The organism is Caenispirillum bisanense (genome assembly GCF_900230255.1).
GTDB lineage: Bacteria > Pseudomonadota > Alphaproteobacteria > Rhodospirillales > Rhodospirillaceae > Caenispirillum > Caenispirillum bisanense_A.
This window is the reverse complement of sequence record NZ_OCNJ01000009.1, coordinates 1-112,697: the sequence shown is the minus strand read 5'-3', so window position 1 is coordinate 112,697 and position 112,697 is coordinate 1. Positions and strand designations below refer to the sequence as shown.

General features: G+C 71.0%; 105 protein-coding genes, 3 pseudogenes and 1 CRISPR repeat array (1 of these 109 running past the window's edge). Of the genes and pseudogenes, 52 read left to right on the top strand and 56 right to left on the bottom strand.

What is annotated here, in order from left to right; all coding sequences use genetic code 11:
- The 5 genes in view from CRP50_RS19040 to CRP50_RS19020 are tightly spaced (at most 44 nt apart) and all read right to left on the bottom strand, a layout consistent with a single transcriptional unit that may run on beyond the window.
- Positions 1–562: the beginning of a tripartite tricarboxylate transporter permease gene (locus CRP50_RS19040; protein WP_097280770.1), read on the bottom strand. The gene continues 983 nt to the left of window position 1, outside the view; the window shows 562 of its 1,545 coding nt (coding positions 1–562); it begins with the start codon at positions 560–562; the stop codon falls past the left edge of the window.
- A gap of 3 nt (positions 563–565) precedes the next feature.
- The gene (locus CRP50_RS19035; protein ID WP_097280769.1) at positions 566–1,000 is read right to left on the bottom strand and encodes a tripartite tricarboxylate transporter TctB family protein; all 435 of its coding nucleotides are present in this window, start codon (positions 998–1,000) and stop codon (positions 566–568) included.
- Positions 997–1,989, bottom strand: a complete 993-nt coding sequence (locus CRP50_RS19030) for a Bug family tripartite tricarboxylate transporter substrate binding protein (RefSeq protein WP_097280768.1) — start codon at positions 1,987–1,989, stop codon at positions 997–999. Before CRP50_RS19030 ends, CRP50_RS19035 begins: the two co-directional genes overlap by 4 nt.
- A 44-nt stretch (positions 1,990–2,033) precedes the next feature.
- Entirely contained in the window at positions 2,034–2,846 is an 813-nt protein-coding gene (locus CRP50_RS19025) for a citryl-CoA lyase (RefSeq protein ID WP_245913540.1), read from the bottom strand.
- Positions 2,843–4,042, bottom strand: coding sequence for a CaiB/BaiF CoA transferase family protein (locus CRP50_RS19020; protein ID WP_097280840.1), 1,200 nt, complete (start codon positions 4,040–4,042; stop codon positions 2,843–2,845). The genes CRP50_RS19025 and CRP50_RS19020 overlap by 4 nt, the downstream gene beginning before the upstream one ends.
- Before the next feature lie 104 nt (positions 4,043–4,146).
- Between CRP50_RS19020 and CRP50_RS19015 the strand changes: the two genes are divergently transcribed.
- The 3 genes from CRP50_RS19015 (at position 4,147) to CRP50_RS19005 (ending at position 5,852) form a co-directional block, all read left to right on the top strand.
- Complete coding sequence (locus CRP50_RS19015; protein ID WP_097280767.1) at positions 4,147–4,830, top strand: IclR family transcriptional regulator; 684 nt, start codon at positions 4,147–4,149, stop codon at positions 4,828–4,830.
- A 145-nt stretch (positions 4,831–4,975) separates the two neighbouring features.
- Positions 4,976–5,296 (top strand): carboxymuconolactone decarboxylase family protein, encoded by a 321-nt coding sequence (locus tag CRP50_RS19010; protein WP_416045216.1) that lies wholly within the window; start codon positions 4,976–4,978, stop codon positions 5,294–5,296.
- 4 nt (positions 5,297–5,300) lie between these two features.
- Positions 5,301–5,852: a hypothetical protein gene (locus tag CRP50_RS19005; RefSeq protein ID WP_097280765.1), complete on the top strand. Its 552-nt coding sequence runs from the start codon at positions 5,301–5,303 to the stop codon at positions 5,850–5,852.
- Positions 5,853–5,864: 12 nt separating this feature from the next.
- Here CRP50_RS19005 and CRP50_RS19000 read toward each other — a convergent pair whose 3' ends face one another.
- Positions 5,865–6,542 carry a haloacid dehalogenase type II gene (locus CRP50_RS19000; RefSeq protein WP_097280764.1) on the bottom strand — a complete coding sequence of 226 codons (678 nt, stop codon included), beginning with the start codon at positions 6,540–6,542 and terminating at the stop codon, positions 5,865–5,867.
- Positions 6,542–7,105, bottom strand: a complete 564-nt coding sequence (locus tag CRP50_RS18995; RefSeq protein WP_097280763.1) for a hemerythrin domain-containing protein — start codon at positions 7,103–7,105, stop codon at positions 6,542–6,544. Before CRP50_RS18995 ends, CRP50_RS19000 begins: the two co-directional genes overlap by 1 nt.
- Before the next feature lie 136 nt (positions 7,106–7,241).
- Between CRP50_RS18995 and CRP50_RS18990 the strand changes: the two genes are divergently transcribed.
- A complete protein-coding gene (locus CRP50_RS18990) occupies positions 7,242–8,345 on the top strand; it encodes an alpha/beta fold hydrolase (RefSeq protein ID WP_097280762.1) in 1,104 nt (367 codons plus the stop codon).
- Here the strand turns inward: CRP50_RS18990 and CRP50_RS18985 are convergent.
- Together CRP50_RS18985 and CRP50_RS18980 are read right to left on the bottom strand one after the other, a co-directional pair.
- On the bottom strand, positions 8,342–8,560 hold the full coding sequence (locus CRP50_RS18985; RefSeq protein WP_097280761.1) for a hypothetical protein: 219 nt from the start codon (positions 8,558–8,560) through the stop codon (positions 8,342–8,344). The two genes, CRP50_RS18990 and CRP50_RS18985, sit on opposite strands and share 4 nt — an antisense overlap.
- A gap of 105 nt (positions 8,561–8,665) precedes the next feature.
- Positions 8,666–9,340: an IclR family transcriptional regulator gene (locus tag CRP50_RS18980; protein WP_097280760.1), complete on the bottom strand. Its 675-nt coding sequence runs from the start codon at positions 9,338–9,340 to the stop codon at positions 8,666–8,668.
- 179 nt (positions 9,341–9,519) lie between these two features.
- On the opposite strand from CRP50_RS18980, the gene CRP50_RS18975 reads away from it, so the two are divergent.
- From CRP50_RS18975 to CRP50_RS18915, 13 genes are all read left to right on the top strand, one after another.
- Positions 9,520–11,823 (top strand): cytochrome P450/oxidoreductase, encoded by a 2,304-nt coding sequence (locus CRP50_RS18975; protein ID WP_097280759.1) that lies wholly within the window; start codon positions 9,520–9,522, stop codon positions 11,821–11,823.
- Positions 11,824–11,873: 50 nt separating this feature from the next.
- Positions 11,874–12,902, top strand: coding sequence for a TRAP transporter substrate-binding protein (locus tag CRP50_RS18970; protein ID WP_097280758.1), 1,029 nt, complete (start codon positions 11,874–11,876; stop codon positions 12,900–12,902).
- A gap of 77 nt (positions 12,903–12,979) precedes the next feature.
- Complete coding sequence (locus CRP50_RS18965; RefSeq protein WP_097280757.1) at positions 12,980–13,474, top strand: TRAP transporter small permease; 495 nt, start codon at positions 12,980–12,982, stop codon at positions 13,472–13,474.
- Positions 13,471–14,772 (top strand): TRAP transporter large permease, encoded by a 1,302-nt coding sequence (locus tag CRP50_RS18960; RefSeq protein WP_097280756.1) that lies wholly within the window; start codon positions 13,471–13,473, stop codon positions 14,770–14,772. The genes CRP50_RS18965 and CRP50_RS18960 overlap by 4 nt, the downstream gene beginning before the upstream one ends.
- A 14-nt stretch (positions 14,773–14,786) precedes the next feature.
- Positions 14,787–16,100, top strand: a complete 1,314-nt coding sequence (hmgA, locus tag CRP50_RS18955; protein WP_097280755.1) for a homogentisate 1,2-dioxygenase — start codon at positions 14,787–14,789, stop codon at positions 16,098–16,100.
- A 106-nt stretch (positions 16,101–16,206) separates the two neighbouring features.
- The gene (locus CRP50_RS18950; RefSeq protein ID WP_217992082.1) at positions 16,207–16,554 is read left to right on the top strand and encodes an NADH-quinone oxidoreductase subunit A; all 348 of its coding nucleotides are present in this window, start codon (positions 16,207–16,209) and stop codon (positions 16,552–16,554) included.
- Positions 16,545–17,513: a hypothetical protein gene (locus tag CRP50_RS26180; protein WP_141415198.1), complete on the top strand. Its 969-nt coding sequence runs from the start codon at positions 16,545–16,547 to the stop codon at positions 17,511–17,513. The genes CRP50_RS18950 and CRP50_RS26180 overlap by 10 nt, the downstream gene beginning before the upstream one ends.
- Positions 17,510–18,421, top strand: coding sequence for an NADH-quinone oxidoreductase subunit H (locus CRP50_RS26175; protein ID WP_245913539.1), 912 nt, complete (start codon positions 17,510–17,512; stop codon positions 18,419–18,421). Before CRP50_RS26180 ends, CRP50_RS26175 begins: the two co-directional genes overlap by 4 nt.
- Positions 18,418–19,047, top strand: a complete 630-nt coding sequence (locus CRP50_RS18935) for an NADH-quinone oxidoreductase subunit J (protein WP_245913538.1) — start codon at positions 18,418–18,420, stop codon at positions 19,045–19,047. The genes CRP50_RS26175 and CRP50_RS18935 overlap by 4 nt, the downstream gene beginning before the upstream one ends.
- 13 nt (positions 19,048–19,060) lie before the next feature.
- Positions 19,061–19,366, top strand: a complete 306-nt coding sequence (gene nuoK / locus CRP50_RS18930) for an NADH-quinone oxidoreductase subunit NuoK (RefSeq protein ID WP_097280753.1) — start codon at positions 19,061–19,063, stop codon at positions 19,364–19,366.
- Entirely contained in the window at positions 19,363–21,234 is a 1,872-nt protein-coding gene (locus tag CRP50_RS18925; protein ID WP_097280752.1) for a proton-conducting transporter membrane subunit, read from the top strand. The genes nuoK and CRP50_RS18925 overlap by 4 nt, the downstream gene beginning before the upstream one ends.
- Positions 21,235–21,241: 7 nt before the next feature.
- A complete protein-coding gene (locus CRP50_RS18920) occupies positions 21,242–22,741 on the top strand; it encodes a complex I subunit 4 family protein (RefSeq protein ID WP_097280751.1) in 1,500 nt (499 codons plus the stop codon).
- A 1-nt stretch (position 22,742) separates the two neighbouring features.
- Entirely contained in the window at positions 22,743–24,173 is a 1,431-nt protein-coding gene (locus CRP50_RS18915; RefSeq protein ID WP_097280750.1) for an NADH-quinone oxidoreductase subunit N, read from the top strand.
- On the opposite strand, the gene CRP50_RS18910 is transcribed toward CRP50_RS18915, so the two are convergent.
- The 6 genes from CRP50_RS18910 to CRP50_RS18885 form a co-directional block, all read right to left on the bottom strand.
- Entirely contained in the window at positions 24,155–25,024 is an 870-nt protein-coding gene (locus CRP50_RS18910) for a c-type cytochrome (protein ID WP_097280749.1), read from the bottom strand. The two genes, CRP50_RS18915 and CRP50_RS18910, sit on opposite strands and share 19 nt — an antisense overlap.
- Positions 25,024–25,626, bottom strand: a complete 603-nt coding sequence (locus tag CRP50_RS18905; RefSeq protein WP_097280748.1) for a c-type cytochrome — start codon at positions 25,624–25,626, stop codon at positions 25,024–25,026. Before CRP50_RS18905 ends, CRP50_RS18910 begins: the two co-directional genes overlap by 1 nt.
- Positions 25,627–25,661: 35 nt before the next feature.
- Positions 25,662–26,393: a copper resistance protein B gene (locus CRP50_RS18900; protein ID WP_097280747.1), complete on the bottom strand. Its 732-nt coding sequence runs from the start codon at positions 26,391–26,393 to the stop codon at positions 25,662–25,664.
- On the bottom strand, positions 26,377–28,164 hold the full coding sequence (locus tag CRP50_RS18895) for a copper resistance system multicopper oxidase (RefSeq protein WP_097280746.1): 1,788 nt from the start codon (positions 28,162–28,164) through the stop codon (positions 26,377–26,379). Before CRP50_RS18895 ends, CRP50_RS18900 begins: the two co-directional genes overlap by 17 nt.
- A gap of 16 nt (positions 28,165–28,180) precedes the next feature.
- Complete coding sequence (locus CRP50_RS18890) at positions 28,181–28,714, bottom strand: cupredoxin domain-containing protein (protein ID WP_097280745.1); 534 nt, start codon at positions 28,712–28,714, stop codon at positions 28,181–28,183.
- Positions 28,715–28,782: 68 nt separating this feature from the next.
- A complete protein-coding gene (locus tag CRP50_RS18885; protein ID WP_097280744.1) occupies positions 28,783–29,151 on the bottom strand; it encodes a hypothetical protein in 369 nt (122 codons plus the stop codon).
- A gap of 185 nt (positions 29,152–29,336) precedes the next feature.
- Between CRP50_RS18885 and CRP50_RS18880 the strand changes: the two genes are divergently transcribed.
- A complete protein-coding gene (locus CRP50_RS18880) occupies positions 29,337–30,299 on the top strand; it encodes an NAD(P)H-dependent flavin oxidoreductase (protein ID WP_097280743.1) in 963 nt (320 codons plus the stop codon).
- A 73-nt stretch (positions 30,300–30,372) separates the two neighbouring features.
- Positions 30,373–31,230, top strand: a complete 858-nt coding sequence (locus CRP50_RS18875) for an IclR family transcriptional regulator (RefSeq protein WP_097280742.1) — start codon at positions 30,373–30,375, stop codon at positions 31,228–31,230.
- Positions 31,231–31,232: 2 nt separating this feature from the next.
- Here the strand turns inward: CRP50_RS18875 and CRP50_RS18870 are convergent, their stop codons facing one another.
- Genes CRP50_RS18870 through CRP50_RS18855 form a run of 4 tightly spaced genes read right to left on the bottom strand, consistent with a single transcriptional unit; the run spans position 31,233 to position 35,225 of the window.
- A complete protein-coding gene (locus CRP50_RS18870) occupies positions 31,233–32,036 on the bottom strand; it encodes an oxepin-CoA hydrolase, alternative type (RefSeq protein WP_097280741.1) in 804 nt (267 codons plus the stop codon).
- Positions 32,033–32,497 carry a PaaI family thioesterase gene (locus CRP50_RS18865; RefSeq protein ID WP_097280740.1) on the bottom strand — a complete coding sequence of 155 codons (465 nt, stop codon included), beginning with the start codon at positions 32,495–32,497 and terminating at the stop codon, positions 32,033–32,035. Before CRP50_RS18865 ends, CRP50_RS18870 begins: the two co-directional genes overlap by 4 nt.
- Positions 32,494–34,068, bottom strand: a complete 1,575-nt coding sequence (locus tag CRP50_RS18860; RefSeq protein ID WP_097280739.1) for a class I adenylate-forming enzyme family protein — start codon at positions 34,066–34,068, stop codon at positions 32,494–32,496. The genes CRP50_RS18865 and CRP50_RS18860 overlap by 4 nt, the downstream gene beginning before the upstream one ends.
- Entirely contained in the window at positions 34,065–35,225 is a 1,161-nt protein-coding gene (locus CRP50_RS18855; protein ID WP_097280738.1) for an acyl-CoA dehydrogenase family protein, read from the bottom strand. Before CRP50_RS18855 ends, CRP50_RS18860 begins: the two co-directional genes overlap by 4 nt.
- Positions 35,226–35,365: 140 nt before the next feature.
- On the opposite strand from CRP50_RS18855, the gene CRP50_RS18850 reads away from it, so the two are divergent.
- The 9 genes from CRP50_RS18850 to CRP50_RS18810 all read left to right on the top strand — a co-directional run bounded on the left by CRP50_RS18850 (position 35,366) and on the right by CRP50_RS18810 (position 44,617).
- Positions 35,366–36,142, top strand: a complete 777-nt coding sequence (locus CRP50_RS18850; protein WP_097280737.1) for an enoyl-CoA hydratase-related protein — start codon at positions 35,366–35,368, stop codon at positions 36,140–36,142.
- A gap of 28 nt (positions 36,143–36,170) precedes the next feature.
- On the top strand, positions 36,171–37,733 hold the full coding sequence (locus CRP50_RS18845; RefSeq protein ID WP_097280736.1) for a 3-hydroxyacyl-CoA dehydrogenase: 1,563 nt from the start codon (positions 36,171–36,173) through the stop codon (positions 37,731–37,733).
- Between the two features lie 32 nt (positions 37,734–37,765).
- Positions 37,766–38,974 (top strand): 3-oxoadipyl-CoA thiolase, encoded by a 1,209-nt coding sequence (locus tag CRP50_RS18840; protein WP_097280735.1) that lies wholly within the window; start codon positions 37,766–37,768, stop codon positions 38,972–38,974.
- Positions 38,975–39,115: 141 nt separating this feature from the next.
- Positions 39,116–39,937, top strand: coding sequence for an IclR family transcriptional regulator (locus CRP50_RS18835; protein ID WP_245913537.1), 822 nt, complete (start codon positions 39,116–39,118; stop codon positions 39,935–39,937).
- Positions 39,938–40,019: 82 nt separating this feature from the next.
- Complete coding sequence (locus CRP50_RS18830; protein WP_097280734.1) at positions 40,020–41,198, top strand: ABC transporter substrate-binding protein; 1,179 nt, start codon at positions 40,020–40,022, stop codon at positions 41,196–41,198.
- A gap of 130 nt (positions 41,199–41,328) precedes the next feature.
- Entirely contained in the window at positions 41,329–42,204 is an 876-nt protein-coding gene (locus tag CRP50_RS18825; RefSeq protein ID WP_097280733.1) for a branched-chain amino acid ABC transporter permease, read from the top strand.
- Positions 42,201–43,214 (top strand): branched-chain amino acid ABC transporter permease, encoded by a 1,014-nt coding sequence (locus tag CRP50_RS18820; RefSeq protein WP_245913536.1) that lies wholly within the window; start codon positions 42,201–42,203, stop codon positions 43,212–43,214. The genes CRP50_RS18825 and CRP50_RS18820 overlap by 4 nt, the downstream gene beginning before the upstream one ends.
- Positions 43,201–43,914: an ABC transporter ATP-binding protein gene (locus tag CRP50_RS18815; protein ID WP_097280732.1), complete on the top strand. Its 714-nt coding sequence runs from the start codon at positions 43,201–43,203 to the stop codon at positions 43,912–43,914. The genes CRP50_RS18820 and CRP50_RS18815 overlap by 14 nt, the downstream gene beginning before the upstream one ends.
- Positions 43,898–44,617, top strand: a complete 720-nt coding sequence (locus CRP50_RS18810) for an ABC transporter ATP-binding protein (protein WP_217992081.1) — start codon at positions 43,898–43,900, stop codon at positions 44,615–44,617. The genes CRP50_RS18815 and CRP50_RS18810 overlap by 17 nt, the downstream gene beginning before the upstream one ends.
- Before the next feature lie 83 nt (positions 44,618–44,700).
- Here CRP50_RS18810 and CRP50_RS18805 read toward each other — a convergent pair whose 3' ends face one another.
- The 10 genes from CRP50_RS18805 to CRP50_RS18760 form a co-directional block, all read right to left on the bottom strand.
- The gene (locus CRP50_RS18805; RefSeq protein ID WP_097280731.1) at positions 44,701–45,462 is read right to left on the bottom strand and encodes an ABC transporter permease; all 762 of its coding nucleotides are present in this window, start codon (positions 45,460–45,462) and stop codon (positions 44,701–44,703) included.
- Positions 45,459–46,409, bottom strand: coding sequence for an ABC transporter ATP-binding protein (locus tag CRP50_RS18800; RefSeq protein WP_097280730.1), 951 nt, complete (start codon positions 46,407–46,409; stop codon positions 45,459–45,461). Before CRP50_RS18800 ends, CRP50_RS18805 begins: the two co-directional genes overlap by 4 nt.
- Before the next feature lie 137 nt (positions 46,410–46,546).
- Complete coding sequence (locus tag CRP50_RS18795) at positions 46,547–46,726, bottom strand: hypothetical protein (protein WP_097280729.1); 180 nt, start codon at positions 46,724–46,726, stop codon at positions 46,547–46,549.
- A 130-nt stretch (positions 46,727–46,856) separates the two neighbouring features.
- Positions 46,857–47,726 carry an FAD:protein FMN transferase gene (locus tag CRP50_RS18790; RefSeq protein WP_097280728.1) on the bottom strand — a complete coding sequence of 290 codons (870 nt, stop codon included), beginning with the start codon at positions 47,724–47,726 and terminating at the stop codon, positions 46,857–46,859.
- Complete coding sequence (locus CRP50_RS18785; protein ID WP_097280727.1) at positions 47,723–48,361, bottom strand: nitrous oxide reductase accessory protein NosL; 639 nt, start codon at positions 48,359–48,361, stop codon at positions 47,723–47,725. Before CRP50_RS18785 ends, CRP50_RS18790 begins: the two co-directional genes overlap by 4 nt.
- Positions 48,361–49,188, bottom strand: coding sequence for an ABC transporter permease subunit (locus tag CRP50_RS18780; RefSeq protein WP_097280726.1), 828 nt, complete (start codon positions 49,186–49,188; stop codon positions 48,361–48,363). Before CRP50_RS18780 ends, CRP50_RS18785 begins: the two co-directional genes overlap by 1 nt.
- The gene (locus CRP50_RS18775) at positions 49,185–50,117 is read right to left on the bottom strand and encodes an ABC transporter ATP-binding protein (protein ID WP_097280725.1); all 933 of its coding nucleotides are present in this window, start codon (positions 50,115–50,117) and stop codon (positions 49,185–49,187) included. The genes CRP50_RS18780 and CRP50_RS18775 overlap by 4 nt, the downstream gene beginning before the upstream one ends.
- Positions 50,114–51,409, bottom strand: coding sequence for a nitrous oxide reductase family maturation protein NosD (locus CRP50_RS18770; protein WP_097280724.1), 1,296 nt, complete (start codon positions 51,407–51,409; stop codon positions 50,114–50,116). The genes CRP50_RS18775 and CRP50_RS18770 overlap by 4 nt, the downstream gene beginning before the upstream one ends.
- Complete coding sequence (gene nosZ, locus CRP50_RS18765; RefSeq protein ID WP_097280723.1) at positions 51,409–53,349, bottom strand: TAT-dependent nitrous-oxide reductase; 1,941 nt, start codon at positions 53,347–53,349, stop codon at positions 51,409–51,411. The genes CRP50_RS18770 and nosZ overlap by 1 nt, the downstream gene beginning before the upstream one ends.
- Positions 53,350–53,390: 41 nt before the next feature.
- The gene (locus CRP50_RS18760; protein ID WP_245913535.1) at positions 53,391–55,652 is read right to left on the bottom strand and encodes a NosR/NirI family protein; all 2,262 of its coding nucleotides are present in this window, start codon (positions 55,650–55,652) and stop codon (positions 53,391–53,393) included.
- Between the two features lie 211 nt (positions 55,653–55,863).
- Between CRP50_RS18760 and CRP50_RS18755 the strand changes: the two genes are divergently transcribed.
- Entirely contained in the window at positions 55,864–56,658 is a 795-nt protein-coding gene (locus CRP50_RS18755) for a ferritin-like domain-containing protein (RefSeq protein ID WP_141415197.1), read from the top strand.
- A gap of 4 nt (positions 56,659–56,662) precedes the next feature.
- Here CRP50_RS18755 and CRP50_RS18750 read toward each other — a convergent pair whose 3' ends face one another.
- Positions 56,663–57,031, bottom strand: a complete 369-nt coding sequence (locus tag CRP50_RS18750) for a DUF488 domain-containing protein (protein WP_097280721.1) — start codon at positions 57,029–57,031, stop codon at positions 56,663–56,665.
- A 168-nt stretch (positions 57,032–57,199) separates the two neighbouring features.
- On the opposite strand from CRP50_RS18750, the gene CRP50_RS18745 reads away from it, so the two are divergent.
- From CRP50_RS18745 to CRP50_RS18710, 8 genes are read left to right on the top strand one after another with little or no spacing between them, the layout of a single operon-like run.
- Positions 57,200–59,485, top strand: coding sequence for a bifunctional salicylyl-CoA 5-hydroxylase/oxidoreductase (locus CRP50_RS18745; RefSeq protein WP_097280720.1), 2,286 nt, complete (start codon positions 57,200–57,202; stop codon positions 59,483–59,485).
- On the top strand, positions 59,482–60,228 hold the full coding sequence (locus tag CRP50_RS18740; protein ID WP_097280719.1) for an SDR family NAD(P)-dependent oxidoreductase: 747 nt from the start codon (positions 59,482–59,484) through the stop codon (positions 60,226–60,228). The genes CRP50_RS18745 and CRP50_RS18740 overlap by 4 nt, the downstream gene beginning before the upstream one ends.
- A complete protein-coding gene (locus CRP50_RS18735) occupies positions 60,225–60,704 on the top strand; it encodes a MarR family winged helix-turn-helix transcriptional regulator (protein ID WP_097280718.1) in 480 nt (159 codons plus the stop codon). Before CRP50_RS18740 ends, CRP50_RS18735 begins: the two co-directional genes overlap by 4 nt.
- Complete coding sequence (locus tag CRP50_RS18730; protein WP_097280717.1) at positions 60,701–61,543, top strand: enoyl-CoA hydratase family protein; 843 nt, start codon at positions 60,701–60,703, stop codon at positions 61,541–61,543. Before CRP50_RS18735 ends, CRP50_RS18730 begins: the two co-directional genes overlap by 4 nt.
- 1 nt (position 61,544) lies before the next feature.
- Positions 61,545–62,699 carry an acyl-CoA dehydrogenase family protein gene (locus CRP50_RS18725; RefSeq protein ID WP_097280716.1) on the top strand — a complete coding sequence of 385 codons (1,155 nt, stop codon included), beginning with the start codon at positions 61,545–61,547 and terminating at the stop codon, positions 62,697–62,699.
- 2 nt (positions 62,700–62,701) lie between these two features.
- Positions 62,702–63,121 (top strand): acyl-CoA thioesterase, encoded by a 420-nt coding sequence (locus CRP50_RS18720; protein WP_097280715.1) that lies wholly within the window; start codon positions 62,702–62,704, stop codon positions 63,119–63,121.
- Complete coding sequence (locus CRP50_RS18715; RefSeq protein ID WP_097280714.1) at positions 63,118–63,534, top strand: RidA family protein; 417 nt, start codon at positions 63,118–63,120, stop codon at positions 63,532–63,534. Before CRP50_RS18720 ends, CRP50_RS18715 begins: the two co-directional genes overlap by 4 nt.
- Positions 63,535–63,567: 33 nt before the next feature.
- A complete protein-coding gene (locus CRP50_RS18710) occupies positions 63,568–65,211 on the top strand; it encodes an AMP-binding protein (RefSeq protein WP_097280831.1) in 1,644 nt (547 codons plus the stop codon).
- Between the two features lie 9 nt (positions 65,212–65,220).
- On the opposite strand, the gene CRP50_RS18705 is transcribed toward CRP50_RS18710, so the two are convergent.
- Both CRP50_RS18705 and CRP50_RS18700 read right to left on the bottom strand, forming a co-directional pair.
- A complete protein-coding gene (locus CRP50_RS18705; protein ID WP_097280713.1) occupies positions 65,221–65,994 on the bottom strand; it encodes an SDR family oxidoreductase in 774 nt (257 codons plus the stop codon).
- Between the two features lie 99 nt (positions 65,995–66,093).
- Entirely contained in the window at positions 66,094–66,744 is a 651-nt protein-coding gene (locus tag CRP50_RS18700; protein WP_097280712.1) for a cation transporter, read from the bottom strand.
- 83 nt (positions 66,745–66,827) lie between these two features.
- On the opposite strand from CRP50_RS18700, the gene CRP50_RS18695 reads away from it, so the two are divergent.
- The 9 genes from CRP50_RS18695 to CRP50_RS18655 all read left to right on the top strand — a co-directional run bounded on the left by CRP50_RS18695 (position 66,828) and on the right by CRP50_RS18655 (position 73,390).
- Positions 66,828–67,268 carry a MerR family transcriptional regulator gene (locus CRP50_RS18695; protein ID WP_097280711.1) on the top strand — a complete coding sequence of 147 codons (441 nt, stop codon included), beginning with the start codon at positions 66,828–66,830 and terminating at the stop codon, positions 67,266–67,268.
- 91 nt (positions 67,269–67,359) lie between these two features.
- A complete protein-coding gene (locus CRP50_RS18690; RefSeq protein WP_097280710.1) occupies positions 67,360–68,301 on the top strand; it encodes an AEC family transporter in 942 nt (313 codons plus the stop codon).
- A gap of 180 nt (positions 68,302–68,481) precedes the next feature.
- The gene (locus tag CRP50_RS18685) at positions 68,482–69,795 is read left to right on the top strand and encodes a hemolysin family protein (protein WP_097280709.1); all 1,314 of its coding nucleotides are present in this window, start codon (positions 68,482–68,484) and stop codon (positions 69,793–69,795) included.
- 150 nt (positions 69,796–69,945) lie between these two features.
- Positions 69,946–70,281 (top strand): hypothetical protein, encoded by a 336-nt coding sequence (locus tag CRP50_RS18680; RefSeq protein WP_097280708.1) that lies wholly within the window; start codon positions 69,946–69,948, stop codon positions 70,279–70,281.
- 276 nt (positions 70,282–70,557) lie between these two features.
- Entirely contained in the window at positions 70,558–71,325 is a 768-nt protein-coding gene (locus CRP50_RS25650) for a hypothetical protein (protein ID WP_176525262.1), read from the top strand.
- A 61-nt stretch (positions 71,326–71,386) separates the two neighbouring features.
- On the top strand, positions 71,387–71,761 hold the full coding sequence (locus tag CRP50_RS18670) for a hypothetical protein (protein WP_097280707.1): 375 nt from the start codon (positions 71,387–71,389) through the stop codon (positions 71,759–71,761).
- Positions 71,762–71,771: 10 nt separating this feature from the next.
- The gene (locus CRP50_RS18665) at positions 71,772–72,503 is read left to right on the top strand and encodes a C39 family peptidase (RefSeq protein ID WP_097280706.1); all 732 of its coding nucleotides are present in this window, start codon (positions 71,772–71,774) and stop codon (positions 72,501–72,503) included.
- 13 nt (positions 72,504–72,516) lie between these two features.
- On the top strand, positions 72,517–73,017 hold the full coding sequence (locus CRP50_RS18660) for a hypothetical protein (protein WP_097280705.1): 501 nt from the start codon (positions 72,517–72,519) through the stop codon (positions 73,015–73,017).
- 43 nt (positions 73,018–73,060) lie between these two features.
- Entirely contained in the window at positions 73,061–73,390 is a 330-nt protein-coding gene (locus tag CRP50_RS18655; protein WP_097280704.1) for a hypothetical protein, read from the top strand.
- Between the two features lie 14 nt (positions 73,391–73,404).
- Here CRP50_RS18655 and CRP50_RS18650 read toward each other — a convergent pair whose 3' ends face one another.
- The 7 genes from CRP50_RS18650 to CRP50_RS18620 form a co-directional block, all read right to left on the bottom strand.
- Positions 73,405–74,706, bottom strand: a complete 1,302-nt coding sequence (locus CRP50_RS18650) for a transporter (protein WP_176525261.1) — start codon at positions 74,704–74,706, stop codon at positions 73,405–73,407.
- Positions 74,703–76,061, bottom strand: coding sequence for a sigma-54 interaction domain-containing protein (locus CRP50_RS18645; protein ID WP_101614019.1), 1,359 nt, complete (start codon positions 76,059–76,061; stop codon positions 74,703–74,705). The genes CRP50_RS18650 and CRP50_RS18645 overlap by 4 nt, the downstream gene beginning before the upstream one ends.
- A 365-nt stretch (positions 76,062–76,426) precedes the next feature.
- Positions 76,427–78,148 carry an SLC13 family permease gene (locus tag CRP50_RS18640; RefSeq protein ID WP_097280701.1) on the bottom strand — a complete coding sequence of 574 codons (1,722 nt, stop codon included), beginning with the start codon at positions 78,146–78,148 and terminating at the stop codon, positions 76,427–76,429.
- 63 nt (positions 78,149–78,211) lie between these two features.
- Entirely contained in the window at positions 78,212–79,270 is a 1,059-nt protein-coding gene (locus CRP50_RS18635; RefSeq protein ID WP_097280700.1) for a sulfate/molybdate ABC transporter ATP-binding protein, read from the bottom strand.
- Between the two features lie 12 nt (positions 79,271–79,282).
- The gene (cysW, locus tag CRP50_RS18630; RefSeq protein ID WP_097280699.1) at positions 79,283–80,146 is read right to left on the bottom strand and encodes a sulfate ABC transporter permease subunit CysW; all 864 of its coding nucleotides are present in this window, start codon (positions 80,144–80,146) and stop codon (positions 79,283–79,285) included.
- Positions 80,147–80,150: 4 nt separating this feature from the next.
- On the bottom strand, positions 80,151–81,002 hold the full coding sequence (gene cysT, locus CRP50_RS18625) for a sulfate ABC transporter permease subunit CysT (RefSeq protein WP_097280698.1): 852 nt from the start codon (positions 81,000–81,002) through the stop codon (positions 80,151–80,153).
- Positions 81,003–81,009: 7 nt separating this feature from the next.
- Positions 81,010–82,038 carry a sulfate ABC transporter substrate-binding protein gene (locus tag CRP50_RS18620; RefSeq protein WP_217992080.1) on the bottom strand — a complete coding sequence of 343 codons (1,029 nt, stop codon included), beginning with the start codon at positions 82,036–82,038 and terminating at the stop codon, positions 81,010–81,012.
- Positions 82,039–82,201: 163 nt separating this feature from the next.
- Here CRP50_RS18620 and CRP50_RS18615 point away from each other — a divergent pair, with 163 nt between their 5' ends.
- The gene (locus tag CRP50_RS18615; protein ID WP_097280697.1) at positions 82,202–82,642 is read left to right on the top strand and encodes an RrF2 family transcriptional regulator; all 441 of its coding nucleotides are present in this window, start codon (positions 82,202–82,204) and stop codon (positions 82,640–82,642) included.
- Positions 82,643–82,748: 106 nt separating this feature from the next.
- On the opposite strand, the gene CRP50_RS18610 is transcribed toward CRP50_RS18615, so the two are convergent.
- The 3 genes from CRP50_RS18610 to CRP50_RS18600 are packed head-to-tail and all read right to left on the bottom strand — an operon-like array spanning position 82,749 to position 85,660.
- Positions 82,749–84,092 carry a TRAP transporter large permease gene (locus tag CRP50_RS18610; RefSeq protein WP_097280696.1) on the bottom strand — a complete coding sequence of 448 codons (1,344 nt, stop codon included), beginning with the start codon at positions 84,090–84,092 and terminating at the stop codon, positions 82,749–82,751.
- A gap of 3 nt (positions 84,093–84,095) precedes the next feature.
- On the bottom strand, positions 84,096–84,608 hold the full coding sequence (locus CRP50_RS18605) for a TRAP transporter small permease (protein WP_097280695.1): 513 nt from the start codon (positions 84,606–84,608) through the stop codon (positions 84,096–84,098).
- Positions 84,596–85,660, bottom strand: a complete 1,065-nt coding sequence (locus CRP50_RS18600) for a C4-dicarboxylate TRAP transporter substrate-binding protein (protein ID WP_097280694.1) — start codon at positions 85,658–85,660, stop codon at positions 84,596–84,598. The genes CRP50_RS18605 and CRP50_RS18600 overlap by 13 nt, the downstream gene beginning before the upstream one ends.
- Before the next feature lie 259 nt (positions 85,661–85,919).
- Here CRP50_RS18600 and CRP50_RS18595 point away from each other — a divergent pair, with 259 nt between their 5' ends.
- On the top strand, positions 85,920–86,648 hold the full coding sequence (locus CRP50_RS18595) for a GntR family transcriptional regulator (protein WP_176525260.1): 729 nt from the start codon (positions 85,920–85,922) through the stop codon (positions 86,646–86,648).
- Positions 86,649–86,700: 52 nt separating this feature from the next.
- Here the strand turns inward: CRP50_RS18595 and CRP50_RS18590 are convergent, their stop codons facing one another.
- Both CRP50_RS18590 and CRP50_RS26560 read right to left on the bottom strand, forming a co-directional pair.
- Positions 86,701–88,278, bottom strand: a complete 1,578-nt coding sequence (locus tag CRP50_RS18590; protein ID WP_097280692.1) for a hypothetical protein — start codon at positions 88,276–88,278, stop codon at positions 86,701–86,703.
- A 147-nt stretch (positions 88,279–88,425) separates the two neighbouring features.
- Positions 88,426–88,593, bottom strand: a complete 168-nt coding sequence (locus tag CRP50_RS26560) for a 2-dehydropantoate 2-reductase N-terminal domain-containing protein (RefSeq protein WP_097280691.1) — start codon at positions 88,591–88,593, stop codon at positions 88,426–88,428.
- Between the two features lie 672 nt (positions 88,594–89,265).
- On the opposite strand from CRP50_RS26560, the gene CRP50_RS18580 reads away from it, so the two are divergent.
- From CRP50_RS18580 to CRP50_RS18565, 4 genes are read left to right on the top strand one after another with little or no spacing between them, the layout of a single operon-like run.
- Positions 89,266–90,675, top strand: coding sequence for a hypothetical protein (locus CRP50_RS18580; RefSeq protein ID WP_097280690.1), 1,410 nt, complete (start codon positions 89,266–89,268; stop codon positions 90,673–90,675).
- Positions 90,672–91,544: a hypothetical protein gene (locus CRP50_RS18575; protein WP_097280689.1), complete on the top strand. Its 873-nt coding sequence runs from the start codon at positions 90,672–90,674 to the stop codon at positions 91,542–91,544. Before CRP50_RS18580 ends, CRP50_RS18575 begins: the two co-directional genes overlap by 4 nt.
- Entirely contained in the window at positions 91,531–96,540 is a 5,010-nt protein-coding gene (locus CRP50_RS18570) for a hypothetical protein (RefSeq protein WP_097280688.1), read from the top strand. Before CRP50_RS18575 ends, CRP50_RS18570 begins: the two co-directional genes overlap by 14 nt.
- A 4-nt stretch (positions 96,541–96,544) precedes the next feature.
- Positions 96,545–97,648, top strand: coding sequence for a Wadjet anti-phage system protein JetD domain-containing protein (locus CRP50_RS18565; RefSeq protein WP_097280687.1), 1,104 nt, complete (start codon positions 96,545–96,547; stop codon positions 97,646–97,648).
- Between the two features lie 74 nt (positions 97,649–97,722).
- On the opposite strand, the pseudogene CRP50_RS18560 reads toward CRP50_RS18565, so the two are convergent.
- The 12 genes and pseudogenes from CRP50_RS18560 to CRP50_RS26555 all read right to left on the bottom strand — a co-directional run.
- Positions 97,723–98,385, bottom strand: a pseudogene (locus CRP50_RS18560) (transposase).
- A 173-nt stretch (positions 98,386–98,558) separates the two neighbouring features.
- Positions 98,559–99,814: direct repeats of the CRISPR family, unit length 29 nt; unit sequence CGGTTCATCCCCGCGCGTGCGGGGAACAC.
- A gap of 71 nt (positions 99,815–99,885) precedes the next feature.
- Positions 99,886–100,131 (bottom strand): annotated as a pseudogene (gene cas2e, locus CRP50_RS18555) (type I-E CRISPR-associated endoribonuclease Cas2e).
- A gap of 34 nt (positions 100,132–100,165) precedes the next feature.
- Positions 100,166–101,077 carry a type I-E CRISPR-associated endonuclease Cas1e gene (cas1e, locus tag CRP50_RS18550; protein ID WP_097280686.1) on the bottom strand — a complete coding sequence of 304 codons (912 nt, stop codon included), beginning with the start codon at positions 101,075–101,077 and terminating at the stop codon, positions 100,166–100,168.
- Between the two features lie 2 nt (positions 101,078–101,079).
- On the bottom strand, positions 101,080–101,760 hold the full coding sequence (gene cas6e / locus CRP50_RS18545) for a type I-E CRISPR-associated protein Cas6/Cse3/CasE (RefSeq protein WP_141415196.1): 681 nt from the start codon (positions 101,758–101,760) through the stop codon (positions 101,080–101,082).
- Positions 101,757–102,500, bottom strand: a complete 744-nt coding sequence (cas5e, locus tag CRP50_RS18540) for a type I-E CRISPR-associated protein Cas5/CasD (protein ID WP_097280684.1) — start codon at positions 102,498–102,500, stop codon at positions 101,757–101,759. Before cas5e ends, cas6e begins: the two co-directional genes overlap by 4 nt.
- Before the next feature lie 5 nt (positions 102,501–102,505).
- Positions 102,506–103,591 carry a type I-E CRISPR-associated protein Cas7/Cse4/CasC gene (gene cas7e, locus CRP50_RS18535; protein WP_245913534.1) on the bottom strand — a complete coding sequence of 362 codons (1,086 nt, stop codon included), beginning with the start codon at positions 103,589–103,591 and terminating at the stop codon, positions 102,506–102,508.
- A 34-nt stretch (positions 103,592–103,625) separates the two neighbouring features.
- Positions 103,626–104,189: a type I-E CRISPR-associated protein Cse2/CasB gene (casB, locus tag CRP50_RS18530; protein WP_097280682.1), complete on the bottom strand. Its 564-nt coding sequence runs from the start codon at positions 104,187–104,189 to the stop codon at positions 103,626–103,628.
- The gene (gene casA, locus CRP50_RS18525) at positions 104,186–105,856 is read right to left on the bottom strand and encodes a type I-E CRISPR-associated protein Cse1/CasA (RefSeq protein ID WP_176525259.1); all 1,671 of its coding nucleotides are present in this window, start codon (positions 105,854–105,856) and stop codon (positions 104,186–104,188) included. The genes casB and casA overlap by 4 nt, the downstream gene beginning before the upstream one ends.
- Before the next feature lie 1,822 nt (positions 105,857–107,678).
- A complete protein-coding gene (locus CRP50_RS18520; RefSeq protein ID WP_097280680.1) occupies positions 107,679–110,453 on the bottom strand; it encodes a CRISPR-associated helicase/endonuclease Cas3 in 2,775 nt (924 codons plus the stop codon).
- Positions 110,454–110,847: 394 nt separating this feature from the next.
- Positions 110,848–111,276, bottom strand: a complete 429-nt coding sequence (locus CRP50_RS18515) for a helix-turn-helix domain-containing protein (protein ID WP_176525258.1) — start codon at positions 111,274–111,276, stop codon at positions 110,848–110,850.
- 254 nt (positions 111,277–111,530) lie between these two features.
- Complete coding sequence (locus CRP50_RS25260; RefSeq protein WP_245913533.1) at positions 111,531–112,154, bottom strand: hypothetical protein; 624 nt, start codon at positions 112,152–112,154, stop codon at positions 111,531–111,533.
- 40 nt (positions 112,155–112,194) lie between these two features.
- Positions 112,195–112,353 (bottom strand): annotated as a pseudogene (locus CRP50_RS26555) (helix-turn-helix domain-containing protein); the annotation flags it as partial.
- Positions 112,354–112,697 lie beyond the last annotated feature (344 nt).

The following is a 112,697-nucleotide window of genomic DNA, read 5'->3' as shown; positions in this document are numbered from 1 at the left end:
GGTCGACGCCGACCATGGCGATGCCGAGGCCGAGCGCCGCCGCGAAGGCCGCCTTGGACTGGTTGCGGCTGGCGATGCCGCCGAGCGTCGCGAAGGCCAGCACGAACAGCGCGAAATACTCCGCCGGGCCGAACAGCAGCGCCACCTTCACCAGCAGCGGCGCCAGGAACACGAGGCCCCAGGTGGCGAAGAAGGCGCCGACGAAGGACGCGAGGCCCGACAGCGCCAGCGCCTCGCCGGCCTTGCCCTGCTGCGCCATGGGGTAGCCGTCCAGCGTCGTCATCAGCGCCGGCTCGTCGCCCGGGATGTTGAGCAGGATGGACGAGATGCGGCCGCCGTACATGGCGCCGTAATAGACGCTGGTCAGCAGGATGATGGCCGGCGTCGCCGGCAGCCCGAGGGTGAAGGCGAGCGGGATGAGGATGGCGACGCCGTTGGACGGGCCGAGGCCCGGCATGGCGCCGATGATGGTGCCGAGGAAGCACCCCAGCAGGGCGAGGCCCAGGTTCTGCCACGTCAGGGCGACGGCGAACCCGTCCATCAGCGAAGACAGCACGTCCATGGTTCAGAACCCCCAGGGGCCGCGCGCCAGCGACAATCCCAGTATGAGGTGGAACACCACGTAGATCCCGACCGAGATCCCGATGCCGGCGAGCACGGCACCCAGCGGCCGGCTGCCCAGGCGCCACGACAGGATCGCCGCCGCCACCGCCGTCGCCAGCACGAAACCGACCTGCGGCAGCGCCAGCGCATAGGCCACCAGCACGGCGACCGCGAGCGCGATCTCCAGCAGGCGGCCCGCGGCCGGCCAGTCCGGCCGCGGGTCGGGTCGGACGAGGGGATAGACGCTGGCCAGCGCCATCACCCCGCCGATGATGATCGGGAAACTCCGGGGGCCGAGCGGATCGCTGCTGAAACCCAGCTCGATCTGCGTCGCCTGCCAGACGTAGAAGCCGGCGAGCGCGAGCCCGACCAGCCCGAAGACACGATCGCTGGTCATTTGATCAGGCCGATTTCCCGCGAGAGGTCTTCCGTGTCCTTGATCTGCTCGGCGACGAAGGCCTCGAACTCGTCACCGTACAGCTTCAGGGGCATCAGGCCGTTGTTTTCCATGATCTTCTGCCACTCGGGGCTGTCGTACATGGTGCGCAGGCTGTCGGCCCAGTATTTCTGCGCCTCGTCGGACATGCCGCCGGGGCCGTAGAAGCCGCGCCAGTTGGCGCCGACCGCCGGGATGCCCTGCTCGGTGGCGGTCGGGAACTTGCCGAACTCGCCCGGCAGACGCTCCGGCGCCAGCACCGCCAGCACCTTGATGTCGCCCGAGTCGACGAAGCCCTTGGCCTCGGAGATGTCGCCGCTGAAGGCCTGCACATGGCCGCCGAGCAGCTGCGTCACCGCCTCGCCGCCGCCCTCGAAGGGCACGTACTTGATCTGGCGCAGGTTCTCGATGCCGGCCTTGCGGGCGGTGTTCAGCACCTTGAGGTGATCCCAGCCGCCGACCGCCGAGCCGCCGGCGACGGAGATGGAGGTCGGGTCGGCCTTGATCTTGTCCATCAGCTCGGGGAGCGTCTTGATGGGGCTGTCCTTGGAGACGGCGATGACGCCGTAGTCGGCGCCGACGGAGCCGAGCCAGTTCACCTGATCCTTGTTCATGCCCGGGAAGGCGCCCTGCGCGAGGCGGGTCGAGGTGGCCGAGGAGGCGGCGACGATGACGTTGTCGTCGTCGTTGCGCTTGGACACGATGTGCGCGAAGGCCACGCCGCCGGAGCCGCCGGTCATGTTGCTGACCTGGATGGGCTGCGGCACCAGCTTCAGGTCATAGAGCGCCTTGCCGGCCTGGCGGCAGGTGAAGTCCCAGCCGCCGCCGGGGTTGGCCGGCGCGATGCATTCGGGGTTGGTCGGCTCGAAGGCGACGGCCGCCGACAGCGGCACCACCGCGGCGACGACGGCCGCAGCCAGGACATGGCGCGAGCGCGAAATGAAACTCATGGAAGTACCTCCCTAGTATTATACGCCTTGGATTCTTAGGCTTTTCAGGAATTGGACACCCCGGGGCCGGTGTATGTCCAGCGGTAATGCGGTGGTGTCGGGCCTTTGTTGCGGCCGCCCTGCTGCATCTGTTCCCAGCCGTGCGCCAGGATTCCCACCGATCGCGACAGGCAGAAGAAGCCGCGGGCGAGCGGCGGCGGGCAGCCCAGTTCGGCGAAAATGACGGCCGTGGCGCCGTCGATGTTCATGGGCACCGCCTTGCCTTTCTCGCCCGCGAGGTGCGACTCGACGGCGCGCCCGATGCCTGCGAAGCGGCCCGACACGGTGCCGGCGGCGGCGGCCTCGTCCACCAAGCCGAGCAGGCGCGGCGCCCGCGGGTCCACCGGCTTGTGGAAGCGGTGACCGAAGCCGGGCACGAACTTGCCGCGCGCCGCACGCCAGTCGGCCAGCGCATCGGCGGTAGCGGCGGCCAGGGTGGCGCCCTCGTCCTCGCGGCGGGCGATGTCGGCGTAAAGCTCGATGGCCTGCTCGCCGGCGCCGCCGTGGACGTCGCCCAGCATGTTGACGCCGTTGGCCATGACGTTGTTGATGCCGACGCCGCAGGTGGCCGCCATGCGGGCGGCGGCGATGGACGGCGCCTGCGGCCCGTGGTCGACCGCCGCCACCAGGGCGCATTCGAACAGCGCGGCGCGCTCGGGCGTCGGCATCTCGCCCATGACCATGAACCAGATCATCTGCGGGAACGACACGCTGCCGATCAGATCCTGGACCGGCCGACCGCGGAAGGCGATGCGGCCCGGCTCCATGTCGATGATGGCGGTGCGCCACCAGTCCTTCACGTCCTGCCCGTCGCTCACAGCACGCCCTCCGCCTGCAAGGTGGCGATCTCGGCGGCGCTCAGGCCGAGGCCGCCCCATACTGTTTCGTTGTCCTGGCCGAGTTGCGGCGGCGGCGTGTCCACCGTCGGGGCCGTGCGGTCCAGCTTGAAGCCGGTGCGCACCAGCGTCGCCGGCCGGTCGGTGCCCGGCACATGGTCGAAGGTGCCGAGCATGCCGCGGTCGGCCACCTGCGGGTGTTCCAGCACGTCGGGCACCGCCATGACCGGCCCGGCGGGCACGCCGGCGGCGTTCATCTCGGCCGCCCACTCCATGGCGCCGCGGGTCTGCAGGGTTTCCTCCAGTTCCGCCTTCAGGGTGTAGCGGTGGCGGATGCGGTCGGCGCGCGTCGCGTACTCCGACCGCTCCAGCAGCTCCGCCCGGCCCAGGAGGCGGCAGAGGATTTCCCACTGCTCCTGCTTGTTGGCGGCGATGTTGAGCAGCCCGTCGGCGGTGCGGAAGGCGCCCGAGGGGGCGGAGGTGACGTTCTCGTTGCCGTTGGCCTGCGGCCGCACGCCCGCCACCAGCCAGTTGGACACCACCCAGCCCATGGTGGCCAGTGTCGCCTCCAGCATGGACACGTCGATGAAGGTGCCGCGGCTCTCCTTCGGCGCGTTCAGCGCGGCGGCGATAGCCATGGCGGCCGTCAGCCCGCCGATGGTGTCGCACAGCGGATAGCCGACGCGGTATGGCGCGGTGTCGCGGTCGCCGGTGATGCTCATGACGCCCGACATGCCCTGGATGATCTGGTCGTAGGCCGGCAGGTCGCGCAGCGGCCCGTCCTGCCCGAAGCCGGAGATGGCGCAGTAGACCAGCGCCGGGTTCTCGGCCTTCAGCGCCTCCCAGCCAACGCCGAGGCGGTCCATGACGCCGGGGCGGAAGTTCTCCACCACCACGTCGGCGGTCTTCACCAGGTCCTTGAACAGCGCCTTGCCGCGCGGCGCCTTGAGGTTGAGCGTCACCGACTTCTTGCCGGCGTTCTGGGCCAGGAACGACACGCCCATGAGGCGGCGGTTCAAGTCGGCATCGGCGCCAAGCTGGCGGGCGAGGTCGCCGCGCTCGGGCACCTCCACCTTGATGACCTCGGCGCCCAGGTGGGCGAGCTGGTGGCAGCAGAAGGGTCCGGCGAGCACGTTGGTCAGGTCGAGCACGCGGAACCCGGCAAGCGGTCGAAGCACCGACGTTTCCTCTTGCATCTTGTTGCGACGTTCTGTCAGATAGAACGACGTTCCGTTAGACGCTATGATAGACGCGGCGTGTCGGATATTTCAAGGGTCGAAGAATGGCGGCGGAGAATCGGGTGGAGGCGGTGGAGCGGGCGCTGGCGGTGCTCGACTGCTTCGACGGCGAGAAGCAGGCCCTGACGCTGGCCGAGCTGGCCGAGCGCACGGGCTTCTACAAGAGCACCATCCTGCGGCTGATCGGGTCGCTGGAGCGCTTCGGCTACGTCGGCCGGCGGGCGTCGGATGGGCGCTATACGCTGGGGCCGGCGGTGTGGCGGCTGGGCTCGGCGTACCGGCGGCGCTTCGCACTGGCCGGCGCCATCCGGCCCGAGCTGGCGACCCTGCGCGACCACACCGGCGAGACGGCGTCGTTCTACGTGCGCGACGGCGACAAGCGCGTCTGCCTCTACCGCGAGAACAGCCTGCGCGCCGCCCGCCACCACCTGAGCGAGGGCGAGGTGCTGCCCCTGTCGGGCGGCGCCAGCGCCTGGGTGATCCTGGCCTGGACCGGCGGCGACGACGAGCGCAGCACCCGCGTCCGCGAAGCCGGCGCCGCCATATCGGTCGGCGAACGCGATCCCGACGTGGCGGCCGTGGCCGTGCCGGTGCTCGACCGCGAGGGCGGCTTCCTCGGCGCCCTCTCCGTCTCCGGCCTCGCCTCCCGCTTCGGGCCCGAGCTGCGCGAGGCGGCGGCGGAGGCCCTGCGCGAAAGCGCGGCACGGCTGCGCGGCGTGGTGGTCTGAGCGCCGCCGGCATGGCCGCCTCGCACCGCCGCCGCTTGCCTTGGGGCGGCGGCTCGGTCATGCTGTGCCGCCTTACGGCAACGCATATGAGGGGACTCTCATGTACAAGGACTGGCCTCAGTTCGCGACGGATGTTTCGGCCACCATGGGTGAGCTGCGCAAGGCGGCGCCCGAGGTGATGCAGGCGTTCTCGGGGCTGGCCAAGGCGGCCACCGCCGAAGGCGTGCTGTCGACCAAGACCAAGGAACTGATCGCGCTCGGCATCAGCGTCGCCATCCGCTGCGACGGCTGCATCGCCTTCCACGCCCGCGCCGCCGCCCGCCACGGCGCGACGCGCGAGGAAATCGCCGAGACGCTGGGCATGTCGGTCTACATGGGCGGCGGCCCGTCGGCCGTCTACGGCGGCATCGCCATGGAGGCCTTCGACCAGATGAAGGCCGAAATCGACGCCAAGCAGGGCGGCTGAGCCCATGCCCGTCGCCGCCGCCGCCATTGCCCGTCACCGCCCCGGCTCCGCCCGCCGCCGCCTGCCCCGCTGGGCGCGGGCCGGTGCGGCGGCGCTCCTGCTGCTGACGGCCCTGCCGGCGGCGGCGGTGGCGGCCGGTGGCGCGCCGGCGGCGGAAGGCGAGAAGAAGAAGGACACCGGGCCGCGCCGCGACCAGGCCGGCGCCCTGTCCGGCGAGTTCATCCTGCTCGACCCGGTGTTCATCCCCATCGTCGACGAAGAGCGCGGCCGCACCGCCTATACCGGCATCGCCGTGCGCCTGCAGCCCAACCCGGAGCGCCGGGTGGACGCCTGCTTCGCCGTGCCGCGCATCATCGACGCGCTCATCGTCGCCTTCTACGAGGACCGCGCCACCCGCGCGCAGCAGACCGCCAAGGCCATGGGTCCGCTGCTCCGTCGGGTGGAGGCCCTCGTCAAGGAAGTGGCCGGCGCCGGGGTCTTCAACGGCGTCAGCCTGTTCGAGCAGATGCCGGAAATCGACGAGACCAGCGTCAAGCTGTCGCGCGCCTGCAAGTAGGCGCGCGCGCGCTCAGCCGCCGGTGCGGATGAGCGCCGCCACCGCCGCGTCCAGGTCGGGCGCCGTCACGTCCGGCTTGCGGAAGAAGGCGGGATAGGGCTCGCGGCGGGCGACGTAGGCCGTCATCAGCCCCGCTTCGGCGGCTCCGTTGACGTCCCACGGATGCGCCGCCACCAGCGCCATATCCTCCACCGGCACCACCGCCAACTGGGCGGCGTGGTGGTAGACCTCGCGCCGCGGCTTGGCGATGCCGACGTCGTCGATGCTGACCACGTGCTCCACCAGATCGAGCAGGCCGGCGCGCTTCAGCAGCGTCTCGGTGGTCGGGCCGGCGCCGTTGGTCAGGGCGACGATGCGCACCCCCGCCGCCGCCAGCCGCCGGAACGCCTCGCCGGCGTCGGCATGGGCTTGCAGGGCGGCGAAGCCGTCGAGGATGTGGGCGCGCGCCGCCTCGTCGCGCTTGCCGCCGAAGCGGTCGAGCACCACGGCCAGGTTGCCGTCCAGCACCTCGCGAAAGGGCCGGTGCACCCCGGCCGCCGCCAGCGCGAACAGGTCGCGCAGGCTGCGGCTGAACCACAGCTCCAGGGCGTGGTCCGGAACCTCGGCGGCGGTCAGGCGCTCGCGCAGGACGTCGAGCGAGAAGACCGTGCCGATGACGTCGAAGGCGACGACGCGGGGCGCGCGCTCCATCACAGCACCAGCGCCTTCTCGCGCTGCATGCGGCCGGCCATGACGGTGAGTTCGTCCTGGCGCAGCAGGCGACGCAGGCGGGGGAACTCCACCTCTTCCTCCTGCACGGCGTGTTCGGCGACGAGGTCGCGCAGGGCCTCGACCCGCGCCCGCCACTCGGACGCCTCGCCGCCCGACACCAGCGTCTCGATGACGTAGAGGTGGACCTTGATGTCGCCGTGCTCCGCATAGAGGCGCTTGACCGCCTGTTCCTCGCCCACCTCCTGGCGCAGCAGCGGGTACACGATGTCTTCCTCCGCCAGCGCGTGGACGGTCAGGCGGCGCTTCAGGCGCAGCAGCAGGATGCCGCGGTTGGCGGCGCTTTCGGCGTCCTCCAAACGGTCGATGAGGTCGAGGATGGCGCGGTGGTCCTGCGCCAGGCGGTCGAACGGGTCCGACCGCGCCAGCCGGCCGCCCGCCTGGGCGATCAGCGGCGGCAGCACGCGCGCCGCCAGGAAGCCGGCGACGGCCCCGGCGATGGCCATGCCGTAGCCGTTGGAGGAACGATCGGGGGAGTAGGCCATGGGGGATACCTCTCTGAGCGATTCGGTTTGCCACCACAACGCCGGGGCGGCGGCGGCGTTCGGTCCGCCACCGCTTCCTCACGCCGCGGCCGCCCCCATGTAGAGGGCGGGACGGAGCGCGGCGGAGAGGTCGGACGTGGGGCGGCGGCGGAAGACGGTGGCGGCGGCGGTGGCCGTGCTGGTGGCGGTGGAGCTTCTGGTGGTGGCGTGCTCGCCGGTGCGCACGGTGGAGGCGGTGCGCCTGCTGCGCGACCTGTCCGACCCGCCGGCCGCCGCGCTGGGCGCCGTGACGCGGCAGGAGATCGCCGGCCCGGCCGACCTCTACCGCGGCCCCGATGCGCCGGAGGCGGCGCTGCTGGTGGTGCCCGGCGCGGCGGAGGCCGGGCGGCGCGACGGTCGCCTGGTCGCCTTCGCCGCCGATCTGGCGCGCGCCGACTTCCTGGTGATGGTGCCGGAACTGGCCGGCAGCGACCCCTTGCGGGTCTCCGCCGCCGACGCCGAGGCGGTGGCCGCCGCCGTGCTGCGCCTGACGGAGGCGGCGGGCGTGCCGCGGGTCGGGCTGGTGGGCGTGTCCTACGCCGCCGGCCCCGCCCTGCTGGCGGCGCTGCGGCCGGAGGTGGCGGAGCGGGTGGCCTTCGTCGCGGTCATCGGCGGCTATCACGACATCACGGCGGCCGTGACCTACATGACCACCGGCTTCTACGCCGCCCCCGGCGGGGTCTGGGTGCGCGGGCCGGTGGACGATCGGGCGCGCTGGCTGTTCCTGCGCGCCAATGCCGACCGGGTGGCGCCGGCCGACACCGCCCTCCTGCGCGCCATCGCCGAGCGCCGCCTGCGCGACCCGCTGGCGCCGGTGGATGGCCTGACGGGCGACCTCGGGCCCGAGGGGCGGGCGGTGTGGCGGCTCCTGTCCAACGACGACCCGGAGGCGGTGCCGGAGCTGATCGCCGCCCTGCCCGCGGGCCTGCGGCAGGAGATCGCCGCCCTCGACCTCGCCGGGCGCGACCTATCCGGGCTGACGGCGGACGTGGTGCTGATCCACGGCCGCGACGACCCGCTGGTGCCGCACACGGAAAGCGCGGCACTGGCCGCCCGGCTGGGGGAGCGGGCGGATCTGTTCGTGGTGGACGGTCTCGTGCACGTGGACGTCGGCGACCTCGGGGTCGGCGACATGGTGGCGCTGGTGCGGGCGGCCTATCGCCTGCTCACCCTGCGTGACGCGGCGCCGGACCCGGCTTAGCGGGCGCCTTCGAGGAGTTGCAGGAACGACTCGGGCACCGGCTCCGCCAGCACGTCCGAACCCAGCCGGTTCAGCGTGGTCATGAGGCACTCGGCCTCCTTCACCCGGGCCTGGAGGGCGCGGTCCGCCTGCAGTTCCGCCTCGAAGGAGGCGGCGGACGCGCGATCGAGCCGGCCGAGCACGTAGTCGTCGATCCGGGTTTCGAGCCTGATCATGGTGCACCGCCGAGATGGGTTAATGTTCCGTTAAGAACAGGGCGAGAGCGAAAAAGGTTCCACCGCAATCTCGGGTCGCATGTGGCAGCGCGGAATCCGGCCGCCTCAGCGGCTGCCGAGCAGGCCGGCGAGCCGCTCCGCCCGCTGCATCACGGCCGGCACGGCGACCGTCACGTCGAGGTCGTCCAGGGCCACGACGCCGATGCAGGCCTCGAAGCCGTCGCGCCCCGCCGTGCGCACGCCGCTCGCCACGCCCACCGCCCCGCGCTGCAACTGGCCGCGGGTGATGCTGTAGCCGTCGCGCCGGGCCTGCACCACCGCCTCCGGGTCGTCGGGCTGCGCCGGCCGGCCGGCCAGGATGGCGATGCCGGCCGCGCCGCGGTTCAGCGGGTGCCGGCTGCCGACGCGGTAACCGACGCGCAGCAGCGCCTCCTCCGGCTCCGCCACCATGATGGCGACGCAATCCTCGCCCTGCGGCACGGACAGATAGGCGGTGGATTGGGTCTCGCGCGCCAGATCCTCCAGCAGCGGCCGGGCGACGGTGCGCAGGTGCGGCTCGAACCGCGCCGCCAGCGCCACCACCCCGCCGCCGAGGAACAGCGTGCCGTCCGGCGCCCGCGCCACCAGCCCGTGCGCCTCCAGCGTCGCCACGAGGCGGTAGGCGATGGCGCGGTGGACCTCCAGCGCCGCCGCCAGTTCGGCGATGCTGAGGCCGCCGGCCTTCTGGGCGATGACCTCCAAGGCCACGAGGCCGCGGTCCAGGGTCTGCAGAAGCGTCATGGGTCGATCGCCATTCCCTTAGTTTTCCTGCTTGATTGGCCGCCGATCCCACAAACCGTTTGCGGATTTGTTCTGCGACCGTAACGTCTTGACCCCGACGGTAGCCGACCCGTATGTTCGCTGAAAGCACAAAATGTGCGCTCTGCGAAAACCGACCAACGGTTCAGGGAAACGTCCACATGAGCAGCGGCTGCCCGTTCACCGGCGCCGCTTCGCCCACCGGCTGCCCGGTGTCGGCGGAGGCGGCGGCATTCGACCCGTTCGAGGGTCCCTATCAGGTCGACCCGGCCGAGGCGCTGCGCTGGTCGCGCGACCGCGAGCCGGTGTTCTGGAGCCCCCGGCTCGGCTATTGGGTGGTGACGCGCTACGCCGACGTGAAGCAGGTGTTCCGCGACGTCGAGACCTTCTCGCCGGCCATCGCGCTGGAGAAGATCACCCCCGTCTCGCCCGAGGCGGAAGCGACGCTGCGCAAGTACGACTACGCCATGAACCGCACCCTCGTGAACGAGGACGAGCCGGCGCACATGGAGCGCCGCCGCGCGCTCATGAAGTCGTTCGAGCTGGACGAACTGGCCCACCACGAGCCCATGGTCCGCCGCCTGACGCAGGAGTACCTGGACCGTCTGGTGGACAAGGGCGAGGCCGACCTCGTCGACGAGATGCTGTGGGAAATCCCGCTCACCGTCGCGCTCCACTTCCTCGGCGTGCCCGAGGAGGACATGGACACCCTGCGCCAGTACTCCATCGCCCACACCGTCAACACCTGGGGCCGCCCCTCGCCGGCCGAGCAGGTGGCGGTGGCCGAGGCGGTGGGCAAGTTCTGGCAATACGCCGGGAAAGTGCTCGACAAGATGCGCCAGAACCCGTCGGGCCACGGCTGGATGGAATACGCCATCCGCCGCCAGAAGGAGCTGCCCGACGTCGTCACCGACAGCTACCTCCATTCCATGATGATGGCCGGCATCGTCGCCGCCCACGAGACCACCGCCAACGCCTCCGCCAACATGCTGCGCCTGCTGCTGGAGAACCGGGCGGTGTGGGAGGAGGTCTGCGCCAACCCCTCGCTCATCCCCAACACGGTGGAAGAAGCCCTGCGCCACGCGGGTTCCGTCGCGGCGTGGCGGCGCCTCGCGCTGAAGGACACCACCGTCGGCGGCGTCGCCATCCCCAAGGGCGCCAAGCTGCTCATCGTCAGCGCCTCGGCCAACCACGACGAGCGCCACTTCGAGAACCCCGACGACCTCGACGTCTATCGCGCCAATACCGCCGATCACCTGACCTTCGGCTATGGCGCCCACCAGTGCATGGGCAAGAACCTGGCGCGCATGGAAATGCGCATCTTCCTGGAGGAATTCACCCGCCGCCTGCCGCATATGGAGCTGGTGCCGGGCCAGACCTTCACCTACCTGCCCAATACCTCCTTCCGCGGCCCCGATCACCTGCGGGTGCGCTGGGACCCGGCGCAGAACCCCGAGCGCCGCGACGCCGCCGCCCGCGAGCCGCGCCTCAGCTTCCCCCTCGGCGCCCCCAACAAGCAGGACGCCGCCCGCGTCGTGCGCGTCGCCGCCGTGACGCCGCTGGCCGAGGGCATCGTCGGCCTGACGCTCGAAGACCCGCGCGGCCGCCCGCTGCCGCGCTGGAGCGCCGGCGCCCACGTCGACCTGCTGCTCGGCGAGTACGTGCGCATGTATTCGCTGTGCGGCGACGCCGAGGACTGTTCCCGCCTGCAGGTCGCGGTGCTGCACGAGCGCACCGGGCGCGGCGGCTCCGCCTACGTCCACGAGCGCCTGAAGCCGGGCGACGAGATCCGCATGCGCGGGCCGAAGAACCACTTCCTGCTGCGCGAGGACGCCGCCCACTACACCCTGGTCGCCGGCGGCATCGGCATCACCCCGGTCCTCGCCATGGCCGACCGGCTGAAGCGCCTCGGCAAGCCCTATGTGCTGCACTACGCGGGCCGGCGGCGGGCTACCATGGCCTTCCTCGACCGCCTCGCCCGCGACCACGGCGACGCCCTGCACGTCTACCCGGCCGACGAGGGCCGCCGCCTCGACCTGCCGGCGGTGATCGCCGCCGTGCCCGAGGGTGGCCAGGTCTACGCCTGCGGGCCGGAGCGGCTGCTGGACGCGCTCGCCGCCCTGACGGCCGACCGGCCCGACGTGCTGCACGTGGAGCACTTCACCGCCACCGGCACGAGCCTGGACCCGAGCCGCGAGATCGCCTTCGACGTCCAGCTGGCGGACAGCGGCCTGACGGTGCATGTGCCCGCCGACCAGACGGTGCTGCACGCCCTGCGCGCCGTCGGCGTCGACGTGCCGAGCGACTGCGAGGAAGGCCTGTGCGGCAGTTGCGAGGTGGCGGTGATCGACGGAGAGGTCGACCATCGCGACAAGGTGCTGACGGCCGCCGAACGGGCGGAGAACCGCCGCATGATGACCTGCTGCTCGCGCGCCCGCGCCGGCGGCCTGACGCTCGCCCTTTGACAGAAGACCGGCGCCAAGGCCGGCATCCGTCCACACCCGGGAGGAACTCCATGACGTCCAAGTTGAAGATCGCCGCCGTCGCCTGCGCCGCCCTCACCGCCGTGGCGGCCGGGGCCGGCACCGCCGCCGCGCAGACGACCCTGAAGGTCAGCCACTACCTGCCGCCCGTCCACGGCATCCACACCGACTTCATCGTGCCGTGGACCGAGCAGGTCACCGCCTGCACCAACGGCGAGATCCAGTTCGAGATCTTCCCCGGCGGCACCCAGCTGGGCAACGTCGCCAAGCAGCAGGAGCAGGTGCTGGCCGGCGTGGTCGACATCGCCCACGGCCTGCACGGCATTCCGCGCGGCCGCTTCCCGCGCACCTCGCTCATCGAGCTGCCGTTCCTCACCGACGACGCGGGTGCGGCCAGCGAGACCCTGTGGGAGCTGTATCCCGACCACCTCGCGCCCGAGTACAAGGGCCTCAAGGTGCTCGCCCTGCACGCCCACAACGGTGGCCTGATCCACACTTCCGACAAGAAGGTGGAGACCATGGACGACCTGAAGGGCCTGCGCCTGCGCACGCCGAGCCCCGCCGTCTCGGCCATGCTGACGGCGCTGGGCGCCACGCCGCAGGGCCTGCCGCCCGGCGAGGTCTACGAGAACATCCAGAAGACCGTCATCGACGGCACCGTCTTCCCGTGGGACCCGGTGAAGTCCTTCGGCCTCAACGAGGTGCTGAAGTACCACCTGGACGCCGGCGCCTATACCGTGCCGTTCTTCTTCGTCATGAACGAGCGCAAGTACGAGGGCCTGTCGGACACGGCGAAAACGTGCATCGACGAGGCCTCCGGCGCCGCCCTGGTCGCCAAGTTCGGCGACTGGTGGGACAAGTGGGACGCCGCCGGCCGCCAGGAAGCGGAAGCCGCCGGACACACCATCACCGCCCTGTCGCCGGAGGAACGCCAGCGCTGGCGCGACGCCCTGAAGCCGGTGACCGAGGCCTACATCGCCGAGACCGCCAAGCAGGTGGACGACGCCCAGGCCATCTACGACGCCATGCGCGCCAAGCTGGCCGAAAAGGGCCAGCAGTAACCCGCACCCGAGGACGGGGAGCCGCCGCCGGCCCTGGCGCGGCGGCGGCTCCCCTCCCCTGCCGCACCGGACGGTCCATGACCCGCATCCTCGCCCCGCTCCGCGCGCTGGTGGGCGCCGCCGCCGTCGCCGGCGTGCTGGCCTACGCCGCCGCCGCCCTGCTCACCGTCGCCGACGTCGTCGGTCGCCAGATCAGCATGCCCGTTCCCGGCGTGGTGGATCTGGTGCAGCTCTGCGTCCTCGGCGGCGCCTGGCTGGTGATCCCCTACGCCTTCCTCACCGGCGCCCACGTCGGCGTCGACCTGGTGGTGGACAGTTTTCCGCCGCCGGTGCGCCGCACCCTGCGCATCGCCGCGAGCCTCGCCGCCGTCGTGCTGCTGGCCCTGGTGCTGCGGCAATCGTGGGAGGCCTTCGGCATGCAGCTCATGTTCGGCGACCGCTCGCAGCAGCTGGGCATTCCCATCCTGTGGTACTGGGTGCCGCTGCTGGCGGGGGTGGCGCTGTCGATCGTGGCGTCGCTGCTGACCATCATCGACGGCATCAAGCCGACCGTGCAGGAGTCGGCGGCATGAGCGGCGGCATGATCGGTTTTCTCGGCTTCGCGCTGGCGCTCGGCCTCATCGCGCTCGGCTTCCCGGTGGCCGTCGCCATGGCGGTGGTGGGCGTCGGCGGGTTCTGGCTGCTCAACGGCTGGACGGGGGCGGCCTTCATCCTGGGCTCGTCGCCCTTCGAGGCGATCTTCCCCTATTCCCTGTCGGTGGTCCCGCTGTTCGTCATGATGGGCGTCTTCGCCGCCCGCGCCGGCCTGTCGCGGTCGCTGTTCGACATGGTCAACAGCTTCCTCGGCCACGTGCGCGGCGGGCTCGCCGTCACCGCCGTCGGTGCCTGCGCCCTGTTCGGCGCCATCTGCGGCTCGTCGCTGGCGACCGTCGCCACCATGGGCCGCGTCGCCATCCCCGAGATGAAGCGCCACGGCTACGCAGACAGCCTGTCGTCGGCCTCCATCGCCGCCGGCGGCACGCTCGGCGTGCTGATCCCGCCGTCCATCCTGCTGGTGATCTATGGCATCCTGACGCAGACCAGCATCGGCCAGCTGTTCATCGGCGCCATCATCCCCGGCGTCCTCGGCGCCGTGCTCTACGGCCTCGCCATCGTCGTGCGGGTGCGCATGGCGCCGCACCTGGCGCCGCCGGTGGCGCGTTCCACCTGGGCCATGCGGCTGCGCTCCATCGGCCGGGTGTGGGGGGTGGCGCTGCTGTTCGCGCTGGTCATCGGCGGCATCTACCTCGGCTGGTTCTCGCCGACCGAAGCCGCCGCCGTCGGGGCCGTCGGCGCCTTCGTGCTGGCGGTCATCTCGCGCGAACTGACGCGCCAGGCGCTGAAGGAGTCGGTGCGCGAGACGGCGGCGCTGACCGGCATGATCTTCTTCATCCTGATCGGCGCCTCGCTGTTCAACTACTTCCTGGAGACCACGGGCCTGCCGGCCGCGTTGATCCGCCTGATCGAAGAAAGCGGCCTCGGCCCGACCGCCGTGCTCGTGCTCATCATGCTGTTCTACATCGTGCTCGGCTGCTTCATGGACGCCATGTCCATGATCCTGCTGACGGTGCCCTTCCTCGCCCCCGTGGCGGCGGCGCTCGGGTTCGACATGGTGTGGTTCGGCATCCTCATCGTGACGGTGGCCGAGATCGGCCTCATCACGCCGCCCATCGGCATGAACCTGTTCGTGGTGCAGGCCACCCAGCCCGGCCTGTCGCAGCGCGTGGTGGTGCAGGGCATCCTGCCCTTCATCCTGGCCGACGTGGTGCGCCTGGTGATCCTCGCCAGCTTCCCCATCCTGGCGCTGTGGCTGCCGTCGAAGATGTTCTGACCCGGAGGACCCGCATGACCGACTTCGCCACCATGCCCGGCTTCGGCAACGACTTCGAGACCGAGGCCCTGCCCGGCGCCCTGCCGCAGGGCCAGAACTCGCCGCAGCGCTGCCCCTACGGGCTCTATGCCGAGCAGCTGTCGGGCTCGGCCTTCACGGCGCCGCGGGCGCGCAACCAGCGCTCCTGGCTCTACCGCATCCGCCCGTCGGTGCGCCACGTCGGCCGCTTCCGCGCCGTCGAGCGGCCCCTGTGGCGCAGCGCCCCCGACGCGGGCGCCGACCTGCCGCTCGGCCAGCAGCGCTGGAACCCGGTGCCGTGGCCGACGGAGCCGACCGACTTCCTCGCCGCCCTGCGCACCATCACCACGGCCGGCGACGCCGTCGGGCAGAGCGGCATGGCGGCGCACGTCTATGCCGCCACCGCCTCCATGACCGACAGCGTGTTCTTCAATGCCGACGGCGAGCTGCTGATCGTGCCGCAGGAGGGCCGCCTGCACCTGCACACGGAACTCGGCGTGCTGGAGGTGGAGCCCAACGAGATCGCCGTCGTGCCCCGCGGCATGATGATGCGCGTCGCCCTGCCCGACGGCCGGGCGCGGGGCTACGTGTGCGAAAACTACGGCGCCCCCCTCACCCTGCCCGACCGCGGCCCCATCGGCGCCAACTGCCTCGCCAACCCGCGCGACTTCAAGACCCCCGTCGCCGCCTTCGAGGACCGCGAGACGCCCCACACCGTCCATGCCAAGTGGTGCGGCCGGTTCTACGCCGCCGAGATCGGCCACAGCCCGCTCGACGTGGTGGCGTGGCACGGCAACTACTGTCCGTACAAGTACGACCTGCGCACCTTCTCGCCGGTGGGCGCCATCCTGTTCGACCACCCGGACCCGTCCATCTTCACCGTGCTCACCTCGCCGACCACGGAAGCGGGCACCGCCAACGTCGACTTCGTCATCTTCCCGCCGCGCTGGATGGTGGCCGAGAACAGCTTCCGCCCGCCGTGGTACCACCGCAACGTCATGTCGGAGTTCATGGGCCTCATCGAAGGCCGCTACGACGCCAAGCAGGAAGGCTTCGTGCCCGGCGGCATGAGCCTGCACACCCTGATGCTGCCGCACGGCCCCGACACCGAGGGCTTCGAGAAGGCGTCGCGCGCCGACCTGACGCCGCAGAAGCTCGACGGCACCATGGCCTTCATGTTCGAAACGCGCCTGCCGCAGCACGTCACCCGCTTCGCCGCCGGCCTGGAGACCCGCCAGGACGACTACGCCGACTGCTGGGCCGGGCTGAAGAAGCGCTTCGACGGTACGCCCGAGGGCAATTGGGAGTAGGCGGGACCGCCCTTTCCTCCTGCGGCGTCACCGGAACCGCCGCCGCAATTCCTGCGTTCGCCAGAAGACCTTTGCACACGTCAACCCGCACCCCAGGCGAGGCAGCGTGGACGATCTTCTGGCTATCCTCGCGGCGGGCGGGGCGGCGCTCGCCGTCTCGCTGCCGCTTCTTCTCATGGGCCGCAGGGCCTTTCCGACCACCGCGCCGCAGCAGGGTCCCTTCCTCGGCGGCGGGGTGCCTCAGACCCACGCCTGGCAGCGCTATCACGCCCGCTGGTACGCCATGACGCTCGTCTTCATCGCCTTCGAGATGGAGATGATGTTCATGTACCCCTGGGCCGTCGTCTTCGTGGCCGAAGGCATGAAGGCGATGGTGGAGATGGGCATGTTCCTCGCCATCCTGTCGCTCGGCATCCTCTACGGCTGGCGGGAGGGCGTGTTCCGGTGGCAGTGAGCCTGCTCGCCCGCCTCGCCGCCGCCGCACCGGCCCCGGTCTTCGCCGTCGCCGGCATCGACGGCCTGCGGGCGGTGGAGCGCCTCGCCCTCGACCCGCGCGTCGAGCTGGTGGCGAGCCCGCGCCACGCCGCCATCCTGCTGGTGGCCGGCGAGATCCGCCCCGAGGACCGCGCCGACCTCTACCGCCTGCACGACCAGATGCCGCACCCGCGCGCCACGGTATGGTGGGCGAGCGAGCCGCTGTTCGCCGGCATCCCCGTCGGGCCGCACGGCTTCCCCGCCGGCGACCTCGCCGACCTGCACCGGGCGCTGGCGGCGCGCGCGATGGACAGCGACCCCGACATCCTGCCCGACGAGCCGCCCAACCCGTGGCGCGGCAAGGGCGACTACGGCCAGGGCGGCGAAGGCATGATGGGCGGCACGCCCTACGGCCGCCCCATGGCCATGACCGCCGACGACCTGCGCGACGGCCTCGCGCTCGACGCCTACAGCGCCACCTTCGGCCCCTTCCTGCCGGCCTTCCCGCCCGGCCTCGTGCTCGACCTGACCCTGCAGGGCGACGTGATCCAGAGCGCCGAGGTACTGCGCCCGCCCTACCTGCAGCACGAGTTGCGCGGCCCAGCTGCCTATCTGCGGCGGGCGGCGCGGCTGGTGCGGCTGCTCGGGCTGCCGGCGGTGGCGGAGCGCCTGCGGCGGCGGCCGGAGGGCTGCGGGGCGCTCGCCCGCACCGGGGTCTTCGCCGCCATCCCGGCCGGCCTCGGCCGCCTCGGCGGGTACGACGTGCGCGACCGCTTGCGCGCCTGGTGCGAGGAACGCACGCCGCCGCCGCTGCCGGAGGAGGCCCGCCTCGCCCCCCTGCTGCCGGGGCTGGAGTGGCATGCCGCCGTGCTCGTCATCAACAGCTTCACCGACGCCGAGCTGCGCAGCCTGTGCGGGGCGCGGGAGGTGGCGGCGTGACGACCGCGCTCCTGTCTCTCGCCGCCCTGCTGCTGGGCGGCGCCTGGATGGCGGCGGTCATGGACCGGCTGGCTGTCGCCTGGATCAGCGGCCGTCCCGCCGCCCGCGCCTTCGTGGAGCCCCTCGCCCGTGCGGCGGGCCTGCTGCTGCGGCAACCGGTGACGACCGAGCGGCCGGACGCCACCGGCCGGGTGCTGGCCCCGGCGCTCTATCTGGCACTCGCCGCCATCGGCCTGAGCGTGGTGCCGGTGGCCGAGGGCGTGGTGCTGACCGACCTGTCCACCGGCATCGTCCTGTGGGGCGCCTGCGAGGCGCTGACGGTGGTGGTGGTGTTCCTGCATGGCTGGTCGGCCAATGCGCCGCTGCCGCTCATCGGCGCCTATCGCTACGTCGCCATCGCCCTGCCGACCCTTTTGCTCAGCATGTTCGTGCTCATCGCCGCCGCCCTGCCGGCCGAGAGCCTGAGCGTCACCGCCATCGTCGACAGCCAGCGCGAGGTGTGGAACGTGGTGCGCCAGCCGCCGGGGCTGGTGCTGTTCCTCATGCTCGGCCTCGCCCTCACCTTCCGCGGCCCCTTCGACTACGCCGACCCCGAGGACCTCGCCGGCGGCACGGCGGCCGAGACCTCCGGCCCGGCGCGGGCGGCGTGGCAGGCGGCACGGCTGTGCATGCTGGTGGCCGTGGCGGGCATGGCGAGCGCCGTCTTCCTCGGCGGGCCGCTCGGCCCCTGGTTGCCGGGGCCGCTGTGGCTGGTGCTGAAGATGGTGGCGGTGCTGGCGCTGCTGGTGGCGGCGACGCACCTGCTCGCCCGCCTGCCGCCGTCGCGCATGCTGACGGCACTGTGGGTGGTGCTGCTGCCGGCGGCCTTCCTCGACCTCGTGCTGGTGGGCGTGGAGCTTCTCCTATGATGGGCTTCACCGCGACCGACGCCCTGTTCGCCGCCCTGTCGCTGGCCGCCGTCGTGGCGGGTTGGCGGGTGTTCGCCACCGACAGCATGGTGCGGGCGTCGTTCCTGCTGCTGCTGTCGTTCCTGGCCGTCGCCGGCATCCTGCTGCTGCTCGCCGCGCCCTACATCGGCATCGCCACCATCTTCATGATGGCCGTCGAGATGATGGTCATGGCCGTGTTCATGGTCATGTTCATGATGAACCCGGCCGGGCTCAACCCCATGATGATGGTCCACCAGCACCGCCTGTCCATCGCCGCCGGGGTCATCGCCTTCCTCGGCCTGTCGGCGGCGGTGCTGCTGTCGGACCTGCCCGACGATCCCGTCGACCCCGCCCGCCCGGTGGTCCGCGACCTCGGGCACGAGCTGCTCGGCCCCTCCATGCTGGTGTTCGAGACCGCCGGCATCACCCTGCTCGCCACCATGATCGCCGCCGTCGTCCTGGCGAGCCGCCCCGGCCGCTACGGCCCGTCCGACGAAGGCTCGCGCCCGCCCGGCCTGGTGCCCGGCGGCGAGCCCGCCGGCCGCAAGCCGGAGGACGACCAGGGCGAGGGCGGCGGCCACCATCACCACCATCACCACCATTGACGGAGGCGCCGCCGTGACCCTGACGTCCGTTCTTCTCGTCGCCGCCGCGCTCGTCGGCATCGGCCTCTATGGGGCGCTGTCGCAGCAGTCCTTCGTCATGCTGATGATGGGGCTGGAGCTGATGCTCAACGGCGCCCTGCTGGCGGTGATCGGCCTGTGGTCCTTCGGCCTGGCGGGGGCACCGGAGGGGCAGCTTCTCGCGATCCTGGTGATGGCCGTCATGGCCGTCGAGATGGCGGTCGGCTTCGCCCTGGTGGTCGCCGTCTACCGCAAGCGGCAGGCCGACACCACCGAGAGCCTGGGGACGCTGAAGCAGTGACCCCCTGGCTCCTCGCCCTGCTGCCGGCGGTGGCCGGTGCCCTGGTCGCCGTCTCTGGCCTGCGCTCCCGCGCCGGGCTGGCGGTGACGGCGGCCGGGGTGCTGGCGGCGACGCTGGCGCTGGCCGTCGAGGCCTCGGGCGCCCGGGCGGCGCTGGCGTGGAGCGATACGCTCGTCCTGTCCGCCGCCCTGCCGCCCATGGCCGCCGCCGTGGCGGTGCTGGTGCCCGCCGTCGCCCTGCCGGTGACGGTGTGGGCGGCGCTGCACGAGGAGGCGGAGGGCCTCGCCCGGCTGGTCGGGCTGCTGCTCGCCTTCACCGGCGGGATGCTGCTGCTGGTGATCGCCGCCGACCTGCTCACCCTGCTCATGGGGTGGGAACTGGTGGGGGCGCTGTCGTGGGCGCTCATCGCCCACCACTGGCGGGAGCCGGGCAACCCGGCCTCCGGCCTCTATGCCTTCGTGGTAACGCGGTTCGGCGACCTCGGCCTGTTCGCCGCCGCCATGGCCGCCTTCGCCGGCGCCGGCACCTTCGCCTACGACGGCCTCGCCGCCCTGCCGCCGGAAGCGAAGGCGGTCGCCGCCTGGGGCGTGCTGCTGTCGGCGGCGGCCAAGGCGGGCCAGGTGCCCTTCGCACCCTGGCTGTTCCGTGCCATGGCCGGGCCGACCGCCGTTTCCGCCCTGCTGCACGCCGCCACCATGGTGGCCGCCGGCGCCTATGTGCTGATCCGCCTGCACGACCCCTTCGCCGAGGTGCCGGGGTGGAGCGGCGCGGTGCTGGGCGTCGGGCTGACGACGGCGCTGGCGGGGGGCGTGGTCGCCTGCCTCCAGATCCACGCCAAGAAGCTGCTCGCCGCCTCCACTTCCGCCCAGTACGGCCTCATGTTCGTGGCGGTCGGGGCGGGGTATCCGGGAGTCGCCCTGCTGCACCTGATCGCCCATGCCTGCTTCAAGGCGCTGCTGTTCCTCACCGCCGGCATGGCGGGCAAGCGGGCCGGCAGCTACGCGCTCGACCGCATGGGCTTCGGCGCCGCCCTGCCGGGCACGGCGGCGCTGGCGGCCATCGGCGCCCTGGCGCTGGCCGGAGTGCCGCCGCTGGGTGCCGCCTGGACCAAGGAAGAGGTCATCGCCGCCGCCGGCCACCTCTCCCCCTGGCTCGCCGGGGCGGTGATGCTGGCGGGCGCGCTCAGCGCCGCCTATGCCGCCCGCCTGCACGTCATGGCCTGGGCGCGGCGCGACGACGCCCCCGACGGCCCCGCCCCAGCGCGCGGGGAAGTGGCTGCTGTGGCCCTGCTCGCCGCCGCCACCGTCGCCCTGTCGCTGCTGTGGCTGCCGCCGGTGGCCGAGGCGCTGGGCGTGCCGCTGCCGCCCGGCAAGGCGTGGGAGACCGCCGCCTCGCTGCTGCTGGTGGCGGCCGGGCTGCTGGCGGGCCGCCTGCTCGCCCGCCGCGGCCGCATCGACAGCCCCGCCGCCGACTGGCTGGGGCTGCCGACCCTTCTCGACCAAGCCGTCGCCCGCCCCTTCGCCCGCCTGTCGACCGCCGCCGGATGGCTCGACGACCGGGTGCTGGACGCCCTGCCGCGCGGCGTCACCCGCCTCGCCGCTGCCGTGCGCCGCACCCTGGCAGCCGGCGACCGGCGGGTGGTGGATCGCGGCGTCGCCCTGACGGCCGCCTTCGGTGCCTGGCTCGCCCGCATGGGCGACCGGGTCGGCGAGCCGGTCAGCGACGGCCTGCCCGAGGGTGCGGCGCGGCTGGCGGCCCTGGCCGGCGACGACGTGCGGCGGCTGCAAAGCGGCCTCTCCCATCACTACTACACCCTGCTCGTCGCGGGGGCCGGCGCCCTCGTCCTCGTCCTGATCCTCGTGAGTTGAGCCGCCCATGTCCCTGACGCTCGCCATCCTCGTTCCCCTGCTCGGCGCCCTGGCGCTGGCCCTGCTGCGCCTGCCCGAGACGGCCGCCCGCTGGCTGGCGGTGGCGGTGAGCGCCGTGCCGCTCGCCCTGCTGCTGCCGGTGTGGGCGGGCTTCGACACCGGCAGCGGCGCCCCCGCCTTCCAGGCGGTGAGCGAGGTGCCGTGGGTGCCGAGCCTGGGGGTGGCGTGGCGGGTCGGCGTCGACGGCATCTCGCTGTCGCTGGCCCTCATGAGCGCGCTGCTGTTCATCGCCGCCATCGCCTGGCCGGCCGACGTGCAGGGGCGGGCGCGGCAGTATTATGCGTGGTTCCTGTTCCTGCAGGGGGTGTCGCTCGGCCTGTTCCTGGTGCTCGACCTGCTGCTGTTCTATGTGTTCTTCGATCTGTCGCTGGTCGGCATGTACTTCCTCATCGGCCGCTGGGGGCATGGCGACGCGCAGGCGGCGGCGCTGAAGTTCTTCGTCTATACGCTGGCCGGGTCGCTCGCCCTGCTGCTCGCCATTCTCGGCCTCGTGCTGGCGCATGCGCCGCTCACCTTCGACATGCGGACCCTGATCGCCGCCCAGCCGCTGGCCGGCACCACCCTGTACGGCGGTCTCGTGCTGCTCGGCTTCGCGGTCGGCTTCGGCATCAAGACGCCGCTGTTTCCATTCCATACCTGGCTGCCGCCGGCGCATGTGGATGCGCCGGGACCGGCCTCGGCGATCCTCGCCGGCGTGCTGCTGAAGATGGGCACCTACGGCCTCGTGCGCCTGCCGCTGTCCATGATGGCCGAGACCTTCGCCCGCTGGGCGCTTGTGCTGGCGATCGTCGCCGTCGTGTCGATCCTGTGGGGGTCGCTGGTCGCCTTCGGGCAGCGCAACATGAAGCGGCGCATCGCCTATACCTCGGTCAACCACATGGGCTATGCCGTGCTCGGCATCGCGGTGGCCGGTGCCCTGACCGGCACCGCCGCCGCCGAGGCGCGCCAGCTGGCCCTGACCGGCGCGGTGGTGGAGATGATCGCCCACGGCCTCATCACCGGCGCCCTGTTCCTCATCGCCGGGTCGTTCTGGCAGCGGGCGCAGGACTACGACCTGAAGAGCTACGGCGGCCTCGCCGGCATCGCCCCGCGCCTGACCGCCGCCACCATCGTCGCCTCTTTTGCGAGCCTCGGGCTGCCCGGCCTCGCCGGGTTCGTCGCCGAGTTCCAGATCTTCGCCGGCACCTTCGCCGTCTACCCCTGGCTCGCCGCCGTCGGGCTGCTCGGCATCCTGATTACCGCCGCGCTGTTCCTGACGCTGGTGCAGGACCTGTTCTTCGGACCGCTGCCGGAACGCCACCGCCGCCGCTTCCCCGACCTGGACGCGCGGGAGACGGCGGTGCTGGGCGTGCTGCTGGTGCTGGTGGTGGGGATCGGCGTCTATCCGCGCTGGCTGCTGGACCTGGTCGACGCCGGCACCGCCGCCGTCATCGCCGGAGCCCCCTGACATGCCCATCGGCGACATCCTGCCGGAGATCGCCGTGCTGCTGACGGCCGTCGTCGTGCTGCTGACGGCGGCCTTCACGCCGCAGCGGACGCATGGCCTGTGCGCCGGGCTGGCGCTCGCCGGGCTCGCCGTCGCCGGCTGGCTGGTGACGCGCCAGACCGGCGCCGACCGCCTCACCTTCCACGGCGTGTGGGCGCTGGACGACGCCAGCCGCTGGGGCCGCCTGATGATCCTGGCCGCCACCGCCGCCGTCATCCCCCTGTGCCCGCGCTGGTTCGCCACCGACCGCCGCCACGGCGAGCTTTACGCCGTGCTGCTGTTCTCGGCCCTCGGGGCCATGGGGCTGGCGGCGGCGGCGGACCTGTTGCAGGTGGTGATCTGCGTCCTCCTGTCCTCGGTCACCGGCTATACGCTGGCCGCCTGGCACCGCGACTGGGCGCCTTCGGTCGAAGCCGGGATGAAGTACTTCCTCGTCGGCGCGCTCGCCAACGTGCTGCTGGTGCTGGGGGTGGCGCTGCTGGTCGGGCTGCTGGGCGATCCCGGCTTTCCCGCCATGGCGGCGGCGCTGGCGGCGCCGGGCGTCGGCTCGCCGCTGCTGCTGACGGGGGCGGCGCTGGCGGTGGTGGGGCTCGCCTTCAAGCTGGGCGCCGTGCCGGCCCACACCTGGATGCCCGACGTGGCCGAGGGCGCGCCCGCCCCCATGGCTGCCTTCCTGACCGTCGTGCCGAAGATCGGCGCCGCCGTGGCGCTTGCCCGGCTGGTGAGCCTGGTGCCGCCCGACGCGCTCGCCCTGCGGCCGGTGGTGGCGGCGGTGTCGGTCGCCACCATGACCGTCGGCAACCTGGGGGCGCTGGGGCAGGACGACGTGCGGCGGCTGCTCGGCTGGTCTTCGGTGTCGCAGTCGGGCTATGCGCTCATGGCGGTGACGGTGGTCGGCCTGACCGATGCCGCCCTGCCCGCCCTGATGCTGTTCCTGGCCGCCTATGCCGTCGCCAACCTGACCGCCTTCGCCGTGGTCGTCCACCTGCGCGGACTGACGGATCGGGCCGCCTGGGCCGGCCTCGCCACCGAGCGGCCATGGACGGCGATCGCCTTCGTCGTCGCCGTGCTCAGCCTGGTCGGCATTCCGCCGCTGGCCGGGTTCTTCGGCAAGCTGACGCTGTTCCTGGCGGCGCTCGACGGCGCCTATGTCTGGCTCGCCGTGGCGGCGGTGGCCAATACGGTGGTGTCGCTCGCCTATTACCTGCGGGTGGTGGCGCCCATGGTGTTCGCCGCCCCGCCACAGGCGCCGCGCGCCACCCTCGGCCGCCTGACCGCCGCCACCGTCGCCGCCGGGCTGCTGCTGACCGTCGGCCTCGGGCTGGCGGCGGAGGCGGGCTTCGCCGCCGCCGAGGGCATGACCCTGCTGCCGGTTCAGGGTTCCAGCAGGTAGGCGGCGACGGCGGCGCGGTCGGCCGGCGTCAGCCAGGCGGTGCTGTGGCGCACCACCTCGCCCATGCCGCCGCCGAAGGCGTCGCCGGACCGCCCGAGGCCGGTCTGCAAGGCGGTGGCGAGGCTGTCGGCGGTCCATCCCTTCTCCGCCAGCGCCGCAGCCGTGATGGCCGGCACCTTTCCGCCACCGGGGCCACCACCAGGGCCGTCGCTGCTGCCGGTGAGCGCGTCCTCGGCATCCTGCCCGCCGAGCAGTCCGCGCGGTGTGTGGCAGGCGCCGCAGTGGCCGGGGCCTTCGACGATCCAGGCGCCGCGGTTCCACGCCTCCGACCGCGCCGGGTCCTGCGGCGGCGGTGCGGCGTCGAGGTGCAGCGCCCGCCACAGGTGCAGTCCCTGGCGCACCGACCACGGGAAAGACAGGTCGTTGCCCTGCCGCCCGCCCGCCGCCGCCGGCACGGTGCGGAAGGCGGCGTAGAGATCGGCGATGTCCTGGTCGCTGAAGGCGGCGTAGGAGGGATAGGGGAAGGCCGGATAGTACGGGCTGCCGTCGGGCGCGAGCCCCTGGCGCACCGCCTGGGCGAAATCGGCGATGCTCCAGCCGCCGATGCCGTCCTCGGCATGCTGGGTGATGTTGGGCGGGCGGAAGGTGCCGAAGCGGGTCTCGATGGCCGCCCCGCCGGCCAGCGGCGCGCCGCCCGCCGCCGCATCGGTGTGGCAGCCGATGCAGCCGGCCAGCCGGGCGAGATAGGCGCCGCGGCGGGCGTCGCCGTCGGGAAACTCCGCCGCGGCGGCGGACGCCGCCCCCGCCGCCAGTGCGGCGAGGGCGACCACGGCGAAAGCCGACCGCCGCATCAGTGGGTCTTCGCCCGATAGGTGTCGTGGCAGGCCCCGCAGGTGTGGGTGAGCTGCATGAAGGCCGCCTGCGGCGTCGCCGCCGTCGGCGCCGGCGCCGCCGAAGCATCGCCCCCCATCATCTGGTGCATGGACGGCGCCCCGCCCATCATCGCGTGCATGGACGGGTTGCCCATGGCGGCGTCCATGTCGGGCGTGTGGGGGTGACCGGCCATGGCCTTGCCGGCGTCGGGATGATCGGCCGCCGCGGCCAGGGCCTCGGCATGCCGCGTCACCTCCTCCGCCAGGGCGCGGAACCGCTCCGGCTCGCTCCAGATCACCGGCAGCGCCTCCGTCGGGTGGTCGAGGCTGCCGGGCGGGAAGCCCTTCAGCATGGCTTCGCCGCCGTGCGCCGCGATGGCCTCGGCCTCCTTCCGCACGGCGGCGGCGTCGTAGGGCGCCTCGCCGTGCAGCATGGCCGACAGGCGCTTCATGCCGTCGCCCATCTCCTTCATGAGCGCCATGCGCTCCTTCACGACGCCGGTGGCGCCGCTGTGGGCGACGGCGGCCGCCGGCAGCAGCACGGCGGCCAGGGCCAGGGCGGCCAGGGTGGTGCGGGTCATGGGAGGGATCCTCCGTTCCTGGGTGAACCGGCGCATCAGAACGAGATCCGCAGGCCGCCCACCAGCGCGACCCGCTCGGGGTCCTCGCCATGGGCGCGGATGTGGTCGGCGGTCTTGCCGAAGGCGCGTTCCCAGGCGACGCCCACATAGGGCGCCACCTCGCGGGTGAGTTCGTAGCGCAGCCGCAGCCCGGCTTCCACCCCCGTCACCCCGGCGTAAACGCCAGCCGCGGTGTCGTCGGAGAACGCCACGTTCACCTCCACCGCCGGCTGAAGGACCAGGTTCTGGGTCAGCAGCAGGTCGTATTCCAGGTCGAGGCGGGCCGAGGCGTCGCCCGTCTCGCTGAGGAACAGGGCGGCGTCCACCTCCACCCAGTGCGGTGCGAGGCCGGTGATGCCGAGCACGGCGTGGGTGCGCTCCGGGTCGGGCTCCAGGTCGTGGCGCACACCCACCTGGAGGTCGAAGAAGTCCGACACCATGCGCTGGTAGAGCAGCTGGCCCTCCGCCTTCTCGAAGGCGGAGGCGTCGCGGTCGTACTCGCCGGTGGTCTTGACGGCGACCTTGTGGGTGTCGCCGCCGTAGCGGGCCTGCGCCTCCCAGACGATGGTGTCGGCCTGATCGGAGGCCTGGTACTCCAGCCGCTCGATCTCGACGGCGCCGAACAGCGGCTCGTGCATGTCGGCGGCCGAAGCCGGGGCGGTGGCGGCGGCCAGGCCCGCCAGGACGGCGGCGGCCGCGAGGGGGCGGCGGTCAGTGATGCGCGGCATGGTCGGTTCCCTCGGCGGCGGTCGGCCCGGTGGTGGTGGTGGTGGTGACGGCGGGCGTGGAGACGGCGGCGGGCGTCATGGCGGCGGGGCCGCCCTCGACGATCACCTCGCGGAACATGCCGGTCGCCATGTGGAACATGAGGTGGCAGTGGAAGGCCCAGCGGCCGGGCTGGTCGGCCTCGACCTCGGCATAGACCGTGGTGGCCGGCGCCACGCTGACCACGTGCTTGGCCGGGTTGAGGTCGCCCGCGCCGGTGTCGAGGATGGTCCACAGCCCGTGCAGGTGCATGGGGTGGGTCATCATGGTCTCGTTGACGAACTTGATGCGCACGCGCTCGCCGTACTGCAGGCGGATGGGCTCGGCATCCGAATACTTCCGGCCGTTGATGGACCAGATGTAGCGTTCCATGTTGCCGGTCAGGCGGATCTCGATCTCGCGCGTCGGCGGGCGAGCGGGATAGAGCGGTGTCTGCGCCTTCAGGTCGGCATAGGACAGCACCTTGCCGCCGTCGGCCGCACTGGGCACGAGGCCGCTGCCGGGCGCGTAGAACGGATCGGCCTTGGCGCCGCCGCCGCCGTGGGCCGAGTGGTCCATGCCGCCGGGGCCCATGCTGCCGTGATCCATGCCGCCGTGACCCGCGGCCCCGGACACCTGCTGGCCGCCCATGTCGTGGCCGGCGTGGCCGCCGTCGCCGTGGTTCATGTCGGCCATGGTGAGCTGCGGGCGCGGCCGCAGGGCCGGCACCTCGGCGGTCATGCCCTCGCGCGGCGCCAGGGTGGCGCGGGCGTAGCCGGCGCGGTCGAGGGATTCGGCGAACAGGGTATAGGCGCGGTCCTCGGTCGGGCGGACGATGACGTCGTAGGTCTCGCCGACGGCGATGCGGAATTCGTCCACCGGCACCGGCCGCACGGCGTTGCCGTCGGCGTGCACGACCGTCATGGGCAGGCCGGGGATGCGGACGTCGAAGATGGTCATGGCGGCGGCGTTGATGAAGCGCAGCCGCACCCGCTCTCCAGGCGCGAACAGGCCGGTCCAGTTCTGGGCGGCATCGCGGCCGTTGACCAGGAAGGTGTAACCCGACACGTCGGCGATGTCGGTCGGCATCATGCGCATGCCGCCCCAGTCGGCGCGGTCGGAAAGCGTCGCGCCGAGGCCCTTGTCGGCAGCGTCGGCGAAGAAATCCGCCGCCGTGCGCTGGCCGCGGTTGTAGTAGTCGGGCTGGCGCTTGAGGTTCGACAGGATGCGGTTCGGATCGGTGTCGTGCCAGTCCGACAGCATCACCACGTACTCGCGGTCGAAGCGGAAGGGCTCGCGCGCCTTGGGCTCGATGACGATGGCGCCGTAGACGCCGCGCTGCTCCTGGTGGCCGGAATGGCTGTGATACCAGTAGGTGCCGCTCTGCTGGGCGGGGAAGCGGTAGGTGTGGCTCTCGCCCGGCTTGATGCCGTGGAAGCTGAGGCCCGGCACGCCGTCCTGCGAGGAGGGCAGGATCAGACCGTGCCAGTGGATGGAGGTGTCCTCGTCCAGCCGGTTGGTGACGGTGACCTCCAGCTCCTGCCCCTCGGTGAAGCGCAGCGTCGGGCCGGGGATGGAGTCGTTCATGCCCATGCCCGTGACCGTGCGGTCCGACAGGGCGAGGGTGGTTTCGTCGATGGTGATTGCGAAGGTGGCGGTCGGGGCGGAGGCGGCCGCGGCCTGCCCGGCGGTGACCGACAGACCGGCGGCGACGGCGAGCGCGAGGGCGGCCGTGCGGAGGATGCGCGGGATCATGCGATGTCCTCCGGCGTCAGCGGCCGACGGCCACGGGCGCGGTCATGCCGGCCTCGTAGTGGCCGGGCATGGTGCAGGCGACCTCCAGGTCGTCGGCGCCGGCGGCGAAGCGCCACACCACCTCCACCGTCTTGCCCGGCTCGACCAGCACGCTGTTGGGGGCGTCGTGGGTCATGGCGGGCATGGTGGCATGGCTGCCGTGATCCATCTTCATCTTGCCATGGTCCATGCCATGCTGCCCGACCATGCCGTGGTCGACCATCATGGCCATGTGCTTCTGTTCCTCGGCCTGCATGGCGGCGGTGCCCAGGTGGAACTGGTGCAGCGCCGAGCCTTCGTTGCGGATGACGAAGCGCACCACGTCGCCCGCCTTCACCGACAGGGCGTCAGGCTCGAAGTAGTTGTCGCGCATCACCACCTCGACGGTCCGGGTGGCGGCGGCGGGGTCGGCGGGGGCGCCGAAGGGCAAGGACTGGGCCTGCGCCGTGCCGGAGGCGACGGCGAGCAGCAGGGCGGCGGCCAGGGCGCCGCGCACGGAAATCTGGGTCATGGAGTCGATCGTCCACGCGAGAGGGGGCACCGCCCGGGCGGGGCGGCGGCATCAGCGAAAGCGGGCTCTCAGGCGTGGGCTTTGGGCGGGCGGCGCAGCGGCAGGCTCGGCAGCGAGGCGGCATCGTCGTGCGCCACCGCGAAAACGGCGAGCATGCGCCCGCCGGCGGGCTGCGGCGTCGGCGCCACGGCGTCCATCACCACCGAACAGGCGGCGAGGCAACAACCGTGCAGCAGGCCGCCCGGACCGTCGTGGCCGTGATCGGCGTCCGCCATGGCGTCGGCTGCGGCGGCCTCCAGGCTGCACTCGGCGGCATGGGCGCCGGCGGCGTGGCTTTCGGCCATGTGCGCCGGATCGGCCGGCCCGGCCCATGCCCCGGCGGCGCCCCAGAGGAGGAGCGCGACGACCAGCAGCAGGGAAAGCAGCGGCGATTTCATGGGCATCCGGCGACGGGGCGGGAACACTGGTCAATCTAGGGGAAGACGCCCGACGATTCAACGGCGCCGCGCCCGCCGCCGCGAGTTCCGCATAGCGGAATGCAAAACTGCATTGCGGAATATCTCTCCCTGTGGTGCCATCGCGGTGTCCACCCTGCCGCGCCGTCATGTCGAGGACCGCCGCCATGTCCCTGCCCGCCGCCTTCGCCGATCTGCGCCTGCCCGTCATGGGCGCGCCCATGTTCATCGTGTCCGGGCCGGAGCTGGTGATCGCCCAGTGCCGCGCCGGGGTGGCGGGCTCCTTCCCCGCCCTCAACGCCCGGCCGGCGGAGGCGCTGGACAACTGGCTGACCACCATCGCCGGCGCGCTCGCCATCGACCGGGCGGCGGGCGGGCGGCCGGCGCCCTTCGGCGTCAACCTCATCGTCCACCGCTCCAACGCGCGCCTCGAGCAGGACTTGGCGACGGTGGTGCGCCACCGGGTGCCCTACGTCATCACCTCGGTGGGCGCGCCGGACGACGTGGTGGCCGCGGTGCACGGCTATGGCGGCCTCGTACTGCACGACGTCACCACCCTGCGCCACGCCCGCCGCGCCATCCGCGCCGGCGTCGACGGCCTGATCCTGGTCGCGGCCGGCGCCGGTGGCCATGCCGGCACCCTCAGCCCCTTTGCCCTGCTGCCCGAGGTACGGGCGGAGTTCGACGGCCTCGTGGTCCTGGCCGGCGCCATCGGCTCGGGCGCGGCGGTGCGGGCGGCGCGGGTGCTGGGCGCCGACCTCGCCTACATGGGCACCCGCTTCATCGCAACCGCCGAGGCCAACGCGCCCGACGACTACAAGCGCATGATCTGCGACAGCCGGGCCGCCGACATCGTCTACACGCCCGCCTTCACCGGTGTGCCCGGCAACTACCTGCGCCCGTCCATCGAGCGCTGCGGCCTCGACCCCGATGCCCTGCAGCCGCTCGGCGAGGTGTCCATCGGCAACCACGAGAAGCGGCCGAAGCAGTGGAAGGACATCTGGGGCGCCGGCCAGGGTGTCGGCGGCATCGCCGACGTGCCGACGGTCGCCGCCCTGGTCGACCGCCTCGCCGCCGACTATGCCGAGGCCGGGCGGCGGCTGGCGGACGACCCGTTCGACCGCGCCTGACAGGCCCGTTTCGACCAGCGAAATTCTGCGCTATACAGGCCCCCGCAGGGAAACCGAGGGAAGGACCGGGCGCATGAGCACGCGCAAGCCGTGGCGCACCAGGGTGACGGCCGACGACGCCGCATTGTCTGGCGCCGACGACGACACCGCGAGCGGCGGCAAGGACCGCCAGTTCATCACCGCGCTCGCCCGCGGGCTGGACGTGCTGCGCGCCTTCGACGCCGCCGACCCGTTGCTCGGCAACCAGGAGATCGCCGCCCGCACCGGCCTGCCCAAGCCCACCGTCTCGCGCATCACCTATACGCTGACGGAACTGGGTTACCTGCGGTGGGACGCCAAGCTGGAGAAGTACCGCCTGGGCTCGGGCGTGCTCGGCTTCACCCAGGCGTATATGGCGAGCATGGTGGTGCGCGACGTCGCCCGCCCGCACATGCAGGACCTCGCCGCCGCCACCCGCGCCACCGTCGGCCTCGGCGACCGCGACCGCCTGAGCATGGTGTGCATCGAGGTGCAGCGCGCCGTCTCCCACGTCATCCTGCACATGGATACCGGCACCCGCCTGCCCATCGGCCACAGCTCCATGGGCTGGGCCTGGCTCGCCCATGCGCCGGAGGGCCAGCGCCGCCCGGTCATGGATGCCCTCGCCGCCGCCGAGGGCGCCGACTGGCCCGACCTGCGGGCGCACATCGAGCAGGCGGAAAAGGAAATCGCCACCACCGGCTTCTGCCTCGGCGTCGGCACCTGGATGCCCGACATCAACGGCGCCGGCGCCGCCTTCCTGTCGCCCGACGGTCAGACGGTGCACGCCTTCAACATCGGCGGCCCGTCCTTCGTGCTGACGGAGGCGCGCATGCGCGAGGAAGTGGGGCCGATGCTGGTCGCCATGGTGCGCGCGGTGGAAGCCGACCTGCTGCGGCGCGGCTACCGCTGAGGCTACTCTCCTGCCTTCACCCACTGCGGGCGACGCTTTTCGAGGAAAGCGGTCAGGCCCTCGCCGGCTTCCGGGTGGTGGACCGCTTCCGTCAGCAGCTCCGCCTCCAGGTCCAGCTGGGTGTCGAGGTCGTGGCGCAGGGCGCCTTCCAGCAGCCGCTTGGCGCGGCCGAGCGCGGCGCGCGGCCCATTCGCCAGCCGCTCGGCCCAGGCCAGCGCCTCGTCGAAGGCCGCGCCGGGTTCGGTCAGGCGGTTGACGAGGCCGAGGGCGTGCAGCCGCTCCGCCCCCACCGGCGCGCCGTCGAACAGCGCCTCCGCCGCCAGCGGCGGCGGCAGGGCGCGGGCGAGGAAGGCCGAGGCGCCGCCGTCCGGGTTCAGGCCGACCTTGACGTAGGCCATGGAGAAGCGGGCATCGCGCGCCGCCACCACCAGGTCCGACGCCAGCACCAGCGACCAGCCGGCCCCGGCCGCCGCCCCCTCCACCGCCGCGATCACCGGCAGGCTGGAGCGCCGCAGGGCGCGGATGAAGCCATGCAGGTGCTCGATGGACTGGCGCTGCACCGCCGGCGGCTGCTCGCGCCGCTCGCGCAGGCGGCCGACGTTGCCGCCCGAGCAGAAGGTGCCGCCGGCGCCGGTCAGCACCACCGCCCCGACCGCCGGATCGCCGTCCGCCGCCTCCATGGCCGCCAGGCCGGCGGTGTAGATAGCGGGGTGCAGGGCGTTGCGCGTCGCCGGGTCGTTGAGCGTCAGCACCAGCACGCGCCCCTGGCGGCGCACGTCGAAGGGCGTCGCGAGGTCGGGGCTCATCGCGGTGTTCCTTCCGGATTCTCGCTGCCGCGGTGGTAGCGGAAGGTGCCGGTGGAGGTGGCGATGGGGTTGCCCTCGCCGTCGGTGGCGGTGGCATCGACGAAGTAGAGCCGCCGTCCGCCACCGCGCTTGTGCGCCTCCACCCGCAACAGCCCGTTGCGCATCTGGCCCAGGTAGTTGGTGGTGAGCGACAGGGTCAGGGTGCGCCGGATGTGGCCGGGCACCGGGCAGAAGCAGCCCGAGTAGCCGCTGGCGGTGTCGAGCACCGTGGTCAGCACGCCGCCGTGCAGCAGGCCGGCGCGGTTGAGGTGCTGCGGCCCGACCTCCAGCTCCACCACCGCCCGGTCGGGCTCCCATTCCACCAGCCGGTAACCCAGAAGCTCCTGCAGGCCGCTGCCGTTGGCCTGTTCCCAGGCGAGGTTGTCGAGCGTTTCCGCCGCCGCCGCCGTCGTTTCCGTCATGCACCCGTCTCCTCGTCCGCCGTACACATCTCCTCGGCCAGCAGGGTGAGGCGATGCTTCTGCACCTTGCCGGTGGCCGACGCCGGCATGGCGTCCACCACGAAGATGCGCTGCGGCCTTTTATAGGGCGCGAGGCGGTCCTTCACGAAGTCCTTCAGCGCCGCCTCGTCGACGCCCGAACCGGGCACCGCCTCGACGAAGGCGATGACTTCCTCGTTGCCGGAGACGCGACGACCGACCACGGCGCTGTGGGTGACGGCGGGATGGGCGTTCAGCGCCGTCTCCACCTCGGGCGGATAGACGTTGAAGCCCGAGCGGATGATGAGCTCCTTCGCCCGGCCGACCAGGAACAGGGCGCCGTCGGGGTCGCGGCGGCACAGGTCGCCGGTCTTCAGCCAGCCGTCGGGCGTGACGGCGACGGCCGTCGCGGCGGGGTCGCGGTAGTAGCCCTTCATGATGTTGGGGCCGCGCGCCCACAGCTCGCCGACCTCGCCCTCGGGCACGTCGCGGCCCTCGGGGTCGACGATGCGCACCTCGAGCCCCGGCAGGGCGGGGCCGATGCTGTCGTCGTCACGGCGGCCGTCGATGCGGGTCTGGGAGACGGTGGGCGAGGCCTCGGTCAGGCCGTAGCCGTTGTTGAGTGCCAGGCCGAAGCGGGCCTCGATGCGGCGCTTCCAGTCGAGGTCGAGCGGCGCGCCGCCCGAGGACATGTACCGCAGCCGCGGCACTTCCAGCGTGCGGCCGGCGCCCTCCAGGTACTCCAGCAGCTTGGCGTACATGGCCGGCACGCCCTGGAACACGGTCACGCCGCCCGCCAGCGCATCGGCCAGGTGCGCCGGGTCGAACTTGGGCACCAGCACGAGGCAGCCGCCGGCGTTCACCGTGCCGAGGAAGGTGGAGGCGAGGCCGAAGACGTGGCTGATGGGCAGTACCGCATAGACCCGGTCGTCCGGCCCGAGCGCCCGCTGGCGGCCCGAGACGATGGCGATGAAGAGCACGTTGCGGTGCGTCAGCATCACGCCCTTGGGCTGGCCGGTGGTGCCCGAGGTGTAGATCATGGCCGCCACCTGGCCGGCGGGATCGTCGCTCACCGGCTCCGGCTCGGCCTCCAGCCCACCGGCGACCAGGACGGCGCCGAAGCCGGGGTCGGTCACCTCCGCCGCACCGGCGTCGGTGCCGTGGCGGGCGGCGTCGCGCGAGCACAGGTGGGTGAACACCATGGCGCGCGGCCGGCAGTGGTCGCGGATGCGCGCCACCTCCGGCGCCGCCAGCCGGGCGTTGAGCAGCACCGCCCAGGCGTCCAGCCGCGAACAGGCGAACAGGAAGGCACCGGTCGCGACCGAGTTCTCGTTGAGCAGCATCACCCGGTCGCCGCCGCGCACGCCGGCCTCGCGCAGCACCCGCTCCGCCGCGTCCACCGCATCGCCGAGCGCCGCGTAATCCAGCTCCCGGCCGTCGAAGTCGACCAGCGCCGGGGCGGCGGGACGCTCCCGCCGCCAGCGGTCGGGCAGCTCGTGGATGCGGCGCGGGAAGGCGGCGAGGTCGACGGTGTCGTCGCCGCCGCCGCTCATGCCTGGGCCTCGCGGATCATGTTGCGGGCGATGACCAGCTGCTGGATCTGGGTGGTGCCCTCGTAGATGCGGAACAGGCGGACGTCACGGTAGAAGCGCTCGACGTCGTAGTCGGCGATGTAGCCGGCGCCGCCGTGGATCTGCACCGCGCGATCGGCGACGCGGCCGACCATTTCCGTCGCGAACATCTTGCAGCAGGCCGCTTCGGTGGAAACGTTGACGCCGGCTTCCTTGCGGCGCGCCGTTTCCTCCACCATGCAGCGGGCGGCGTAGCTTTCGGCCTTGCTGTCGGCCAGCATGGCCTGGATCAGCTGGAACTCGGCGATGGGCTGGCCGAACTGCTTGCGGTCCATGGCGTAGCGCAGGGCATCCTCGATGAGCCGCTCGGAGACGCCGCAGCACACGGCGCCGATGTGCAGGCGGCCGCGGTCGAGCACCTTCATGGCCGTCTTGAAGCCCTGGTTGAGGCGCGCCGGGCCGCCGATGATGGCGCTTTCCGGCACCCGCACGTCCTCGAAGATGACGTCGCAGGTATGCGCGCCCTTCTGGCCCATCTTCTTGTCGACCGGGCCGAGGCTGATGCCCGGCAGGGTCGCGTCCACCACGAAGGCGGTCACGCCGCGGGCGTCGCGGCTGTCGGGCTCGGTGCGGGCGAAGACGGTGAAGACGCCCGCCTGCGGCGCATTGGTGATGTAGCGCTTGGTGCCGTTCAGGATGAAGTCGGTGCCGTCGCGCCGCGCGCTGGTGCGCAGCGAGCCTGCGTCGGAGCCGCTGTTGGGCTCGGTCAGGCAGAACGAGCCGATCAGCTCGCCGGCCGCCAGCTTGGGCAGGTAGTGGGCCTTCTGCTCGTCGGTGCCGTCGATGACGATGCCCTGCGAGCCGATGCCGTTGTTGGTGCCGATGAGCGAGCGGAAGGCCGGCGAGGTGCGGCCGAGGCGAAAGGCGACCTGCACCTCTTCGCTCATGGTCAGGCCGAGGCCGCCGAACTCTTCGGGGATCGACAGGCCGAACAGGCCGAGGTCGCGCATCTCCTGGATGACTTCGTCGGGGATGCGGTCCTCTTCCGCCACGCGCTGCTCCAGCGGGCGGAGGCGCTGCTCGACGAAGCGGCCGACGGTGTCGAGGAGCTGGTTCAGGGTTTCGGTGTCCAACGCCATGATCTCGGACCTTCCTCGTGTTTATTTTGCATCGTGAAAAACAGTTTCGAAAAACCTGTTGCCGCCGACCGTGGCACGAACTACGATGCCCGTCAAGAACACGAAATTGAATTTCGTACAACGAAACAAGGGAGGATCGGATGGCGGAACCCGCCGTGCTGCGCGAGACCCTGGACGGCGGCGTCGCCCTGCTGCGCCTGAACCGGCCGGAGGCGCGCAACGCCCTGTCCCCGGCCCTGCGCGAGGAGCTGGCGGCCCACTTCACCGCACTCGCCGCCGACGAGTCGGTGCGCGCCGTGGTGCTGACCGGCGGGCCGGACGTCTTCGCCGCCGGGGCCGACATCAAGGCCATGGCCGAGGCCTCGCCCACCGACATGATGCTGCGCGCCTCCGAACGCCTGTGGGCGCCGGTGAAGGACTTCCCGAAGCCGCTCGTCGCCGCCGTCAACGGCTGGGCGCTGGGCGGCGGCTGCGAACTGGCCATGCACGCCGACGTCATCGTCGCCGGCGAAGGCGCCAAGTTCGGCCAGCCGGAAATCAAGGTCGGCATCATGCCCGGCGCCGGCGGCACCCAGCGCCTCGTACGCGCCGTCGGCAAGTTCAAGGCCATGAAGATCCTGCTCACCGGCGAGCCCGTCTCCGCCGCCGAGGCCGAGGCCATGGGGCTCGCGACCGAAGTGGTGCCCGACGACCGCACCCTCGACCGCGCCGTCGAAATCGCCACCGGCATCGCCCGCCTGCCGCCGCTCGCCGCCCGCAAGATCAAGGAAGCGGTGCTGGCCGGCGCCGACCAGACCCTGGAGGCCGGCCTGCTCATCGAGCGCCAGGCCTTCCAGCTGCTGTTCGACACCGCCGACCAGAAGGAAGGCATGGCCGCCTTCATCGAGAAGCGCCGCCCCACCTTCACCGGCCGCTGAGCCCCACCGACCAAGGGACCCCGCCGACATGACCGATTCGTCGACCGTCCTCGACGCCGCCCGCCCCGATCTCGTCCTCGGCATCGTCGGGGCCGGCATCATGGGGCGCGGCATCGCCCAGATCGCCGCCGAGGCCGGCATCACCGTGCTGCTCGCCGACGCCCGCCGCGAGGCGGTGGACGAGGCCTGCGCCTTCGTCGCCGACATGCTCCGCCGCAAGGCCGCCAAGGGCAAGCTGACCGAGGCCGAGGCCGAGGACGCCGCCGCCCGCGTGCGCGGCACCGACGCCGGGCCAGACGCCGGCTATGGCGCCTTCGCCCCCTGCCATGTGGTGGTGGAAGCGGTCGCCGAGCGCATGGAGATCAAGCACGCCGTGCGCGACGGCCTGGAAGCCGCCGTGGATGGGCAGTGCATCATTGCCACCAACACCTCGTCGCTGTCGGTCACCGGGTTCGCCGCCGGGGCGCAGCGGCCGGGCCGCATCGCCGGCTTCCACTTCTTCAACCCGGTGCCGCTCATGCGGCTGGTGGAGGTGATCGGCGGCACGCTCACCGAGGCCTGGGCGGTGGACGCCCTCATGGCGCTCGGCCGCCGCCTCGGCCATCGGCCGGTGCTGGCGACGGACACGCCGGGCTTCCTGGTCAACCACGCCGGCCGCGCCTTCGGCACCGAGGCCATGCGCATCGTGAGCGAGGGCATCGCCTCCTTCGCCGACGTCGACCGGGTGATGACCGAGGCCGCCGGCTTCCGCATGGGCCCCTTCACCCTGCTCGACCTGACGGGCCTCGACGTGTCGCAGACGGTGATCGAGTCCATCTATCACCAGTATTACGAGGAACCGCGCTACCGCCCCAACTACATCGGCAAGCAGCGCCAGATGGCGGGGCTCTACGGCCGCAAGACCGGGCACGGCTTCTATGAATACGCCGACGGCAAGCCCGCCCTGCCGGCCGAGCCCGCCGTGCCGTCCGTCGCCGCCGACGCCCGCCCGGTGTGGGTGAGCCGCCGCCATCCCGCCGCCGCCGACCGCCTGCGCGCCGTGCTGCAAGAGGCCGGCGCCACCGTCGAAGCCGGCGACACGCCCTCGGCCGAGGCGGTCTGCCTCGTCACCCCGTTCGGTGCCGACGCCACCACCAGCGCCGTGGACGAAGGGCTCGACGCCCGCCGCGTGGTCGCCGTCGACATGCTGTTCGACCTGCGCGGCCGCCGCACCGTCATGGGCACGCCCATCACGGAAGCCGCCTGCCGCGACCTCGCCCACGCCCTGCTCGCCGCCGACGGCAGCGCGGTGACGGTCATCCACGACAGCCCCGGCTTCATCGCCCAGCGCATGGTGGCGGGCATCGTCAACGTCGGCGCCGACATCGCCCAGCAGCGCATCGCCGCGCCCGAGGACGTCAACGTCGCCGTCGAGCTGGGCCTCGGCTACCCGCGCGGGTCGCTGCGCTTCGGCGACGACGTCGGGCCGCGGCGCATCCTGGAAATCCTGGAGGGGCTGCACGCCTTCTACGGCGATCCGCGCTACCGCCCGAGCCCCTGGCTGAAGCGCCGCGCCCTGCTCGGCGTGCCGCTGACCACCCCCGAAGCCTGACGCGCCCCCAGATCGAGAGACGGAACCGCCCCATGACCGACGCCTTCATCTACGACGGCCTGCGCACCCCCTTCGGCCGCCACGCCGGGGCGCTCGCCCCGCTGCGCACCGACGACATGCTGGCCCAGGTGCTGGCCGCCGTGGTCGCGCGCTCGCCCTTCGCCGCCGCCGCCATCGAGGACGTGGTGATCGGCTGCACCAACCAGGCCGGCGAAGACAGCCGCAACGTCGCCCGCAACGCCCTGCTGCGCGCCGGCCTGCCCATCGAGGTCGCCGGCCAGACGGTCAACCGCCTGTGCGGCAGCGGCCTCGCCGCCCTCATCGACACCGCCCGCGCCATCCGCACCGGCGAAGGCGACCTCTACATCGCCGGCGGCGTCGAGGGCATGAGCCGGGCGCCCTTCGTCATGGGCAAGGCGGAAACGCCGTTCAGCCGCCAGGCCACCGTCTACGACACCACCATGGGCGCCCGCTTCCCCAACCCGCTGGTGACCCGCCAGTACGGCGCCGACACCATGCCGGAGACCGCCGACAACGTGGCGCGCGACCTCGGCATCACGCGCGCCGAGGCCGACGCCTTCGCGCTCGCCAGCCAGACCAAGTTCGAGACCGCCCGCGCCGAAGGCTTCTTCGACGCCGAGATCCTGGCCGCCGAAGTGCCGACCGGCCGCAAGACGCCGCCCGCCGTCGTCGCCGCCGACGAACACCCGCGCCCCGACACCACGCTCGCGACCCTGGAGCGCCTGCGCCCGCTGTTCGAGGGCGGCGTGGTCACCGCCGGCAACGCCTCGGGCATCAACGACGGCGCCGCGGCGCTCATCGTCGCCTCGCGCGCGGCCGGCGAGGCCGTCGGCGCCCGCCCGCGCGCCCGCGTCGTCTCCGGTGCCGTCGCCGGCGTCGAGCCGCGCGTCATGGGGCTCGGCCCGGTGCCGGCGGCGAAGAAGGCGCTGGCCCGCGCCGGCCTGACGCTCGCCGACATGGACGTCATCGAGATCAACGAGGCCTTCGCGAGCCAGGTGCTCGGCTGCCTCAAGCTGCTCGAGATCGACGCCGCCGACAGCCGCCTCAACCCCAACGGCGGCGCCATCGCCGTCGGCCATCCGCTGGGGGCCTCGGGCGCCCGCCTCGCGCTCACCGCCACCCGCCAGCTGGAACGCACCGGCGGCCGCTATGCGCTGGTGTCCATGTGCATCGGCGTCGGCCAGGGCATCGCGGCCGTGCTGGAGCGCGTCGACGGATAATTTCACCATGCGGAAATGAATTTCAATTCCATTGACGAGGCCGCGATGAGCGTGACAAGGTCGCAGAAGGACGGAACAGCCTGGAGCCCCCAACCGGGGCCGGACGGCGACCGTCGGGCTCATCCGGCAAGGAGCGGCGGCGTGAGGAAGCGGCACCAGGTCCCCGACCTGACGCGGGCGATCGACCCGACCGAGCGCGACCCGCAGTTCGTCACCGCCCTGTCGCGCGGGCTGGAGGTGCTGCGCGCCTTCCGCCAGACCGACAAGGCGCTCGGCAACCAGGACATCGCCGCCCGCACCGGCCTGCCGAAGCCGACGGTGTCGCGCCTGACCTACACGCTCAGCCGCCTCGGCTACCTCAGCTACCTGCCCGACGTCGGCAAGTACCGGCTGGGCATCGGCGTGCTGTCGCTGGGCTTCACCTGCCTCGGCAGCATCGGCGTGCGCGACGTCGCCCGCCCGCTCATGCAGGAGATGGCCGACTATTCCGGCGTCTCCGTCGCCCTCGGCACCCGCGACCGCATGAGCATGGTCTATGTGGAATGCTGCCGCGGCGACAGCGCCATCACGCTGGCGCTCGACGTCGGCTCGCACATCAAGCTCGGCACCTCGGGCATGGGGCGCGCCTATCTGGCCGGCCTGCCCGACGACGAGCGCCGCCACCTCATGGACCTGCTGGCCGCGCACGAGGGCGACCGCTGGCCGCGCGTGCGCGACGGCATCGAGCAGGCGGTCGAGGACCTGAACACCCGCGGCTTCTGCCTCTCGGCGGGCGACTGGAAGTCCGAGGTCTACGCGGTCGGCGTGCCGCTGCGGGTCGGCGAGGGCTCGCTGGCCTTCGCGCTCAACTGCGGCGGCCCGGCCTACATGCTGCCGCGGGAGCGGCTGGTCGACGACATCGGCCCGCGCCTCGTGGCCGTGGGGGACCGCATCCGCCAGACCATGGGCGTCGTCCGACCCTGACTTTCCGCCGCCCCCGCCAGGCGGCGGGCGGCCCAGCAACGCCGGCGAAGACCGGCAGATGACGAAGAACCGGAGGAAGCGAATGACACTCAATACCATTCTGCGGCGCGTCGCCGCCGGCATCGTGTTCTCCGCCGTCGCCTACGGCGGTGCGGCGCAGGCCGAGACCTTCACCCTCGGCTCGCAGGTGCCGCTGACCGGCAACCTCGCGCGCGTCGGTACCGGCATGCACGAGGGCATCTCGGTCGCCATCGCCATGGCCAACAAGGAACTCGGCGGTAAGCACGAGTTCAAGGTCTCGACCATCGACGACGAGAGCAACCCGGCCAAGGCCGTCGCCGCCGTCGAGAAGCTGGCGTCCGAAGGCGTCGTCGCGCTGACCGGCGGCTACGGCTCCAACATCATCGGCCCGGCCTCCGAAGCCGCCGCCAAGAGCGACCTCGTCTACATCACCTCGGGCGGCGTGGCGCCGGAGCTGACGCACCGCGACCTCGACACCTTCTTCCGCATCAACAACAGCGAAGGCTACGGCAAGGCCATGCTCGGCCTGCTGAAGGACATGGGCGTCAAGAAGGTCTCGGTGATCTATTCCAACAAGGAAGCCACCGACGCCATGGCCAAGTACGTGGAAGAGGGGCTGAAGGAAGCCGGCGTCGAGGTGACGACGCACGAGTTCGACGCCTCCACCACCGACTTCAAGTCGATCATGAACAAGGTGAAGCTGCGCGACCGCTCCGACGCCATCGCCATGATCGGCTACGAGAACGACTACGTCGGCATCCTGCGCGCCGCCTCCGTGCTGAAGCCCGAGGCCAAGGCCATCGTCGGCGTGTGGTCGCTCGCCACCAGCCAGATGAACACCGAGTTCCACGACCTGGTGCAGAACGTCTACGGCACCTCGCTGCTGCCCTACCCGGTGAAGTTCTCGGGCGACGAGGCGGTCGAGTTCTCGGCCACCTACAAGGAGATGTTCGGCAAGGAGCCGGACTACCTGGGTCAGTTCGGCTACGTGCAGACGCGCCTGCTCATCGACGCCGTGGTCGCCGCCGCCGACAAGGGCGAGGTGAGCGGCAAGACGGTGGCGCAGGAGCTGCGCAGCCTGAAGGCCGACACCCTGATCGGCGACGTCGCCTTCGACGAGAACGGCGACAACCCGAACTTCTCGCACCGCATGGGGCAGCACCAGGGTGACCGGGTCGAGATCGTGTGGCCGGAAAAGGCCGCCACCGCCAAGATGAACTTCCCGGCGGTGCCCTGGTAAGGCGTCTCTCCCGGCCGCCGCCGCCCCATGCCCCCTCCGCCGCCCCTGCGGCAGCCGGGCGGAGCGGCGGCGGCGGCCGGGGCCCTCTCCCCCTGCCTTTCGTTCAACCCTGGCTCGCTGGGAACGGGACATGTTCGAACTGACGCTGCAGGCCGTGTATTCGGGCCTGCTGGCCGGCGGCTGGTATGCCATGGTCGCCCTCGGCCTCGCGCTGGTGTTCGGCACCATGCGCATCATCAACCTGGCCCACGGCGAGCTGGTGCTGCTGGCCGCCTATGTGGCCTTCGAGATGGAACGCAGCTTCGGCCTCAACCCCATCGCCGCCATTCCGGTCGCGCTGGTGGTGGTCGGCCTGACGGCGCTGCTGGTCTATTTCCTCATCGGCCGCATCCGCCACGACCGCGAGCTGAACTCGCTCATCCTCACCTTCGGCATCGCCATCGTGCTGACGAACGTGATCCTGATGACGTGGTCGGCCGACATCCGCTCCACCTCCGTCGGCTGGTTCATGGACGGTGCGGTCATCGCCGACACCCTGTTCAGCATGAACAGCGAGGTGCTGTTCTTCGGCGCCGGCGTCGCCCTGGTGGGCGGCACCTACTGGTGGCTGAACCACACCTGGCACGGCCGGGCGCTGCGCGCGGTGTCGTCCAACCGCAACGCCGCCATGCTCATGGGCGTGAACCCGGCGCGCGTCGAGGCCATGTCGTTCGTCGTGTCGGCGGTGCTCGCCACCGTCTCGGGCGTGGCGCTCTACACCGCCTCCGTCGTCTTCCCCGCCCTCGGCCACGGCCTGACCATCAAGGCCTTCGTCATCACCGTGCTGGCCGGCCTCGGCTCGGTGCCGGGCGTGCTGCTGGGCGCGGTGATCCTCGGCGTCGGCGAGACCATGACGGCGACCTTCGCCAAGCCCTCGCTGCAGGAACTGACCGGAATGGTCATCTTCCTGCTGATCCTGTTCCTGCGTCCGTCGGGCCTGTTCGGCCGCAAGGTGGTGGGCAAATGACCATGATGCGTTCCGGACTCCTGCTCGGCTTCCTGGCCGTCGCCTACCTCGGCGTGCCGCTGCTGTTCGGCGGCATGGACTATGTGATGAGCCTGGTGATCGCCGCCCTGACCATCGCCGGCATCGCGGTGGCCTGGGCGCTGCTCGGCAACCTCGGCGGTCTCGTCAGCTTCGGCCATGCGGCGTTCTTCGGCGTCGGCGCCTATGTCTCGGCGCTGCTGGTGATGGACAACGGCTGGCCGGTGCTGCCGGCCATGCTGGCGGGCGGCCTGGGCGCCGCAATCGCCTCGGTCGCCACCATGCCGGCGCTCCGCCTGCGCGGCCCCTACTTCGCGCTGGCGATCCTCGCCTATGCCCACATCTTCAAGATCCTGGCCGTCGAGTTCTCGAGCATCACCGGCGGCGCCGGCGGGCTGCTCAGCATCCCCGGCTTCCCCACCGTCTTCGGCCTCGACCTCGCTAGCAAGACCGGCGCCTACGTGCTGATCCTGACCATCGTGCTGGCCTGGATGGCGGTCTACCACGCCATCCGCCGCAGCACCTGGGGCCTCGCGCTCCGCGCCATGCACGACAGCGAGCTGGCGACGCGGGTGGTCGGCGTGCCCTCGACGCACCTGAAGGCGGTGATGCTGGTCGTCTCGGCCTTCATGACCGGCGTCGTCGGCGCCTTCAACGCCCACCAGATCAGCTTCCTCGACCCGGAATACGCCTTCTCGGGCACCTGGACCGTGCTGCCCATCGCCGCGGCCATCTTCGGCGGCTACCGCACGGTGTGGGGTCCGCTCATGGGGGCGCTGGTGGTCTATCTGCTCGATCAGCTGGTGTTCAAGGAGATCATGCCGAGCGGCCACCAGCTGGTGTTCGGCGTGCTGCTGGGCGCCATGATCCTGCTCAGCCCGCAGGGCCTGATGCCGCTGCTCGCCCGCCTCGGCGTCGCGCGCCCCCGCCGCGAGACGGCCCCTCAGGCGGCAGCGCCCCACGCGACGGAGGACGGCAATGCTCGCGCTTGACGATGTATCCATGAACTTCGGCGGCGTCGCCGCCCTGCGCAACGTCACCTTCGCCATGGACGAGGGCGAGACGCTCGGCCTCATCGGCCCCAACGGCGCCGGCAAGACGACCCTGTTCAACGTCATCTCCGGCGTGCTGACGCCGAGCGCCGGCCGGCTCGAATTCGCCGGCAAGCCGCTCGGCAAGGCGGCCAACTGGCGGCGGGCGCGGCAGGGCATCGGCCGCACCTTCCAGATCCCGCAGCCCATGCACGAGCTGACGGTGCGCGAGAACCTGATGGTCGCCCAGCGCTTCGGCGCCGGCCGCACCGACGGCAGGCGCATCGACGAGATCCTCGACCTGCTCGACCTGACGGCCAAGCAGCACATCGATGCCGCCCACGGCCTAGCGCTCACCGAGCAGAAGGCGCTGGAGGTCGGCAAGGCGCTGGCGGTGGAGCCGCGCCTGCTCATGCTCGACGAGGTGCTGGGCGGGCTCGAAACCGCCACCAAGCGCGCCTTCGGCCAGACCCTGCAGCGGGTGCGCGAGCGCTACGGCCTGACCATGATCGTCATCGAGCACGACATCGAGACCATCAAGACCCTGTGCCCGCGCGTCGTGGTGCTCAACTTCGGCGAACTCATCGCCGACGGCACCCCCGACGAAGTCTTCAACGACGCCCGCGTCATAAGGAGCTACACCGGTGACAGCGCTGCTTGACGTCCGCACCCTGCGCGCCGGCTACGGCAGCATCAACGTCCTGTGGGACGTCGACCTGACCGTGCAGGAAGGCCGCACCACCGTCATCGTCGGCCCCAACGGCGCCGGCAAGACCACCCTGCTGCGCGCCGTGATGGGCCTGGTGAAGACGTCGTCGGGCGACATCGCCCTGCACGGCGAAAGCCTGGCGCGCACCCGCACCTGGGACATCGTCGACCGCGGCGTCGTGATGATCCCGGAAGGCCGCATGGTCTTCCCCGACATGAGCGTGCTCGACAACCTGCTGATGGGCGCCTACCCCCGCAGCGGCCGGCCGCGCTGGAAGCAGAACCTGGAGCGCGTCTTCGACCTGTTCCCCCGCCTGCGCGAGCGCCGCAGCCAGATGGCCGGCTCGCTGTCGGGCGGCGAGGCGCAGATGCTCGCCATGGGCCGCGGGCTCATGGAAGAGCCGAAGGTGCTGCTCATCGACGAACCCTCGCTCGGCCTCGCGCCCGTCATCGTCGACGAGATCTTCAAGATCCTCGCCGACCTGAAGGCGCAGGGGCTGACGGTGGTGCTGGTGGAACAGAACACCAGCCGGGCGCTCGCCATCGCCGACCACGTCAACCTGATGCGGTCGGGGCGGGTGCTGTTGTCGCGGCCGGCGGCCGAGGTGAACCTCGACCGCCTGCACGACCTCTACTTCGCGCGGGAAACCGCGTGAGGGTGACCGCGTAACCCTGCCCTACCCTGCTTGTATCCCTCGTGGCCGGGCATCGTCCCGGCCACCTTTTTGCGGGCAGGCCGTCACGCCTTCAGCCGGTAGCCGGTGCGGAACATCCACACGATGACGGCGAGGCACAGCGCCATGAACACCAGGGTCATGCCGAGGCTGACGCCCACCGCCACGTCGCTGATGCCATAGAAGCTCCAGCGGAAACCGCTCACCAGGTAGACCACCGGGTTGAACAGCGCCACCGTGCGCCAGATGCCGGGCAGCATGTCGATGGAATAGAACGTGCCGCCGAGGAAGGTGAGCGGCATGACCACCAGCATGGGCACGATCTGCAGCTTCTCCCACCCGTCGGCCCAGATGCCGATGACGAAGCCGAGCAGGCAGAAGGTCATCGCGGTCAGCACCAGGAAGCCCAGCATCCAGAACGGGTGCGCGATCTCGAAGGGCACGAACAGCCGCGCCGTCGCCAGGATCACCAGCGCCAGCACCAGCGACTTAGTCATGGCCGCGCCGACGTAGCCGACGACGATCTCGAAGGGCGACACCGGCGCCGACAGCACCTCGTAGATGGTGCCGGCGAAGCGCGGCATGTAGATGCCGAAGGCGGCGTTGCTCACGCTCTCGGTCAGGATCGACAGCATGATGAGGCCCGGCACGATGAAGGCGCCGTAGGGCACGCCGCCCACTTCCTCCATGCGCGAGCCGATGGCGGCGCCGAACACGATGAAGTAGAGCGAGGTGGACAGGACGGGCGTCGCCAGGCTCTGCATCAGGGTGCGCCAGGCGCGCGCCATCTCGAACTTGTAGATGGCCTTGATGGCGTAGACGTTCACGGCTGCGACCTCACGAGCGTGACGAAGATGTCCTCGAGCGAACTCTGGCGCGTCTGCAGGTCCCTGTAGCCGATGCCGAGGTCGCCGAGGCGGCGGAGCAGGCCGGCGATGCCGGTGCGGTCGGCCTGCGAGTCGAAGGTGTAGACCAGCTCGTAGCCGTCGTCCGACAGCACCAGCGGCAGGCCCGCCAGTTCCTCCGGCAGGGCCGTGACCGGCGGATGCAGCTGCAGGATCAGCTGCGACTGCCCCAGCTTCTGCATCAGGGCGGTCTTTTCCTCCACCAGGATGATCTCACCCTTGCGGATCACCCCGATGCGGTCGGCCATCTCCTCGGCCTCTTCGATGTAGTGGGTGGTGAGCACGATGGTGACGCCCCGCTCGCGCAGGCCGCGCACCATGGCCCACATGTCGCGGCGCAGCTCCACGTCGACGCCGGCCGTCGGCTCGTCGAGGAACAGGATGGTGGGTTCGTGCGACAGCGCCTTGGCGATCATGACGCGGCGCTTCATGCCGCCGGACAGGGTCATGATCTTGGCGTCGCGCTTGTCCCACAGCGACAGGTCGCGCAGCACCTTTTCCAGGTAGGCGTCGTCGCGCGGCTTGCCGAACAGGCCGCGGCTGAAGCGCACGGTGTCGAGCACGGTCTCGAACATGTCCGTGGAGATTTCCTGCGGCACCAGGCCGATGGCCGAGCGCGCCGCGCGGTAATCGCGCACGATGTCGTGGCCGTCGGCGGTGACCGTGCCGGCGGTCGCCCGCACGATGCCGCAGATGATGCTGATGAGGGTGGTCTTGCCGGCGCCGTTGGGACCGAGCAGGGCGAAGATCTCGCCGCGCTTGATGGTCAGGTCGACGCGCTTCAGGGCCTGATGGCCGCTGGCGTAGGTCTTTTCCAGGCCGCGGACGGCAATGACCGCGGCCGTGTCTACGGGATGATCGTCACGCATGCCGAGGCAGCCTCGCACTTGACGGAGGGGCGAGCATTGGCCGACTTGTCCGCTCGGTCAAGTGAAGGATGTTCAGGCGGTGCGGGTCGGCCCGGTCGCGCCATCGTCGGGCCGAGGCCGGGACCGCGGAAGGGGCCTCAGCGCACCACCGCCAGTTCGTCGGCGAGGGGGGCGTCGAGGCGGGTCGCCACCAGGCGCAGACGGTCGAGGCCGCGGCGCTCGGCGACCCAGTGGCAGGCCCGGTCGGCGGATTTCGCCAGTTGCACGCCGACCAGACTGCCGGAGTTCTTCTCGCTCACGCGCCAGGTCACCTTCATCACATCCTCCTTGGGCCGGTTCCCTAGTGTTTTGAGGGCCGGCGCCGTCGGACGCAATCGCCACTCCGCCTTACGCCGGGCGGGTGATCGTTCGAATGAAAGGCTTCCTTTCGGGGTAGGCTCCCTAGACCTACCACACCCGCGTCGCGCCCGCCGCCTCGGCCACGGCCGCCCGGCGGTCGGCCGGCAGCAGGGCGAGCGCGGTGGAAACGGCGTCGGCGACCACCGCCGTCGGCGCCTGCACGGTGATGCGCGCCACCGTGCCGCCGGGGCGGCCGGTGGCCGGGTCGAAGACGTGGCCGGCGGGCTCGGTGGTCGCCAGCGCCGCATCCACCAGCGGCAGCGCCTCGGCCCCGGCGGCGGGCGCCACCTGCCAGGGGCGGCCGGCGGGGTGACCACCGAGGGCGCGGGTCTCGCCGAGCGCCACCAGCACCTCCGTCAGCCCCTCCCGCCGCAGCAGGGCGGCGACGCGGTCGGTGACGTAGCCCTGCGCGATGCCGTTGAGGGTGATCGCCATGCCCGGCCGCGCCAGGGCGATACGGTCGGCTTCCACCGACACGCCGCGCCAGTCCACCAGCGCCCGCGCCGCCGCCAGGTCGGCCAGGGTCGGGTCGGCGGCGCGGGCGTGCAAGGCCCACAGCGGCTGCACGGTCACGTCGAAGGCCCCGTCGGTGAGCGCCGACAGCGCCCGCGCCCGGCCCAGCACCTCCACCAGTTCCAGCGGCGGCGCCTCCAGCACGCCGGCCGCATTGAGGCGCACCAGGGCGCTGTCGGGGCGATAGAGGCTGAAGATCGCCTCCAGCCGGGCGATTTCCGCCTGCACGGCGGGCAGCAGGTCCATGGCGTCGGCGGGCAGGATCATCTCTGCCGCGGCACCGAGGGCGACGCCCTTCCAGCGGCGCAAGCCGGGGGCGGCGGCGGCGGGCACGGTGCCGGCGAGCACGGCGGCGGCGCCCGCACCGGCGGCGATGGCGACGAAACGGCGGCGGCTCAGGGTCATCGCGGAACCTCCGTGGCGGCAGTGGTGACGACGCCCGGCAGGCAGGTGGCGTCGGGCTCGTTCAGCAGCTCGATTACGGTGGGCTCGGCGAGCGACCCGTGCTGCTCGCCGTGGGTCATGGGCATGGGCATCTGCATGTCCTCGTCGGGGCCGCCGAGCACGTAGTCCTGCGGGATCTCGCCCCACTTCACCACGCGGCCGCCGTGCTCCGCCGTGAAGGCCTCGGCGGCGGCGAGGGTGGAGAACGGCACCGCCTCGGGCATGGCCATGCCGCCGCGGGCGTCGCTGTCGATGACGTAGAACCCGTCCTCGGCGGGCATCCAGGTCTCCGGCGCCGCCCAGGTGGTCGATGTCGCCATGTCGGAGACGTAGAGGGCGGTGACCGCCTTGCTTTCCTCGGGCAGCAGGGTGAAGGCGATCAGGTCGCTGACGGCCGGGAACCACAGGATCTCGCCGCTCTTCAGGTGGGCCTGGGCGCGCGGCCCGGCGTGGTCGAGCAGGATCATGCCGCCGAAGTGGGTGACGGCTTCGCGGGTCGGGCTGGCCGGCGGCGGCGCCTCGGCCTGGTCGGCGGCATCGTCGCAGGCGGCGAGGGTCACCGCCACGGCGGCGGCGAGGAGAAGGCGGCGCAGCATCACAGTTCCCTCCGCGCGAAGATGGTCCAGGCGACGGCCAGCGGCGCGACGATCCAGGCCGCCAGCGCCAGCGCCGGCCACACCGCCGGCAGGTCGGCCACTACCGCCTCCAGCCCCGCCACCGCCCCGGCGCCGTCGAAGGAGGCGAGCGTCAGCAGGCGGTAGGCGTCGGCGGGATTGGCGAGCAGCCACACCGGCAGGGTCTCGCCCAGGAAGCCCTGCCCTTCCGTCGCCACCAGGGCGCCGAGCAGGCCCATGTCGTAGAGCACCACCAGGAACAGCCAGACGACGATGGCGACGCCGGCCGCCGTGGTGCGCTCCTTCACCGTCACGCTCACCAGGGTGCCGATGGCGACGAAGGCGATCCCGAGCGCCACCGAGGCGCCGATCAGACCCGCGAAGTTCCACCACTCGGCCACCGTCGGGGCCTGCGGCGCCACGGCCGCGATGGCGGCGGCGGCGCTGCCGAAGCCGACGGTCGTGGCGAAGGCGAGGATGGCGGCATGGCCCAGGAACTTGCCGCCGAGCACCTGCCAGCGCGTCACCGGGTAGGACAGCATGAGCAGCAGCGTGCCGCGCTCGCTCTCGCCGACCACGGTGTCGAACGCGAGCAAGAGGGCGATCAACGGCAGCAGGTAGATGGACAGGCTCGACAGCGACACGATGGTCACGGTCAGGCGCCCGGTCCCCACCTCGCCCACCGGCGCGCTGCCGACCAGCGACAGGGCGAGGGCGAGCGCCGCCAGCAGCAGCGTCGCCGTGGCGACCCAGCGGTTGCGCAGGCCCTCGCGGATTTCATGGCCGGCGATGGTCAGGATGGCGGTCATGGCGCGACCTCCTCGTCGGGGGCGGGGCTGCCGCCGAAATGGGCATAGACGTCGTCCAGCGACGGCGGCAGGACGTCGAGGTCCTCGACATCGCCGGCGCCGCCGTTAGCGAGCCGGCGCAGGGCCTCCATCTTGTCGGCGAGCGACACGCCCAGCTCCACCGAGCGGCCGTTGGCGGCCAGCACGCGGGCACCCGGCCCGGCCTGCGCGGCGGCACGCTCCGCCCCGCCCTCGGGCACGCGGACACGGATGCGCACCGGCAGCCCGGCGGCCTGCTGCAGCCCCTGCAGGGTGTCGCAGGCCACCAGCCGGCCGTGGCGCATGATGGCGATGCGGTCGGTGCGCAGTTGCAGCTCGCTCAGCACGTGCGACGACAGCAGGATGGTGACGCCCTGCGCCTTCATGTCGCGCAGGATGCGGTAGAACTCCTGCCGCAGCATGGGGTCGAGGCCCGAGGTCGGCTCGTCGAGCAGCAGCAGGCGCGGCTCGCCCAGCAGCGCCTGGGCGAGGCCGAGGCGCTGGCGCATGCCCTTGGAATAGGTGCGCACCGGCTTGTGCGCCGCGGCGGCGAGGCCGACCCGCTCCAGCAGGTCTTCCGCCTGGGCCTTGGGCGCCCCCTTCAGGCGGGCGAAGTAGCGCAGCGCCGCCCGGCCCGACGAGCCGCCGGTGAAGTTGACGTTCTCGGGCAGGAAGCCGAGCGCGCGGCGCGCCGCCGCCCCGCCGCCCTCGGTGCCGAGCACCGACAGGCTGCCGGCGGTCGGGCGGGTGAGGCCGAGCAGCATCTTCATGAGCGTCGTCTTACCGGCGCCGTTGTGGCCGAGCAGGGCGAGGAACTCGCCTTCCGGCACCGCCAGCGTCAGGTCGTCGACGGCGGTGAAGGCGCCGTAGCGCTTGGTGATGCCGGTCAGGCGGATGGCGTCGCGGGTCATTTCCGGCTCTCCGCCAGTTGGGCGGCCGGCACGGCGGGCGGCCGCATGAGGGGATGGGGGTCGACCACGCCGCCCGGCAGGATCGCCGGGAAGGCCGACTGCGCCCACTGGATCAGCTGCACCGCCGGGCTGGTCAGCAACAGCTTGGCGGCCGGCGCGCGCCAGACGATCTGGTCCACCAGACCGTTGGGCCGGTAGGGGCGGTCGGCGATGCCGTCGCCGTCGAGGTCGAAGGCGGCGTTGTCGGACCAGTAGTTGCCGACGCCGTTCTCCGCCCACTCCAGGTACCGGGTGCCGACGTACTTCACCTGCGTCTCGTTGCGGATGAAGGCGTTGCCGACGATGGTGTTGCGCTCCGACCCCGCCGTGAAGTGAATGCCGACGGCGCAGTCCTCGAAGCGGTTCTCGCGGAAGTCGTTCTTGTTGGCGTTGTAGATGAAGACGCACTTGTCGCCGCCGTCGACCACGGCATTGCCCCGCAGCTTCGACGAATTGGCGTAGTTGAACACGAAGCCGTGCTCGCGGTCGCTGCGGCTCAGGTTGTTTTCCACGGTCAGGCCGTGGCTGAACATGATGACGTAGCCGGCGTCGTTGTTCAGGGAGCGGTTGCCCGAGAGCACGCTGTCGTTGGTGTACATGTAGTGGACGGCGAAGCGCAGGTCTTCCAGCACGTTGTCGGCGAAGACGTTGTCCTTGGACGTGGTGGTGAAGATGCCGTCGCGGCCGCCGACGATGCGATTGCCGATCACCTTGCTGCCCGGCGTGTTCCACAGCTGCACGCCGTTGCCGCGCTCGCTCACCCGCAGGTCCATGCGGCCGGCGATGGTATTGCCCTGCACCAGGGCGTCGTCCGGGCCCTTCAGGTAGACGCCGATGAGGTTGCCGACGATGCGGTTGTCGGCGACCACCGCCCCGTCGGCGGCTTGCGTCACGTAGACGCCGGCGTCCTCGCGGTCGAGGGAGGCGCCGGAACCCCGGATGGTCAGGTTGCGCAGGGTGATGCCGGGGGCGGCCAGCTCGATCACCCGGCCCTGCCCGCCGCCGTCGATGACGACCTCGCCTTCGCCGATGAGGGTGAGCGGCTTGTCGATGACGACACCGCCGCGATAGACGCCCTCTGGGAGACGCAGGACCCCGCCCGTTGACGCGGCGCCCAGGAGGGCAGCGAGATCCCGCGTCTCCGCGAGGACGCCCGCGCCGGGACCAGTCCCGGCAGGGGCGCCGCCGGCGGCGGCGGTCACGAGGACCGCCGTCGCCACCGCGGCTGCGCGTATGAAGCCGCGGGCGCGCATCACGCCTTGGCCTTCGGGTGGACCAGCATGCGGCCGCGCATTTCCATGTGCAGCGCATGGCAGAACCACTGGCAGTAGTACCAGTGCACGCCCGGACGGTCGGCCGTGAAGGTCACCGAGGCGGTGGCCTGCGGCGCGATTTCCATCACCACGTTGTAGTTGGAGATGGTCAGGCCGTGGGTCAGGTCGTCGACGTCGTCGATGTTGGTGATGGCGATGGTCACCTCGTCGCCCTCGTTCACCTCGAACTTGTCGAGCGAGAACATGGGCGCCTGCGAGGTCATGAACACGAAGACCTTGTTGCCTTCGCGGATGACGTCCGCCGCGTTCTCGGGGTCGACGCCCTTGGACTTGATGAGCTCCACCGTGTCCTTGAAGATCGGGTCGGCGCGGTCCCAGGTGTTGCGCGGGTTGACGATGTCGGCGCGCACGATGATGCAATCGTGCGGCTCGGCATAGGTCGGGCCGTCGTGGACGATCTTCATGGGGCGGTCGTCGCCGCCGATGTCGATCAGCTGGTCGTTCTCCGGCTTCAGCGGCCCGGTGTTCAGGAACCGATCCTTGGAGAACTTGTTGAGCGACACCAGCCACTTGCCGTCGGCCTCCAGGGTCTCGCCCATGGAGGTGTGGTTGTGGCCCGGCTGGTACATGACGTCGAGCTTTTCCAGGATCGGGTCGACGTCCTTGCCCTGGAACTGCTCCACCGCCGTGGCGATGTTCCACTTGGCCATCTGGCTGTCGATGAACAGCGTGGTGTAGGCGTTGCCGCGGCCGTCGAAGGCCGTGTGCAGGGGGCCGAGGCCGAGCTGCGGCTCCGCCACCACCGCGCTGCGGGGTTCGGCGCCGTCGAACACGGCGTCGAGCTTGCGCACGTCGACCACGGTGACGGTCGGCGACAGCTTGCCGTTGACCACCAGGTGGATGCGGTCCGGCGCCATGTTGCAGCCGTGCGGGCTGTTGGAGATGGGAATGTAGGCGGTGTAGGGCGAGCCCTTGCGGCCGTCGAGCACCGGCACGCCGTTCATCATGGTGGCCTTGCCGGCCTTCACGGCCTCTTCGATGCGCTTGATGTTGAAGACGACGACGTGATCCTGCTCGGCCGCCGTCATCTCCGCCATGGTCACGCCCATTTCGGAGTTGTAGCTGGTCGAGAAGGCGTACTTGCCGTCGTAGTCGGCGTCGCAGTTGTCGAGGTTGCCGTCGACGATGACCTGCCAGGCCACCGTCATCTCGTCACCGTCGATGGCCGAGAAGATGCAGCGGTAGGCGGACGGATTATCCAGGTCGCGGCCGTCGTTGGGCAGCGGCGCCTCGTGCTCGCCGTTGGCGAAGACGTAGCCGGTGCGCGGATACTTCTGCGGGCGCAGGCCGTGGATGTCGTTGGCGTTGGGGATCTCGATGATCTTGTCGGGCTTCATCACGTCGCAGCGGATGCGGGCGACGCGCGTGTTGGCCTTGTCGTTGATCCACAGATAGCGGCCGTCGTAGGTGCCCTCGGTGAACGACATGTGCGGGTGGTGGGCATCGCCGTTGGTGTAGATGCCGCCGCGATTGGCGAGGAACTTCTTGGTCTCCTCGGTCAGGCCGTCGGTGAGGATGCGGCGGGATTCGTTGGTGATGCCCCAGCCCGTCGCGCTGTCGACGTTGAACACGGGGATGCGCATCAGCTCGCGCATGGACGGCACGCCGAAGATGCGCACCTCGCCCGACTGGCCCGAGGACCAGAAGCCGTAGTAGTCGTCGAGCTGGCCCGGCGCCACGGTGCCGGCAGCCCCCGCCTCGGCGGCGCGGGCGGCCGGGATGCCGCCGCCGGCCAGGCCGCCGACGCCCACACCCACGCCGGCCGCACCGGCGAGACCCGCGAGCGTCGCGCCCTTGGCGGTGGTTTCGAGCAGGCTGCGCCGGCTGAGGCCGGTCTTGCCGTCGTCGTGATCGGTCATTGTTGCAGTCCTCCGTCTTTCTTTTTCAGCGTCCGGCGGGGTCAGGCCCGGGGACTTTCGGCGGCCGCGGGTCCCTGCTCGGACGTCGGGGCGGCCTCGGGGTCGCGCTCCACCCGCTTGGATGCGGTGTGGCGGCGCTCCTTCTTCAGGCGCCGCGTGACGTTGTGCGGACACCGGAAGTCGTCTCGGTAGAGTTCCTGGCAGTGCATGCAGTAGATGCACTCGTTGGGATTGATGTGCCCCTCGGGGTGGATGGACTGCACCGGGCACTCGCGGGCGCAGCGGCTGCACGAGGTGCCGCATTCCGGCCAGCGCTTCAGCCACTCGAACATGCGCACCCGGCCGGGGATGGCCAGCGCCCCGCCCAGCGGGCAGAGGTAGCGGCAGAAGAAGCGTTCGATGAACAGGCCGGCCACCAGCAGGGCCACGGCGAACAGCACGAACGGCCACTCGCGCACGAAGTTGAGGATGATCGCCGTCTTGAAGGGCTCCACCTCGGCCATCTTCTCGGCGAAGGCGAGGTCGTAGAGGGCGAGGCCGAACAGCGCCAGGAAGACGATGTACTTGATCGGCCACAGCCGCTCGTGCAGGCCCCAGGGCACACTGATCTGGCGGATCTTCAGGCGGCGGCCGGCGTGGTTGGTCAGCTCCTGCAGGGCGCCGAACGGGCACAGCCAGCCGCAGAACGGACCGCGGCCCCAGAACAGCAGCGAGGCGGCGACGGCGAACCACAGGATGAAGACCAGCGGTCCCATCAGGAAGTACTGCCACGAGAAGCCGGTGGCGAGGGAGTTGGACAGCGTCAGCAGGTTGACCACCGACAGCTGCGCGTTGGTGATCCAGCCGATCCACACCAGCGTGTAGGTCAGGAAGGCGTAGCGCATGCCCTTCAGGAGCTTCGGCCGGCGCACGAAGAAGTCCTGGAAGAAGAACACGGCGGTCAGGAACACCAGCGACGCCGACAGGAGGCCGATGCTCCAGGCGTCGGAGCGCCAGATGGCCTTCCACAGCGCGTCGCGGGCACCCGCCTCGTCGTCGTCGGCCACGGCCTGGGCGCCGGCATCGGTCGCCGGAGCCGCGACGGCGGCCGGCGGGGGCGGCGGTTCGGTCAGGTAGGCCTCGGGCACGGCATAGGACAGATCGAAGGTGACGAAGGCCTTCTCCAGCGCGCCCGTGGAGCGCGCCACCAGCAGGTCGAGCTGCCACGGCAGGGCGGGCACGAAACCGGCATCGCTCGGCACGCGGAAGACGCCCACTTCGGTGAAGTCCGGCGCGCCCTCGGCCGCCACGCCGCCGAGGCGCTTGTGCTGGCGGTCGCGGAAACGGATGGAGGCGGTGTCCTGGGCGAGCTGGATGCGGTCGAAGATGCCGCCGCGCACGTAGCCCGAGCCCTTGAAGGAATAGCGGCCCTGGCCCATGACCAGGATGGCGGACTGGCCCTCCTCCAGCGTCTGCTGCAGGTTGGTCCACTCGTTCTCGCCGAGCAGCGAGCGGCCGATGGTCGGCACGCTGACCTGCGCGACGTAGAGGTCGATGAAGGTGTCGTCGGGCTGCCCCGGCTCCGGCCGCTTGGCGGCCTTGGGGTCGCCGAGGGCGGCGAAGGCCTCGTTCACCTCGCCGACGGTCAGCCGCAGGCGGCGCACCGAGCCTTCGCCGAGCAGGGTCTGCCAGTCCTTGACCTCGACCGGCGCGTCGGTCGCGATCTCGCGCACCGGGGCGGCGGTCGCGGCGGCGGCGTCCAGCCCGCCGAGGCCGAGGCGGCGGGCCACCTTGGCGGCGGCGCGGGTGACGCTGTCGTGGATGACCAGCACCGTGACCGTGGCGCCCGAGATGATGTCGGGGTCGCCCTTGTCGGCCGGCGCGGTCATGGTGACGGCGTCGTAGCCGACGATCCCTTGCAGATACGCGGTGATCTCCGACTCCGGGATGCCGATGAGCACGATGGGCTCGTGGTGCTCGACCATGTCGAGGCCGGCGATGACGCCCTCGGTCGTCACGCCCACCAGCACGTCGATGGGGCGCCCGGAATAGCCGGTGGAATTGGTGAAGTCGGAATTGAGGAAGACGTAGCCGGCGAGCGCGTCGCCCGCATAGGCCGGCACCACGGCAGGCTCGCCCTCGGTCGGGCCAAAGCGGTCGGCGTCGGGAACCAGGGCGGCCGGGTCGGCGTCCGTCAGGAACCGCGCCAGGTCGCCGGGCTTGGCGGCGGCCCCAGGCGCGCCGGCCAGCAGCACGGCGAGGGCGAGGACGGCGGCCATGAGGGTCGCTGCGGCGGACTGGAGACGGCGGGTCGGACCGGACATTGCGCTCCCTCTTGCCCTGGTGCGGGGCGTCGCTTCGAACGGGCGCAGAATGTCCGGAGCGGAGGACGCCGACCTTGACGCTGGTCAAGTACGCTACCACCGTGGTGGGGGATGCAGCGGCGGCAGCACCTGCGGCCCCGTTTGACCGGAATCAAGGACGCGGCGGCCCCGCCGCGCCACCATCGGCTCCACCAGGGGCGGAGGACCATGCATGACCAGTGACGCACGACGGACGGTGACCTTCGACTCGGTGCCCTTCATCGCGGCGCCGGAGGATCTGTTCGCCGTGGCGACGGCCATGGAGCACGAGGCGACGGTGCGCTACCGCCAGCTCGCCGCCCGCATGAGCGAGCGCGACGAGCCGCAGCTCGCCGCCCTGTTCCGCCGCCTGGAAGCCATGGAGAGCGAGCACGAGGCCGGCATCGACGCCTGGGCGGCGCGCGAGACCATCACGCCGGCCGAACACCTCACCTTCCGCTGGGACCTGCCGGAAGGCATCAGCCCGGCGGCGCTGGCCGACGTCGGCGGCGTGGAGGCGCTGACCCCGTGGAAGGCGCTCGACCTCGCCGTGCACAACGAGGAACGCGCCTTCGCCTTCTACGTCCAGATCGCCGCCCGCACCGATCACGCCCGCGTCCGCACCTACGCCGAGCGCATGGCCGCCGAGGAACTGGAGCACGTCGCCCTGCTGCGCCTGGAGCGCCGCCGCGCCTGGCGCCAGGAGCACGCCGGCGCGCCGGCGGAACCGCTGCCCGAGACGCTGGCCGACCTGGAAGCGTGGCTCGCCTCCCGCATGCCGCTGCACGAGCCGCCGCGCGACGGCGACCGCCGCCCGTGGCTGGTGGCCGAGATCCGCCGCCAGGAAGACGACTACGACACGCTCATGCGGGTGATCGACCGGGCGGAGGACGAGACCGTGGTGCGCGCCGCACAGGGCGCCGCCGCCGCGGTGCTGCGCCGCCTCGCCCTGCTGCGCGACGCCGACGCGGCGGACCGGAGCGCCTGATCCGTCAGCCGCGCGCCAGCCAGTCGCGCAGGGCGACGGCGTTGTTGCGGTCGTCGGCCTTGGCGGCATAGAGCAGCGTCACCGGCCCCTGCGCCGCCAGCGCCCGCAGCTCCGCCACCGCCGCCTGGGCGGCCGGCGCCTCCAGCTCGACCGCATAGGCCGCGACGAAATCCTCCCACGCCTCCGGATCGCCGTGGACGCGGCGGCGCAGGGCGTCGCTCGGTGACAGGTCCTTGAGCCAGCGGTCGAGGGCCGCCGCCTCCTTGCTCAACCCCCGCGGCCACAGCCGGTCGACCAGCACCCGCGCGCCGTCCTCGGGTGCCGGCGGGTCATAGACGCGCTTGAGGCGGAACGACTGCGCGGCATCCGGCATGGCCGGCTTCCTCCCTGCTGCATCGGCGATCCTTCCGGCATACGCCGCAGCGCAGCCGCGGGCAAGGGCCTGCGCTGTAGTCTTTTGAACTTGAAATTTTAAGGTTGAAAGATACGGCCGGCGCTGCCACCGTCATGGACAGACGACCGCTTCTCGGGGAGACCACGGATGAAGGTCTTGTGCCTCGGCGGAGGGCCGGCCGGGCTCTACCTCGCCATCTCCATGAAACTGCGCGACCCGTCGCACGAGGTGACGGTGCTCGAGCGCAACAAGGCCAACGACACCTTCGGCTGGGGCGTGGTGCTGTCCGACGACGCCCTCGGCACCCTGGAGCGCAACGACCCCAAGAGCACCGCCGCCATCCGCGCCGGCTTCGCCTATTGGGACGACATCGCGGTGGTCCACGCCGGCACCCGCACCGTCTCCGGCGGTCACGGCTTCGCCGGCATCGGGCGCCGCCACATGCTGGTCCTGCTGCAGGAGCGCGCCCGCGAACTCGGCGTCGACATGCGCTTCGAGACCGAATTCAAAACGGCCGAGGAGTACCGCCGCGACTACGACCTGGTGGTCGCCGCCGACGGCATCAACTCGCGCGTCCGCAGCGAATACGCCGCGATCTTCAAGCCCGACATCGACGTGCGGCTGTGCAAGTTCATCTGGCTCGGCACGCACCAGAAGTTCGACGACGCCTTCACCTTCATCTTCGAGAAGACCGAACACGGCTGGATGTGGATCCACGCCTACCAGTTCGACGCCGAGACGGCGACGGTCATCGTCGAATGCAGCCAGCAGACCTGGGACGCCTGGGGCTTCGTCGACATGACGAAGGAACAGACCATCGCGACGCTGGAGCGTATCTTCGCCCGCCACCTGGACGGCCACGCGCTCATGTCCAACGCCGCCCACCTGCGCGGCTCGGCGGTGTGGATGAACTTCCCGCGCGTCATCTGCGAGCGCTGGTACCACGAGAACGTGGTGCTCATGGGCGACGCCGCCGCCACCGGGCATTTCTCCATCGGCTCGGGCACACGGCTCGCCTTCGACAGCGCCATCGCGCTCGCCGACTTCCTGCATTCGGAGCCGACGCTGGAGCGCGCCTTCGCCCGCTATCAGGAGGAACGGCGGCTGGAGGTGCTGCGCCTGCAATCGGCGGCGCGCAATTCGCTGGAGTGGTTCGAGGAGGTGGAGCGCTACCTCGACCTCGATCCCGTCCAGTTCACCTATTCCCTGCTCACCCGCAGCCAGCGCATCAGCCACGAAAACCTGCGCCTGCGCGATCCGGCGTGGCTGCGCGAGGCCGAGGACTGGTTCCAGGCGCGCGCCGGCGGCACCCCCGGCCGGGCGCCCATGTTCGCCCCCTTCCGCCTGCGCGACATGCGGCTGGAAAACCGCATCGTCGTCTCGCCCATGGCGCAGTACAAGGCGGTGGACGGCTGCCCGACCGACTGGCACTTCGTCCACTACGCCGAGCGCGCCAAGGGCGGCGCCGGGCTGGTCTATACGGAAATGACCTGCGTCTCGCCCGAAGGCCGCATCACCCCCGGCTGCCCCGGCCTCTATGCGCCGGAGCACGAGGCGGCGTGGCGGCGGCTGGTGGACTTCATCCACGCCGAGACGCGCGCCAAGGTGTGCTGCCAGATCGGCCACTCGGGGCGCAAGGGCTCGACCCAGCTGGGGTGGGAGGAGATGGACGCCCCCCTGCCCGACGGCAACTGGCCCATCCTGTCGGCCAGCGCCGTGCCGTGGTCGCCGCGCAACGCGGTGCCGAAGGCCATGGACCGCGCCGACATGGACGCGGTGACGGCGCAGTTCGTGGCGGCGGCGGAGATGGCGGCGCGGGCCGGCTTCGACATGATCGAGCTGCACGCCGCCCACGGCTATCTGATCTCGTCGTTCATCTCGCCGGTGTCCAACCACCGCACCGACGACTACGGCGGATCGCTGGACAACCGCATGCGCTACCCGCTGGAGGTCTTCGCCGCCATGCGGGCGGTGTGGCCGGCGGACAAGCCCATGTCCGTGCGCATTTCCGCCAACGACTGGGTGGGCGGCGACGGCGTAACGCCGGAGGACGCGGTGCAGATCGCCCGCATGTTCCATGCCGCCGGGGCCGACATCATCGACGTCTCGGCCGGCCAGACCACGCCCGACGCCCGCCCCATCTACGGCCGCATGTTCCAGACGCCGTTCTCCGACCGCATCCGCAACGAAGCCGGCATCCCCACCATGGCCGTCGGCAACATCTACGAGCCCGACCACGTGAACTCCATCCTCATGGCCGGGCGCGCCGATCTGGTGTGCCTCGCCCGGCCGCACCTCGCCGACCCGTACTGGACCCTGCACGCCGCCCTGGCGCTCGGCGATACGTCCTGCGCCTGGCCGCAGCCCTATCTGGCCGGGCAGGCGCAGGCCGCCCGGCTGGCCGAACGCGCGCAGGAGGCGATCCGGGCATGAGCGGGCTTTCCGGCAAGCGCGTCCTGGTGACGGGCGGCGGCACCGGCGTCGGCGCCGACCTCGCCCGCGGCTTCGCCGCCGCCGGCGCCGCCGAAGTGGTGATCGCCGGCCGCCGGGCGGAACCGCTGGAGGCCGTGGCGGCCAGCCATGCCGCCATCCGCGCCATCCCCGCCGACGTCACCGACGAGGCCAGCGTCGCCGCCCTGTTCGACGCCGCCGGGCCGGTGGAGATCGTCATCGCCAACGCCGGCGCCGCCGACAGCGCCCCCGTCACCCGCACCACCCTGGACGCCTGGCACGCCATGCTGGCCGTCAACCTGACGGGCGTCTTCCTCACCTTCCGCGAGGGCTTGCGGCAGATGCCCGGCTGGGGCCGGCTCATCGCCGTCGCCTCCACCGCCGGGCTGAAGGGCTACGCCTATGCCGCGCCCTATGCCGCCGCCAAGCACGGCGTCGTCGGCCTCACCCGCTCGCTGGCGCTGGAGGTGGCGCGGCGGGAGGTGACGGTGAACGCCCTCTGCCCCGGCTTCCTCGATACCGAAATGACCGAGCGGTCCCTCGCCACCATCATGGACAAGACCGGCCGGAGCCGCGACGACGCGCTGGCGGCCCTCACCGCCGGCAACCCGCAGCACCGCCTGATCCAGCCGGCGGAGGTCACTGCCGCCGCGCTGTGGCTGTGCGGGCCGGGCAGCGAGGGCATCACCGGCCAGGCCGTCGCCATCGCGGGAGGCGAGGTATGAGCACCGTCCCCCTGCCCCAGCCCGTGCCCGAGACCGACGGCGTCCCCCTCTCCAAGCGGCGGCTGAAGCTGTGGATCCGCCTGCTCGGCGTCACCCGCAGCGCCGAGAGCCACCTGCGGGAGTTCCTGCGCGTCGGCCACGCCACCACCCTGCCGCGCTTCGACGTCATGGCCGCCCTGCACCGCCGCCGCGAGCCCATCAGCATGTCCGAGCTGTCGCGCATGCTGCTGGTGTCCAACGGCAACGCGACGGCCGTGGTCGACCGGCTGGAGCAGGACGGGCTGGTCCGCCGCGAGAAGTCCGCCGCCGACCGCCGCACCGTCACCGTCGGCCTGACGGACGCCGGCCGGGCGCAGTTCGAGCAACTGGCCGTCGACCACGAACGCGAGGTCGACGCCCTGTTCGCCGCCCTGACGCCGGCCGAGATCGACACCCTGGAAACCATCCTCAAGCGCCTGGGAAAGACCGCCCGATGACCTCCATCGCCTGGACGCCGCTCGGCGGCACCGACCTCGCCGGCCTGACGCCCGACACCTTCCAGTGGTCGGTGACCGACCGCGTCGCCGTCATCCGCCTCGCCCGCCCCGACCGCAAGAACCCGCTCACCTTCGACAGCTACGCCGAGCTGCGCGACACCTTTCGGGCGCTGGCCTATGCCACCGACGTCGACGTGGTGGTCTTCGCGTCCAACGACGGCAACTTCTGCTCCGGCGGCGACGTCCACGACATCATCGGGCCGCTCATCGACCGCGACATGAAGGGCCTGCTCGCCTTCACCCGCATGACCGGCGATCTGGTGAAGGCCATGATCGGCTGCGGCAAGCCCATCATCGCGGCGGTGGACGGGGTGTGCGTCGGCGCCGGCGCCATCATCGCCATGGCGTCGGACCTGCGGCTGGCGACGCCCGCCGCCAAGACCGCCTTCCTGTTCACCCGCGTCGGGCTGGCCGGCTGCGACATGGGCGCCTGCGCCATGCTGCCGCGCATCATCGGCCAGGGCCGGGCGGCGGAGCTGCTCTACACCGGCCGCGTCATGGGCGCCGAGGAAGGCGAGCGCTGGGGCTTCTGGAACGCCCTGCACGCCCCCGAAGCGCTGGAGGACGCGGCCCTCGACCTCGCCCGCCGCCTCGCCGCCGGCCCCACCTTCGGCCACGGCATCACCAAGACCCAGCTGAACCAGGAATGGAGCATGAGCCTGGAGCAGGCCATCGAGGCCGAGGCCCAGGCGCAGGCCATCTGCATGCAGACGCAGGACTTCGCCCGCGCCTATCACGCCTTCGTCGCCAAGGAAAAGCCCGTCTTCGAGGGGAACTGACATGGCCGACCGCTCCTTCCTCGCCTGGCCGTTCTTCGAGGACCGCCACCGCGCGCTGGCCGCCGACCTGGACGCCTGGTGCGCCGCGCACCTGCCGGTCGACCACGGCGACGTCGACGCCGCCTGCCGCGGCCTGGTGCGCGCCCTCGGCGAGGCGGGATGGCTGCGCTGCACCGGGGCGGCGGAAGGGGAAGTGCTGGACGTGCGCACCCTCTGCCTCATGCGCGAGACGCTGGCCCGCCACGACGGCCTCGCCGATTTCGCCTTCGCCATGCAGGGCCTCGGCATGGGCGCCGTCAGCCTGTTCGGCACGCCCGCGCAGCGCGACTGGCTTAGCCGCACCCGCGCCGGCGAGGCCATCGCCGCCTTCGCCCTGACCGAGCCGGCCTCGGGCTCCGACGTCGCCGCCACCGCCACCACGGCCGAGAAGCGCGGCGACCGCTGGGTGCTGAACGGCGAGAAGACCTACATCTCCAACGGCGGCATCGCCGACCTTTATGTCGTCTTCGCCCGCACCGGCGAGGCGCCGGGCACCAAGGGCCTGTCGGCCTTCCTGCTGCCCGCCGGCACGCCGGGGATCGCGGTGGTGGAGCGCATCGACGTCATCGCCCCGCACCCGCTCGCCCACCTGCGCTTCACCGACGTGGAGCTGCCGGCGGGAGCCCTGATCGGGCGACCGGGCGAGGGCTTCAAGGTCGCCATGGCGGTGCTCGACGTCTTTCGCGCGACGGTCGGCGCCGCCGCGCTGGGCTTCGCCCGCCGGGCGCTGGACGAGGCGCTGGCGCGGGTGCAGGCGCGACGCCTGTTCGGGGCGCCGCTGGCCGAGTTGCAGATGGTGCAGGGGCATCTGGCCGACATGGCGCTCGACGTCGACGCTTCCGCCCTGCTGGTCTATCGCGCCGCCTGGACCAAGGACGGCGGTGCGCCGCGGGTCAGCCGCGAGGCCGCCATGGCCAAGCTGCACGCGACGGAAGCGGCGCAGCGCGTCATCGACGCGGCGCTACAGCTGCACGGCGGCGACGGCGTGCGCAGCGGCATGGCCGTCGAAAGCCTCTACCGCGAGATCCGCGCCCTGCGCATCTACGAGGGCGCCACCGACGTGCAGAAGATCGTCATCGCCCGCGCCACGCTGGCCGAAGCGGCGAAAGGCGGCTGACCATGGCCTACGTCCGCCCCATCCGCATCGAGTTCGCCCACTGCGACCCCGCCGGGATCGTCTTCTACCCGCGCTATTTCGAGATGACCAATTCGGTGGTCGAGACCTTCTTCGCCGACGTGCTGGGCTACCCCTTCGCGCGCATCGTCATGGAGATGGGCTGCGGCGTGCCGACCGTGCGGCTGGAGACGGATTTCCGCGCCCCCTCGCGCCTCGGCGAGGTGGTGGACTTCACCCTGGTGGCGGTGCGCCTCGGCCGCAGCAGCGTGACCTTCCGCATCACCGCCGCCCGGGACGGCGCGGTGCGCATGACCACCACCGCCACGCTCGCCTGGGTCGGCCCCGACGGCCGCGCCGCCCCCTGGCCCGAAGACCTGGCAACCGGCCTCACCGCCGCCCTGGAAGAAGGACCCGCCGCATGAGCCAGTCCCCGCACGAGTTCCTCAACCCGAAATCCTGGAAACCCGCCCGCGGCTACGCCAACGGCGTCGCCGCCTCGGGCCGCATGGTGTTCGTCGGCGGCATGGTCGGCTGGACCGGCGACCAGCAGTTCGAGAGCGACGACTTCGTCGACCAGGTGCGCCAGGTGCTGCGCAACATCGTCGCCGTGCTCGCCGAGGCCGACGCCCGGCCGGAGCATCTGGTGCGGCTGACCTGGTACGTGGTCGACAAGCACGAATACCTCGCCCGCCTGCCCGACCTCGGCGCCGTCTACCGCGACGAGATCGGGCGCCACTACCCGGCCATGGCGCTGGTGCAGGTGGCGGGGCTGGTGGAGGACCGGGCGCGGGTGGAGATCGAAGCGACCGCCGTGGTGCCCGAAGACGGCCGCTGACGCGAAGGGACGAGGCACGCCATGGAGACGACGATGACCAGCACCGCCCTCCCCCTCGGCCCGACGGCCCACGTCGACACCTTCACCCGCGACAACCTGCCGCCGGCGGAGCTGTGGCCGGAGATCCGCCTCGACGGCTTCGACTACCCCGAGTATCTGAACGCCGCCGTCGAACTCACCGACCGCATGGTCGAGAAGGGCTTCGGCGACCATGTGGCGCTCATCGGCAACGGCCGCCAGCGCACCTACAAGGAACTGACCGACTGGACCAACCGCCTCGCCCACGCGCTGGTGGAGGATTACGGCGTCAAGCCGGGCAACCGGGTGCTGGTGCGCTCCGCCAACAACCCGGCCATGGTCGCCTGCTGGCTGGCCGCCACCAAGGCCGGCGCAGTGGTGGTCAACACCATGCCCATGCTGCGGGCCGGCGAGCTGGCGAAGGTGGTCGACAAGGCGGAAATCTCGTTTGCGCTCTGCGACACCCGGCTCATGGACGAGCTGGTGGCCTGCGCCAAGACGTCGCGGTTCCTCAAGCAGGTGGTCGGCTTCGACGGCACCTTCAACCACGACGCCGAGCTGGACCGCGTCGCGCTGTCCAAGTCGGTGCGGTTCGAGGCGGTGCGCACGGGGCGCGACGACGTGGCGCTGCTCGGGTTCACCAGCGGCACCACGGGCACGCCCAAGGCCACCATGCACTTCCACCGCGACATCCTCGTCATCGCCGACGGCTACGCCAAGGAAGTGCTGGGGGTGACGCCCGACGACGTGTTCGTCGGCTCGCCGCCGCTCGCCTTCACCTTCGGGCTCGGCGGGCTGGCGGTGTTTCCCCTGCGCTTCGGGGCGGCGGCGGCGCTGCTGGAGACGGCCTCGCCGCCCAACCTGGTGGAGATCATCGAAAAGTACCGCGCCACCGTCTGCTTCACCGCCCCCACCGCCTACCGCGCCATGCTCAAGGCCATGGCCGACGGCGCCGACCTGTCGTCGCTGCGCGCCGCCGTGTCGGCCGGCGAGACGCTGCCGGCGCCGGTCTACGAGGAATGGATCGCGCGCACCGGCAAGCCCATGCTCGACGGCATCGGGGCGACGGAAATGCTGCACATCTTCATCTCCAACCGCTTCGGTGACAGCTTTCCCGCCTGCACCGGCCGCCCCGTCGCCGGCTACGAGGCCAAGGTGATCGGCTCCGACGGGCAGGAGGTGCCGCGCGGCGAGATCGGCCGGCTGGCGGTGCGCGGCCCGACCGGCTGCCGCTACCTCGCCGACGCCGGGCGCCAGCGCGACTACGTGCACGACGGCTGGAACCTGACCGGCGATTCCTTCATCCAGGACGCCGACGGCTATTTCCACTTCGCCGCCCGCAACGACGGCATCATCCTGTCGTCGGGCTACAACATCGCCGGGCCGGAGGTGGAAGCCTGCCTGCTCGCCCACCCCGACGTGCTGGAATGCGCCGTGGTCGGCGCCCCCGATCCCGACCGCGGCCAGGTGGTGGAAGCCCACGTGGTGCTGGCCGAGGGGGTGGAGGGCGACGCCGCCCTGGTGCTCGCCTTGCAGGAGCACGTGAAGAGCCGCATCGCCCCCTACAAGTACCCGCGCCGCATCGTCTTCACCGACGCCCTGCCGAAGACGGCGACCGGCAAGATCCAGCGCTTCCGCCTGCTGGAGGACCCCGCCTGACGGCCCGGCTCAGGCGCGGGTGACCGACAGGCCGCCGTCGGCGAGCAGGGTCGCGCCGGTGACGAAGCTGGCGGCGTCGGACAGCAGGAAGAGGGCCGCCCGCGCCATTTCCTCAGGTGCGGCGATGCGCTTCAGCCCGTGCAGGTTTTCGATGAAGGCGCGGCTTTCGGCGGCGGGCTCGGGCAGGCCGGCGGCGAACATGGGCGTGTCGGTGCCGCCGGGCAGCAGGGCGTTGACCCGGATGCCTTGCGCGCCGTACTCGGCGGCGAGCCCGCGCATGAGCCCGAGCACGCCGGCCTTGGCCGCGCCGTAGGCGGTGAGGCCGGGGAAGCCGACCGTGTGGCCGACGAAAGTGCCGGTGAACAGCAGGGCGCCGCCGCCGCGGGCCAGCAGGGCCGGGATCTGGGTCTTGGCGGCGAGGAAGGCGCTGGTCAGGTTGGCCTCGACCACCGCCCGCCAGTCGGCGAGGCTCAGGTCGGGGATCGGCGCGGCCATGCCGGTGTCGCCGACGTTGTTGAAGGCGGCGTCGAGGCCGCCGAAGCGCTCCACCGCGACGGCGACGAGCCGCGCGGCCACGTCCTCGCGGGTGACGTCGCCCGCCACCTCCACCACGCGGGCGCCGGTCGGGTCGAGGCTGCGGGCGAGGTCGGCGAGCGGCCCCTCCCGCCGGCCGGCGAGCACGAGGCGGGCGCCCTCGGCGGCGAACAGGGTGGCGGCGGCACGGCCGATGCCGGACGACGCGCCGGTGACGATGACGACCTTGTCGGAAAGCTGGGGCTGCATGGCGGTTCCTTCGGATGCCGGTGTGGATGCCGGCGATCCTAGGGACCGGTCACGCGGGCGGCTTCCCGCCCTCTGGCGCCGAAGCGAGAAAGTGCGGCCTCACTCCGCCGCGGTCGCCGAGGCGGTCGACGGCGCGGCGCAGGCGCGCAACTCGGCCCGTGCCTGCCGCAGGATCTGGGCCGACGACCACAGGAAGAGGCCGGCCATGAGCCCCGCGACGGCGAGGTCGGGCCAGCCGGTGTTGGTCGCCCACACGCCGCTGGCGGCGAACAGCACGGCGACGTTGCCGATGGCGTCGTTGCGGCTGCACAGCCAGACGGACCGCACGTTGGCGTCGCCGTCCTTCCACTTCATCAGAAGCAGCACGCTGAACAGGTTGGCGGCGAGCGCCAGGACGCCGACGATGCCCATGATCTCCGCCGCCGGCACGCCGGTGACGAACACGCGGTAGAGCGTGCTGCCGAACACCCAGGCGCCCATGAGCGACAGGCTGATGCCCTTCAGCAGCGCCGCCCGGGCCCGCACCGTCGCCGCCATGCCGATGACGGCGAGGCTGATGCCGTAGGTGGCGGTATCACCCAGGAAGTCCAGCGCGTCGGCCTGCAGGGCCTTGGACTGGGCGGCGATGCCGGCCGTCATCTCGACGGCGAACATGGTGGCGTTGACGGCGATGACGATCCACAGGACCGTCTTGTAGGCCTTGGACAGGCCGTCGAACTTGGCTTTGTTGCAGCAGCAGGTGCCTGCCATGGCAGGGTCTCCGAGCAGGGGGTTCCGTTCCACTGCCTGAAAACCTAATGTCTCTAGCGGCTATAGGTTCAAGGGGAAAAATCATGGCGGCGAAGGGCATGACCATCGGCCGGCTGGCGCGCGAGAGCGGCTGCAAGGTGCCGACCATCCGCTACTACGAGCAGATCGGCCTGATGCCGGAACCGGCCCGCACCGAGGGCAACCAGCGCGTCTACGCCCAGCGCCACGCCGACCGGCTGGCCTTCATCCGCCACGGCCGCGACCTTGGCTTCACGCTCGACGACATCCGCGACCTGCTGCGCCTGAGCGAACACCCCGAGGCGCCGTGCGACCAGGCCGACGCCATCGCCCGCCGCCACCTGGACGGCGTGCGCCAGCGCATCGCCCGGCTGCGCCTGCTGGAGTCGGAACTGGAGCGCATGGCCGGCCACTGCGCCGGCTCGTCGGTGGCCCAGTGCCGCGTCATCGAGATCCTCGCCGACCACGACAAGTGCCTGCACGACCGCCACGCCGCGCCCGACTGAGCCGGCGAAGGCTGACTTTCGGGCTTGGAGGACGAAGACGGGGCGGTGATGATCGTCGGCCCCCTCCCCACCCCATCCCTCCCGGCCGGTGATGCTGACCACCACCCTCGAAATCGTCGTCCCCGTGTTCCTCGTCGTCGCCTTCGGCTGGCTGTTCGCCAGCCGTGGGCTGGTGACGGGGACGGGGACGGCCGCCATCACCAACTTCGTCTTCTACCTCGCCATCCCCGCCCTGCTGTTCCGCACCCTGGCGACGGGCGGGGTGCAGGAGCAGTTCGACTGGGCGATCCTCGGTGCCTACTACGGCGGGGCGCTGCTGAACTTCGTGGCGGCCTGGCTGCTGTCGCGCGGGGTGTTCGGCACGCCGGCCGATGCGGCGGGGCTGGCAGGCATGGCCGGCACCTTCTCCAACCTCGGCCTCATCGGGCTGCCGCTGGTGCAACGGGCCTACGGCGATGCCGGCCTCGTGCCCTTCATGCTCGTCATCATGGTGCAGTCGGCCATCATCTTCACGGTGACGACGCTCGCCGTCGAGATCCCGCGCGGTAGGGGCCGCGGCTGGCTGCGCAGCGTCGCCGCGCCGCTGCGCTCGGTCGCGGTCAACCCCATCGTGGTGGCGGCGCTCGGCGGCATGGCCTTCGGCTTCACCGGCCTGCCCCTGCCGGGCATCGTCGACGAGACCCTGGTGCTGCTCGGCCGCGCCGCCGGGCCGGTGGCGCTGTTCGTGCTGGGGTGCTCGCTGGTCGGCTGCCGCATCGCCGGCGACCTGCGCGAGACGCTCGTCATCACCGCCGTCAAGCTGATCGCCATGCCGGCGACGGTCTACCTGCTCGCCGCCCACGTCTTCGGCCTGCGGCCCGGCTGGGTGACCGTTGCCGTGCTGGCCGCCGCCATGCCGTGCGGCGCCAACGTCTATGTCTTCGCCCGCCGCTACGACACCTATGTGAACCGCGCCACCGCCGCCGTGGTGCTGACGACGCTCGGCTGCGTCGCGACGGTGACGGCCCTGATCGCCCTGCTGCCGCCGCCTTGACGCGGGCCGGGACGGCCTCGGCGTCCGGACGGTCTCATTGACAACGGCAGCCCACCGACGTACCTCTTCGCCTGCCCTGCATCAGGTCCGGGCCCCTCTGGCGACGACGGCGGTTGTCGCGATGTCGGACCTTCGTTCGTCATTGCGCTGACGCGGCGCGTTTGGCAACGGACGTTCATCATGTCCCTGGCGACCGAGCTCGCCGTCATCGCCGTCCTGATCCTGTTCAACGGCTTTCTCGCCATGTCCGAACTGGCCGTGGTGTCCTCCCGCAAGGGCCGCCTGCAGGCCATGGCCGACGACGGCTCCCGCGGCGCCCGCCGGGCCCTGATCCTGGTCGAGGATTCGGGGCGCTTCCTGTCCACCGTGCAGATCGGCATCACCCTGGTCGGCGTGCTCGCCGGTGCCTTCTCGGGTGCCACCCTGGCCGGGCGCTTCGCCCGCTGGCTGGCGGAGACGGCACCCGCCCTCACGCCGTGGTCGGAAGAGATCGGCCTCGCCGTGGTGGTCGGCGCCATCACCTATCTGTCGCTCATCGTTGGTGAACTGGTGCCGAAGCAGGTGGCGCTGGCCGACCCCGAGCGCATGGCCGCCCTCGCCGCCCCCGTCATGCGCGTGATCTCGGCCATCGCCGCGCCGCTGGTGTGGCTGCTCGACCGGTCGAGCACGCTCGTCCTCGCGCTGCTGCGGGTCGAGGCCCGCGACAGCGCCATGTCGGAAGAGGAAATCAAGGCGGTCATCGGCGAAAGCACCGCCGCCGGCGTCCTCGCGCCGGAAGAGCAGGAAATGATGCGCGCCGTCATGCGCTTCGCCGACCGCAAGGTGCGGACCATCATGACGCCGCGCCGCGAGGTCGACTGGCTGGACCTGTCCGAGCCGCACCCGGAAATCGTCGCCCGCATCCGCGCCACCAAGCACTCCCGCTACCCCGTCTGCCGCGGCTCCATCGACGAGCTGCTCGGCGTGGTGGTGGCCAAGGACATCCTGGACCGGGCGCTGGCCGGCGAGGACTTCGACCTGAAGGCCCTGGTGCGCCAGGTGGAGGTCGTGCCCGACGGCGCCGGCGCCCTCGGCGTGCTCGAACGGCTCAAGCGCTCGCCCATCCACATGGCCGTGGTGGTCGACGAATACGGCTCGGTGGAAGGCGTGGTGACGGCGGCCGACATCCTCGGCGAGCTGGTGGGCGGCATGAGCGAGCACGGCGAGTCGTGGGATCCGCAGGCGGTGCGCCGCCACGACGGCTCGTGGCTGATCGACGGCGACATGGACGCCGTGCGCGCCGGCGAGGTCATCGGCTATCGCGGCCTCGGCACGCGCGGCAGCTACGCCACGCTCGCCGGCTTCGTGCTCACCGGCTTCCGCACCCTGCCGGTGGCCGGCGAATCGTTCACCCGCGACGGCTTCCGCTTCGAGGTGGTCGACATGGACGGGCGGCGCATCGACAAGGTCCTGGTGACGCCGCCGGCCGGCCCGGCCGACGGGCAGGACGCCTGACCGAGACCCCGCATCGCACGCCGCCTGCGCCGACCGGATGAGGCGGCCCCGGCCGTTTTATCGTCCGGCGTAATCGTTCGCGCGGTTCGTGGGGGCCGGCCGCAGCCGTACCGTGGATGTCGACCGTCGCCCTATGCGCAGGAGGCACCCATGTCGACCAAGACCCTCGCCCTGTGGCTGAGCCTGGCCGCCCAGGCCGCGAGCGGGGCGGCCGCGGCGCAGGACGCCGCGCCGTCGCCCGCCGCGGCCGACCTCGGCAGCGTGTTCGGACGCTCCATCGACGCCGACACCGCCCGCGGCGCCGCGGCACCGCTCCAGCAGGTGCCGGGTACCGCCACCGCGCCCGGCAAGCTCGGACCGCCGGAGGCTGCGGCATCGCCCCTGCCGCGCGACGCCTCGCCCCGCGACCTGACCGAGAGCATCGGGCTGGACGCCGTGCACGACTTCCTCACCCCGACCGTCACCCGCCGCGGCGGCGCCTTTTGAGCCCGCGGTCGACGGCGCGTGCACATTCCTGAACTCGTGGAAATCGCGAAAAATCGCGCCGGTTCAAGGACTTGCCGCCACGCTTGCCGATCGGCGGCCGGGTCGCTGTTCAAACCTCCGGACCACGGCCGCCGCGCCCCTCGGCCGACCAGCACAGAGCCTTGATATTCCTCGATAATCCGGCATGGCATGACGGATGCAAAGCGCGGACCGCCCCGCAACGGTGTTTTGGGGGGCCCATCAAGCGAAGACACCGTCATACGAGGAGAAGTCAAGATGCTCATCAGGCAGACCCTGCTCGCCGCCGCCTCCGCCGTGGCTCTTCTGGCCGCCCCCGCCATCGCCCAGGACAACAGCGAAGCCGGCCCCGGCAACGCGGCGCAGGACGCGGCCTTCATCGGCGACGCCAACGCCGTCGACAGCTACAACCAGGACAACGACACCAACACCACGACCGACACCAACACCAACTTCGACAACGACAACTCGACCGATACCGACAACTCGGTGGCCGACAGCTACAATCAGGACAACGACACGGACACCGACAGCAACTACGCCAACGACAACTCCATCGACACCGACAACTCGGCCAACGGCAGTTACAACCAGGACAACGACACCGATAACTCGGTCGCCGACAGCTACAACCAGGACAACGACACCGACAACTCGGCCAACAGCAGCTACAACCAGGACAACGATACCGACAACTCGGTGGCCGACAGCAACAACCAGGACAACGACACCGACAACTCGGTCGCCAACAGCTACAACCAGGACAACGACACCGACAACAGCATGACGGCGACGGACAACGCCTGGATCGTCATGGGCAGCGCCGCCATGAACGCGACCGACCTGAGCGCGTCCATCTCCGGCTCCAACTTCACCGACATGGTCTCCGAGGGCGCCTGGGTGCGCACCGGCGACATCGGCAGCGCCGACATCAGCGGCTCGCGCGGCATCAACCAGGTCAACATGAACACCGGCCTGGCCTCCATGAGCAACAGCGTCTCGATCAACTCGACGATCGGCCAGTGACGCCAGTCCCAGGCGGCGGGGGCGACCCCGCCGCTTCCTCCCTGCCCATGGAGTGACGCACATGCCCCGCTACCATAGGCTTCGCAGCGTCGTCACCGCCTGCACCGCCGGTGCATGGCTGGCCGCGTCGGCCGGGACGGTCGCGGCCGCCGAGGTCACGATCGACGACCTGATGGGTCCCGGCGTGATCGAGAGCGGCCTCGCCGACATCCGCGGCGGTGCGGCCGCCGAACCGATCGTCGACGGCGACCTGGCGATCAACGACAGCCGCCAGGGCGCCACCATCACCGACAACGCCATCCTCGCCCCCACCCGCAGCGGCGCCATCACGGGCAATTCCATCGCCGGCAACCGCGGGCTGACCATCTCCAACTTCAACAGCGGCAACTTCAACGCCTTCCAGACCACCGTCCAGTACAACATCTCGCTGCAGTGAGGAGCAGGCCATGCCGCGCGCCGCCGGGCCGTCCCCCCTCCCCTCCCGCACCGCCCTCGCGGCGGCCCTGGCGGTCGCGGTGCTGACCGCCGCACCGGCCGCCGCGGAAGCCGGCGAGGTCAGGCTCGGCGCGGGGGCCGGCGGCGTCTTCCGGCTCGGCGTCGAGAGCATGCAGGAACGCAAGTTCCGCGGCATCTTCCGCCAGGAATACGACTTCTCCTGCGGGTCGGCGGCGCTCGCCTCGCTGCTGACCTTCCACTACGACCGGCCGCGCACCGAGCACGAGGTGTTCCAGTCCATGTACGCCTCGGGCGACCGCGCGCTGATCGAGCGCCACGGCTTTTCCCTGCTCGACATGAAGATGTACCTGGAGCGCAACGGCGTGCCCGCCGACGGCTTCAAGGTGCCCATCGAGCGCCTGCAGACCGCCGGCATTCCCGCCATCGTCCTGATCGACACCGACGGCTACAAGCACTTCGTCCTGCTCAAGGGCATCACGGCGCAGCACGTGCTCATCGGCGACCCCGCCGTCGGGGTGACGCGCCTGACGCGCGACGCCTTCGTCCGGGTGTGGAACGGCATCGCCTTCGTGATCCGCGACGACCTGGACCTGGGCCGCGCCAGCTTCAACAGCGACCGCACGTGGCAGGCCCTGGTGCGGGCGCCGCTCGGCACCGCCCTGTCACGAACGGCGCTGGCCGACCTGACCACCACCACCTACCGCGCCGGCAACACCTACTGAGGAGAGCCCCGCCATGCATCGCGCCGCCGCCGCAACGGCCCTGTCGCTGACCGTCGCCCTGGCGGCCGTCACCGGCGCCGACGCCCGCGCCGCCGACGCCGCCTTCCCTGGCGTGGCGCCGGTCGCGGCGGCGGAGCTGGGCGGCGTGCGCGGCGGCATGCGCATCGGCGACTTCGACATCGACATCGGCATCGCGCTGCGCACGTCCGTCGACGGCACGCCCGTCCTCACCTCCAGCCTCGGCAGCGGCCCCGACGGCTTCGTCGCGGTCTCCGACGGCATTCCGGCGGGCGGCTTCGACGTCGTCGCCCGCAGCGTCGGCGGCGGGCTCGAGGTCGCTCACACGCTCGGCGGCATCCCCGCCACCACCATCCGCAACACCCTGAACCGCCTCGCCATCGATCAACTGGTCACGGTCGACATCACGGTGCGGAACTTCCACGACCGCATCGACACGGTGCGGTCGCGCCGCATCGCCGACGGAGCCCTGCGCCAGTCGATGACGGGCCGGTGAGACGTGCCGATACCGATGCCGATGCCGCAGTAGGGAGGCCGCCATGCATCCGAGGACGTACTTCCTGCTCGCCTGCGCCGGCATCGCCGGCCTCGTCGCCACCGCGACGCCGGCGCGGGCGGCGGACGCCGGGGCCGACGCCGTGTCGTGGTTCAGCGCCCCGCTGGATGCCGCGGTGCTCGGAACCACCCGCGCCGCCCGGGCCCCCGATGCCGACCCGGCGGAAGACGGCCGCATCCGGGTCGGCGTCGTGTTGTTCGACGAGCTGGAATCCCCGCGGCCGCGGCCGTCGCGCGGCACCTCCTCCCGCACCGCCGGCGCACCCGGCACCGGCGCCGCGTCCTTCCACTCCACCCTGGCCGGCGGCCCGTGAGGCCCCGCCGCAGCTCAGAAGCGGTAGGGGAAGCTGAGCGTCACGCGGGCGTCGGGCGCTTCCTCGGTCAGGCCGGCGGCGATGCGCAGGTCGGTCGACCACGACTCGTTCAGGCGGAAGTTGCCGCCGAACAGGAAGGACGCCACATGCGCCGGATCGCCCTCGTACTCGATGCCGTCGACTTCGGTGGTGGTGGCGAAGACGTAGTTGTGCTCGTAGCCGACGCTCAGGCTGAAGCGCTCGTTGAAGGCGACGCCGACGCCGAAGCTGAGGTTGACGGAATCGCCTGGGTCGACGCGGCCGATGCGGGCAACCCCGTCGCGGCTGGCGTCGGGGATCTCGACATCGATGTCGCGCCCCATGCTGTAGGAGTAGCCGAGGTTGCCGAACAGCACCACCGGGTCGACGGGAACCAGCGCCGTGACGCTCGGCTCCACGGTCCAGAAGCCGGAGCCGGTGGGCAGTTCCGTCTCCAGGCCCGCCGAATTGCGCTCCACGTCGAAGGGGCCGGTGCCGGTCGGCGCCTTGACGCGCACGTTGCCGATGAAGATCGGCCAGTCGTCGGCGCCGGCGTTGATCTGGTAATGCCCGCCAAACTCGACGTCGCCGACGCCCATGCCCTCCAGGTCGCGCAGGCGGCTGAAGGAGGGATCGTTGACGCCGGTGCTCTGAATGCGGTCGTTGCGATAGACGTAGGGCACGCGGGCGGCCACCTCCAGCCGGTCGGTGACGCCGTAGCGGCCGCCGACGGCGGCGGTCGCCGCCTCGCGGTCGGTCTCGCTGGCTTCGATGATGCCGAACAGCACCGCCTCCACCACCTCGACGCCGTCGAAGAAGAAGCGGTTGCTCGACGAGGTGCTGAACTCCAGTTCCGGCTCGATCACCACGCCGCCCGGCGGCGTCAGCACCCCGCCGACGTCGCGGATGACCGCCAGTTCGATGTCGCGGGCACCGCCGCCCGCCTCGCTGCCGTCGCCGGGCGGGGTGGATGAGGTGGCGCCGTCGTCGCCCGGCGCCTGCGCGACCTGCGCCCGGGCCGCCGGGGAGGGACGGTCCAGGGCGCCCGGCGGCGCCGGCGCCCGGCCGCGGCCGAGGATGCCGCCGAGCGCCACGTCCTTGAGGAACTGCAGTTCCTGCCGTTGCTGCGCCAGCGCTTCCTCCTGCTCGCCGAGGCGCCGCTCGTGCTCCTCGATGAGGCTCATGAGGCGGGCGAGATCCTCTTCCGAGGCGGCGGCCACGGCGCCTTGCGGCACCAGCAGAACGGCACAGAGGGCGGCGGAAGTGATGGCGGCGGCGATGGTTCGGCTTTCGGTCATGGGCATTCCGGCTCGTGCTGGGCTGCGGCGCCGCCCGATCGCGACGCCGTGATGCAGTGCTTGCGGAACAGGCTGTAGAGGGTGCCGCGCGACACGCCGAGCAGCTCGGCGGCCACCGCCGGGCGGTTGCCGGCGTGGCGCATGGCGATGCCGATGGCGTGTTTCTCGGCCTCGGCGCGCGCGGCCTCCAGCGTCGCCACCCGGTCGTCCGGCGGCAGTCCGCCCGCCAGGCCCAGGTCGGCGGCGGTGATGCGGCCGTTGCGGCACAGGGTGAGGCCGCGCCGCACCGCGCTGATCAGCTCGCGCACGTTGCCCGGCCAGGGGTGCGCCGCGAGCGCGGCGACGGCGTCGGTGGCCAGCCGTGCCGACGGTCGACCGTGTTCGGCCTTCAGGCGGTCGATGAAGTAGCGGGCGATGAGCGCCACGTCGTCGCCGCGCTCGCGCAGCGGCGGCAGGTGCAGGCGCAGCACGTTGATGCGGAAGAACAGGTCCTGCCGGAAGCGGCCGGCGGCGACGGCGGCCTCCAGGTCGACGTGGGTGCCGGTGATGATCCGGGCCCGCACGCGGATGTTGCCGACGCCGCCCAGGCGCTCGATGGTGCCTTCCTGCAGGAAGCGCAGCAGATGCGCCTGCAGCGCCAGGGGGAAATCGCCGATCTCGTCGAGAAACAGGGTGCCGCCGGCGGCGCTTTCGATGCGTCCGATCTTGCGGCCGAGGGCGCCGGTGAAGGCGCCCTTCTCGTAGCCGAACAGCTCCGACGCCACCAGATCGGCCGGGATGCCGGCGCAGTTGATGGCGACGAAGGGACCCGACGCCACGGCGGACCGTTCGTGAATGGCGCGCGCCGCCAGTTCCTTGCCGGTGCCGCTCTCGCCGGTCACCAGCACCGGCGCGTCGGTCTGGGCGAATTGGCGGATGTTGGAAAAGACCGTCTTCATGGCCGAATGCGTGCCGATCATGCAGGGCTCGCCGGCGGCGGCCTGCTCCGCCGCCCTGCGGACCCGCTCCAGCACGCCCACCCGCCAGAAGCCGCGGACCACCGCGGCCAGCTCCCACGGGTCCGCCGGCGCCGCCGCCAGATAGTCGACGCCATGGCCGCCGATGTCTTCCGCGCCGGCGGCGTCCATGCGGGCCGCATCGGCCACCACGATCCGCCGCACCAGCGGAAACGAGCGGTCACAGACGGCCAGGGCCTCGGTGATGCGGGCGGCGTCGTTCCCGACGTCGACGATCGCCACGCACGGTGTCGCCGGACCGCCGGGACCATCCAGGCGTGGCGGCTTCGCATGGCGCACCACGAAGCCCTCGGCCAGCGGCGCAAGGCCGGCGGGCAGGTCGCGGGCGATGTAAAGCACTTCGGGCTTCCGGTCGACCGCCTGCGTGATCCGCTGCAGGGCGGCGGTCCGGCTCCCGTTTCTGACCGCAGATCCCCTCATGCACCCTCTCTCGACAACGAGCCGTGAAAGGCTCACCGGGAGACGCTAGCACCAGAGAGGCCGCAATCCACGGGGGCGTCGGCACCTTCACCCCGAATCGTTTCACATGGCTATACTTAGGGCGGGAGCCATTTCGAGGAAATTGGATAAAGCACGAGCGATAAAAGGGAGAGCGAGACTTTGGTCGAACGACGCCGGTCTGTGGACTCGTCGCCCCGAGGCGCGACCGCCGCCCGACGCCCCGGTCTCCCGCGGGGAGCCGGAGAGGATGGCGGTCCTGTCGCTCAGGCTATGGACAACAGCGCCACCGCCACCACCCCCGTCAGCACCACCAGCGGCAGGCCGGGGCGCCAGTAGTCGCCGAAGCGGTAGCCGCCGGGCGCCATGATGATGGTGTTGTTGTGGTGGCCGAAGGGGGTCAGGAAGTCGGCCGAGGCGCCGATGGCGACGACGATGAGGAACGGGTCCACCGGCAGCCCGGCCTGGGTCGCGAGGCTCACCACGATGGGGGCGACGACGATCACCGTCGCCACGTTGTTGAGCACCGGTGTCACCAGCACCGTGAAGGCGAAGGTCATGGCGAGCAGCGCCGTCGGGCCGGCGCCCTGGGCGAGGTCGAGGGCGGCATGGGCGAGGGTCGCCGCCGCGCCGGTGGCGGCGAGCGCGCCGCCCAGCGGCACCAGGGCGGCCAGCATCACCACCACCGACCAGTCGATGCGGCGGTAGACGTCGCCGATGGGCAGGATGCCGGCGAGCACCAGCGCCACCACCGCCGCCGTGAAGGCGATCTCCGGCGGCACCAGGCCACTGGCGGCGGCGGCGAGGGCGGCGCCGAACAGCGCCACCGTAGTCCGCGGCCGGCGGCGGCTCATCGAAATGGGCCGGCGGGCGAGCGGCAGGCAGGCGAGGTCGTCGGCCGCCTGCACCGCCTGCTCGGCCGGTCCGTGCAGCAGCAGGACGTCGCCGACCGCGAGCGTCAGGTCGGCCAGCCGGCCTTCGTAGCGGCGGCCGTTGCGGGCGACGGCGACCACGGCGACGCCCCACCGGTCTTCGGCGTGCAGGGTGCCGAGGGCGCTGCCGAGCACCACCGATCCCGGCGTCACCACCATCTCGACGAAGTCGGCCGGCTCCTCGATCCCCCCGAGCGCGACGGTGCCTTCGGCCGCCAAACGTTCCATGGTGTCGAGCCCGGCCTCGGCCAGCAGCACGTCGCCAGCGGCGATGGTCACCGCCGCCGGGCGGGCGAAGACGCGGGCGCCGCCGCGCAGCACGCCATGGACGCCCAGCACCGGCGGCAGGTCGGGCAGCGCCGTGCCGACCAGCGGCGAGCCTGCCGGGATCGTCAGCTCGCTCTGGTAGCGGCCGACATCGTAGGCCGGCGCCTCGGCCGCCGGCGTGCGGTCGGGCGTCAGCCGCCATCCCGCCAGCGCCAGCCACACGAGGCCCACGACCGCGACGGGCGCGGCATAGGGGGTGAAGGCGAAGACGGCGAAGGGCTCGCCCACCGCCTGCTCGCGGACCTGCGAGATCAGCAGGTTGGGCGGCGTGCCGATGAGGGTCGTCATGCCGCCGAGCAAGGTCGCGAAGGACACCGGCATCAGCACCTTCGCCGGGGCCAGCCCGCGCCGCGCCGCCACCGCCAGCGCCACCGGCATCATCATCGCCAGCGCGCCGACGTTGTTCATGAAGGCCGAACTGAAGGCGGCCACGGCGCAGAGGGCGGCGACGAGCCCCGTCTCGCCGCCCGGCAGGCCGCCGATGCGCCCGACCAGCGGGTCGAGCGCGCCCGACTGCACCAGCGTCCGCCCCAGGACCAGGATGGCGGCCACCGTCACCACCGCCGCGTTGGCGAAGCCGGAGAAGGCCTCCGCCGCCGGCACCAGGCCGAGGCCGACGCCCGCCAGCAGCGCCGTCACCGCCACCACGTCGTGGCGCCAGCGGTGGGCGGCCAGCGCCGCCAGGGTCGCCAACAGCAGCGCGAGGATCAGGATCTGGTCTGTCGTCATGGGCAGTCCGGCCGGTGGGAGGCCGAGCGTCGCTCAAGCCGCGCCCCACCGCAAGCCCGTCCCTCAGGCGGCGAACAGGTGGTAGCGGTCGATGCGCACCCGCAGGGCCTGACCGCGCTTCAGGTCGGTCCAGCCGCCGGCCTTCATGGGCAGTTCCAGCTCGATGGGCCGCGGCAAACCGTCGACCTTCATGTCGACGCGCACGAGGCCCGGCGACACGCGCACCAGGTCGGTGACGCCCACCAGCCCGGCCTCCTGCCGCTCGGCGGCGAGCACCAGGTCGTGGGGGCGGGCGTGCAGGGCGTAACGGCCGTCGCCCGCCGCGATGCCCTCCGCCACCGGCACGGGGCAGCCGGTGACGAAGGCGCGGCCGTCGCGCACCTCCACCGGCAGGACATTGGTGGAGCCCAGGAATTCGAAGACGAACCCGTTGGCCGGGTTCAGGTAGACCTCGGTCGGCGTGCCGATCTGCTCCAGCCGCCCCTTGTTGACGATGGCGATGCGGTCGGACAGCTCCAGCGCCTCTTCCTGGTCGTGGGTCACGAAGACGGTGGTGTGGCCGGTGCGGTCGTGCAGGTCGCGCAGCCAGCGCCGCAGATCCTTGCGCACTTTGGCGTCGAGCGCACCGAAGGGCTCGTCCAGCAGCAGCACCGTCGGCTCGATGGCGAGCGCCCGGGCCAGCGCCACGCGCTGGCGCTGGCCGCCGGAGAGTTGCGCCGGGTAGCGGTGCTCCAGTCCCTGCAACTGCACCAGCGCCAGCAGTTCCTCGGCGCGGCGGCGGATCTCGGCCTTGGGCGGCCGGTTGCGGCGCGGCCGCGCCGCCAGGCCGAAGCCGACGTTGTCGAGCACCGTCATGTGGCGGAACAGGGCATAGTGCTGGAACACGAAGCCGACGTTGCGCTCCTGCACCGTGCGGCGGGAGGCGTCCTCGCCGTCGAACAGGATGGTTCCGGCGGTCGGGAACTCCAGGCCGGCGATGACGCGCAGGAGCGTCGTCTTGCCCGACCCCGAGGGGCCGAGCAGGGCCAGCAGTTCGCCGGAGCGGATGGTCAGGTCGACGTCGTCGAGCGCGGCGGCGGCGCCGTCGAAGGCCTTGCGGATGCCGTGAACGCGGATTTCCATGGCGGGAGGCTCCTAATGCCGGCCGAGCGACGACACGACGTGCCCGCCGCGCGCTTCCAGCCAGGTCTTGAGGACCAGGGTGACGAGCGCGAGCACGGCGAGCAGCGAGGCGACGGCGAAGGCGGCGGCGAAGTTGTACTCGTTGTAGAGGATCTCGACATGCAGCGGCATGGTGTTGGTGAAGCCGCGGATGTGGCCCGACACCACCGACACCGCCCCGAATTCCCCCATGGCGCGGGCGTTGCACAACAGCACGCCGTAGAGCAGGCCCCACTTGATGTTGGGCAGCGTCACGGTCAGGAACGTGCGCCAGCCGCTGGCGCCCAGCGACAGGGCCGCTTCCTCGTCGTCGGTGCCGCTCTGCTGCATGACCGGGATCAGCTCGCGGGCGACGAAGGGCAGCGTCACGAAGATGGTGGCGAGCACGATGCCGGGCACGGCGAAGACGATCTGGATGTCGCGCTCGGCCAGCCAGGGCCCGAACCACCCCGCCGCCCCGAACAGCAGGACGTAGATCAGCCCGGCGATCACCGGCGACACCGAGAACGGCAGGTCGATGAGCGTGACGAGCAGGCTCTTGCCCTTGAACTCGAACTTGGCGATGCACCAGGCGGCGCAGACGCCGAACACGATGTTCAACGGCACCGAGATGGCGGCGACCAGAAGGGTCAGCTCGATGGCCGCAATCGCGTCGGGCTCCACCAGGGCGGCGAGGTAGGTGCCGACGCCGCCGCGCAGGGCCTCGACGAACACCGCCACCAGCGGCAGCAGCAGGAAGACCAGCAGGAAGACGAAGGCGGCGGCGCACAAGAGCCGGCGGACCACCGGCGACTCGGTGGTGGCGGCGACCTGGGCGGGCGTGGCGGAAGCGTGCATGGCCTCACCCTCTCTCCATGCGACCCCGGCTCCAGGCCTGGATCAGGTTGATGAGCAGCAGGATGACGAAGCTGATCGCCAGCATGAGGACGGCGACCGCCGTCGCGCCGGCGTAGTTGAACTCCTCCAGCCGGATCACGATCAGCAGCGGCGCGATTTCCGAGACGTGCGGGATGTTGCCGGCGATGAAGATGACCGAGCCGTACTCGCCGACGCCGCGCGCGAAGGCGAGCGCGAAGCCGGTCAGCAGGGCGGGGCCGAGCACCGGCAGGATGACCGTGCGGAAGGTCCGGCCACGGCGGGCGCCGAGGGTGGCCGAGGCTTCCTCCACCTCGCGGTCGAGGTCCTGGAGCACCGGCTGCACGGTCCGCACCACGAAGGGCAGGCCGATGAAGGTCAGCGCCACGACGATGCCGAGGGGCGCGTAGGCCACCTTGATGCCGAGCGGCTCGAGGAACTGGCCGATCCAGCCGTTGCCGGCGTAGAGCGAGGTCAGGGCGATGCCCGCGACCGCCGTCGGCAGGGCGAACGGCAGGTCCACCATGGCGTCGAGCACGCGCTTGCCGGGAAAGCTGTAGCGCACCAGCACCCAGGCGACCAACAGCCCGAAGACGGCGTTCAGCGCCGCCGCCATCAGGGCCGTGGTGAAGCTGAGGCGCACCGCCGCCAGGGTGCGGCCGTCGGTGGCGAGCGCCAGGAAATCCTGCCACCCCAGGCCGGCGGCGCGGAACACCACGGCCGACAGCGGGATCAGGACGACGAGGCCGAGGTAGGCGAGCGTGAAGCCGAGCGTCATGCCGAACCCCGGAATGACGCTCGGACGCACCCACCCGGAGCCGAGGGCGCGGGTGTTCATGGCCGCCTCACTTGGGCTGGTAGATCTGGTCGAACACGCCGCCGTCGGCGAAGAACCGCTGCTGCGCCGCCTGCCAGCCGCCGAAGGTGTCGTCGATGGTCACCAGCCTGGCGTCGGGGAAGCGGGCGCGGTCTTCCGGCGCGGCGTGCTCCGGCGTCACGGGGCGGTAGTAGTGCTTCGCCGCCAGCCGCTGACCCTCCGGCGAGTAGAGGTAGGCGAGGTAGGCTTCCGCCACCTTGCGGGTGCCGTGCTTGTCGACGTTGCCGTCGACCACCGTCACCGGCGGCTGCGCCAGGATGCTGACGGAAGGCACCACGATCTCGAACTTGTCGGGCCCCAGTTCCTCGAGGGCGAGGAAGGCCTCGTTCTCCCAGGCCAGCAGCACGTCGCCGATGCCGCGCTGCACGAAGGTGGTGGTGGAGCCGCGTGCGCCCGTGTCGAGCACCGGCACGTTGCGGAACACCTTGGTCATGTAGTCGCCGACCTTGGCCTCGTCGCCGCCGAAGGCGTCGAGCCCCCAGGCCCAGGCCGCCAGGAAGTTCCAGCGGGCGCCGCCGGAGGTCTTGGGGTTGGGCGTGATGACCTGCACGTCGTCCCGCGCCAGGTCGCCCCAGTCGTGGATGCCCTTGGGGTTGCCCTTGCGCACCAGCAGCACGATGGTCGAGGTGTAGGGGGCGCTGGCGTTGGGCAGTTCCGCCTGCCAGTCGGCGTTGATGAGGCCGGTGCGCTCGGCGATGGCGTCGATGTCGTAGGCGAGCGCCAGCGTCACCACGTCGGCGGCGAGCCCGTCGATGACCGCGCGGGCCTGCTTGCCCGCCCCGCCGTGCGACATGCGCACCGCGACGTCCTCGCCCGTCTCGGCCTTCCAGTGGGCGGCGAAGGCCTCGTTGAACTCTTTGTACAGCTCGCGGGTCGGGTCGTAGGACACGTTGAGGATGGCGGTTTCCGCCATCGCGGGGCCGCCCCAGGCGAGGCTGGCGGCGAGGATGGTGACGGCGCCGAAGCGCGTGAAACGGGGACTTCGCATGATCCGCATCTCCCAGTGCGGTGGAACATCTTTACAATCCCTACCGACTAGGTATACAAAGTCAAGAATGAAATTCGACGAGCCGCCCGCCGTGTCCTCCGCGATGATCCTTGACCCGCCCCGGCGTATCGGCGACCAAAGGCAGCCCACCCCCAAGGAGCGGATCCGGAGCGTGATCTCCCAGAAGGCGAAGTATGCGTTGCGTGCCCTGCTGGTGCTGGCCGATGCCGGCGTCGGCGAGTCGGTGCTGATCTCGGACATCGCCGAGGGGCAGCGCATTCCGCGCAAGTTCCTCGAACAGATCCTGCTCGACCTCAAGCACCGCGGCCTGCTGACCAGTCGGCGCGGCAAGAACGGCGGCTACGCGCTGCTGCGCGCCCCCGACGACCTGACCGTCGGCGAGATCGTGCGCATCGTCGACGGGCCGCTGGCTCCCCTGCCCTGCCTGTCGCGCATGGCCTACCGCCGCTGCGAGGATTGCGACGGCGAGGAGGCCTGCCGCATCCGCCGCGTCTTCGCCGAGGCGCATCGGGCCAATACCGCCGTGCTCGACGGCACGACCCTCGCCGCCATGGCCGACGGGGACCGCCGGCTCGCCGCCGAAGCGGGGTGATCGCCGGCCGGGGCGAGCCGCAGCGCTGCGGCAGCCGTGCCCGGCGGCGGCCGCACCCCGCCTCGGTCGGGCGATCGCGATGCACCTCCGGGGCGCTCCCGCGGGATCAGTCCACGGTGCCCGGAATGAACAGCGACAGGGCCGGCACCGCCAGGAGGAGGAGGAGCACCACCCCATCCAGCAGCAGGAACCAGCTCACGCCGCGGAAGATCTGGCCGAGGGTCACCGAGCTTGGTGTCACCGATTTGATGACGAAGACGTTCAGGCCGATGGGCGGGGTGATGAGGCCGATCTCCAGCAGCTTGATGACGATGACGCCGAACCAGACGAGATCGAGGCCGTAACCCGTCACCAGCGGCACCGTGAACGGCAGCGTCAGCACCAGAATGCCGATGGAGTCCAGGAACATGCCGAGCACCAGGTAGAACACCACGAGGCCCGCCACCACCATCACCGTCGGCGCATCGACGCTCTGGAGCCAGTCGAGGACGGCCGGCGTCACGCGGGTCAGGGAAACGAAGGTGGTGAACACCTTGGCGCCGAGCGCGATGAGGAAGATCATGGTGGTCTGCACCACGGTATCCCGCGCCGCCTCGACGAGGCTCGCCATCGTCAGGCGTCCACGCGCGAACCCCAGGATCACGGCGATGACGAAGCTGACGGCGGCCGCCTCCGTCGGCGTGAAGACGCCGAGGTAGATGCCGCCGATGACGACGGCGAGGAGAACCACCGTCGGCCAGGTTCCCGCCACGGCCTCGCGCACGTCGCCGGGCGTGAAGGTCGTGTCCGGCTTCGGCGCATCCTCGGGGCGGCGCCACGTCCAGACGGCGATCGTGATGAGGTATCCGGCGAGAGACAGGATGCCGGGGAGGATGCCGGCGAGGAACAGGACCTTCACCGACTGTTCCGTGAAGATCGCGTAGATGACGAACAGCAGACTGGGCGGGATGAGCGACCCCAGCGTGCCGCCGGCAGCGACGGCTCCCGACGCGAGGCGCGGGCTGTAGTTGTAGCGCAGCATCTCCGGCACGGTGATCCGTCCCATGGCTGCCGCGCAGGCCACGCTCGACCCCGTGATGGCCGAGAACCCGGCGCATCCCATCACCGACGCCATGGCGAGCCCGCCCGGCAGCCGGCCGAGCCAGATGCGCAGGGCGCGATAGAGGTCGGTCGTGATCCCGCCGTGGTAGGCGACGTGGCCGAGCCCGATGAACAGCGGGATCATGCTCAACGGGTAGCTGTGGACGAACGAGTAGGCTGCCGAGCCGATGAGCGTCAGCGCCGGCTCGATCCCCCGTTCCAGATCGAAGGCGCCGCCCGGCCGCCACGAGAAGAAGGTGATGAGGCCGAGCGCCGACACCGTGCCCAGGCAGAAGGCGATGGGAACGCGAAGCGCGAGCAGGACGAGGACGGCACCGATCGCCACGGCCGCGAGCAGGAGGGGATCCATGGGTCAGGCCTTTCCGGCGCCGAGGCGGCGAAGGTCGTGGACGATCATGATGGCCAGCCGCAGGGCGAACAGCACCATGGCGAAGACGAAGACGGCCTGGCCGATCCACATGGGGATGTGGAGGACGCCGTTGTAATAGTCCTGCGTCTTCCAGGCGCCCAGAAACCCCTTCGCTCCGGCGGCCAGCAGCAGCAGCGCGAACAGAAGGCCGAGCCCGTGCCCGAGGGCGCTGAGGACGGCGAGCGTGCGCGGCGAGACGCGGGCCGTGAACACCTCGACCGAAATATGCTGCCGCGCCGCGGTGACCAGCCCGAGCGGCAGCAGGATGACCGCCACCATCAGTTCCTGCACCAGCAGCACGTCGTCGGGGATGATGGAACGGCCGACCCATCGGGAGACGACGGTGACGGTCACGATCAGCGCCAGCAGCCCGAGGCCGACCATCGAAAGAGCGCCCAGAAGGCGCTCTCCCTTGGTCGCTTCTACCGGCGGCAGCTCGTGGCTCACCGGGTCCATGGGTACCCCCGCGCGTCCAGCTCCTTCTGGTAGGCGGCGATGCGGTCGCGGTAGTCGGCGATGACGGCCGCGGCGTCGAGGCCGTCCTGGCTCGCCTCGCGGCTCCACTCGTCGATCTGCTTGCTGCTCATGTCCATGAGCCGCTTCTTCTCGTCGGGCGGCAGTACCACGACCTCGATGCTCTTGCCGTCGATGCCTTCCTGCATCTCGGCCTTCACCTTGGCCTGCTCCTCCATCATGAGCTGCGCCAGATGGTCTTCGAAGTCGGCCGCGACCTCGGCGAGGACCTTCTTCTCCGCGTCGCCGAGACCGTCGTAGGCGAACTTGTTCATGACGATGCCGAAGGACATGTTCTGCCCCCAGTCCATCTCGAGGACGTGCGGCGCCACCTCGTACTGCTTGTAGCCCTTCATGGAGTAGTAGTAGTTCTGGTTGCAGTCGATGAGGCCGGAATCGAGCGCCTGGTAGACCTCCGACTGGCTCATGCGCACCACCTCGGCCCCCAGTTCGGCCAGCGCATCGCCGTAGGGCCCGGACGCCCTGACCTTCAGGCCCTTCAGGTCGTCCAGGGTCTCGACAGGCTTGGTGCAGATCAGCTGCACCGGGCCGGTGGTGTAGTTCGTCACATAGACGACGTTGGCGTCCGCGAATTCCTTGCCGAGCGCCTCGTTCTCCCGTGCCAGGTCGTGCATGGCGCGCAGGCCGACCCACATGTCGCTGTTCTCGAACGGCAGGTCGCCGATGTTGTAGGCGCGCAGCTCCCGCGGGGTGAAGAACCCGACGACCGTGCCCATGTCCGCCACGCCGTCGCCCACGCCCTTCAGCGTGTCCTTGCCGCCGAGGAGGGAGCCGCCCCAGAAGAACTCGACGTCCATGCTGCCGCCGGACCGCTCCTTGATCTGGTCGGCGAACCACTCCATCGCCTCGGCCCGGGTGCCGCGGTTCGGTCCGTAGTCCGAGAAGCGCAGAGTGACGGCTTCCGCCGACGAGATGCCCGCAGACAGCACGGTCAGCGCGACGCCGGCGACGAGCCCGGCGGTGAGTCTGTTCATGTCGTTCCTCCTGAGCCTTTTCGTCTTTTCGGACTACACTCCGCTTTCGCACCCGCTCCGCGATCATCGCCCCGGCGCACGTCGCCGGCAGACGGACTGCGCCGGAGAACGGGGATGCAAAGGACATGGACGATTGCCATAGCGCGCGAGTCGGAAACTAGGTTTGCATGCAGTTTTGAGAGCGTCAATGTCGAAACCGCTGTACATCCGGCGGGAATGCCCACAAAATGCATGCAAATTAGCAGGGGAGGCGCTTCTCATGACGGGTGTGGACAGGACGACGCAGGCCCTCAGGGAGATCATCCTGGCGGGTCGCTTCATGCCGGGCGAGAAGGTGGCGGAGGAACGCATCGCCGGCGAGCTGGACGTCAGCCGAACGCTGGCGCGCCTCGCCCTGGGCGCCCTGGAGCGCGAGGGGCTCCTCGTCCGCGAGCCGCGGCGCGGCTTCCGCGTCCGCAGCTTCACCCTCGACGACATGGCCGGCGCCATCGAGGTGCGCGGCGAACTGGAAGCCATGGCCGCCCGCTACGTGGCGGAACGGGGCCTGGACCCGGAGACCGAGCGACGCCTGCTCGAGCCGGTTGAAGTGGCGGAAGCGATCATCCGGGAAGGCGTGCACGACGTGCAGGGCCGCCTGCGGTGGACGGAAACCAACCAGGACTTTCACGCCCGCCTGATCGACGCGGCGCGCAACCAGGCCCTGAAGGCTGCCTTCGAGCGGGTGACGGAGATACCGCTGGTGTCCCCGCGCGCCATCGTGTTCGACATGGCCGACGCCGACTACAGCCGCGTTCAACTGGAGCGCGCCCACAGCGACCACCTGCGGGTCCTCGACGCGATCCGCGCCCGCAAGGGCTCGCGCGCCGCCGACCTCATGCGGGACCACGCGGTGCGCAGCGCCGAGAACAAGCGCGACAGCTTCGAGCACATGATGGAAAGCCGCCGCTTCGTCAGCACGCCCGGCGCTGCCCTGATCCGGTCCGTCTGATCCGCCGGCGGGCCTGCCGGCCGCAGGGGCGCGTCCGGCAGGCATCGCTCCGTTACCCGCAGCAGTTCCCCGGCAAGGGGGCGGCCGAGACGCCACTGTGGTTGCAGCAGCCGCCTTTCCACCACTCGGCGCCCTCGCCATGGCAGTACTTGCCGTCGGCGCCGACCATCTGCATGAACATGGGGTGGTAGTTGCGGCAGACCTCCAGTTCGGTCTTCACCCAGTGCAGCGGGTCCTTGGCGTAGTGGTCCCAGTAGTCGCCCGGCATGTTGATGCCCGGAACGGCGGGGTTCCAGCTTTCGTCCAGCCACAGGTCCGGATCGCCGTACTTGGCGCACAGCTTGCGGATTTCCGGGTCGTCGAGCGCCAGCAGACGGCCGTTCTCGATGACCGGCTCGTTGTCGCCTTCCCGCTCCGTCGTGTAGGTCGGGAAGTACAGGTGCAGGTGCCAGTGGCCGACCAGGTGCCCCTGGCGGGCCGCCTCGCGCTCCGCCATGGAGGAGATGATCGTGCCGAACCCCATGTGGATGACGCCCGAGCGCACCCGCTCGTAGAGGCAGTTCACGAAGCCCGAGGGGAAATCCTTGCGCGGCCGATGCACATGCGGATTGGTGCCGATGGAGGCTTCCCACCAGTACATGAGCCCCTTCCCGGGGAAGGTGGGGTACTGGATGTCCTTCGTCTGCTCCATCACCTCGCGCAGCTTGCGGCCGAACTCGCCGCCCTCGCGGATCTCGGTGATCTTGGAGTTCTCGACGATCAGCTGGGTCCAGTCACAGGGCGCGATGTGATTGGTGGTGCCGGCGATGACGCCGCAGCCATCCTCCTTGAAGGGATGGAACATCCAGGGCCGGCCGGTGATGTGGCCGGGCAGGTAGGTCTTGCCGAAATGCTCGTTGCCCGTCCACGTGGCCGCCGTCAGGCCGGGATCGTAGAACTCGCGGTTCTTGTCCCAGTACTCGTCGTGGTTCGTGAACGAGATGTCGGTGCCTTCGGGGTCGGTGATGCGGGCCCGCTTGGCCGAGCGGATGCGATCCCACGTCCAGCGGTCGATGGCGTTGACCACCTCGATCGGCATGGCATGGGCGGGCGAGGCCAGAATTTCCGGCGTGATGAAGGGCATGCGCTGGATCTTGATGAAGCGTTCCGCAAGAACGGGGCCGCCGTAGCCCATCAGGATCTTGTCGTACTGCTGCTTCTTCTCTTCCTCTTCCCACATGTCCATCCATTCCGCCAATTCCCGGGTGCGGAACAGGTAGTATTCGACCTCGTCGGCCCCCACCCACTGCGGGATCGGACCGCGATCGACGTACTTGATCTCGTACTTGACCTTGTACTTTTCGAGAATCCGCTTGCACGCCTCGATGGTCAGCTCGCTGTGCCAGTTGTCCACGCGGAGCAGGACCCGTTCGCCTTCCTTCAGGTCCCAGCAGGCGTTCAGGCCGTGATTGTAGGGCCGGCGCGCGACGTGTTCGAGATAGGGCATGAGCTGGTCGGCGTCCGTCACCTCGACGAAGGGCGGGCAGCGCGGCGGGCGGGTCGCCTGGAGCGGCGGGCCGTCGAACTTCGGCACGGCCGACTGGGCGCCGCCGTGGCAGCAGGAGGTGGAGGGGCGGGGGATCTCGGTCATCGGGACGTTCCCTGTTTTCGCGTTGCATGCGCCGGTCGGGACCCGGCGGGATGGCGGCGTGGGGCAGACATCGGCGTGCGGCACGGCGGCCACATTTCCGCATGTCGTGTCACTTTCCGTCACCGTTGCATGCAGTTTTGCCCACCGTCAACCACATTTGCCCCATGGAGACCCGGTTGCCCGCCTGATTGCATGCATTAATCGGGCGATCTGGTCCAACCCTTCGACTCCGTTCTGCAGAGGGGCGACAGTGGTGGTGTCGGTCATGACGCTCCGGCAGGCATCGAGGGCCGACGCAGTGTCGTAGAGTTTCACGCACGGGGGATGGCGTCCGCCGGTCCGGCTTCGCGCGGCGCCTGACGGTCGGGGATGCGGACGACGCCGTCCTCCCGGCCGCTGCGGGGGGCCAGACCGTGAACTCGGACGACATTAAGCACTTGTGGAAAGACGCAGACCTTCCGGCTCCCGGCGAGCAGGCCGACAAAAAGTTGCTCTGCATACCTGGAGGGTCCGGACCGAACCCAGGCAAGCATGCTCAGATCTCCTTCTTCAACCATGGCGCGGTTGTTGGCACTTCGGGCGACGCTGCTTCATGGTCTCCATCGAGGCGCTGGTGAAGAAGGGCCCTATCGAGGCGAAGCCGTTGGGCAGCGTCCCCAAATCGGGTTGAACGGCTGAGCGTGCCGCGAGTCAACGACCCGGATCAACGGCGGCACACATAGGCTGACGCCGGCGACACTCGTCCTTTCCGCCCCGAATCCGGCGGGCGAGCAACTTCACCACCGGATCTCGGCCGCTGTCCCGGCGCATTGACGGTGCTGTCAATCCGCTTCTTTGTAGAAGCACTGACCTTGTCTAGACCGCTTCGATCGTAGTAGATATTGAACTGCGGTCGGGCGGGCGCGCGCCCTTGTTTCACAGGCGAATGCAGCCGGAATGCCGAAAGATCACAATGCAGGGGCGCCGTCCCAGAATCCTCCGTGGGTCATGTTCCTGGGCGCGGCGATGCGCCTGGTCGACCTGCACGACACGGCCCGTTCCCCCGGCAACGATGTCTTGGTGCAACCGCCGGAGCATAGGCGGGGCAATTCGCAGGGGCTCTACCTGACCATCGGCTGGCGCATCCTGGAAGAACTGCGCGACCAGGAACTGACCGGCAAGAATACCTTCGTCGACCTGATCCCTTTCGCCCGCCGTGCGGCGGCGGACTTCGGCGTCAGCGAGGAGGATGTCAAGCAGGTGGTCCGCATGCTCGCCACACCCACCGAGCTTCGGTTCATGGATTACGCCGACAGCGGCCTGATCCCCGTCAGCACCAAGTCAACCGCGCTGATCGACAAGAAGCGCCGTGGCTATCACTGTCGGCTGTCGCGGACCGGGCGCGAGGCCCTGCAGTTCGCCAATGGCTATCTGAAGTGGGTCCACATCCCGCACGAGGCCGCCAAGCTGGTCACCGACCTTCAGATGTCAGAGTTCCGATCGTTCATTGCGATCTCTCAGCGCGTTTGGCTGCAAGTCCGGGATCAGTCGGCGGAAATCATCAAGGCTATGGAGCAACCGGAGGCGGAAGCCCTGCGGGAACACTTCACGCGCCACCACGACCGATACCTCCAGACCCTGGAGGAGACCGCCCGGGTGATGGGCGAGTGCCAGAGCCTCCTGCGCCGACAGGAGGTCGCCGAGGCCATCGACGCCTGGGCAGACGACGATGCCGAGATGGGCGCATCCGTTGAGCACTTCTTCTACATCACGCGCGAGATCAACAGCGCGACGCTCGCCCTGCAACGGCGGTTCTCCACCTTCCTGACCGAGGTTCAGAAGCGGTCCCGGTCCTACATAAGCGGTGTCCGGTTCGAGGACATGGCGCGCCATTTCGTGGCGCTGGGCCGAAACCCGCTCACGAGGACGGAAGTGCTGGAGGACATTCACGGACGCCTGGGCCCGCTATCGATCGAGGCCGGGCACTTCTACATCATGGACCTGGCGCGGAGCGTCGCCCGCCCCAGGGAGCGCGACCGCCCGCTCCCGCCCCGCCTGCAAGTCCGCAAGACGCGCACGAAACGCCTCCCCATCCTGGAGCAGTTCATTGCGGCCAACCGGGAAACCCTTCTGGCCATCCTCGACGCTGGCCCGCTCAGGCTGACCAACTTCCTTGACGACGAGTACGAGCTGGACTGGAGCGCGCTCGGCGAAGAGGGGCAGTTGGTCGACGCGCTTGGCGTCTTCACATCGCCGCTGACGATGAACGTGCACGACGACCGGCCCGGCAAGGTCATCCTCGTGAAGCCGCTGCCGGTGACCCGGTTCGATACGCCGGACGGCTGGCGCGTCAGCGGCCACGCGGTGGAACTCAGCCTTGTCGACAAGACGCAGACGAAGAAGGCGTCCGAGCCATGAACCTGTTGGATTTCGAGCGGATCGGTCGGGTGGAAGCCTATTTGCTCCGCCACCGCATCCTCTACACCGACGGCACCGAAAACCATCGCGTCGGCGGCGTGGAAAAGGACGTCAGCCGTCAGATGCTGCAACTGACGGCCGACGAGTACGACGCACTCTCGCAGATGCTCGCCGGCAAGGGGTTCAGCCTGCGCGTGGAGGATCAGACATTCCCCGGCATTCCGCGCGGCGCCAAAGTCTGGTTGGCGGTGCGCCGGCCCGATTACGACGGACCCAACGTGCTGACCCTGAAGCGCGCATGGAGGGCAGTCGCCCTCAACCAAGCGGAGCCGAAAGCCGAAACGGTCTACTGGTTCACTTTGATGTGGTTCCTGACCATGTCCTTCTTCTACGACCGGAGCGGCCGCGCCGTGTCGGAGGTTTCCCGCTATGTGGAGGCCAACTTCCGACGCGACGAGCTTGAGCAGAAGGTCGCCAGCCACATCGAGGACATGCGCCGCACCGGCCTTGCGCATGATGACGGCAATCCGGTCGCCAGAGTGCTGCTCGGCGGCGACGGCGATGGTGGCAGGGGCACGACCTCGGCCCAGATCCGCAAGCGGGTCGGCAATTTCCTGAAGATCATGGTCGACACCAGCATGCTGGACATGGTGAAGGATGCCGACGGCGAGCAGACCTACCAGCAGTCGCTCGTCTGCGCCGTTCAGATCGACGAACTGTTCGCCCAGGACCTGATCGGATTCATGCCGGACAAACGGTTGAACGCGGAGCGCACCGTCGCCGACGACATCGGTTCCTTCGTCCACGCCGACATTCCGGAAGACGATGATGCCGGCGACGGCATGGAGGACGACCATGGCTCTGATTAACCGCTGGCAGCTCTCCAACTTCCTGAACTCCGGCGACCAGAGGAAATGGTCTCCCGATTTCATCGGGGAAACCATCGATGTCGGCGGCGGATCGGCGGCGCTCGTGATGGACAACGGCACCGGCAAGACGTCCATGGCCGACGCCCTGCTGTTCACGCTGTCCATGAACCCCGTGCTTCGCAAGCGCACGCTCGGCCGCGTGGCGCCGGAGCGCTTCGGCTACTTCACCCACGTGCGCGTCGAGTTCGTGGTGCCCGATGAGGACGGCCAGTTGACGCTTCTGGATCTGGGGGCCGCCGACCCCGGCGGGGAGTATCATGTCTTCGGCATGTTCGGCGTGCGTGGCGCCGACGGAAGCCTGGACTACAACCTCTATTACTATCCGGGCCGGCTCGAGGATGTGCCGGTGCACGTGGAAGAACCCGGCGACGAAGGGCTGCCGATCAAGTCCCTGCTGCCGAACATCGAGTTCCGGAACAATCTGGAACAGACGCCCGGCTACCGTGTCTTCTCCCCGAAGTCGGACATGGAGCTGGTCCTGCGGAACTTCATGTCGCTGGAGCAGCGCGACCAGCTGGTCGCCTACCAGTGCCGGGGCGGCGGCGACAAGTCGGCGGCATTCTACGACGTGCGTCCCCGTCCGGGCGAGACCTACGACAGGGCCTTCTTCCGGCAGGTGATCGCGCCCATCATCCTGTCCAATCCGGCCGGGATCAATGAGGATGGCGAGCGGACGACGCTGTCCCTTGAGGAGGAGATCATCAGCCAGTCCGACAAGGTGATCGAGGCCAAGATGAAGACAGAGGAGCACGGCCGGCAGGTCGCGCGCCTCGAACAGGTCTTCGGCGCCATCTCCGAGTTCAAGGTCCACGCCGACAAGGCTCTACAGGCCGAGGACGCCCGGGCGACGCTCATTGCCGACAAGGGCGGGACCATTCATGTCGCCCACATGCTGATCGAGGACGGCCTTCTGCCCGGCGCGCCCCTTCCGGTTTCGCGAAAGGGTCGCTTCGGCGCCGATTGGGAGCTTCTGTCCATGGCTGGCGCGGAACCCGGCCTGGGCTACGTCGTCGACCGGGACAAGCTGAGCCAGTACCTCCGCACGCCGGGCGCGTTCAAGGGCCTGACGACGCTGCGGGACAGCCAGGTCATCCCGTTTTCCACCGCCAACATCGCCCGGGGCATCAGCGGCCATGACAGCCGCGCGTGGCTCCGCCTGCAGGATGTTCATGACGCGCTGGACGCGCTTGCCGACGTCACCCGCCGCGAGGCGCGGTCCAAGCTGGACGCCCTGACCGACGTGGTGCTGGCCCATGCCCGGCATCCCGTGCGAAATGCCGAACGAGAGGCGCGAGAGGCGGTCGACGATCTCAATGCCGAGATCCACAGGGAAAGCCGACTTCGGGAGCAGGAGGCCGAGCGCCTGGAGGTCCTGACGGCGCAGGTCGAGGACGTCGAGGCCAACGCGACCGCCTACCGCGAGGTCATGGCCTCGCCCCATCTCACGGCGGAGGAACGGAACGGCCTAACCACCGAACAGGCCGTGAAGGACTTCGCCGACAGCGTCCAGAACGAGGTGGCGCAGGCCACGGCGCAGGAAGAGAAGCTCAAGGAACGGAAGGCCCAGTTCGAGGAGCGTCACAAACGGTATCAGCCGGTCGCGCGCCGCTTCGGAGAAGAGCCGCTGACCGACGCCCTGCAACGCCTGCGGCAGGAGGAGGAGGACGCCGATACGGCCTTGCAGGCCTGCAAGGCCGAGGAAGGGCGCTGCGACCGGCGGCTGGACCGGGTCGGAAAGCGTCTGGACCGCGTGGAGGCGGACGGCAAGGATGCTCGCGTGGAACTGGAGACCCTGGGGACCGGGGCGACAGCGCTGGAGCAGGTTCGCGAGACCCACGGCGCCGATACCGATCCGGGCGACCTGCTTCAGTCACTGGAAGACGCCCGGGCGCGGGCGGACGCGGCCCTGAGCGACAACCGGGCGCTTCGCAACGAGCTGGAACAGAAGAAGTCGGCCGCGGCGAACAACCTGGCACAACAGGAGCAAGCGGCACGCACGCTGGCCGAGGAGCTTGCGAGGCTGGATTCCCTCGCGGCGGACGCGGAGGCCTTCGCCATCCGCGTCCCGACGGAAGCCCCCGAGGGATACCAGGACCGGCTGGAAGGCCAGCACAAGGCGGCGCGGCAGAAAGGGATAACGGCGGCCGCACAGCTGGAGGACCTGGAGCCGTTGGTGACGGCGCTGGACGCCTTCACCGCCGCCCATCCGGGCACGAAGCCGCAAACCTGGCTGCAGGACATCGTGCGCCGCCGCGAGGTGATCGCGATCAGGATCAAGGACCTGGAAAAGGACCGTGACATCAAGGCCCGGCAGCTGCAAAAGCTGCGGGATACCAAGCTGGCGCCGTCGTCGGTGGACCTGGAGGTCGAGCGCCTGATCGGCGTCGACAGTTACCAGCCACTCCACAAGGTGCTGGACGCGGCGGACACGGCGCCGGCGCGCAAGGAAGCCCTGCTGTCCGCCCTGTCGGCCATCCTTCATGCGCCCGTATTCGACGATGCCGAGGCGGCGGCCCAGGCGGCGCGGCACATCGCCGACGCGGACATCCCGGTCCCCGTCCTCCTGCGGGCGGAGGTCGAGCGCATCGCGCTGGCGGACGGCATGCCGGTCAGCCGGGCAGGGCTGCTGCACAGCCTGCTGCTGTCGGGCATTCGCACGCCGACCGTCGACCTCCTCATCGATCCGGCGGCCGTGGCGCGGCGCATCGCGGACTTCGAAGCCGCCATTGAAAGGCTGTCGGAGCAGATCGAAGAGCTCGAGGACGCCCGGGCCGTCATCGCCGACGATGCCTATGCCGTCGTGCAGGCCCGGCAGGCGGCGCGCGCCGTGGCCGAGGACGCCGTCGCCAAGGCCGACCGCGCGAAGACGGAGATGGTCGAGGCAGAACGGCGCGTCGCGGTTCTCGACGGTCTTCTCACGCCCGACCTCATCGGCCTATCCAGGCGCGCCGCCGCCTATGCCGCCGCCGGCGGGACCACTCACCACGAACAATGCCGCGCCCGGCACGCAGCCGCCCTGGACGCCGCGGCCACGTTCAAGGCGCAACAGGAGTGGGCCGCTGAACGCCTTGACGAGGCGCAAGCGGCCGAGGAAACCCTCGGCGAGGCCCGCGACCGGGCGCGCGACGCCATCACCACATGGCGGGAGCGGTGCACGCAGGCGGCCGACTTTCTCGCGGAGGGTGGGTTGCCCGCGCTCGAGAGCGCCCAGCGGCGCGTCCATGGCTTCGAGCGGCGGCTCGACCTGGGCAAGGCCATCACCAGCGGCATTCACCGGGCGCGGGACGCGGCCCGAACGGCGACCAACCGCGCCAACGACCACCTTCGGCAAGCGAGCGCCGCCCGCAGCGAGTGGCAGGAACCGCTTCAGGCCGCGATCAAGTTCGAGGGTGATGGCGGTCCGGCGTTCCTGCGGGCCTATCCCGCCGACAAGGCGCGCGCCGAGGCCCGCACGACCGCGGCCCGCCACCGCGCCGCCCTGCCCTTCGAAAAGGCCGCCGGCTTCATCGCCGCCGGCGGCGGCGATGAGCGCGCGCGCATCATCAAGGAACGGGGCGAGCTTCAAGCCTCGGTCACGCGGCGTCGGGACCGCCTTCGAGCCCTGGAGGCCGACCGTCTGATTGCCGAGGACCGTCATGCCACGGCGCGCCAACGCCTGGAGAAATACGACTTCGGCATCCGCCAGCTTCTCGACATCCATCCGGAAATCCGGAAGGTCTACAGCGATCCCGTGCTGCGAGTGGACGTCGAATCGGCGCCGGTCGGGGGCGTCGCGGCGGAGATCATGTCCCTGGCCCAGCCAGTCGGGAAGGATGGCCCCAGCGACGTCACCCCAGAGGCCATCGCCTCGGCCATGCATGACATCGTGGAACGCGCTCGGGCGGCGGACCTGCCCGCGCTGTCCGCGCGCCTTCTGGCGGCGCAGGACAAACGCGAGGCCGCGTACAGGGACTACGCGCATCACCTGAGGGGCCGTCTGGCGGGCCTGCGCGAAAGGCTGCCGACAGGTTTCGAGGGCATCCTTCAGCGCATCGCGGAGGCGGAGAACGAGCCGCGCGCGATCGACCGCCTGTTCAAAGAGCAGGACGTCGCCCTGACCCGGCAGAAAAGCCTACTTTCGGCGGCCCAGTCGGCCGAGGCCCGCAACCGGGACACCCTGCAGCAGACGCTTCAGAACCAGTCCTCCATCGCGGCCCAGTCCATCGCCACCCTGCGGCGGGTCCTGCAAAAGGGCGACGGCGCCACCTTCCTGCTGGTCGACGACGAGGTCGCATCCGACGAGGCGATCGCATCGATGGTCAAAGACATCATAGAACGGGTGGAGGTGCGCAAGCAGCGCCACGAAGAAGACGCCGCCAAGGGCCGGGCACAGGGGGACGTGTTCAGCGACAGCTTCCGCACCAGCATTCGCGACGACTTGCACGACAACCTTTTCCCATCTGCCCGCATCCACGTCCGCCACCCCCTCATGCGCGGCGGAACCGAGTTCCCGCTCATCAAGGAGGGCATTTCCGGCGGCCAGTCCACGGCACTGAACCTTCTGTGGGCCATCAAGTTGGCGGCCTTCGCCGTCGAACGGGAGACCAGCCACCTGACCGGCGCGCACAGGCGCAAGGCCGCCGCCGCCGCCCAGTCGATCATCATCGTGGACGGCTTGTTCAGTGACCTTTCCGAGCCCGGGCTGATCGCCGAAAGCCTCGACGCCATGAAGGAGATCAAGGGGAATTTCCAGCTGATCGGGCTGATCCATTCGCCCTACTATCGCAACGACTGGGAGTTCTTTCCCACCTGCCTCAACGGCCGCCACATCGACAGCGACGAGGAAGGTGGTAACCGGAAGACCAGCCTCGTAATGATCGAGGGCGTGCCGAAGCCGAACAACGGCCGCGTCCGCACCACGAGCCTGCGCGCCGTCAACACGCTGGCGGCGAGCTAGGCCGATGCTGGCGCGCAAGGAGGATGTGGCCCGGGTCGCGGCATTCTTTCACCGCAAGCGCGCCGGTGGAGCCACCTACGTCAACGCCGGGACGCTGCACGGGCAGCTCGTGAAGGCCACCGGCATCAAAAGCCGCGCCGTGCTGAACGACGCGATGAAGCAGCTAAAAATGGACAGCGTGATCGACTGCGAATTCGGCACGACCTGGCCCGTCAGCCGCGTGACGATCACCCCGCCACCGGAGGCGGTACTCGGGGACGCGGAACAGGCTTGGCGCGAGACGGTCCTGCGGATGGTCGCCGATGACGCCGATCGCACCGCCTATTACCTGTTCTATCCGAAGCTGTCCGATTGGCCGGTTGACCGGTTCGACGCGCTGATCGCGACGATCGAGACGATCCGCCGCACAAAGCCCGCCGACATGCTCCTGCCGCTGGCCAGTGCCGTCGGACCGCTGGCGTCCTCGAAGCTTCTGCAGAACCTTCCGGCCCCCGCCCTTCATGCATTGGGTATAAACATGGCCGCCCTGCCGCGGCTGCCTAACTATATCATGCTCGCCGGTCCGGCCACCCCGGAGGCCGTCGTCCTGGTGGAGAACCCGGCCGCCTTCGAACGCGCCATGGCCGCGACACGCGACCTACCGGTGGTTTGGGTGGCGGCGTTCGGCTTTGCCCTGTCCGCGCCCGAGGCTGGCGGCCAACGCTTGGCAGATGGGGTGGAGAATCCGTGGACCTGCGCCCCAGTTGTCCGCGAAGGCACGCCGCCGCCGCTTGAGGCCTTGCTACGGCATCCAGCCCTTTTCCACTGGGGCGACCTGGATAAGGCAGGCCTGCAAATATTCCACCGCATCCGGTCCCAGGTGCCCCACATCAGGCTGAGCGCCCTGATGCAGCCGATGATCGACCTGTTGAGCCAGGGCGGCGGCCATCCCTACAGCGACCTGAGTGGGAAGCCCATGCAACTCGCCTGGACCGGCGGCGAGGCGATCATCAATCGGCTGCTGGCTTTGTGCGGGGATCACGCGGTCGATCAGGAATTTTTGGAACCCGAAGATATTCGGCTACTGTGTCGATCGGCGCTGAGGGAGGAGCGGGCTGCAGTGCGGTGAAGACTCTATTCCCGCCAGCGCCGCCAGGACGCCCTGGCGAGTTGTAGCGTTCGGCCGAATTCGACCCTGCGAGGTCATGTCCCGGGGAGTGGTGTAAGAGCGCCGGCATCCGCGTCGTCTTCGGCGGGCTGAGGTCCGCTGGCCATGCCCAGCACCTCGCGGCGGCCGTCGGTATTGACGCCCACGGCGATTATCATCGGCACCGAGACGATGCGCCCGGCCTCGCGCACCTTCACGTAGGTGGCGTCGATCCAGATATAGGGCCAGTCGCCCTCGATCGGCCGCTCCAGAAAGGTGCCGCCCCTGTCGTCGATGTCCTCGCACAGGCGGGAAACCTGGCTTTTCGAGATCCCGGTCATCCCCATCGCCTTCACCAGGTCGTCCACCGAGCGCGTCGAGACGCCGTGGACCCTCGGGTCAAGCCCGAGGGCAGGCTCCGGCTTCCTGGATCATCGCCGCCAGGGCTTTCTCGGCGATGCGCCCCGGCTCAAGGAAGGCGGGAAATAGCTGCCCTGGCGGAGCTTGGGGATCTTCAGCGCGATCGCCCCGGCCCGGGTCTGCCACAAGCGATCGCGGTAGCCATTGCGCGAGTTGGTGCGCTCGGGCGTGCGCTCGTTCGGCTGGGCGTTGCAGACGGCCTCGACCTCGCAGTCCATCAGCCGCTGGGCGACGAACGAGATCATCTCCCGCAGCAGGCCGCTGTCGGAACCCTTCTCAAGAAGCTCGGCAAGGACCATCCTGTCCATGGTCATCGGTTGGTCTCCGTGGGTTGCAGTTTGTCGCAACCTCAGCCTACCGGAGATCGACGATGACCGCCCCAGGCTCGGGGCCGCCCGGGGATGGTGCCTCCGGGCGCCACGCGCCCTCCGCCATCATCCCCGTTCGCGTGCTCTTACACCACCTCCGGGGACACTCCCTCCCCGCGCGTGCGGGGAACACCGCCCTCGCGATCCTGGGCCTGAGCGACAGGTTCGGTTCATCCCCGCGCGTGCGGGGAACACAGCTTCTTCGCGCCCGCCTCCTGCGCCGCCTCCGGTTCATCCCCGCGCGTGCGGGGAACACGATGATGCGCATGGCGAGGTCGTCAAAGGCCGCGGTTCATCCCCGCGCGTGCGGGGAACAAGGCCGGCCGCCGCTGCGGGTACACCGCCGACGGTTCATCCCCGCGCGTGCGGGGAACACGCCCTGAAGGTGCTGTTCGCCTTCTGCCACGCCGGTTCATCCCCGCGCGTGCGGGGAACACGGGTGGTCTGGCGGGCGGCCATCGGGCTGCTCTCCGGTTCATCCCCGCGCGTGCGGGGAACACGCGGTGTTTTTTTCGTCATGCTCGACCCCAAAACGGTTCATCCCCGCGCGTGCGGGGAACACACCTGAACAACGCGAACCCGGCCAAGGGCGCGCGGTTCATCCCCGCGCGTGCGGGGAACACGCCAAGATGACCTCACCCCGCTCCACCAACCGCGGTTCATCCCCGCGCGTGCGGGGAACACATCTCGCGTCCCGCGGTCGCGGTGGATCAGGCCGGTTCATCCCCGCGCGTGCGGGGAACACGCGGCCTCGGTCGGGCCGAACTCGCCATGCGTCGGTTCATCCCCGCGCGTGCGGGGAACACTACAGCAACCCCGGCGACGTGGTCTACGACCCCGGTTCATCCCCGCGCGTGCGGGGAACACGTCCTCCTTCGCCATGATGCGGGCTGCGATGAGCGGTTCATCCCCGCGCGTGCGGGGAACACGCGAGACGTTGCGGCAGGTGCCCCAGCAGCGCTCCGGTTCATCCCCGCGCGTGCGGGGAACACACCCGCACCTATCCGCTGGCGTGGCGGGTGGACGGTTCATCCCCGCGCGTGCGGGGAACACGCGATTGGGCGTACTGGAGCCAGCTCTGCACGCCGGTTCATCCCCGCGCGTGCGGGGAACACATCTCCTCCGGCGTCCACCACCTGTCGCGAGGCGGTTCATCCCCGCGCGTGCGGGGAACACCGCCACGTCGCCATCCAGTCGGTCTTGCGCGCCGGTTCATCCCCGCGCGTGCGGGGAACACGCGGGCGGAAGCCGTTGTCGAGGCCGTGAGGGACGGTTCATCCCCGCGCGTGCGGGGAACACACAATGGGATCGCCCTCGCGGGTGACCGGATACGGTTCATCCCCGCGCGTGCGGGGAACACTCTTACTGCAAGTGATTGATCGTCAACGATTTTAAAGAACGCGAAATTCTACCGGGATTCGCGCGTCGGCGTCAGCCTGAATCTTCTTCGTAATCGGCAGGCAGGAACGACACCAGTTTCAGGCCGTCGAAGTCGCGCGGCACGCGGCGGTCCCGGCCGAGCGTCTCGAAGTCGAAGCCCATGGCGGTCGGCGCGGACCACGCGATCACCGCGCTGCCGTCCTCGATGCCGGCTTCCACCTGGGCCTAGATCTGGTCGCGGATGCGCGGCGAGTAGCGGCCGACGTAGACCCCCGCGCGAATCTCCAGCAGCCACACCGCGAGCCGGCCGCGCAGGCGCGGCGGGGCGTTTTCAACCACGATGACCAGCATCGCCGGACGGGCCTGGGTCGGGGAAGGCGGGTGGAACGGCGTCTTGCGGGGCTTCGGGCGGCGCCAGACCGCCGGCGGCCAGGATCTCCTCGATCAGGGGAATGAGACGGCCGAGCAGGCGGGTCTTGCGGAAGGTGTCGCGCAAGGCCCGCCGCACGGCCGCCTCGGGGTCGGGCGGCGCCTCGCGCGCCACCTGGAAGGCGACCGGCACCGACGTCTCGAACTTCACGATGTCGGCGATGTCGTAAACGAAGGACAGCGGCTTGCCGGTGTGCAGGAAGCCGATGGCCGGGGCATAGCCGGCAGCCAGCACGGCGGCCTCGGTGACGCCGTAGAGGCAGGCGTTGGCGGCGCTGACGCAGCGGTTGGGCAGGTCGCCGCGGGTCCAGCTCGCGGGGTCGTACCGGCGGCCCTGCCAGGTCACCCCGTATTGCTGGGCGAGGCCCTTGTAGAGCGCCTTGACGCGGGCGCCTTCGATGCCGCGCAACTGGTCGACGCTGCGCCGCGCTGGCGGATCGTCCTCGAAGCGCAGGGCGAACATGCGGCGCACCACGCGCAGCCGCGCGTCCTCGTCCAGCGCCAGCCGCGCCTGATAGAGCAGGCGATCGGACCGCGCCCCGCCCGGCTGGCCGGAGGCGTAAAGTCGCACCCCGGCCTCCCCGACCCAGATGAGCAAGGTCCCGCAGCGCGCCGCCAGCACGGCGGCGGCGTGGGAGACGCGGGTGCCCGGTTGCAGCATGAGGCAGGCCAGCCCGCCCACCGGGATCTGCACCCGCACGCCCTGCCCGTCCACCAGCACGAAGGCGCCGTCGGCGACGTCCAGGTGACCGTATTCCAGAAACACCATGGGCTCGCGATCCTTGATGGGGATCGGGCGCAACGGCGGCAACATGGTCACATCCCGAGCGGCCGGCGCACCAGCACGAGGCCGTAGCCGAAGGCCTTGGACGCGCCCAGGCCCTCGAACAGCATGCGGAGGAAGGCGTCCGGGTCGGTGACCGTCAGCTCGCCGCGCAGGTCGCAACCGGCGAGGGTGATGCGGCGACGGGTACTGCTGACGAACTCCACCCGGTCGTAGGTCTCGACCAGCAGCGCCTCGGGCGCCAGGCGGAAGCCGTCGCGCTCGCCCTGGCGGTCGAGCCACCCCGGCAGGACGGCGCGGGCGACCTCCAGGCGGTCGGGCTTGGTGTCGCTGGCGGCGCGGCGGGCGTGGACGCCGTCCATCACCACGTCGACCTTGCGGCGGCGGCCGTCCACCTCCTTCCGCCACACGGGGTTGACGCGCACCATGAAGGCCAGCCGGTCGCCGGGGCGGAGGACGGGGGCGTAGGGCTTGCTCTCGATCTCGAAGAGGTTGTGGTGGTCCTGCGGCGGCTCGGCGGAGACGGTGATGATCTCCGGCCGGCCGGCCTTCCAGTCCAGGCGATAGAGGAAGTCGCGCGGCTTGTCCGGGTCGTCGGCGAACAGGGCCCACACCAGACGATGGCTCTCGTAAGCCCCCAGGCGATCGCCGAGCAGGCGGAACAGCGAGCCGGCCGAGGGGCTGTTCGACAGGCGGATGCGGCTGATGATCATGGCGCCGGCTCCCACTGGGCGGCGTTCTCCGGGCGCTCGGCGAACTGCCAGCGGGCGCGGTCGGCGGGGGCGTCGCGGCGGAGCGTCACGCGCTGCGGCGCGACCGGGTCGCCGCCCGGCGGATCGACGTCCCACACCAGCAGCCGCGGGCCGGGCTCGAGCAGCGCCGCCAGCGGATCGGGATCGGGCACGGCGGCGTCCAACTCCGCCAGGGCCGTCCCCAGGTCCGCCGCCTGCGACGGCAGCGGCGCCAGCGGCAGGCCGAGCGGGCAGCTCTTGCGGCCGAGGTAGGGCACGAAGACCGGCCGGCGCATGGCCTCGGCGATCTCCTCCAGCGACCAGCGGGCGGCGGCGCGCCGCCACCACGCCACCGTATACACCGCGTCCATGAGGTAGCCGCGGCGGGTGACCATGGTCTCGATGTCGTCCTCGTCCACGTCGAGCAGTTCGGCCCGGCGGGAGGCCGGCTCGAACCCCTTGCGCGCCTTGGGCGCCTGGACGGTGTGGTAGTCCTCCAGGCGCCGCCCCGGCGCATCCACCCGCACGGCGACACCGTAGCCGGCGGCGAGTGCCGCCTGCGCCTCGGCGTCGTCGCGGCGCAGGCCGAGGCAGGCCCCGACCAGCCCGAGCAGGGCCGAGCGCGTGGGTGTTTCGCCGGTCGGGCGCAGCTCGCCCACCGCCGGGCCGCCCCAGGCGCACAGCGGGCCGTAGAGCCGGGCGAGAAGGAAGGTCGCCGCCATGCCCGTCAGGCCGCGGCCGGAGCGGGCGTCCGGTTGCCGGCCTCGCCGCCGAGGAAGCCGATCAGCCCGGCGAGCGACCCGCCGCCGCCGGCGACATCGAGCAGATAGCGGTCCTCCGCCGTGGCGCCGTAGGCGCGGTCCATGCTCTCGGCGGTGGTCAGCAGGGCCGCCGTCGCCGTCGGCAGCATGTCGGTGCCGCCGACCGGCTTGAGGAAGGCGGTCGACAGGCTGCGCGGCAGCATGGGGCCGCGCTCGGCCAGCACCACCAGGGCGTAGGCGTGGCTGCCGAAGCTGGTGCGCTTGCCGCCGGGGCCGACCTTGGCGGCCGCCTCGGCGAGCGCCCGCACGGCGGTGTCGGCCAGCGCCTCGTCGCCGCCCAGGTTCTCCACCAGCAGACGGCGGTTGATGCAGAGATAGAGGTAGTAGAGGCCGGCCCCGAAGCCGGTTTCCCCCATGAAGCCGGCGCCGGAACCGGCGTCGTCCTCTTCCGCACGGGTCTGAAGGTCGTCCACCGCCGTGAAGAAGTCGTCCTCGATCACCGCCTTGTGGACGGTGATGGCGTGGGCGACGTCCACCGCCGCCTCGACGTTGAAGTGCGGCCGCGCCGCCAGCATGCGGCCGAACAGGGCGATGTCGGCGCCCTGATGAGCCTCCTTGACGACGCCGAGGGCCGTCTTCTCGTCCACCGCCTTGCCGGTCTTCACCACCTCGGCCACCAGGGCATCGACGGCGGCCCGTTCCGCCGGGCCGATGAAGGCGAGCTGACCGGCCTGGAACTTCTCCTTCGGATCCACCTTGCCGTAGAGCGCCTTGCCGATGGCCTCCGCCGACGCGGTCGCCACCTTCTCCTCCACCCCCTGGGCGGTGAGCCGGGTCAGCACCTCGCCGGCCATGCGGCGGGTACGGGTCGACAGGGCGCCGTCCAGGTGCTCCTGGAAGATGGCGGAGGTGCGCCACGCCCGCTTGAGCGACTGCGACGACACCCGCAGCCGCGGCGCCCCGCCCATGGTCGCCGCCTTGGGCCGGCCCATGTCGTCGCGGTTGAGGTTCGACGGCGGGTAGCTGGTGAGCAGGTGGAGCTGCAGGTACATGGACGGCATCCCTGAGTGGCGGATGGTTGCGGGATCAGGCGGCGGTGTCGGTGTCGGTGTCGGTGTCGGCGGCGACCTTGCGCTCGTCGGGCGACAGGGCGCCGTAGTAGGCGTAGGCGAATTCACGCGCCGCCCGGTCGTGCGTGACCGGCGACGTCAGGCGCAGCGCCCATTGCGCCATCTCGGCCACGTCGAGCGGCCCGTCGAGCATGGCGAGCGCCCGGCGCAGCAGGCGCAGGATCTCGGCCGGGTCTTCCTCCGCCAGCAGGCGGCGCAGGCGGATGTCGCTGAGCAGCGGCCGGTCGTCGCGCCCGCCCCGCAGGCGCTGCGGCAGCCTGCCGCCGCTGCGGTGCTGGCGCACATGGGCGGCGAGCGCCACGGCGACGGCGAGCGAAGTCGCCACCCGGCCGGTGCCGACCCCGAGCTTCAGGCGCAGCGCGTGAAAGCCGGGGATGAAGGCGCAGTCGTCGGGGTGCTCGACCCGGCGCAGGGCGGCGCGCAGGCCGGTCGCGTCCTTCAGCTCGGCGTGCCAGGCGATCAGCGCCGCGCCGGCCGGCGTCGCCTCGCCGTCCTTCCAGAAGCAGAGGTAGTCGTTCATGCGGCGCTCTCCCGAGACTGGGGCCGGAGGGTCAGCATCGCCTTGGCCTCCATCTGCTTGCCCCACAGGCCGGCAATGAGGTCGTTGCGGGCGCGCACCCAGCGGGGCTGGCGCGGCTCGCCACCGGCGGCACGGCGGTCGAAGGCCTCGGTCGCCCCGAACGGGGTCGCTGCCACCGCGTCGTCGAACACCCGCAGCGCTGCCGTCGCCACCGCCTTGTGCCAGCGCGCCATATCGGGGCTGACCTCTTCCATCTTGATGCTCTCGCCGGCGGCGTCGCGGCGGGCGACCGCCTCCAGCAGGGCGAAGAAGGCGTCGCGCGTGGCGTCGACCAGGGTGGCGCGCTGCGGCAGGAATTCGGCCTTGGTGTCGCCGGCGTCGCCGATGAGCGCGACCCGCAGCGCCCGCGTGAGCCCGTGCAGCGCCTCGTCCGACACGGCCACGGCGCGGCTGACGGCCGCCACGAAGGCCGCCTCGTTGCGCGCCTGCGGATGCAGCGGCATGCGGCTGTCGTTCCAGCCGCGCGCCTTCATGTTGTCGGTGTCGTAGCCGTAGGCCCACAGGCGCAGCGGCTCGTTCAGGTGCAGCGCCTTGGCACGGGCGCGGAAGTGCTCGACCGCGAGCGCCGGCACGCGCACCCGTCCCTTGCCGCCGGGCGGCCGCGGCGGCGTCTCCACCAGCCCGAGCCAATCCCGATAGTCCTGCCCCGCCGGGCTGCCCTTGCGGGCGGCGTAGGTTTCCGGCTTGCCGATCTCGACGCCGTAGGGCGACAGCGGATGGCGCCAGCCGCCTTCGTAGTTGACGCCGCGCGGCTTGGTCGCCATGCGGCCGACCAGCCGGTCCGAGGCGCGGCCGCACAGGGCGCAGTCGCCGGCGCTTACCGCCTCGAAGTCGAGCCAGATGCGGCGCGGCTGGCCGAAGAAGGCCTGGAGGAAAGGCGCCTGGTGCGGCTTCGCCTGCGAGCCCTCGGCCTCGCTGAGGCGCAGCGGTGCCGTCCACGGCAGCACGGGACCGGGCGCGAAGGGGTCGCCGCCGGCCGCGTCCTCCAGCGCATCGCGCGGCATGACGTTGGCCCACAGGGTGTGCCACAGGGTGCGCCCGGCGCCTTCGGCGGTGACCAGCGTCGTCAGCGGGCCGCCGCCCCGCAGGCTGGTGCGGTGCCCCTGCCCGCCGCTCGGCGCGTAGGACTGCATGGTGATCAGCGCCATCGCCGCGCAATCCGGGCACATGGCGCCGGCGCGCCCGCGTTTGACGAAGATGTCCATGTTGCGGGTGAGCGCGTTCTCGCCGGGGCTGTCGATGAGCAGCGCCGCGATCTCCACCGGCTTGCCGCCCTCGGCCGCCGTCGGGTCCTGCAGCACGCGCGGCCCCGGTCCGTCCAGCTCGAACTGCGGCACCAGCGGCGCCAGCGCCGCCGTGACCCGCTCGACCGTCGGCGGCGCCTCCCACAGCTCGGCCCAGGCGTCGTCGTCCGCGGGCAGCAGGTCGGTCAGGTGCAGCAGGCCGATGAGGAATTCGTGCGTGGCGCCGGAGAAATCCGCCCGCGGCCAGCCGATGCGCCACCCCGGCGCCAACCCCGCCACCGCCTCCGCCACCGTCACCCGCCGCACGTCCCCAGCCGGCCCGGCGACGGGGATCCAGGACTGGAGAAGAAGGTTGTGCGACACCGGCGGACACTCCGTTTCGGCGAATCTGGAAGAATGGTATGAGGGGCAAGGGTGGGAGGGAAGAGGAAATGACGCCGGACCATCGTCAATTAGAGGGTGAGGCAGAGGAGCCGCCAGGAAGGGGAGAGTTCGCGCATGGGGGCCGTTCATCCCCGCTCGCGCGGGGAACACGGGCACCCCGCTCACCCAGGCGGCCTCGTAGTTCGGTTCATCCCCGCTCGCGCGGGGAACACCGACGTCGGCGAGCAGCCGAGCACCGTCCGGGCGGTTCATCCCCGTGGGTACGGGGAACACCTCGACAAGATGGAAGACGACAAGCGCAACGACGGTTCATCCCCGCTCGCGCAGGGAACACTGCAGGTCGACCACGCCTGTGCGCATCTGCTCCGGTTTATCCCCGCTCGTGCCGGGAACACCCGGTAGCGGTTGGGGATGCCGCCCGTCAGCCACGGTTCATCCCCGCTCGTGCGGGGAACACGACGGCGGGTGGTTCGACGGGGTGCTCGACTTCGGTTCATCCCCACTCGCGCGGGGAACACCACGCCGTGCAGATCTGCCCACGCCGGCCGAACGGTTCATCCCCGCTCGAGCGGGGAACACTGCACGGCGTCGTGCACGTGCGACCAATGGTTCGGTTCATCCCCGCTCGCGCGGGGAACACCCGTCCCGGCGGATGGCAAGCCACACAGTGCCCGCTTCATCCCCGCTCGCGCGGGGAACACGGCGTAGTGGACAACCAGCCGACGTCCAAGCACGGTTCATCCCCGCTCGTGCGGGGAACACGGCCCTGCGCGGCCGCGTCGAGGCGACCCTCGACGGTTCATCCCCGCTCGTGCGGGGAACACTTCGTCAACAATCTGATGCAGCAGGGGGCCACGCGGTTCATCCCCGCTCGCGCCGGGAACACGTCGTCGTCGAGGCCTGGGACCCGGTGGCGGGCGGTTCATCCCCGCTCGTGCGGGGAACACATTTCGAACTTCGGCTTCGTCAGCTCGCCGACCGGTTCATCCCCGCCCGCGCGGGGAAACACGATGCAGGATGACCTCACCCCGCTCCACCAGCCGCGGTTCATCCCCGCTCGCGCGGGGAACAAGGTAGTAGCGGTAGTCGACGTCGACCCGGATGCACGGTTCATCCCCGCTCGCGCGGGGAACACGACTGGGATGACCAAGGCCCGGTTATCGACGGCGGTTCATCCCCGCTCGCGCGGGGAACACGCCGCGCCTGATAGAGCGCCGACTTGCCGGCCGGTTCATCCCCGCTCGCGCGGGGAACACGCCGAACGTCACATGCGGATCGCCGAGCAGCAGCGGTTCATCCCCGCTCGCGCGGGGAACACTTGTACAGCAGCGTCTCTTCCGCCGAGCGGGTCGGTTCATCCCCGCTCGCGCGGGGAACACTCCTTCTCGGCGTGCCCCATCTCGCCTTGCGCCGGTTCATCCCCGCTCGCGCGGGGAACACGGCGACACGTCGTACCTGTCGCCGGGCGACCGCGGTTCATCCCCGCTCGCGCGGGGAACACTTGGTCGGCGCGGCCTTGTTCACCGCCGTGATCGGTTCATCCCCGCTCGCGCGGGGAACACATGCCGGCCACCCGCACCGGGCGCCCCGTCGCCGGTTCATCCCCGCTCGCGCGGGGAACACGTTGTCGGCGCTGCTGTGGCTCAGCATGACCACCGGTTCATCCCCGCTCGCGCGGGGAACACTCTTCCTGGAAGCTCTTGTTTCTGCACGATTTTCAAGAACGGGAAAATCCACCGACCGATGTTCACGATGCGTGCCGGTCCGCGGGAGAGATCCGGCAGTTACCTTGCCGCACGCCTCAGGCGAGCGCAAGGCCGGTCTCGCGCCGGTAGCGGAGGGTGGCCGGGCGGTCTTCGCGCAGGAGGGTGCCGACCCAGCCGGTGCCCGGCGGGGCGTCGGGGTCGAGGGTCAGGACGACCAGCAGCGGGCCGTCGTCCTGCCAGCCGAGATCGCGGCGCAGGGCGGCGGCGGCCTCGGCGAACCGCGGTGGTGGTGGCGCTGCGGTCGCGACACCGCGGGCGGCGACGGAGATCTCGCTCTCCGCCCAGGCGCGGCGGCGCTCGAACGGGTCGGGCGGGGCCCCTTCGCTCGTCCGGTCGGCGCGGGAAAGCGGCAGGAGCGTGCCGCCCGGTCCCTCCACCGCCAGCACCAGGGGCACGCGCTCGTCGCCGAGGCGGGTGCGGGCGCGGATGTCGTCCTCCCATGCCGTGTCGCGCAGGGCGAAGGGCTTGTCGGGCCGCAGCATCGTCTTCCGCGCCAGCCAGCGGTGGGCGTCGCGGGTGCCTTCCTCGCCGCAGGAGCTTTCCTGAAGGCCGGGCGGCACGGCGTCGAGGCTGTCGGGGCCGTAGACCGTTTCGATCAGCCGGCGGGCTTCGGCCACCAGGTCCCAGCCCGCCGCCGGGGCGCCGGCGCCGGTGAGAAGGTGCTGGGTGAGCCAGAGCCGGCCGGCATCCTTGTAGACGTGGGCGGCGGCGGGGAACATCGCCTCGTACCAGTCGGCGGCGGGGTCGGCCACCGCCTCCGGCCCGAGGACGTGAAGCACCGGCTCCGGCCGCGGCGGGCGCAGGTCGGGGTGGCGGTGCTGCCGGCCGGCGCGCTGGACGATCAGGTCCACCGGGGCGAGATCGGTCACCAGGGTGTCGAAGTCGAGGTCGAGGGACTGCTCCACCACCTGCGTCGCCACCAGGATGCGGCCGCGGCGCTCGGCGTCGCGGGACGTCTTGCCGAAGTGGTGCAGCACGCGCTGCTCCACCTGGGAACGGTCGGCGGGGATGAAGGCGGCGTGGAACAGCAGCAGGTCGTCGGGCGGCAGGTGGTCCGACAGGACGGCGAAGGCCGTGCGGGCATCCTTGATGGTGTTGCGCACCCAGCAGCCGCAGCCGCCGCCCCGCGCCGTCTCCACCAGCACGGCGACGGCGGCGGCTTCGTCGCGCAGGCGGGTGCAGCGCAGGCGGGGCGGCGGCCGACGGGGCGGCGCTGCGGGCGGCGGCGGTGGCTCGGCGACGGGCGCGGCGTCGGCCTCCGACCAGCGGGTGACCAGCGGATAGGGCGCGGCGGCAGGATCTTCGGCCGCCGCCTCCAGCGTCTGGCCCAGGCCGGCGGCGAAGGCCTCGATCAGGGCGCGCCGCTGGTGGCCGGCGAGCGTCGCCGACATGACGACGGCACTGCCGCCGAGCGCGGCGTGGAAGGTCAGCAGGCCGGCGAGCAGGCCGCCGGTGTAGGCGTCGTAGGCGTGCACCTCGTCGACCACCAGAATGCCACCGGTCGAGCCCAACAGGCGCAGCGCCTGATGCCGCACCGGCAGCGCCCCGAGCAGCGCCTGATCCAACGTGCCGACGCCGACATCGGCCAGCAGCGCCTTCTTGCGGTTGTCGGCGAGCCAGGCGTTGGCGACGACGGAGGCGGTGTCGCGCTCCTCCCCGCCCTGGCGCTCGGCCTCCTGCTGGCGGCCGGCCAGAACCGCCTCGCGGAAGCCCGCATGCAGGCCGGCGCGGCCGTGGGCGAGCGCCAGCGTCGGGCGGGCTCCATCGGCGAACAGCCGGCGGTAGCTGTCGCCGAGACGCTTGAACATGGCGTCGGCGGTGGCCTGGGTCGGCAAACCGACGAAGACGCGGCTGCCCTGCCCTGCCGCCATCATGCGGGCGGCGAGGACGAGGGCGGCCTCGGTCTTGCCGCTGCCGGTGACGTCCTCGACGACGACGATCTGCGGGCCCTCGGCGACGGGCAGCGTCTCGCACAGGCGTTGCAGCGGCGACGGGGCGGCGTCGCGCGGCAGGGTGGGGAACAGCGTCGTGAAGCCGCGATAACCCGCCGGCGCCGGCGCCTCCAGCCCCGCTTCCGCCACCGCGCGCTCGGCGGCGGGCCGGGCGACCGTGTGCCAGTAGTCGGCGAGGCTCAGGTCGGGCGCCCGGTAGGGGAACCACCGGCGGTTGGAGCCGATCCAGTCGGCGAGGATGCACAGGCCCGCGGTGAGCCAGGCGGCCGGACGGACCTTTCCTGAAGGGACCACCACCGGCTGCGGCGGGGCGAGCAGACTCGCCAGTTCGGCGGCCAGCGCGATCACGTCCGCCCCACCGCTGCGTGCCGGCGGCGTCACGTTGTCGAGGATCGCCGGCGGCTGTCCGTGGTGCCCGAAGGACGCCGGCAGGAAGAGATCGAGAAGCGGCTGCGGGCACCGCGACGCCTCGGCGACAGTCTCGCGCAGCGACCGCAATTCGTTCCAGAAGAGCAGGCCGGCCTCGCCGTGGCGGAACCCCTTGAACGGGCTCGGCACCGGTGCGGCACCCGTCAACCGCTCGACCAGGTCCGGCCGCATGTCCTGGAACCACGTCGACAGCTTGCCCAGGTCGTGCAGGCCGGCCACCATCGGCAGCAGCCCCGCCAGCCCGGGCATCACCCGCTCCGCCCGCGCCGCCAGATCGGGCCGCCTCTCCATCAGCCGCCCCGCCACCGCCGCCACGTCGAGCATGTGGTAGGCGGCTGGGTGCCAGTCCGGCTCTCCAGGGACGGCGAGGTCGTCGGGCAGGCGCGCCTTGCCCCAGTAGGAGGTGACGTAAGGGGGCGGGTGGTGCATGACGGCGCCTCGGGTTGCGGTCCGGAAACTCTGTCTGCGGGGAAACGGCCACTTGCGCAACCCGTATTCGAGCGGGTTTGGGGGCCGCTGGACGAACTGCCTTCCAGCTCCGCAGCGAGTCTCGGACGTCCGGTGCGCCTGGCCTGATGCGTTGCTCGGCGGCCTTCCGGCTTTGCCGTAAGATCGCCGGCGACCACCGCCGCCAGCGACACCACGGTCTTGGACGTGATCGGCCCCGGTGGTTGTGGTCGCTGCAGGTCGATCAGGTCATGCGGCGAAAGCTGCCCCTGCAGCCGCGGCGAGGCGTGGAGCATGAGGCTCACCAGCTCGTCGTCGGCGCGGGCCGCGGCGGGCTGTACAGAAGCCGAAGGCTTGGGAGTTCCACTGTAGGATTTCAGGGGGACAGATTGTCCTCCAGGGCGGACTGGTCTGTCCGCCCATCCGGCCGCTCGCCGTCCGCGTGGCGCCGGGCTTCCCTGCCCTCCTCCGCCACCCACACGACGGCCTCGCGCAGGTCGGCCAGCCGCGCCGCCACGGGCGCCAGGTCTATTCCGGCCTGGGGACGGCTGCGGCGGTTGCTGGCGGTATAGCGCCGGACGATCCAGTGGTTGGCCTCCAGGAGGCTCAGCAGGCGGCGGATGCCGCGCCCGCAGGTGCCCATCATGGCCGCCAGCCGGGCGTTGCTCGGCACCACCCGCAGGCGGCCGAGGCGCCACCGGTCGTCGCCGTGGACGTGCTCCACCAGCAGGGCCAGCAGATGCACCGCCGCCGGCGTCAGCGCCGGCGTCAGCACCTTCACGCCGCGCAGCACCAGGCCGGTCACCGCGGCCGTCGTGACACCTGGCGCGGAGACACCGCGCGCCGAGGCTTCAAGTTCCGCGTAAGTCTCGGTCCGCCGCGCGATGCCGGCGGGACATGCGGTTGATTTCATGCATTTTTTCGGCCTTCAACCCAAGACAGGCTGACGCTGTCAATGACATGTGAAGATGTCCGGTTTTCGTAGCACATCAAATGTCCGCTCGGTTTTGCCGGAGGATGGGGCGAGCCCCATCCCCCGGCGGCGCGCGTCGAGCGGGGTCACGCGGCCGCAATTTGAGTGTCCGGCGTGGTGCCGTCGGTAGCGTAGCGGGCGAGACATCTCGGGGCATGGAAGATGGCGAGGCGGCCCTGCGGGTATTCCTTGACGGCGACGGTCGCCTTGACGAAATGGTGGCGATGGGTCTGGGCCGGGATTTGCAGCGACCGGCCCTTGTAGCGGACACAGTTGTCCTTGCCGACCTGGCGCTCCTCCTGGATGCAGAGGATTTCCGCCAGATCGCCGCCGGCCCAGGGTACGAAGGAGGAGCCGTCCTCGGTGGCCGTGACGGCGAACTGCGCATTGAAGGCTGGAAGGAAGACCTCGCGGATATGGCGGTTGGCTTCGGCCACCGAGCCGATGCCGGCCAGGCGCAGCTCCTGGGGCAGGCGCCCCTGAAGGGTCTGGAACAGCCGCTCCATCCGCCCCCTTGCCTCGGGCGAGTAGGACGGAATGTGCTGAATGCCGAGCTGCTTCAGCGCCCGGCCGACCTGAGTGGGCTTGTCCTTGTCGACCTTGCCGCCAGCCTTCGGAGTGAAGAAGTAGTGGCTGCCGCGGTCGGTGTAGAGTGAACTGAAGTGCAGCGCGTGGAAGTCCCAGTACCGCGTGCGGAACTCCTCCAGCATCCATTCGATGCGATCCACCGCCGCCCGCCGGCGACTTGCGACCCCGGCGACAGTCGATCAATCCCGCGGCCCCCTCTTCGTCGTGACGATCCCGCAACCGCCGGAAATGCCGCTCCGACATCCCCAGATACTCCGCTGCCTCGACGCAGCTCAAATGCCCCAAGCGATGGCGTTCCAGCGCCTCGATGATCTGGGCCATCCTGACCTCCGGTAGCATCTCCGATCCCTCCAGCCTGGAGCACTTCCAGAAACCGGACAGATCGGGTGCTACAAAGACCGGACATACATCGTGCTACGGACACAAGACAGGCTGACGCTTGCCAACAGCCGTCCATCGCGTAGAATTAGCCCACAAGAGAAGAGTTGGGCGTGTTCCTACACGTCAGAGACCCCGCAGTTGGCGCTGCGGGGCTTCGTCTTTTGGGTTGGTGTCTGAGCCGCCTCCGTTTTAGGGTCAGGACCCATAAACCGGCTTCCCCAGCGGCTCACGATGTGATTCAAGCTCCCCGGAAGGGAGCTTATCGTGACGCATTCTCATTTTTG

Bases quoted from the DNA above. Each gene is read 5' to 3' on its own strand.
- CRP50_RS19035 (WP_097280769.1), bottom strand. From the start codon at position 1,000: ATGACCAGCGATCGTGTCTTCGGGCTGGTCGGGCTCGCGCTCGCCGGC.
- CRP50_RS19030 (WP_097280768.1), bottom strand. From the start codon at position 1,989: ATGAGTTTCATTTCGCGCTCGCGCCATGTCCTGGCTGCGGCCGTCGTC.
- CRP50_RS19015 (WP_097280767.1), top strand. From the start codon at position 4,147: ATGGCGGCGGAGAATCGGGTGGAGGCGGTGGAGCGGGCGCTGGCGGTG.
- CRP50_RS19010 (WP_416045216.1), top strand. From the start codon at position 4,976: ATGGGTGAGCTGCGCAAGGCGGCGCCCGAGGTGATGCAGGCGTTCTCG.
- CRP50_RS19005 (WP_097280765.1), top strand. From the start codon at position 5,301: ATGCCCGTCGCCGCCGCCGCCATTGCCCGTCACCGCCCCGGCTCCGCC.
- CRP50_RS19000 (WP_097280764.1), bottom strand. From the start codon at position 6,542: ATGGAGCGCGCGCCCCGCGTCGTCGCCTTCGACGTCATCGGCACGGTC.
- CRP50_RS18995 (WP_097280763.1), bottom strand. From the start codon at position 7,105: ATGGCCTACTCCCCCGATCGTTCCTCCAACGGCTACGGCATGGCCATC.
- CRP50_RS18985 (WP_097280761.1), bottom strand. From the start codon at position 8,560: ATGATCAGGCTCGAAACCCGGATCGACGACTACGTGCTCGGCCGGCTC.
- CRP50_RS18980 (WP_097280760.1), bottom strand. From the start codon at position 9,340: ATGACGCTTCTGCAGACCCTGGACCGCGGCCTCGTGGCCTTGGAGGTC.
- CRP50_RS18975 (WP_097280759.1), top strand. From the start codon at position 9,520: ATGAGCAGCGGCTGCCCGTTCACCGGCGCCGCTTCGCCCACCGGCTGC.
- CRP50_RS18970 (WP_097280758.1), top strand. From the start codon at position 11,874: ATGACGTCCAAGTTGAAGATCGCCGCCGTCGCCTGCGCCGCCCTCACC.
- CRP50_RS18965 (WP_097280757.1), top strand. From the start codon at position 12,980: ATGACCCGCATCCTCGCCCCGCTCCGCGCGCTGGTGGGCGCCGCCGCC.
- CRP50_RS18960 (WP_097280756.1), top strand. From the start codon at position 13,471: ATGAGCGGCGGCATGATCGGTTTTCTCGGCTTCGCGCTGGCGCTCGGC.
- hmgA (WP_097280755.1), top strand. From the start codon at position 14,787: ATGACCGACTTCGCCACCATGCCCGGCTTCGGCAACGACTTCGAGACC.
- CRP50_RS18935 (WP_245913538.1), top strand. From the start codon at position 18,418: ATGATGGGCTTCACCGCGACCGACGCCCTGTTCGCCGCCCTGTCGCTG.
- CRP50_RS18920 (WP_097280751.1), top strand. From the start codon at position 21,242: ATGTCCCTGACGCTCGCCATCCTCGTTCCCCTGCTCGGCGCCCTGGCG.
- CRP50_RS18915 (WP_097280750.1), top strand. From the start codon at position 22,743: ATGCCCATCGGCGACATCCTGCCGGAGATCGCCGTGCTGCTGACGGCC.
- CRP50_RS18910 (WP_097280749.1), bottom strand. From the start codon at position 25,024: ATGCGGCGGTCGGCTTTCGCCGTGGTCGCCCTCGCCGCACTGGCGGCG.
- CRP50_RS18905 (WP_097280748.1), bottom strand. From the start codon at position 25,626: ATGACCCGCACCACCCTGGCCGCCCTGGCCCTGGCCGCCGTGCTGCTG.
- CRP50_RS18900 (WP_097280747.1), bottom strand. From the start codon at position 26,393: ATGCCGCGCATCACTGACCGCCGCCCCCTCGCGGCCGCCGCCGTCCTG.
- CRP50_RS18895 (WP_097280746.1), bottom strand. From the start codon at position 28,164: ATGATCCCGCGCATCCTCCGCACGGCCGCCCTCGCGCTCGCCGTCGCC.
- CRP50_RS18890 (WP_097280745.1), bottom strand. From the start codon at position 28,714: ATGACCCAGATTTCCGTGCGCGGCGCCCTGGCCGCCGCCCTGCTGCTC.
- CRP50_RS18885 (WP_097280744.1), bottom strand. From the start codon at position 29,151: ATGAAATCGCCGCTGCTTTCCCTGCTGCTGGTCGTCGCGCTCCTCCTC.
- CRP50_RS18880 (WP_097280743.1), top strand. From the start codon at position 29,337: ATGTCCCTGCCCGCCGCCTTCGCCGATCTGCGCCTGCCCGTCATGGGC.
- CRP50_RS18875 (WP_097280742.1), top strand. From the start codon at position 30,373: ATGAGCACGCGCAAGCCGTGGCGCACCAGGGTGACGGCCGACGACGCC.
- CRP50_RS18870 (WP_097280741.1), bottom strand. From the start codon at position 32,036: ATGAGCCCCGACCTCGCGACGCCCTTCGACGTGCGCCGCCAGGGGCGC.
- CRP50_RS18865 (WP_097280740.1), bottom strand. From the start codon at position 32,497: ATGACGGAAACGACGGCGGCGGCGGCGGAAACGCTCGACAACCTCGCC.
- CRP50_RS18860 (WP_097280739.1), bottom strand. From the start codon at position 34,068: ATGAGCGGCGGCGGCGACGACACCGTCGACCTCGCCGCCTTCCCGCGC.
- CRP50_RS18855 (WP_097280738.1), bottom strand. From the start codon at position 35,225: ATGGCGTTGGACACCGAAACCCTGAACCAGCTCCTCGACACCGTCGGC.
- CRP50_RS18850 (WP_097280737.1), top strand. From the start codon at position 35,366: ATGGCGGAACCCGCCGTGCTGCGCGAGACCCTGGACGGCGGCGTCGCC.
- CRP50_RS18845 (WP_097280736.1), top strand. From the start codon at position 36,171: ATGACCGATTCGTCGACCGTCCTCGACGCCGCCCGCCCCGATCTCGTC.
- CRP50_RS18840 (WP_097280735.1), top strand. From the start codon at position 37,766: ATGACCGACGCCTTCATCTACGACGGCCTGCGCACCCCCTTCGGCCGC.
- CRP50_RS18830 (WP_097280734.1), top strand. From the start codon at position 40,020: ATGACACTCAATACCATTCTGCGGCGCGTCGCCGCCGGCATCGTGTTC.
- CRP50_RS18825 (WP_097280733.1), top strand. From the start codon at position 41,329: ATGTTCGAACTGACGCTGCAGGCCGTGTATTCGGGCCTGCTGGCCGGC.
- CRP50_RS18820 (WP_245913536.1), top strand. From the start codon at position 42,201: ATGACCATGATGCGTTCCGGACTCCTGCTCGGCTTCCTGGCCGTCGCC.
- CRP50_RS18815 (WP_097280732.1), top strand. From the start codon at position 43,201: ATGCTCGCGCTTGACGATGTATCCATGAACTTCGGCGGCGTCGCCGCC.
- CRP50_RS18800 (WP_097280730.1), bottom strand. From the start codon at position 46,409: ATGCGTGACGATCATCCCGTAGACACGGCCGCGGTCATTGCCGTCCGC.
- CRP50_RS18795 (WP_097280729.1), bottom strand. From the start codon at position 46,726: ATGAAGGTGACCTGGCGCGTGAGCGAGAAGAACTCCGGCAGTCTGGTC.
- CRP50_RS18790 (WP_097280728.1), bottom strand. From the start codon at position 47,726: ATGACCCTGAGCCGCCGCCGTTTCGTCGCCATCGCCGCCGGTGCGGGC.
- CRP50_RS18785 (WP_097280727.1), bottom strand. From the start codon at position 48,361: ATGCTGCGCCGCCTTCTCCTCGCCGCCGCCGTGGCGGTGACCCTCGCC.
- CRP50_RS18780 (WP_097280726.1), bottom strand. From the start codon at position 49,188: ATGACCGCCATCCTGACCATCGCCGGCCATGAAATCCGCGAGGGCCTG.
- CRP50_RS18775 (WP_097280725.1), bottom strand. From the start codon at position 50,117: ATGACCCGCGACGCCATCCGCCTGACCGGCATCACCAAGCGCTACGGC.
- CRP50_RS18770 (WP_097280724.1), bottom strand. From the start codon at position 51,409: ATGCGCGCCCGCGGCTTCATACGCGCAGCCGCGGTGGCGACGGCGGTC.
- nosZ (WP_097280723.1), bottom strand. From the start codon at position 53,349: ATGACCGATCACGACGACGGCAAGACCGGCCTCAGCCGGCGCAGCCTG.
- CRP50_RS18760 (WP_245913535.1), bottom strand. From the start codon at position 55,652: ATGTCCGGTCCGACCCGCCGTCTCCAGTCCGCCGCAGCGACCCTCATG.
- CRP50_RS18755 (WP_141415197.1), top strand. From the start codon at position 55,864: ATGACCAGTGACGCACGACGGACGGTGACCTTCGACTCGGTGCCCTTC.
- CRP50_RS18750 (WP_097280721.1), bottom strand. From the start codon at position 57,031: ATGCCGGATGCCGCGCAGTCGTTCCGCCTCAAGCGCGTCTATGACCCG.
- CRP50_RS18745 (WP_097280720.1), top strand. From the start codon at position 57,200: ATGAAGGTCTTGTGCCTCGGCGGAGGGCCGGCCGGGCTCTACCTCGCC.
- CRP50_RS18740 (WP_097280719.1), top strand. From the start codon at position 59,482: ATGAGCGGGCTTTCCGGCAAGCGCGTCCTGGTGACGGGCGGCGGCACC.
- CRP50_RS18735 (WP_097280718.1), top strand. From the start codon at position 60,225: ATGAGCACCGTCCCCCTGCCCCAGCCCGTGCCCGAGACCGACGGCGTC.
- CRP50_RS18730 (WP_097280717.1), top strand. From the start codon at position 60,701: ATGACCTCCATCGCCTGGACGCCGCTCGGCGGCACCGACCTCGCCGGC.
- CRP50_RS18725 (WP_097280716.1), top strand. From the start codon at position 61,545: ATGGCCGACCGCTCCTTCCTCGCCTGGCCGTTCTTCGAGGACCGCCAC.
- CRP50_RS18720 (WP_097280715.1), top strand. From the start codon at position 62,702: ATGGCCTACGTCCGCCCCATCCGCATCGAGTTCGCCCACTGCGACCCC.
- CRP50_RS18715 (WP_097280714.1), top strand. From the start codon at position 63,118: ATGAGCCAGTCCCCGCACGAGTTCCTCAACCCGAAATCCTGGAAACCC.
- CRP50_RS18710 (WP_097280831.1), top strand. From the start codon at position 63,568: ATGACCAGCACCGCCCTCCCCCTCGGCCCGACGGCCCACGTCGACACC.
- CRP50_RS18705 (WP_097280713.1), bottom strand. From the start codon at position 65,994: ATGCAGCCCCAGCTTTCCGACAAGGTCGTCATCGTCACCGGCGCGTCG.
- CRP50_RS18700 (WP_097280712.1), bottom strand. From the start codon at position 66,744: ATGGCAGGCACCTGCTGCTGCAACAAAGCCAAGTTCGACGGCCTGTCC.
- CRP50_RS18695 (WP_097280711.1), top strand. From the start codon at position 66,828: ATGGCGGCGAAGGGCATGACCATCGGCCGGCTGGCGCGCGAGAGCGGC.
- CRP50_RS18690 (WP_097280710.1), top strand. From the start codon at position 67,360: ATGCTGACCACCACCCTCGAAATCGTCGTCCCCGTGTTCCTCGTCGTC.
- CRP50_RS18685 (WP_097280709.1), top strand. From the start codon at position 68,482: ATGTCCCTGGCGACCGAGCTCGCCGTCATCGCCGTCCTGATCCTGTTC.
- CRP50_RS18680 (WP_097280708.1), top strand. From the start codon at position 69,946: ATGTCGACCAAGACCCTCGCCCTGTGGCTGAGCCTGGCCGCCCAGGCC.
- CRP50_RS25650 (WP_176525262.1), top strand. From the start codon at position 70,558: ATGCTCATCAGGCAGACCCTGCTCGCCGCCGCCTCCGCCGTGGCTCTT.
- CRP50_RS18670 (WP_097280707.1), top strand. From the start codon at position 71,387: ATGCCCCGCTACCATAGGCTTCGCAGCGTCGTCACCGCCTGCACCGCC.
- CRP50_RS18665 (WP_097280706.1), top strand. From the start codon at position 71,772: ATGCCGCGCGCCGCCGGGCCGTCCCCCCTCCCCTCCCGCACCGCCCTC.
- CRP50_RS18660 (WP_097280705.1), top strand. From the start codon at position 72,517: ATGCATCGCGCCGCCGCCGCAACGGCCCTGTCGCTGACCGTCGCCCTG.
- CRP50_RS18655 (WP_097280704.1), top strand. From the start codon at position 73,061: ATGCATCCGAGGACGTACTTCCTGCTCGCCTGCGCCGGCATCGCCGGC.
- CRP50_RS18650 (WP_176525261.1), bottom strand. From the start codon at position 74,706: ATGACCGAAAGCCGAACCATCGCCGCCGCCATCACTTCCGCCGCCCTC.
- CRP50_RS18640 (WP_097280701.1), bottom strand. From the start codon at position 78,148: ATGACGACAGACCAGATCCTGATCCTCGCGCTGCTGTTGGCGACCCTG.
- CRP50_RS18635 (WP_097280700.1), bottom strand. From the start codon at position 79,270: ATGGAAATCCGCGTTCACGGCATCCGCAAGGCCTTCGACGGCGCCGCC.
- cysW (WP_097280699.1), bottom strand. From the start codon at position 80,146: ATGCACGCTTCCGCCACGCCCGCCCAGGTCGCCGCCACCACCGAGTCG.
- cysT (WP_097280698.1), bottom strand. From the start codon at position 81,002: ATGAACACCCGCGCCCTCGGCTCCGGGTGGGTGCGTCCGAGCGTCATT.
- CRP50_RS18620 (WP_217992080.1), bottom strand. From the start codon at position 82,038: ATGCGGATCATGCGAAGTCCCCGTTTCACGCGCTTCGGCGCCGTCACC.
- CRP50_RS18610 (WP_097280696.1), bottom strand. From the start codon at position 84,092: ATGGATCCCCTCCTGCTCGCGGCCGTGGCGATCGGTGCCGTCCTCGTC.
- CRP50_RS18605 (WP_097280695.1), bottom strand. From the start codon at position 84,608: ATGGACCCGGTGAGCCACGAGCTGCCGCCGGTAGAAGCGACCAAGGGA.
- CRP50_RS18600 (WP_097280694.1), bottom strand. From the start codon at position 85,660: ATGAACAGACTCACCGCCGGGCTCGTCGCCGGCGTCGCGCTGACCGTG.
- CRP50_RS18595 (WP_176525260.1), top strand. From the start codon at position 85,920: ATGACGGGTGTGGACAGGACGACGCAGGCCCTCAGGGAGATCATCCTG.
- CRP50_RS18590 (WP_097280692.1), bottom strand. From the start codon at position 88,278: ATGACCGAGATCCCCCGCCCCTCCACCTCCTGCTGCCACGGCGGCGCC.
- CRP50_RS18580 (WP_097280690.1), top strand. From the start codon at position 89,266: ATGTTCCTGGGCGCGGCGATGCGCCTGGTCGACCTGCACGACACGGCC.
- CRP50_RS18575 (WP_097280689.1), top strand. From the start codon at position 90,672: ATGAACCTGTTGGATTTCGAGCGGATCGGTCGGGTGGAAGCCTATTTG.
- CRP50_RS18570 (WP_097280688.1), top strand. From the start codon at position 91,531: ATGGCTCTGATTAACCGCTGGCAGCTCTCCAACTTCCTGAACTCCGGC.
- CRP50_RS18565 (WP_097280687.1), top strand. From the start codon at position 96,545: ATGCTGGCGCGCAAGGAGGATGTGGCCCGGGTCGCGGCATTCTTTCAC.
- cas1e (WP_097280686.1), bottom strand. From the start codon at position 101,077: ATGTTGCCGCCGTTGCGCCCGATCCCCATCAAGGATCGCGAGCCCATG.
- cas6e (WP_141415196.1), bottom strand. From the start codon at position 101,760: ATGATCATCAGCCGCATCCGCCTGTCGAACAGCCCCTCGGCCGGCTCG.
- cas5e (WP_097280684.1), bottom strand. From the start codon at position 102,500: ATGGCGGCGACCTTCCTTCTCGCCCGGCTCTACGGCCCGCTGTGCGCC.
- cas7e (WP_245913534.1), bottom strand. From the start codon at position 103,591: ATGTACCTGCAGCTCCACCTGCTCACCAGCTACCCGCCGTCGAACCTC.
- casB (WP_097280682.1), bottom strand. From the start codon at position 104,189: ATGAACGACTACCTCTGCTTCTGGAAGGACGGCGAGGCGACGCCGGCC.
- CRP50_RS18520 (WP_097280680.1), bottom strand. From the start codon at position 110,453: ATGCACCACCCGCCCCCTTACGTCACCTCCTACTGGGGCAAGGCGCGC.
- CRP50_RS25260 (WP_245913533.1), bottom strand. From the start codon at position 112,154: ATGCTGGAGGAGTTCCGCACGCGGTACTGGGACTTCCACGCGCTGCAC.